At 71.7% G+C, this 110221-nt stretch carries 105 protein-coding genes, 12 tRNA genes and 1 other RNA gene (1 of these 118 only partly in view); 54 read left to right on the forward strand and 64 right to left on the reverse strand.

All coding sequences use genetic code 11. From position 1 onward, the window contains the following. From ACIRDU_RS11880 to ACIRDU_RS11890, 3 genes are all read right to left on the reverse strand, one after another. Positions 1–1755: DEAD/DEAH box helicase (locus tag ACIRDU_RS11880; protein WP_403577481.1), on the reverse strand; the 1755-nt coding region annotated here is incomplete at its 3' end. Positions 1756–2108: 353 nt separating this feature from the next. Next, positions 2109–2639, reverse strand: a complete 531-nt coding sequence (locus ACIRDU_RS11885) for a hypothetical protein (RefSeq protein WP_403577483.1) — start codon at positions 2637–2639, stop codon at positions 2109–2111. Positions 2640–2727: 88 nt separating this feature from the next. Continuing rightward, on the reverse strand, positions 2728–3078 hold the full coding sequence (locus ACIRDU_RS11890) for a metallopeptidase family protein (protein WP_403577486.1): 351 nt from the start codon (positions 3076–3078) through the stop codon (positions 2728–2730). Between the two features lie 83 nt (positions 3079–3161). Between ACIRDU_RS11890 and ACIRDU_RS11895 the strand changes: the two genes are divergently transcribed. From ACIRDU_RS11895 to ACIRDU_RS11910, 4 genes are all read left to right on the forward strand, one after another. Continuing rightward, complete coding sequence (locus ACIRDU_RS11895) at positions 3162–4736, forward strand: metallophosphoesterase (protein ID WP_403577490.1); 1575 nt, start codon at positions 3162–3164, stop codon at positions 4734–4736. Between the two features lie 80 nt (positions 4737–4816). Beyond that, positions 4817–4889, forward strand: a tRNA-Glu gene (locus ACIRDU_RS11900). Positions 4890–4924: 35 nt separating this feature from the next. Next, positions 4925–4999: transfer RNA gene (locus tag ACIRDU_RS11905), tRNA-Asp, on the forward strand. A gap of 24 nt (positions 5000–5023) precedes the next feature. Next, a tRNA-Phe gene (locus ACIRDU_RS11910) sits at positions 5024–5097 on the forward strand. 163 nt (positions 5098–5260) lie between these two features. Here ACIRDU_RS11910 and ACIRDU_RS11915 read toward each other — a convergent pair. Then, positions 5261–5647, reverse strand: coding sequence for a zinc ribbon domain-containing protein (locus ACIRDU_RS11915; RefSeq protein WP_403577492.1), 387 nt, complete (start codon positions 5645–5647; stop codon positions 5261–5263). On the opposite strand from ACIRDU_RS11915, the gene hrpA reads away from it, so the two are divergent. From hrpA to ACIRDU_RS11930, 3 genes are all read left to right on the forward strand, one after another. Beyond that, a complete protein-coding gene (hrpA, locus tag ACIRDU_RS11920; protein ID WP_403577495.1) occupies positions 5541–9485 on the forward strand; it encodes an ATP-dependent RNA helicase HrpA in 3945 nt (1314 codons plus the stop codon). The two genes, ACIRDU_RS11915 and hrpA, sit on opposite strands and share 107 nt — an antisense overlap. A gap of 93 nt (positions 9486–9578) precedes the next feature. Beyond that, positions 9579–9653, forward strand: a tRNA-Asp gene (locus tag ACIRDU_RS11925). A 283-nt stretch (positions 9654–9936) separates the two neighbouring features. Further along, entirely contained in the window at positions 9937–10134 is a 198-nt protein-coding gene (locus tag ACIRDU_RS11930) for a DUF6274 family protein (RefSeq protein ID WP_403577498.1), read from the forward strand. 462 nt (positions 10135–10596) lie between these two features. Here the strand turns inward: ACIRDU_RS11930 and bldC are convergent, their stop codons facing one another. Both bldC and ACIRDU_RS11940 read right to left on the reverse strand, forming a co-directional pair. Further along, positions 10597–10803 (reverse strand): developmental transcriptional regulator BldC, encoded by a 207-nt coding sequence (gene bldC / locus ACIRDU_RS11935; protein ID WP_003949541.1) that lies wholly within the window; start codon positions 10801–10803, stop codon positions 10597–10599. Between the two features lie 599 nt (positions 10804–11402). Beyond that, positions 11403–12248 (reverse strand): hypothetical protein, encoded by an 846-nt coding sequence (locus ACIRDU_RS11940; RefSeq protein WP_403577501.1) that lies wholly within the window; start codon positions 12246–12248, stop codon positions 11403–11405. 223 nt (positions 12249–12471) lie between these two features. Here ACIRDU_RS11940 and ACIRDU_RS11945 point away from each other — a divergent pair, with 223 nt between their 5' ends. Together ACIRDU_RS11945 and ACIRDU_RS11950 are read left to right on the forward strand one after the other, a co-directional pair. Beyond that, complete coding sequence (locus tag ACIRDU_RS11945) at positions 12472–13575, forward strand: Leu/Phe/Val dehydrogenase (RefSeq protein ID WP_403577504.1); 1104 nt, start codon at positions 12472–12474, stop codon at positions 13573–13575. 317 nt (positions 13576–13892) lie between these two features. After that, on the forward strand, positions 13893–14141 hold the full coding sequence (locus ACIRDU_RS11950; protein ID WP_403577506.1) for a DUF3073 domain-containing protein: 249 nt from the start codon (positions 13893–13895) through the stop codon (positions 14139–14141). An 84-nt stretch (positions 14142–14225) separates the two neighbouring features. On the opposite strand, the gene purM is transcribed toward ACIRDU_RS11950, so the two are convergent. The 9 genes from purM to purS all read right to left on the reverse strand — a co-directional run bounded on the left by purM (position 14226) and on the right by purS (position 23230). Then, positions 14226–15305, reverse strand: coding sequence for a phosphoribosylformylglycinamidine cyclo-ligase (gene purM, locus ACIRDU_RS11955; RefSeq protein ID WP_403577509.1), 1080 nt, complete (start codon positions 15303–15305; stop codon positions 14226–14228). Between the two features lie 45 nt (positions 15306–15350). Continuing rightward, the gene (gene purF / locus ACIRDU_RS11960) at positions 15351–16880 is read right to left on the reverse strand and encodes an amidophosphoribosyltransferase (RefSeq protein WP_403577512.1); all 1530 of its coding nucleotides are present in this window, start codon (positions 16878–16880) and stop codon (positions 15351–15353) included. 63 nt (positions 16881–16943) lie between these two features. Beyond that, a complete protein-coding gene (locus ACIRDU_RS11965; RefSeq protein ID WP_403577515.1) occupies positions 16944–17717 on the reverse strand; it encodes an META domain-containing protein in 774 nt (257 codons plus the stop codon). A 37-nt stretch (positions 17718–17754) separates the two neighbouring features. Continuing rightward, complete coding sequence (locus ACIRDU_RS11970) at positions 17755–18552, reverse strand: sterol carrier family protein (RefSeq protein ID WP_403577518.1); 798 nt, start codon at positions 18550–18552, stop codon at positions 17755–17757. A 10-nt stretch (positions 18553–18562) separates the two neighbouring features. Then, positions 18563–19399 (reverse strand): M23 family metallopeptidase, encoded by an 837-nt coding sequence (locus ACIRDU_RS11975; protein ID WP_403577521.1) that lies wholly within the window; start codon positions 19397–19399, stop codon positions 18563–18565. Between the two features lie 19 nt (positions 19400–19418). Further along, complete coding sequence (locus tag ACIRDU_RS11980) at positions 19419–19919, reverse strand: ArsR/SmtB family transcription factor (protein ID WP_403577525.1); 501 nt, start codon at positions 19917–19919, stop codon at positions 19419–19421. A gap of 115 nt (positions 19920–20034) precedes the next feature. Then, on the reverse strand, positions 20035–22293 hold the full coding sequence (purL, locus tag ACIRDU_RS11985) for a phosphoribosylformylglycinamidine synthase subunit PurL (protein ID WP_403577528.1): 2259 nt from the start codon (positions 22291–22293) through the stop codon (positions 20035–20037). After that, positions 22290–22970 carry a phosphoribosylformylglycinamidine synthase subunit PurQ gene (purQ, locus tag ACIRDU_RS11990; RefSeq protein ID WP_386631565.1) on the reverse strand — a complete coding sequence of 227 codons (681 nt, stop codon included), beginning with the start codon at positions 22968–22970 and terminating at the stop codon, positions 22290–22292. Before purQ ends, purL begins: the two co-directional genes overlap by 4 nt. Then, the gene (gene purS, locus ACIRDU_RS11995; protein WP_031137820.1) at positions 22967–23230 is read right to left on the reverse strand and encodes a phosphoribosylformylglycinamidine synthase subunit PurS; all 264 of its coding nucleotides are present in this window, start codon (positions 23228–23230) and stop codon (positions 22967–22969) included. The genes purQ and purS overlap by 4 nt, the downstream gene beginning before the upstream one ends. A 267-nt stretch (positions 23231–23497) precedes the next feature. On the opposite strand from purS, the gene ACIRDU_RS12000 reads away from it, so the two are divergent. The 8 genes from ACIRDU_RS12000 (at position 23498) to ACIRDU_RS12035 (ending at position 28099) form a co-directional block, all read left to right on the forward strand. Beyond that, positions 23498–23815 carry an Lsr2 family protein gene (locus ACIRDU_RS12000; RefSeq protein ID WP_403578959.1) on the forward strand — a complete coding sequence of 106 codons (318 nt, stop codon included), beginning with the start codon at positions 23498–23500 and terminating at the stop codon, positions 23813–23815. A gap of 134 nt (positions 23816–23949) precedes the next feature. Further along, positions 23950–24021 (forward strand) — tRNA-Gly (locus ACIRDU_RS12005). A gap of 80 nt (positions 24022–24101) precedes the next feature. Beyond that, positions 24102–24174, forward strand: a tRNA-Gly gene (locus ACIRDU_RS12010). A 131-nt stretch (positions 24175–24305) separates the two neighbouring features. After that, the gene (locus ACIRDU_RS12015; RefSeq protein WP_403577531.1) at positions 24306–25277 is read left to right on the forward strand and encodes an ABC transporter ATP-binding protein; all 972 of its coding nucleotides are present in this window, start codon (positions 24306–24308) and stop codon (positions 25275–25277) included. Continuing rightward, positions 25274–26077 carry an ABC transporter permease gene (locus ACIRDU_RS12020; RefSeq protein ID WP_403577534.1) on the forward strand — a complete coding sequence of 268 codons (804 nt, stop codon included), beginning with the start codon at positions 25274–25276 and terminating at the stop codon, positions 26075–26077. The genes ACIRDU_RS12015 and ACIRDU_RS12020 overlap by 4 nt, the downstream gene beginning before the upstream one ends. A gap of 23 nt (positions 26078–26100) precedes the next feature. Next, positions 26101–27384 carry a sensor histidine kinase gene (locus ACIRDU_RS12025; protein ID WP_403578962.1) on the forward strand — a complete coding sequence of 428 codons (1284 nt, stop codon included), beginning with the start codon at positions 26101–26103 and terminating at the stop codon, positions 27382–27384. After that, positions 27381–28001 carry a response regulator gene (locus ACIRDU_RS12030; protein WP_390982213.1) on the forward strand — a complete coding sequence of 207 codons (621 nt, stop codon included), beginning with the start codon at positions 27381–27383 and terminating at the stop codon, positions 27999–28001. Before ACIRDU_RS12025 ends, ACIRDU_RS12030 begins: the two co-directional genes overlap by 4 nt. Positions 28002–28023: 22 nt before the next feature. Further along, a tRNA-Gly gene (locus ACIRDU_RS12035) sits at positions 28024–28099 on the forward strand. Between the two features lie 49 nt (positions 28100–28148). Here the strand turns inward: ACIRDU_RS12035 and ACIRDU_RS12040 are convergent. From ACIRDU_RS12040 to ffs, 6 genes are all read right to left on the reverse strand, one after another. Then, positions 28149–29048: a phosphoribosylaminoimidazolesuccinocarboxamide synthase gene (locus ACIRDU_RS12040; protein WP_403577538.1), complete on the reverse strand. Its 900-nt coding sequence runs from the start codon at positions 29046–29048 to the stop codon at positions 28149–28151. A gap of 69 nt (positions 29049–29117) precedes the next feature. After that, positions 29118–30593 (reverse strand): N,N-dimethylformamidase beta subunit family domain-containing protein, encoded by a 1476-nt coding sequence (locus tag ACIRDU_RS12045; protein WP_403577541.1) that lies wholly within the window; start codon positions 30591–30593, stop codon positions 29118–29120. A gap of 214 nt (positions 30594–30807) precedes the next feature. Next, positions 30808–32661, reverse strand: a complete 1854-nt coding sequence (locus tag ACIRDU_RS12050) for a hypothetical protein (RefSeq protein ID WP_403578964.1) — start codon at positions 32659–32661, stop codon at positions 30808–30810. Between the two features lie 326 nt (positions 32662–32987). Beyond that, the gene (gene purD / locus ACIRDU_RS12055) at positions 32988–34238 is read right to left on the reverse strand and encodes a phosphoribosylamine--glycine ligase (RefSeq protein ID WP_403577543.1); all 1251 of its coding nucleotides are present in this window, start codon (positions 34236–34238) and stop codon (positions 32988–32990) included. Between the two features lie 134 nt (positions 34239–34372). Next, on the reverse strand, positions 34373–36847 hold the full coding sequence (locus ACIRDU_RS12060; protein ID WP_403577546.1) for a DNA polymerase III subunit gamma and tau: 2475 nt from the start codon (positions 36845–36847) through the stop codon (positions 34373–34375). Between the two features lie 61 nt (positions 36848–36908). Next, positions 36909–37005: signal recognition particle sRNA small type (ffs, locus tag ACIRDU_RS12065), an RNA gene on the reverse strand. Between the two features lie 72 nt (positions 37006–37077). Here ffs and ACIRDU_RS12070 point away from each other — a divergent pair. Further along, a tRNA-Ser gene (locus ACIRDU_RS12070) sits at positions 37078–37165 on the forward strand. 76 nt (positions 37166–37241) lie between these two features. On the opposite strand, the gene gap is transcribed toward ACIRDU_RS12070, so the two are convergent. From gap to ACIRDU_RS12095, 5 genes are all read right to left on the reverse strand, one after another. Further along, a complete protein-coding gene (gene gap, locus ACIRDU_RS12075) occupies positions 37242–38243 on the reverse strand; it encodes a type I glyceraldehyde-3-phosphate dehydrogenase (protein WP_403577549.1) in 1002 nt (333 codons plus the stop codon). A gap of 113 nt (positions 38244–38356) precedes the next feature. Continuing rightward, positions 38357–39313 (reverse strand): GlxA family transcriptional regulator, encoded by a 957-nt coding sequence (locus ACIRDU_RS12080; RefSeq protein WP_403577551.1) that lies wholly within the window; start codon positions 39311–39313, stop codon positions 38357–38359. A 78-nt stretch (positions 39314–39391) separates the two neighbouring features. After that, positions 39392–39697: an amphi-Trp domain-containing protein gene (locus ACIRDU_RS12085; protein WP_403577553.1), complete on the reverse strand. Its 306-nt coding sequence runs from the start codon at positions 39695–39697 to the stop codon at positions 39392–39394. Between the two features lie 67 nt (positions 39698–39764). Next, entirely contained in the window at positions 39765–39989 is a 225-nt protein-coding gene (locus ACIRDU_RS12090; RefSeq protein ID WP_403577556.1) for a hypothetical protein, read from the reverse strand. A 44-nt stretch (positions 39990–40033) separates the two neighbouring features. Next, a complete protein-coding gene (locus ACIRDU_RS12095; protein WP_403577560.1) occupies positions 40034–40267 on the reverse strand; it encodes a hypothetical protein in 234 nt (77 codons plus the stop codon). A 123-nt stretch (positions 40268–40390) separates the two neighbouring features. On the opposite strand from ACIRDU_RS12095, the gene ACIRDU_RS12100 reads away from it, so the two are divergent. Next, entirely contained in the window at positions 40391–40612 is a 222-nt protein-coding gene (locus ACIRDU_RS12100; RefSeq protein WP_399763268.1) for a hypothetical protein, read from the forward strand. Between the two features lie 269 nt (positions 40613–40881). Here ACIRDU_RS12100 and ACIRDU_RS12105 read toward each other — a convergent pair whose 3' ends face one another. From ACIRDU_RS12105 to ACIRDU_RS12115, 3 genes are read right to left on the reverse strand one after another with little or no spacing between them, the layout of a single operon-like run. Continuing rightward, positions 40882–41367: an MSMEG_6728 family protein gene (locus ACIRDU_RS12105; RefSeq protein ID WP_403577563.1), complete on the reverse strand. Its 486-nt coding sequence runs from the start codon at positions 41365–41367 to the stop codon at positions 40882–40884. Between the two features lie 17 nt (positions 41368–41384). Beyond that, complete coding sequence (locus ACIRDU_RS12110; RefSeq protein WP_403577565.1) at positions 41385–41837, reverse strand: DUF4383 domain-containing protein; 453 nt, start codon at positions 41835–41837, stop codon at positions 41385–41387. Between the two features lie 13 nt (positions 41838–41850). Then, on the reverse strand, positions 41851–44328 hold the full coding sequence (locus ACIRDU_RS12115; protein ID WP_403577567.1) for a SpoIIE family protein phosphatase: 2478 nt from the start codon (positions 44326–44328) through the stop codon (positions 41851–41853). Between the two features lie 148 nt (positions 44329–44476). Between ACIRDU_RS12115 and ACIRDU_RS12120 the strand changes: the two genes are divergently transcribed. Then, on the forward strand, positions 44477–45445 hold the full coding sequence (locus ACIRDU_RS12120; protein ID WP_403577568.1) for a DUF72 domain-containing protein: 969 nt from the start codon (positions 44477–44479) through the stop codon (positions 45443–45445). Here ACIRDU_RS12120 and ACIRDU_RS12125 read toward each other — a convergent pair. The 4 genes from ACIRDU_RS12125 to ACIRDU_RS12140 form a co-directional block, all read right to left on the reverse strand. After that, a complete protein-coding gene (locus ACIRDU_RS12125) occupies positions 45345–47162 on the reverse strand; it encodes a copper resistance protein CopC (RefSeq protein WP_403577571.1) in 1818 nt (605 codons plus the stop codon). The genes ACIRDU_RS12120 and ACIRDU_RS12125 overlap by 101 nt on opposite strands. Positions 47163–47303: 141 nt before the next feature. Beyond that, the gene (locus ACIRDU_RS12130) at positions 47304–47783 is read right to left on the reverse strand and encodes a cupin domain-containing protein (RefSeq protein ID WP_403577574.1); all 480 of its coding nucleotides are present in this window, start codon (positions 47781–47783) and stop codon (positions 47304–47306) included. Then, complete coding sequence (locus tag ACIRDU_RS12135; protein WP_403577576.1) at positions 47780–48388, reverse strand: GNAT family N-acetyltransferase; 609 nt, start codon at positions 48386–48388, stop codon at positions 47780–47782. Before ACIRDU_RS12135 ends, ACIRDU_RS12130 begins: the two co-directional genes overlap by 4 nt. Continuing rightward, positions 48381–50477, reverse strand: a complete 2097-nt coding sequence (locus ACIRDU_RS12140; RefSeq protein ID WP_403577578.1) for a penicillin acylase family protein — start codon at positions 50475–50477, stop codon at positions 48381–48383. The genes ACIRDU_RS12135 and ACIRDU_RS12140 overlap by 8 nt, the downstream gene beginning before the upstream one ends. An 83-nt stretch (positions 50478–50560) precedes the next feature. Here ACIRDU_RS12140 and ACIRDU_RS12145 point away from each other — a divergent pair, with 83 nt between their 5' ends. Further along, entirely contained in the window at positions 50561–51283 is a 723-nt protein-coding gene (locus ACIRDU_RS12145) for a siderophore-interacting protein (protein ID WP_403577580.1), read from the forward strand. Between the two features lie 78 nt (positions 51284–51361). Here the strand turns inward: ACIRDU_RS12145 and ACIRDU_RS12150 are convergent, their stop codons facing one another. Then, the gene (locus ACIRDU_RS12150) at positions 51362–51955 is read right to left on the reverse strand and encodes an HhH-GPD-type base excision DNA repair protein (protein WP_403577583.1); all 594 of its coding nucleotides are present in this window, start codon (positions 51953–51955) and stop codon (positions 51362–51364) included. Between the two features lie 385 nt (positions 51956–52340). Between ACIRDU_RS12150 and ACIRDU_RS12155 the strand changes: the two genes are divergently transcribed. Together ACIRDU_RS12155 and ACIRDU_RS12160 are read left to right on the forward strand one after the other, a co-directional pair. Continuing rightward, the gene (locus ACIRDU_RS12155; RefSeq protein ID WP_403577586.1) at positions 52341–52679 is read left to right on the forward strand and encodes a hypothetical protein; all 339 of its coding nucleotides are present in this window, start codon (positions 52341–52343) and stop codon (positions 52677–52679) included. Between the two features lie 83 nt (positions 52680–52762). Further along, positions 52763–52918: a hypothetical protein gene (locus ACIRDU_RS12160; protein WP_403577589.1), complete on the forward strand. Its 156-nt coding sequence runs from the start codon at positions 52763–52765 to the stop codon at positions 52916–52918. 57 nt (positions 52919–52975) lie between these two features. Here ACIRDU_RS12160 and ACIRDU_RS12165 read toward each other — a convergent pair whose 3' ends face one another. Then, complete coding sequence (locus ACIRDU_RS12165; RefSeq protein ID WP_403578966.1) at positions 52976–54577, reverse strand: helicase HerA-like domain-containing protein; 1602 nt, start codon at positions 54575–54577, stop codon at positions 52976–52978. A gap of 106 nt (positions 54578–54683) precedes the next feature. Between ACIRDU_RS12165 and ACIRDU_RS12170 the strand changes: the two genes are divergently transcribed. Then, complete coding sequence (locus tag ACIRDU_RS12170) at positions 54684–54980, forward strand: type II toxin-antitoxin system VapB family antitoxin (RefSeq protein ID WP_003999914.1); 297 nt, start codon at positions 54684–54686, stop codon at positions 54978–54980. Between the two features lie 121 nt (positions 54981–55101). After that, the gene (locus ACIRDU_RS12175) at positions 55102–55719 is read left to right on the forward strand and encodes a LytR C-terminal domain-containing protein (RefSeq protein WP_403578969.1); all 618 of its coding nucleotides are present in this window, start codon (positions 55102–55104) and stop codon (positions 55717–55719) included. Between the two features lie 192 nt (positions 55720–55911). Here ACIRDU_RS12175 and upp read toward each other — a convergent pair whose 3' ends face one another. After that, the gene (gene upp / locus ACIRDU_RS12180) at positions 55912–56547 is read right to left on the reverse strand and encodes a uracil phosphoribosyltransferase (RefSeq protein ID WP_104778992.1); all 636 of its coding nucleotides are present in this window, start codon (positions 56545–56547) and stop codon (positions 55912–55914) included. Positions 56548–56677: 130 nt separating this feature from the next. On the opposite strand from upp, the gene ACIRDU_RS12185 reads away from it, so the two are divergent. From ACIRDU_RS12185 to ACIRDU_RS12220, 8 genes are all read left to right on the forward strand, one after another. Beyond that, positions 56678–56911 (forward strand): hypothetical protein, encoded by a 234-nt coding sequence (locus ACIRDU_RS12185; protein WP_403577592.1) that lies wholly within the window; start codon positions 56678–56680, stop codon positions 56909–56911. A gap of 276 nt (positions 56912–57187) precedes the next feature. Continuing rightward, positions 57188–57736, forward strand: coding sequence for a hypothetical protein (locus tag ACIRDU_RS12190; protein ID WP_403578972.1), 549 nt, complete (start codon positions 57188–57190; stop codon positions 57734–57736). 56 nt (positions 57737–57792) lie between these two features. Further along, a complete protein-coding gene (tadA, locus tag ACIRDU_RS12195) occupies positions 57793–58224 on the forward strand; it encodes a tRNA adenosine(34) deaminase TadA (protein ID WP_403577594.1) in 432 nt (143 codons plus the stop codon). Between the two features lie 45 nt (positions 58225–58269). Continuing rightward, positions 58270–58354 (forward strand) — tRNA-Ser (locus ACIRDU_RS12200). Between the two features lie 116 nt (positions 58355–58470). Next, entirely contained in the window at positions 58471–58647 is a 177-nt protein-coding gene (locus ACIRDU_RS12205; RefSeq protein ID WP_366715726.1) for a hypothetical protein, read from the forward strand. Beyond that, positions 58647–58940: a Dabb family protein gene (locus tag ACIRDU_RS12210; RefSeq protein WP_403577596.1), complete on the forward strand. Its 294-nt coding sequence runs from the start codon at positions 58647–58649 to the stop codon at positions 58938–58940. The genes ACIRDU_RS12205 and ACIRDU_RS12210 overlap by 1 nt, the downstream gene beginning before the upstream one ends. A 204-nt stretch (positions 58941–59144) precedes the next feature. Further along, entirely contained in the window at positions 59145–60095 is a 951-nt protein-coding gene (locus tag ACIRDU_RS12215; RefSeq protein ID WP_403578974.1) for an RNA polymerase sigma factor SigF, read from the forward strand. A 269-nt stretch (positions 60096–60364) separates the two neighbouring features. Then, a complete protein-coding gene (locus tag ACIRDU_RS12220) occupies positions 60365–61267 on the forward strand; it encodes an RNA polymerase sigma factor SigF (protein WP_403577599.1) in 903 nt (300 codons plus the stop codon). A 252-nt stretch (positions 61268–61519) separates the two neighbouring features. Here ACIRDU_RS12220 and ACIRDU_RS12225 read toward each other — a convergent pair whose 3' ends face one another. After that, positions 61520–61717: a hypothetical protein gene (locus ACIRDU_RS12225; protein ID WP_403577602.1), complete on the reverse strand. Its 198-nt coding sequence runs from the start codon at positions 61715–61717 to the stop codon at positions 61520–61522. 215 nt (positions 61718–61932) lie between these two features. Here ACIRDU_RS12225 and ACIRDU_RS12230 point away from each other — a divergent pair, with 215 nt between their 5' ends. The 3 genes from ACIRDU_RS12230 (at position 61933) to ACIRDU_RS12240 (ending at position 65887) form a co-directional block, all read left to right on the forward strand. Then, positions 61933–62421: a MarR family winged helix-turn-helix transcriptional regulator gene (locus tag ACIRDU_RS12230; protein ID WP_403577604.1), complete on the forward strand. Its 489-nt coding sequence runs from the start codon at positions 61933–61935 to the stop codon at positions 62419–62421. 13 nt (positions 62422–62434) lie between these two features. Beyond that, a complete protein-coding gene (locus ACIRDU_RS12235; RefSeq protein ID WP_403577607.1) occupies positions 62435–64975 on the forward strand; it encodes an MFS transporter in 2541 nt (846 codons plus the stop codon). Between the two features lie 90 nt (positions 64976–65065). After that, entirely contained in the window at positions 65066–65887 is an 822-nt protein-coding gene (locus ACIRDU_RS12240) for a YceI family protein (RefSeq protein ID WP_403577609.1), read from the forward strand. Here ACIRDU_RS12240 and ACIRDU_RS12245 read toward each other — a convergent pair. Next, complete coding sequence (locus tag ACIRDU_RS12245; RefSeq protein ID WP_403577611.1) at positions 65870–66571, reverse strand: ANTAR domain-containing protein; 702 nt, start codon at positions 66569–66571, stop codon at positions 65870–65872. The genes ACIRDU_RS12240 and ACIRDU_RS12245 overlap by 18 nt on opposite strands. Before the next feature lie 57 nt (positions 66572–66628). After that, a complete protein-coding gene (locus ACIRDU_RS12250; RefSeq protein ID WP_403577613.1) occupies positions 66629–67351 on the reverse strand; it encodes an ANTAR domain-containing protein in 723 nt (240 codons plus the stop codon). 207 nt (positions 67352–67558) lie between these two features. On the opposite strand from ACIRDU_RS12250, the gene ACIRDU_RS12255 reads away from it, so the two are divergent. Next, positions 67559–67921 carry an STAS domain-containing protein gene (locus tag ACIRDU_RS12255; protein ID WP_403577615.1) on the forward strand — a complete coding sequence of 121 codons (363 nt, stop codon included), beginning with the start codon at positions 67559–67561 and terminating at the stop codon, positions 67919–67921. Positions 67922–67931: 10 nt separating this feature from the next. After that, the gene (locus ACIRDU_RS12260) at positions 67932–68402 is read left to right on the forward strand and encodes a PPOX class F420-dependent oxidoreductase (protein WP_403577618.1); all 471 of its coding nucleotides are present in this window, start codon (positions 67932–67934) and stop codon (positions 68400–68402) included. 1 nt (position 68403) lies between these two features. Here the strand turns inward: ACIRDU_RS12260 and ACIRDU_RS12265 are convergent, their stop codons facing one another. From ACIRDU_RS12265 to ACIRDU_RS12300, 8 genes are all read right to left on the reverse strand, one after another. After that, positions 68404–69183, reverse strand: a complete 780-nt coding sequence (locus tag ACIRDU_RS12265) for a TetR/AcrR family transcriptional regulator (RefSeq protein WP_403577621.1) — start codon at positions 69181–69183, stop codon at positions 68404–68406. A gap of 119 nt (positions 69184–69302) precedes the next feature. After that, positions 69303–70799 carry an MFS transporter gene (locus ACIRDU_RS12270; RefSeq protein ID WP_403577625.1) on the reverse strand — a complete coding sequence of 499 codons (1497 nt, stop codon included), beginning with the start codon at positions 70797–70799 and terminating at the stop codon, positions 69303–69305. 105 nt (positions 70800–70904) lie between these two features. Then, complete coding sequence (locus ACIRDU_RS12275; RefSeq protein WP_403577627.1) at positions 70905–73061, reverse strand: ArnT family glycosyltransferase; 2157 nt, start codon at positions 73059–73061, stop codon at positions 70905–70907. Beyond that, the gene (locus ACIRDU_RS12280) at positions 73058–74434 is read right to left on the reverse strand and encodes a glycosyltransferase (protein ID WP_403577630.1); all 1377 of its coding nucleotides are present in this window, start codon (positions 74432–74434) and stop codon (positions 73058–73060) included. The genes ACIRDU_RS12275 and ACIRDU_RS12280 overlap by 4 nt, the downstream gene beginning before the upstream one ends. 14 nt (positions 74435–74448) lie before the next feature. Further along, complete coding sequence (locus ACIRDU_RS12285) at positions 74449–76053, reverse strand: sensor histidine kinase (RefSeq protein ID WP_403577633.1); 1605 nt, start codon at positions 76051–76053, stop codon at positions 74449–74451. Continuing rightward, entirely contained in the window at positions 76050–76790 is a 741-nt protein-coding gene (locus ACIRDU_RS12290; protein WP_350701939.1) for a response regulator transcription factor, read from the reverse strand. The genes ACIRDU_RS12285 and ACIRDU_RS12290 overlap by 4 nt, the downstream gene beginning before the upstream one ends. A gap of 106 nt (positions 76791–76896) precedes the next feature. After that, positions 76897–77769, reverse strand: coding sequence for a DUF2797 domain-containing protein (locus tag ACIRDU_RS12295; protein WP_403577636.1), 873 nt, complete (start codon positions 77767–77769; stop codon positions 76897–76899). A 57-nt stretch (positions 77770–77826) separates the two neighbouring features. Then, positions 77827–78219, reverse strand: a complete 393-nt coding sequence (locus ACIRDU_RS12300) for an HGxxPAAW family protein (protein ID WP_403577638.1) — start codon at positions 78217–78219, stop codon at positions 77827–77829. Between the two features lie 97 nt (positions 78220–78316). On the opposite strand from ACIRDU_RS12300, the gene ACIRDU_RS12305 reads away from it, so the two are divergent. Next, positions 78317–78793 carry a MarR family winged helix-turn-helix transcriptional regulator gene (locus ACIRDU_RS12305; protein WP_403577640.1) on the forward strand — a complete coding sequence of 159 codons (477 nt, stop codon included), beginning with the start codon at positions 78317–78319 and terminating at the stop codon, positions 78791–78793. An 88-nt stretch (positions 78794–78881) separates the two neighbouring features. Here ACIRDU_RS12305 and ACIRDU_RS12310 read toward each other — a convergent pair. Continuing rightward, positions 78882–78954, reverse strand: a tRNA-Arg gene (locus ACIRDU_RS12310). A 197-nt stretch (positions 78955–79151) separates the two neighbouring features. Then, a tRNA-Ser gene (locus ACIRDU_RS12315) sits at positions 79152–79242 on the reverse strand. A 185-nt stretch (positions 79243–79427) separates the two neighbouring features. On the opposite strand from ACIRDU_RS12315, the gene ACIRDU_RS12320 reads away from it, so the two are divergent. Together ACIRDU_RS12320 and ACIRDU_RS12325 are read left to right on the forward strand one after the other, a co-directional pair. Next, positions 79428–79931 (forward strand): SSI family serine proteinase inhibitor, encoded by a 504-nt coding sequence (locus ACIRDU_RS12320; protein ID WP_403577643.1) that lies wholly within the window; start codon positions 79428–79430, stop codon positions 79929–79931. A 361-nt stretch (positions 79932–80292) separates the two neighbouring features. Continuing rightward, the gene (locus ACIRDU_RS12325; protein ID WP_403577645.1) at positions 80293–85014 is read left to right on the forward strand and encodes a PAS domain-containing protein; all 4722 of its coding nucleotides are present in this window, start codon (positions 80293–80295) and stop codon (positions 85012–85014) included. A gap of 80 nt (positions 85015–85094) precedes the next feature. On the opposite strand, the gene ACIRDU_RS12330 is transcribed toward ACIRDU_RS12325, so the two are convergent. Then, complete coding sequence (locus ACIRDU_RS12330; protein ID WP_403577647.1) at positions 85095–85673, reverse strand: TetR family transcriptional regulator; 579 nt, start codon at positions 85671–85673, stop codon at positions 85095–85097. Between the two features lie 128 nt (positions 85674–85801). Here ACIRDU_RS12330 and ACIRDU_RS12335 point away from each other — a divergent pair, with 128 nt between their 5' ends. After that, positions 85802–87001 (forward strand): MFS transporter, encoded by a 1200-nt coding sequence (locus ACIRDU_RS12335; RefSeq protein ID WP_403577650.1) that lies wholly within the window; start codon positions 85802–85804, stop codon positions 86999–87001. A 114-nt stretch (positions 87002–87115) separates the two neighbouring features. Here the strand turns inward: ACIRDU_RS12335 and ACIRDU_RS12340 are convergent, their stop codons facing one another. Next, positions 87116–87472 carry a putative quinol monooxygenase gene (locus ACIRDU_RS12340; protein ID WP_403577653.1) on the reverse strand — a complete coding sequence of 119 codons (357 nt, stop codon included), beginning with the start codon at positions 87470–87472 and terminating at the stop codon, positions 87116–87118. A 57-nt stretch (positions 87473–87529) separates the two neighbouring features. Between ACIRDU_RS12340 and ACIRDU_RS12345 the strand changes: the two genes are divergently transcribed. Beyond that, positions 87530–87835 (forward strand): ArsR/SmtB family transcription factor, encoded by a 306-nt coding sequence (locus tag ACIRDU_RS12345; protein ID WP_403577656.1) that lies wholly within the window; start codon positions 87530–87532, stop codon positions 87833–87835. 206 nt (positions 87836–88041) lie between these two features. On the opposite strand, the gene ACIRDU_RS12350 is transcribed toward ACIRDU_RS12345, so the two are convergent. The 6 genes from ACIRDU_RS12350 to ACIRDU_RS12375 form a co-directional block, all read right to left on the reverse strand. Then, a complete protein-coding gene (locus ACIRDU_RS12350) occupies positions 88042–89721 on the reverse strand; it encodes a long-chain fatty acid--CoA ligase (protein ID WP_403577659.1) in 1680 nt (559 codons plus the stop codon). A gap of 125 nt (positions 89722–89846) precedes the next feature. After that, on the reverse strand, positions 89847–90407 hold the full coding sequence (locus ACIRDU_RS12355; RefSeq protein WP_403577662.1) for a SigE family RNA polymerase sigma factor: 561 nt from the start codon (positions 90405–90407) through the stop codon (positions 89847–89849). Positions 90408–90540: 133 nt separating this feature from the next. Next, the gene (locus tag ACIRDU_RS12360; protein WP_403577664.1) at positions 90541–91713 is read right to left on the reverse strand and encodes a lipid-transfer protein; all 1173 of its coding nucleotides are present in this window, start codon (positions 91711–91713) and stop codon (positions 90541–90543) included. Beyond that, positions 91710–92093, reverse strand: a complete 384-nt coding sequence (locus tag ACIRDU_RS12365) for a MaoC family dehydratase (protein ID WP_403577667.1) — start codon at positions 92091–92093, stop codon at positions 91710–91712. The genes ACIRDU_RS12360 and ACIRDU_RS12365 overlap by 4 nt, the downstream gene beginning before the upstream one ends. Further along, positions 92090–93004, reverse strand: coding sequence for a bifunctional MaoC family dehydratase N-terminal/OB-fold nucleic acid binding domain-containing protein (locus ACIRDU_RS12370; protein ID WP_403577669.1), 915 nt, complete (start codon positions 93002–93004; stop codon positions 92090–92092). Before ACIRDU_RS12370 ends, ACIRDU_RS12365 begins: the two co-directional genes overlap by 4 nt. Before the next feature lie 159 nt (positions 93005–93163). Next, positions 93164–93490, reverse strand: coding sequence for a hypothetical protein (locus ACIRDU_RS12375; protein ID WP_403577672.1), 327 nt, complete (start codon positions 93488–93490; stop codon positions 93164–93166). A gap of 369 nt (positions 93491–93859) precedes the next feature. Here ACIRDU_RS12375 and ACIRDU_RS12380 point away from each other — a divergent pair, with 369 nt between their 5' ends. The 4 genes from ACIRDU_RS12380 to ACIRDU_RS12395 all read left to right on the forward strand — a co-directional run bounded on the left by ACIRDU_RS12380 (position 93860) and on the right by ACIRDU_RS12395 (position 96410). Beyond that, a complete protein-coding gene (locus tag ACIRDU_RS12380; protein WP_403577675.1) occupies positions 93860–94726 on the forward strand; it encodes a bifunctional DNA primase/polymerase in 867 nt (288 codons plus the stop codon). 43 nt (positions 94727–94769) lie between these two features. Further along, a complete protein-coding gene (locus ACIRDU_RS12385; protein ID WP_403577677.1) occupies positions 94770–95234 on the forward strand; it encodes a hypothetical protein in 465 nt (154 codons plus the stop codon). A 9-nt stretch (positions 95235–95243) separates the two neighbouring features. Further along, entirely contained in the window at positions 95244–95774 is a 531-nt protein-coding gene (locus ACIRDU_RS12390) for a DinB family protein (RefSeq protein ID WP_403577679.1), read from the forward strand. Between the two features lie 63 nt (positions 95775–95837). Next, on the forward strand, positions 95838–96410 hold the full coding sequence (locus tag ACIRDU_RS12395; RefSeq protein WP_403577681.1) for a GNAT family N-acetyltransferase: 573 nt from the start codon (positions 95838–95840) through the stop codon (positions 96408–96410). Positions 96411–96577: 167 nt separating this feature from the next. Here ACIRDU_RS12395 and ACIRDU_RS12400 read toward each other — a convergent pair whose 3' ends face one another. Beyond that, positions 96578–100690 (reverse strand): AAA family ATPase, encoded by a 4113-nt coding sequence (locus tag ACIRDU_RS12400; RefSeq protein ID WP_403577684.1) that lies wholly within the window; start codon positions 100688–100690, stop codon positions 96578–96580. 394 nt (positions 100691–101084) lie between these two features. Between ACIRDU_RS12400 and ACIRDU_RS12405 the strand changes: the two genes are divergently transcribed. The 3 genes from ACIRDU_RS12405 to ACIRDU_RS12415 all read left to right on the forward strand — a co-directional run bounded on the left by ACIRDU_RS12405 (position 101085) and on the right by ACIRDU_RS12415 (position 102624). Then, positions 101085–101552: a hypothetical protein gene (locus tag ACIRDU_RS12405; protein ID WP_403577687.1), complete on the forward strand. Its 468-nt coding sequence runs from the start codon at positions 101085–101087 to the stop codon at positions 101550–101552. Between the two features lie 88 nt (positions 101553–101640). Beyond that, entirely contained in the window at positions 101641–101853 is a 213-nt protein-coding gene (locus ACIRDU_RS12410; RefSeq protein WP_403577689.1) for a ferredoxin, read from the forward strand. Between the two features lie 9 nt (positions 101854–101862). Then, entirely contained in the window at positions 101863–102624 is a 762-nt protein-coding gene (locus ACIRDU_RS12415) for a PIG-L deacetylase family protein (RefSeq protein WP_403577692.1), read from the forward strand. On the opposite strand, the gene ACIRDU_RS12420 is transcribed toward ACIRDU_RS12415, so the two are convergent. Beyond that, complete coding sequence (locus ACIRDU_RS12420) at positions 102619–103389, reverse strand: glycosyltransferase family 2 protein (protein WP_403577695.1); 771 nt, start codon at positions 103387–103389, stop codon at positions 102619–102621. The two genes, ACIRDU_RS12415 and ACIRDU_RS12420, sit on opposite strands and share 6 nt — an antisense overlap. Positions 103390–103429: 40 nt before the next feature. Further along, positions 103430–103810 carry a hypothetical protein gene (locus tag ACIRDU_RS12425; RefSeq protein ID WP_403577697.1) on the reverse strand — a complete coding sequence of 127 codons (381 nt, stop codon included), beginning with the start codon at positions 103808–103810 and terminating at the stop codon, positions 103430–103432. Between the two features lie 179 nt (positions 103811–103989). Between ACIRDU_RS12425 and ACIRDU_RS12430 the strand changes: the two genes are divergently transcribed. Continuing rightward, positions 103990–104346, forward strand: a complete 357-nt coding sequence (locus ACIRDU_RS12430; RefSeq protein ID WP_403577700.1) for a DUF6086 family protein — start codon at positions 103990–103992, stop codon at positions 104344–104346. A 158-nt stretch (positions 104347–104504) separates the two neighbouring features. Here the strand turns inward: ACIRDU_RS12430 and ACIRDU_RS12435 are convergent. Together ACIRDU_RS12435 and ACIRDU_RS12440 are read right to left on the reverse strand one after the other, a co-directional pair. Then, a tRNA-Ser gene (locus ACIRDU_RS12435) sits at positions 104505–104591 on the reverse strand. 63 nt (positions 104592–104654) lie between these two features. After that, complete coding sequence (locus ACIRDU_RS12440; RefSeq protein ID WP_403577702.1) at positions 104655–106082, reverse strand: S1C family serine protease; 1428 nt, start codon at positions 106080–106082, stop codon at positions 104655–104657. 288 nt (positions 106083–106370) lie between these two features. Between ACIRDU_RS12440 and ACIRDU_RS12445 the strand changes: the two genes are divergently transcribed. The 3 genes from ACIRDU_RS12445 to ACIRDU_RS12455 all read left to right on the forward strand — a co-directional run bounded on the left by ACIRDU_RS12445 (position 106371) and on the right by ACIRDU_RS12455 (position 109083). Then, complete coding sequence (locus tag ACIRDU_RS12445; RefSeq protein ID WP_403577705.1) at positions 106371–107198, forward strand: glycerophosphodiester phosphodiesterase; 828 nt, start codon at positions 106371–106373, stop codon at positions 107196–107198. Positions 107199–107345: 147 nt separating this feature from the next. After that, on the forward strand, positions 107346–107984 hold the full coding sequence (locus ACIRDU_RS12450) for an ATP-binding protein (RefSeq protein ID WP_403577708.1): 639 nt from the start codon (positions 107346–107348) through the stop codon (positions 107982–107984). Positions 107985–108093: 109 nt separating this feature from the next. Next, positions 108094–109083 (forward strand): DUF5926 family protein, encoded by a 990-nt coding sequence (locus ACIRDU_RS12455; RefSeq protein ID WP_403577710.1) that lies wholly within the window; start codon positions 108094–108096, stop codon positions 109081–109083. A gap of 233 nt (positions 109084–109316) precedes the next feature. Here the strand turns inward: ACIRDU_RS12455 and ACIRDU_RS12460 are convergent, their stop codons facing one another. Both ACIRDU_RS12460 and ACIRDU_RS12465 read right to left on the reverse strand, forming a co-directional pair. Further along, positions 109317–109949, reverse strand: a complete 633-nt coding sequence (locus ACIRDU_RS12460) for a hypothetical protein (protein WP_403577713.1) — start codon at positions 109947–109949, stop codon at positions 109317–109319. A gap of 55 nt (positions 109950–110004) precedes the next feature. Next, positions 110005–110221, reverse strand: partial view of a bifunctional DNA primase/polymerase gene (locus tag ACIRDU_RS12465; RefSeq protein WP_403577716.1) — the final stretch only. It continues 449 nt past the right edge of the window; only the last 217 of its 666 coding nucleotides appear in the window; the start codon falls outside the window, past its right edge; the stop codon is at positions 110005–110007.

Below are 110221 nucleotides of genomic sequence, written 5' to 3' on the forward strand. Positions count from 1 at the left end.
ACGACGCTCGAAGCCACGGCCACCACGGTCGTCACGACGCTCGAAGGACCGGCCACCACCACGGTTGTCATCACGACGGTCGTCCCGGCGGAAACCACCGCCACGGCTGTCGTCACGACGCTCGAAGCCACGGCCACCACGGTCGTCACGACGCTCGAAGGACCGGCCACCACCACGGTTGTCATCACGACGGTCGTCCCGGCGGAAACCGCCACCACGGCTGTCGTCACGACGCTCGTACGAACGCCCGCCACGGTCGTCCCGGTCCGCCCGGTCGACGTCCTGCGCCGCCGGCTGCTCGGGCACGGACGCCTCGGCCGCCGCGGCCACCACCGCTGCCTGGGCCTCGGCCACCGCGGCCTCGGGGTCCTCACCCTGCTCGCGGGCGACCCGGGCGACCAGACGGTCGGCCTCCTCACGCAGCTCGTTCGCACGACGCTGCGCCCGCTCCAGCTCCTTGGCGAGCTGGGCGACCTCACGCTCGGCCTGCTGCGCGGCGTTGCCCACCGACTCGGCCTGGACCTCGGTCATCGACCGGGCACCGGTGATCTCGGCGACCTCCGGGTCGAACGCGCCGGCGCCCTGGATGATGTGACGCGAGGCGTCGACGCCCGCGTCCTCCATCAGCCGGAAGATCTGACGCCGCTGGTGCGGCAGCGACAGGGACACGACCGTGCCCGTGCGACCGGCACGCGCAGTGCGGCCCGCCCGGTGCAGGTAGTCCTTGTGGTCACCGGCGGGGTCCACGTTCAGCACCAGGTCGATGCCGTCGACATGGATACCGCGGGCGGCGACGTCGGTCGCGACGAGCGCGTTGACGTAGCCCTTCTTGAAGTCCTCCAGCACGCGGGTACGCGCGCCCTGCGTCATACCGCCGTGCAGCGCGTCGGCCTTCACACCGGAGTCGCACAGCTGCTCGGCGATACGGTCGGCGCCCAGCTGGGTGCGGACGAAGATGATCGTGCGGCCCTTGCGGGAGGCGATCGCGGCGGTGACCGGCGCCTTGTCCTTGGGCTTCACGATGAGGATGTGGTGCGACATGGTCGTGACGTTGCCCTGGGCGCTGTCGACCTCGTGCGTGACCGGGTCGGTCAGGTAGCGCTTGACCAGCGTGGAGATCTCGTTCTCCATCGTGGCCGAGAACAGCATGCGCTGGCCGCCGGCCGGAACCTGGTCCAGCAGCTCGGTGACCTCGGGCAGGAAGCCCAGATCGGACATCTGGTCGGCCTCGTCGAGAACGGCGATCTGCACGTTCTCCAGCGAGCAGGCGCCGCGGTTGATGATGTCGCGCAGCCGGCCCGGGGTGGCGACCAGGATGTCGACGCCCCGCTCCAGGGCGTAGATCTGGTTGCCCATCGACGTACCGCCGCAGACGACCTTCATCTTCAGGCCGAGGACGTCGCCGTAGGGCTGGAGCGCGTCGGCGACCTGCATGGCGAGCTCACGCGTCGGCGTCAGGATGACCGCACGCGGCTTGTGCTTCTCGGTACGGCCGCCGGCCAGCGTGGCCAGGGTCGGCAGACCGAACGACAGGGTCTTGCCGGAGCCGGTGCGGCCACGGCCGAGGATGTCCTTGCCGGCCAGGGCGTCCGGGATGGTCGCGGCCTGGATCGGGAAGGGGGTGGTCACGCCGTTCTGCGCGAGCTTGCGCACGACGCCTTCGGGGAGGCCGAGCTCCGCGAACGTGGCCTCGGGGGCGTCCTCGATTGCCTCGTTCTCGGGCACGACGACGTGATCAGTACTGGCGATGGACATGCGAATGCGAAACCTTCCGGAGTCTCAAGTCGGCACGCGCCCGTCAACTCCGTGATTCGCGATTCGCAATACGACCGCCTCAATGCGGTCCACCACGGCAAGGGAGAGTACGCGCCACACGGCGCGCTCTGCAGTGGCGCCGGGCAAGATGGGATCAAACGATCTGCCACCATACGCACTCCGGGCCCCACAAGGCAAACCGGACTGTGCAGGAGACAGCGAGCGGCAGTCCGACGACCGGACCGCCTCCCAAGGGCTGCAACCACCCTCCAGCCGGAAATGTTCCCGCCCGACCCACGGGATTTCCCGCCCGGCCCCCACAGAGTTCCCGGCCCCTCACCCCATCCCCGGCCTCACGCCGGGACCCCCGCCTCCGGCGCCGGCTCCCGCTGCGCGAGCTGCGGCCCCGGCGGCTCGTGCGCCGACGACGACGGCTCCGGCGTCGGCTCCGGCGACGTCGTCGGCTCCGGCGGAGTCGGCGTCGGCTCCGGTTCGGCCGTCCGGGTGGGCGTCGGCGGCGCGGGCGGCTTCGGCACCGGCCGAACCGGCTTCCCCGGCTTCTCGCGCCCCGGCACGGACGGACTCGCATCAACACTCGGCGACGCCTCGGGAGACACCGACTCCCGCACCCCGCCGCCCTTGCCCTTCTCGCCCTTCTTGCCCTTGCCGCGCCCCCGCTCACCGTCGGCCCCGGCCGCGCCGAACCCGCCACCGCCCGAGACCGCCGGCCCACCGCCGGGCGCCCCACCACCCCGCTGCCCGGCGGAGTGCGACGGCTTGACGCTCCCACCCGCATCGTCGTCGCCGACGCTCATGCAACCGGCGGCAGCGGCGACGGCCACGACCGTGGCGGCCAGTCGGACGGGTACGTACAAGGGGCGCACGGGGCCACCTCCGGTGGAGGGTGATGAAGTCAACACCTCCAACTCCCGCCGCCCACAAGAGGACACGCGCCCCGCATTCACAACCCGGTCAGCCGTAGCCCAAGGCGTGAAGACGCTCGTCGTCGATGCCGAAATGGTGCGCGATCTCATGCACCACGGTGATCTCCGTCTCCGCGACGACATCCTCCCGCGACTCGCACATCCGCAACGTCGGATTCCGGTAGACGGTGATCCGGTCCGGCAGCACACCGGCGTACCACTCACCCCGATCGGTCAGCGGAGTCCCCTCGTACAGCCCGAGCAGCTCAGGATCATCCACCGGCGGCTCGTCCTCGACGAACACCGCGACGTTGTCCATCAGTCGCGTCAACTCCGGCGGGATCCGGTCGAGCGCCTCGGCGACCAGCTCCTCGAACTCCTCACGCGTCATCTCCAGCACAGGCCCATTGTCAGCCACGACCCCGCCGTACGAGAGCCTTCCGGCGCCGCATATCCGCCCGCGCACTTGGGCATACGGGACCAATGGCCCGCGTCCCCGCCGCAGTCCGGAGTGCCCTGAACCCGATCCGCAACCCCCCGCGCGCCCTGGCCCGCCGCTACCGCGCCCGCCGGCCACCCACCACCATCGAGCTCGTGGCGCAGCCACACCCGTGGACCCGCGCGGTGGGACTCGTAGCCGTCGTCCTCCTCGGCGCCTGGCTCGGACTGCTGGTCGTGGGCAACGTCCGGGTCCCGGTCGGCCCCATGAACACCACCATGACCCTGCGCCCCTCCTTCACCGGCGGCACCAAAATCAACATCTCGCCCCTGGGCGCCCTGGAACTGGACAGCCACATCGCCCCCGTCCGCCTCGACGTCAACGTCGACCAGCTCGACCCCGACCGCTCCCAAGCCCTCGTCGACCACCCCGAACGCCTCTCCGGCCTCCAGGACGAGGTCACCCAGGACGTCGGCCGCGGCACCCTCGACCTGGCCGTCCGCTCCGGCGTCGCCGTCGTCGCCGGAGCCACCGCCCTCGGCCTCGCCGTCTACCGCCGCCCCCGCCGCGCCCTGGCCGCCGGCGGCCTCGCCCTCACCCTCCTCGCCGCCTCCGGCGGCACCGCCTACGCCACCTGGCGCCCCGACTCCGTCCTCGAACCCAAGTTCTCCGGCCTGCTCACCTCAGCCCCCTCCCTCGTCGGCAACGCCCGCAACATCGTCACCGAATTCGACGTCTACCAGAAGGAGTTGGCCCGCCTGGTCACCAACGTGACCAAGCTCTACGACGCCACCTCGACGCTGCCGGCCTACGCGCCCGACCCCTCCACCATCCGGGTCCTGCACGTCTCCGACATCCACCTCAACCCGGCGAGCTGGAAGATCATCGCCTCGCTCGTACAGCAGTACAAGGTCGACGTGATCGTCGATTCCGGCGACACCATGGACCACGGCACAGCCGCAGAAAACGGCTTCCTCGACCCCATCGAAGACCTCGGCGCCCCCTACGTCTGGGTCCGCGGCAACCACGACTCGATGATCACCCAGCGCTACATGCAGAACCTGAAGAACGTCCACGTCCTGGACGACGGCAAGGCCGAGACGATCAAGGGCCTGCGCTTCGCGGGCATCGGCGACCCCCAATTCACCCCCGACCGCTCCCGACAGGCCGGCGCCGAGCAGTCCCAGGAACTCGCGGGCGCCCGCCTGGCCACGGCCCTGCGCGACCAGAGCACCGCCGGCACTCCCGTGGACATCGCCGTCGCCCACGAGCCCTCCGCCGCCCGCGAGGTCGACGGCGAGGTCCCCCTGGTCCTGGCCGGCCACCTCCACCACGACGAGATGGAGGACCTGCCCTACGGCACCCGGCTCCGTATCGAGGGCTCCACAGGCGGCAGCGGCCTGCGCGCCATCGAGGGCAAACACCCCGACCCCATCGAGGCGTCGATCCTCTACTTCGACCGGGACACCCGCCATCTCCAGGCCTGGGACGAGATCGAACTCGGCGGCCTCGGCCTCACGACAGCCGAGGTCAGCCGCCACCTCCCGAAGGAGAACCAACCCGGCGCGAGCCAGTCCCCCAGCACCCCGCCGGAGGGCACTCCCTCGGCCTCCCCCTAAACCGTTTTGGCGATAGCTCCCGCCATCCCATATGCTTCTCACGTCCCCGACGCGCTGAGAAGCGCCCAGGCGGGCCGATAGCCCTCATCGTCTAGCGGCCTAGGACGCCGCCCTTTCAAGGCGGTAGCACGGGTTCGAATCCCGTTGGGGGCACGCACCACCCTGTGCGACACTGTCGTACGAAGCTTGGTCCTGTGGAGCAGTTTGGAGTGCTCGCCACCCTGTCAAGGTGGAGGCCGCGGGTTCAAATCCCGTCAGGACCGCTGAGGTTTCACGTGAAACCTCTTGGCTGGGTAGCTCAGTTGGTACGAGCGTCCGACTGAAAATCGGAAGGTCGCCGGTTCGACCCCGGCCCCAGCCACAGCTAAGGCCCCGATCTTCGGATCGGGGCCTTGTTGTATGCCTCGTGGATCACCCCCGTGGTACGAGCGATCGCGTCCGCTACCGGAGACAGGAGACTCTCCGGTTTGCAGTTCGCCCCGCCGATGCCTTCGGCGGAAGCGGCGCATCCAGCCCTTACGCGATCAGCGTGAGGGCAGGGCCTGTGACTCGGCCCCGCAGACCCAGGTCCACCAGCCGCGATCGGCGATGATGTGGGACGCGTTCAGGTCCGCGTGCTCGAAGAAGCCGCAGTTCCTGCACGAGAACACGGCCTGTGTCGGCCGGTTTCTCTTGTCGATGTGATGGCAGCGCGAGCACTCCTGCTCGTGTAGGCCGGCTCGGTCAGCGCTCGAAGAGCGTCTGCGTGCTCTGGTCGAAATCCGTTCGCCTCCGTTTTGCGGGGGATGAGATCCTGGATCGCGTATGTCTACGCACCCTGCCCCCGCCCTCGGCGCCCTCGCCCCCCGCCTGACCGAGCTGTCCCTGCGCGATGCGCACCGGCTCGGGCGCAGGCTCGAAGGTGCGCGCAAGATCCGTAAGCCGGAGGCCCGGGCCGCCGTGCTCGCCGAGATCGAGGCGGAGGTGGGCAGGGCCGAGGAACGGATGGCCGGGCGGCGCGCTCTCGTGCCCGAGGTCACGTATCCCGAGCAGCTGCCGGTCAGCCAGAAGAAGGACGACATCGCGGCCGCGATTCGCGATCACCAGGTCGTGATCGTCGCCGGTGAGACCGGCTCGGGCAAGACGACGCAGATCCCGAAGATCTGTCTGGAGCTCGGGCGCGGTGTGCGGGGCATGATCGGGCACACGCAGCCGCGCCGGATCGCCGCCCGGACGGTCGCCGAGCGTGTGGCCGAGGAGCTGGACACCCCGCTCGGCGGGGCCGTCGGCTGGAAGGTCCGCTTCACCGATCAGGTCGATCCGGACGCCACGTTCGTCAAGCTCATGACGGACGGCATTCTGCTCGCGGAGATCCAGACCGACCGTGAGCTGCGCGCCTACGACACGATCATCATCGACGAGGCTCACGAGCGGTCCCTCAACATCGACTTCCTGTTGGGCTACCTCGCCCAGTTGCTGCCGAAGCGCCCGGACCTCAAGGTCGTCATCACTTCGGCCACGATCGACCCCGAGCGCTTCTCCCGGCATTTCGGTGATGCCCCGATCATCGAGGTCAGCGGCCGTACGTACCCCGTGGAGGTCCGTTACCGGCCGCTTCTGGAGGAGGACGGCGACGACGCCGACCGGGATCAGATCACCGCGATCACCGACGCCGTGGAGGAGCTCCAGAGGGAGGGCAAGGGCGACATCCTCGTCTTCCTTTCGGGTGAGCGGGAGATCAGGGACACGGCGGACGCGCTCACCAAGAAGAACTACCGGTTCACGGAGATCCTTCCGCTGTACGCCCGGCTCTCCCATGCGGAGCAGCACCGCGTCTTTCAGCCGCACACGGGCCGCAGGATCGTTCTGGCCACGAACGTCGCCGAGACCTCGCTGACCGTTCCGGGCATCAAGTACGTCATCGACCCGGGCTTCGCCCGGATCTCCCGCTACAGCCATCGCACCAAGGTGCAGCGTCTGCCCATCGAGCCGGTCTCGCAGGCCAGCGCCAACCAGCGCAAGGGTCGCTGTGGGCGTACGTCGGACGGCATCTGTATCCGCCTCTACAGCGAGGACGACTTCAACGCCCGCCCGGAGTTCACGGACGCGGAGATCCTCCGGACGAACCTCGCGTCCGTCATCCTGCAGATGACGGCGGCCGGCCTCGGCGACATCGAGAAGTTCCCCTTCATCGACCCGCCGGACCACCGCAACATTCGCGACGGTGTGCAGCTGCTCCAAGAGCTGAACGCCCTTGATCCGGCGCAGAAGGACCCCCGCAAGCGGCTCACGGACACCGGCCGCAAGCTGGCCCAGTTGCCCGTCGACCCGCGGCTGGCCCGGATGGTGCTGGAGGCGGACAAGAACGGCTGTGTGCGCGAGGTCATGGTGATAGCCGCCGCGTTGTCCATCCAGGATCCGCGTGAGCGCCCGGCCGACAAGCAGGCTCAGGCCGACCAGCAGCATGCCCGTTTCAAGGACGAGACCAGCGATTTCCTGGCCTACCTCAATCTCTGGCGCTATGTCCGCGAGCAGCAGAAGGAGCGGGGTTCGTCGTCCTTCCGCCGGATGTGCAAGCAGGAGTACCTCAATTTCCTTCGCATCCGCGAATGGCAGGACATTTATACGCAGTTGCGCACGGTCGCGAAGCAGATGGGCATCCATCTCAACGAGGACGACGCCCCGGCCGACCGCATCCATGTCTCCCTCCTGGCCGGCCTGCTGTCGCATGTCGGCATGAAGGACGTGAAGGAGGGCGCCAAGAACGAGTATCTGGGCGCCCGTAACGCCAAGTTCGCGGTCTTCCCCGGCTCGGCGCTGTTCAAGAAGCCTCCGCGCTTCGTGATGTCCGCCGAGCTGGTCGAGACGTCCCGCCTCTGGGCCCGGGTCAACGCCAGAATCGAGCCCGAGTGGGTCGAGCCGCTCGCGGCGCACCTCATCAAGCGCACGTACAGCGAGCCGCATTGGGAGAAGGACCAGGCCGCGGTGATGGCGTACGAGAAGGTCACGCTCTACGGCGTGCCGATCGTGGCGCAGCGGAAGGTCAACTACGGGCGGATCGACCCGGAGGTCAGCCGTGAGCTGTTCATCCGGAACGCGCTGGTGGAGGGCGACTGGCGTACGCACCACAAGTTCTTCTCGGACAACCGCCGGCTCCTCACGGAGGTCGAGGAGCTGGAGCACCGGGCCCGTCGCCGGGACATCCTGGTCGACGACGAGACGCTGTACGACTTCTACGACCAGCGGATCCCGGAACACGTCGTCTCCGGCGCCCACTTCGACTCGTGGTGGAAGCACAAGCGGCACGAGCAGCCCGACTTCCTCGATTTCGAGCGCGAGATGCTCATCAACGAGAAGGCGGGCGAGGTCACCAAGGCCGACTACCCGGACTCGTGGCGTCAGGGGGATCTGAAGTTCCGGGTGACGTATCAGTTCGAGCCGGGCGCGGATGCCGACGGCGTGACCGTCCACATTCCGTTGCAGGTCCTCAACCAGGTCACGGACGAGGGCTTCGACTGGCAGATCCCGGGTCTGAGGGAGGAGCTGGTGACGGAGCTGATCCGATCGCTGCCCAAGCCGATCCGCCGGAACTACGTGCCCGCGCCGAACTTCGCGAAGGCGTTCCTGGACAGGGCCGTCCCGCTCCAGGAGCCTCTCACCACGACCATGACCCGTGAGCTGAGGCTCATGGTGGGTGTGCCCTTCGAGGCGGACGACTTCGATCTGTCCAAGGTCCCCGACCATTTGAAGGTCACGTTCCGGATCGTCGACGAGCGCCGCCGCAAGCTGGCCGAGGACAAGGACCTCGAGGCGCTGAAGCTCCAGTTGCGCCCGAAAGCCCGCAAGGCCCTCTCCCAGGCGGCCGCGGCGACGGCCGAACGCTCCGGTGGCCAGTCCCTGGAGCGCTCGGGGCTGACCGACTGGACGATCGGCACACTCACCCGCGTCTTCGAGACCCGCCGGGCGGGTCAGCCGGTGAAGGCGTATCCGGCACTGGTCGACGACGGTGACACGGTCTCGGTGCGTCTCTTCGACACGGAGGCGGAGCAGGCGCAGGCCATGTGGAAGGGCACGCGTCGGCTGATCCTGCGCAACATCCCGGTCAACCCGGCGAAATTCGCGAGCGATCGTCTGACGAACGCGCAGAAGCTGGCGTTGTCGGCGAATCCGCACGGTTCCGTCCAGGGTCTGTTCGACGACTGCGCGATGGCCGCCGCGGACAAGCTGATCGGGGACTTCGGCGGGCCGGCGTGGGACGAGGAGTCGTACCGGAAGCTGTACGACAAGGTGCGCGCCGAGATCGTGGACACGACCGTCCGCACGGTGGGTCAGGTGGAGCAGGTCCTGGCGGCCTGGCAGGCCTGCGAACGGCGTCTGAAGGCCGTACGCAGCCCCGCGCTGCTGCCGAACCTCCAGGATGTGCGGGGGCAGCTGGACGCTCTCGTGAAGCCGGGCTTCGTGACGGAGGCGGGGCTGCGGCGTATGCCGGACCTGATGCGCTATCTGGTGGCGGCCGACCGGCGTCTGCAGCAGATGCCGACAAACGTCCAGCGGGACACCACGCGGATGCAGAAGGTCCACGAGATGCGGGACGAGTACGCCTGGCTCCTGGAGCAGATGCCGCAGGGCCGGCCGGTCCCCTCGTCGGTCCTGGACATCCGCTGGATGATCGAGGAGCTCCGGGTCAGCTACTTCGCCCATGCGCTCGGTACCGCTTACCCCGTCTCCGACAAGCGGATCGTGAAGGCGATCGACGCGGCGGCGCCGTAACGACACCTGCACGCAGGGTGAGTTCGACCGTGGGCTCACCCTCCTGTACAGTCTCTTCTCGCAGCGCAACGCACGAATCGCACTGCGAAACCTGGTCCTGTGGAGCAGTTTGGAGTGCTCGCCACCCTGTCAAGGTGGAGGCCGCGGGTTCAAATCCCGTCAGGACCGCAGAGAAGGAGCCCGGATCTTCGGATCCGGGCTCTTTGTCGTCCGCGCCCCGACTGCGAACAGCCGGAGGCCGCGCCCGCGGCGGAGCCGCGATCAGACACAGCACATCCCGTCAGGACCGCCTGCCCTGGCAAGAGCCCGAGTCTTCGGATCCGGGCTCTTCTCGTGTGCCCTGACCTCCGCGTAGGCCCTCCGGGCCCCCTCACGCCGTCTTGACGGTCCCTCATTCCGCCGGTACCCCAGAACCAGGGCCGTTCCCGGTGCGGCCTTCTGGAGGTGGCGTATGGCGGCAGCTGCCAGGCACGAGACGCGGGCTCTGCTCCGCGCGCATCTGTCGGCCGCGTCGTCGTACCGGCACCTCACGCGGCACTGCCCGATCTGCCATCGTCTGCTGCGGCTGGCGATGGAGTCCGCACCGCGCGCCGCTCAGGCCCCGACTGCGGCGCGGTGCCGGGAGGACGAGAGCCCGGCGTCCGCATGATCCATGAGCGGCTTCAACACCCGTCGGGGCAGGGGCCGCTGGAGCGGGAGGCTCCTCTACCGCACCTGCGGCTGAGCTAACAAGCCGCTTGGTATGTGACGGGTGTCACCGCATGAGTTTTGGAAAGTGCGGTACTTACGCCCCACCTACAAAGGGTCAATTTAATATGTGCAATTGCACCCTGACCGGGGCGTCGCACACAGGGGTCCGACATCCCTCCCCAGGCTTCCACAAGGCCGCCCACAGCGGGATCGGCAGACCGACCGCGGGCGCACAAAAAAGATCGCGCTGGACCCGGCGGAGTCCAGCGCGATCGACGACGCACCCTGCTATATGCCTGGAAAGCTCTGACTGGCTTGGGCGTGGGGCCTGTTGGGGCAGGATCCCGCGTCGCTTGGAGCTGTGGTTCCGGACGCCACGGCCAGTTGGGGGACCAGCCGGTTTGCCCGGTTATTCAGTTGTTCAGGCCTCGCTGCGCTGCTGCGGGATGCCCGCGAGCAGAGCGCGGACCTCGGCCTCGCGGTAGCGCCGATGCCCGCCGAGCGTGCGGATCGACGTGAGCTTGCCGGCCTTCGCCCACCGCGTGACCGTCTTGGGGTCGACGCGGAACATGGTGGCGACCTCAGCCGGGGTCAGCAGCGGCTCGGCATCAGGGGTGCGAGCGGTCATGAGCGGCCTCCTCGGGAGAACCGAACCTTCTCGGTTCTTTCCTCTAAATTCTGCACCTTGACCCGCGTTGCCCGAAATGGCGGACGCGAGTCGAGTCGGTTATAGGACGAACGGCTTGTCCTCGGCACTACAACTACACCATCTGTCCAGCCGCGTCGGCCAAACCGATGGAATTGCCCCTCCAGGTGTTCATCAGCGACGGAAGCCGATGGACCATGCCATAGCGGACAGTCACACCGCTGTGACGATCAGTCACAGGGTGATCAGGAAGTCACGAGACCCCCCAAAGCGTGCAATGCTGAGATTCCGCCCATAGTGCAGCACCATGGGACGGAAGGAGCCCTCCCCGGACTCCTTGTCCTATTTTGGCATGAGGAGGGGCAAGGGACGCAAGAGCCTCGTACGTGTAGTCCGTCACGCTTGGCCTACTTGAGAGGTCTGCCCGGATCGGGCCCTACGTCCCTTGTTGACGAAGCCTCAGGAGAAGCACAGCCCGCTTCAGGAACTCGGTGCGAGGACGAAACCCCAAATCGGGCGGTTCGTCAAACGTCAGTTCGTGACCGACTGCGAGCGGTCTGTACGGACATCATGGTCAGGGGTCAGTTGGCCGACCGCAGATCCCGTACGGAACGCCACCGCTCGACGAGCCGGGCGTACGCCTCCCCCGCGGCGGCCCTGTCACCCCGCCGCAGCGCGGCGATGCCCGCGGCCACGTCCGCCGCGGAATGGTCGTCCTCCAGCGCCCCGGCCGGCACCGCGTGCACCAGGCCGCCGTAGTCCAGCTCCACGAGCGAGCGCGGGTGGAACTCCTCCAGCCAGCGCCCGACGTCCACCAGGCCGTCGATCAGCGGCCCCTCGTCCATGGCCTCCCGCAGGGCGCGCAGCCCCCGGGCCACCCGCCGCCGGGCCTGGACCATGGGGGTGCGGTAGCGCAGCACGGGCGGGCTGTCGACCGAGGCGCCCTTGTCGTACTCGCGCTCCTCGTCGGAGACCAGGACGAACCAGTTGATCGGCACCTGCCAGGTGGCCGTACGGATCCACGGCCGGGCGTCCGGGTTGATCGCCAGCCAGCGCTCGTAGTCCTGGGCCGCCTGGCGCCGCAGGACGGGGGGCAGGACCGCGTCGGTGACCGGCGGCGGAAGCTCCTCGGAGAGCTCCTCCAGCGCGAGCCAGCCGCGCAGCCGGGTGCGCCAGGGGCAGACGCAGACGACGCCGTCGACGTCGAGCACGAGGGCGTCCTCGCTCTCGTGCACCGGCACCGGGACCGGCGGGGTGGGGGCCAAGTCGGCCAGGGCCCGGCGGAGTTCGTCCTGGTACGAGGGGCGGTCCGTACGGCGGGCGTAGCGGGCCCAGTGGCTGCGCTCCGGCTCGGGGAAGGCGGCCAGCGGTTCGTACACGCGCAGGTAGGTCGCGTAGGGGACGATCACCGAGGTCACCTTGGGCACGCCTGCTCCCTCCCCCGCGCGCCGCCGCGAAAACCTGCGGAACCCGCTTACGATCGCGCGGGAAATCTATGCAAATCGTCGCACGGGTGTACTCCGGTCGGAGGTGATCCCGTGCACTGTGCGGTCGGCGGGCCCACCAGGCTCTAATCTCGTGCTCAACAGTCCCCGCCACCCACACGGGAGCTGGTCTCCACCCGCCGCAACTTACTCAGGAGTCACCACAGTGACCGACGTAATCGGCGCACCTGCTGATGTCCTGCACACCCTGTTCCACTCGGACCAGGGGGGACATGAGCAAGTCGTGCTCTGCCAGGACCGCGCGAGCGGCCTCAAGGCCGTCATCGCCCTCCACTCCACCGCCCTGGGGCCCGCGCTCGGCGGTACGCGCTTCTACCCGTACGCGAACGAGGCCGAGGCGGTCGCCGACGCGCTGAACCTCGCCCGCGGGATGTCGTACAAGAACGCCATGGCCGGTCTCGACCACGGCGGCGGCAAGGCCGTGATCATCGGCGACCCGGAGAAGATCAAGAGCGAGGAGCTGCTCCTCGCCTACGGCCGGTTCGTGGCCTCCCTCGGCGGCCGGTACGTCACCGCCTGCGACGTCGGTACGTACGTCGCCGACATGGACGTCGTGGCCCGCGAGTGCCGCTGGACGACCGGCCGCTCCCCCGAGAACGGCGGCGCCGGGGACTCCTCCGTCCTCACCGCCTACGGGGTCTACCAGGGCATGCGCGCTTCCGCGCAGCACCTGTGGGGCGACCCCTCGCTGCGCGCGAAGCGGGTCGGCATCGCCGGCGTCGGCAAGGTCGGCCACCACCTGGTGGAGCACCTCGTGAAGGAGGGCGCCGAGGTCTTCGTCACGGACGTGCGCGAGGACGCGGTGCGGCGGATCACCGAGCGGCACCGGGACGTGATCGCCGTCCGGGACACCGACGAGCTGATCCGCGTCGACGGTCTGGGCATCTACGCCCCCTGCGCGCTCGGCGGGGCCCTGAACGACGAGACGGTGCCGGTGCTCACCGCCGAGGTGGTGTGCGGCGCCGCCAACAACCAGCTCGCCCACCCGGGCGTGGAGAAGGATCTCGCCGACCGCGGGATCCTCTACGCGCCGGACTACGTGGTGAACGCCGGCGGTGTCATCCAGGTCGCCGACGAGCTGCACGGCTTCGACTTCGAGCGGTGCAAGGCGAAGGCGTCGAAGATCTTCGACACCACGCTGGCCATATTCGCACGTGCGAAGGAAGACGGCATTCCGCCGGCCGCCGCGGCCGACCGGATCGCCGAGCAGCGAATGCACGACGCGGCCTTGGCACGCCGGGCGCGCTGACCCCGGACCGGTGCGGGACGATCCCGGAGTCTCGTACGTTTGGCCGGTACCCGTCGGTGGGCAGTTAGAGAGAACTCTCACTTCTACCGGCGGGTCGACCGTCGATAAGTGGTTAAAATCGCGGTTGACCAGCGAGGACGGGGCGCCTCGAGGGTCCTGGGCGCGGGCACGTCATGCGGGCGACGTACCGTATGGGCGCGGGCTCAGGTACCGTGGAAGCCCTACGGACCGGTCTCTCCGCGGAGAGTCCGTGCCGGACCATGAACGCGTGTCAAGACTCTGGGGCCGTCGAGCCCCGTCGTTGAGGGGGTCGAGCCATGGGGCGCGGCCGGGCCAAGGCCAAGCAGACGAAGGTCGCCCGCCAGCTGAAGTACAACAGCGGTGGGACTGACCTCTCACGCCTGGCCGAGGAGCTGGGTGCATCGCCTTCGAATCCGCAGCCGCCTAACGGCGAGCCGTTCGAGGACGATGATCAGGACGACGACCTGTACGCACGGTACGCCGACCTCTACGAGGACGACGACGACGGGGACGACCAGTCCTCGCAACATCGTCGCGGCGCTTGACCCTGCACTGAGCACGTGCCCGGTCGGTGACTTCGGTCACCGACCGGGTTCTGTGCTGCTTGCAGGGTGATGACCACCCGTGCGTCAGCTCGCGTAGTCACCGATCAGGGCGGCACCAGTGGGGTGCTCGCCCCGGTCCGTGATCTCTCCGGCCACCCAGGCGTCCACGCCGCGGTCGGTGAGGGTCGTAAGGGCCACGTCCACGGATTCCTGCGGCACCATCGCGATCATGCCGACGCCCATGTTCAGGGTCTTCTCGAGCTCCAGGCGCTCGACGCTGCCCGTACGGCCGACGAGGTCGAAGATCGGGGCCGGCGTCCAGGTGGAGCGGTCCACGATCGCGTGCAGGTCGTCCGGGATGACCCGGGCGAGGTTGGCCGCGAGTCCGCCGCCGGTGACGTGGCTGAAGGCGTGCACCTCGGTGGTGCGCATCAGGGCCAGGCAGTCCAGCGAGTAGATCTTCGTCGGCTCCAGCAGCTCCTCGCCGAGGGTGCGGCCGAGCTCCTCGATGTGCGCGTCCAGCGCCAGGCCCGCCTGGTTCAGCAGGACGTGGCGGACGAGGGAGTACCCGTTCGAGTGAAGACCGGAGGACGCCATGGCGATCACCGCGTCACCCGTCCGGATGCGATCCGCGCCGAGCAGCCGGTCGGCCTCCACGACGCCCGTACCGGCGCCGGCGACGTCGAAGTCGTCCTCACCCAGCAGGCCCGGGTGCTCGGCCGTCTCGCCGCCGACCAGGGCGCAGCCGGCCAGCACACAGCCCTCGGCGATGCCCTTGACGATGGCGGCGACCCGCTCGGGGTGGACCTTGCCGACGCAGATGTAGTCGGTCATGAACAGCGGCTCGGCGCCGCAGACGACGATGTCGTCCATGACCATGGCGACCAGGTCGTGGCCGATGGTGTTGTAGACGCCGAGCCGGCGGGCGATGTCGACCTTGGTGCCGACGCCGTCCGTGGCGGAGGCGAGCAGGGGACGCTCGTAGTTCTTCAGGGCGGAGGCGTCGAAGAGGCCGGCGAAGCCGCCGAGGCCGCCGAGGACCTCGGGGCGCTGGGCCTTCTTCACCCACTCCTTCATCAGCTCGACGGCGCGGTCGCCCGCTTCGATGTCGACGCCCGCGGCTGCGTAGCTGGCGCCGCCCTCGGCATTGGGTTTCTCGGACATGGCTAAAGAGAACCTTCGTGTCGTACGGCAGGTGTGACGAGCCGTCTACGGGCGGCGGATCGCGTCGGCGGCGGCCGTGGCGGCCGGGCCGGCGGCCAGCTCCGTCTCCAGCAGCTGCTTGCCGAGCAGCTCGGGGTCCGGGAGCTCCATCGGGTACTCGCCGTCGAAGCAGGCACGGCAGAGGTTCGGCTTGGCGATGGTGGTCGCCTCGATCATGCCGTCGATGGAGATGTAGGCCAGGGAGTCGGCGCCCAGGGAGGTGCCGATCTCGTCGATCGTCATGCCGTTGGCGATGAGCTCGGCGCGGGTGGCGAAGTCGATGCCGAAGAAGCAGGGCCACTTCACGGGCGGCGAGGAGATCCGGATGTGGACCTCGGCGGCGCCGGCCTCGCGGAGCATGCGGACCAGGGCCCGCTGGGTGTTGCCGCGCACGATCGAGTCGTCGACGACGACCAGGCGCTTGCCCTTGATGACTTCCTTCAGCGGGTTCAGCTTCAGGCGGATGCCCAGCTGGCGGATGGTCTGCGAGGGCTGGATGAACGTCCGGCCGACGTACGCGTTCTTGACCAGGCCGGCGCCGAACGGGATGCCGGAGGCCTCCGCGTAGCCGATCGCCGCGGGCGTGCCGGACTCCGGGGTCGCTATGACCAGGTCGGCCTCGACCGGGGCCTCCTTCGCCAGCTTGCGGCCCATCTCCACGCGGGAGAGGTACACGTTCCGGCCGGCGATGTCGGTGTCCGGGCGGGCCAGGTACACGTACTCGAAGACACAGCCCTTGGGCTTCGCGTCCGCGAATCGGGAGGTGCGCAGGCCGTTCTCGTCGATGGCGACGAACTCGCCCGGCTCGATCTCGCGGACATAGCTGGCGCCGCAGATGTCGAGGGCGGCGGACTCGGAGGCGACGACCCAGCCGCGCTCCAGCCGGCCGAGGACCAGCGGGCGGATGCCCTGCGGGTCGCGGGCCGCGTACAGGGTGTGCTCGTCCATGAAGACGAGGGAGAAGGCGCCCCGGACCTTCGGGAGGACGCTGTGGGCGGCCTCCTCGATGGTCAGCGGCTTGCCGTCCTCGTCCGTCTGGGCCGCGAGGAGCGCGGTGAGCAGGTCGGTGTCGTTGGTCGCCGCGACGCGCGGGGTGCGGCCGCCCTCCTGCTTGGGCAGGTCGGCGACCATCTCGGCGAGCTGGGCGGTGTTGACGAGGTTGCCGTTGTGGCCGAGCGCGATGGATCCGTGCCCGGTGGCACGGAACGTCGGCTGGGCGTTCTCCCAGACGGAGGCACCGGTGGTCGAGTAGCGGGCGTGTCCGACCGCGATGTGACCCTGGAGCGAACCGAGGGAGGTCTCGTCGAAGACCTGGGAAACCAGGCCCATGTCCTTGAAGACGAGGATCTGCGAGCCGTTGCTGACCGCGATTCCCGCGGATTCCTGGCCTCGATGCTGGAGGGCGTAGAGCCCGAAGTACGTGAGCTTGGCGACCTCTTCGCCCGGAGCCCAGACACCGAAGACGCCACAAGCGTCCTGGGGGCCCTTCTCACCGGGGAGCAGGTCGTGGTTGAGTCGTCCGTCACCACGTGGCACGCCACCGAGTGTAGGCGAGGTCGACCGTTGGTCCGAATTGGGGATACCGGACTTTCCGGTGGATCACCGCTCGGCGACCGCTCGCACACTCGTACCGTTTTCGCTGGTCAGCGTGAGGGTTTGGTGATCGACTCCGTACTTCAGCGTTCCGTCGAAAAGTCGCAGCAGGGTCTTCTCGTCGGCCATGAGTGAGTCTTCGCACATCATTCGGGTCGTGGCAGGAGGGCCGAGGGTGATATGGCCGTCGCTGACCGTGGCCTTGGCGTTCACCTTGTTGCAGCCGAGGCTGCCGGCGACGGTGCCCTTCTTGTCGTCGAAGGTGAGGTGGGCGCGGCCGTCGGCCCTCGGGGTCGTGACGGTCCACTTGGTGCCGGCCAGCGGGGCGTCCTTCGCCTCGGTCAGGCGGACGGTGTCGCCCCGGGCGGTGGTGAGGGTGAGGCGGCCGCCGTCCACCTTCGCCTGCAGCTCCTGGTCGGAGAAGGCGCGCGCGAGGCTTTCCTCGAAGGCCATGGGCTTGTTCTCGCAGGCCATCTCGGTGGCCATGGTCTTGCCGAGCCGGACGCGGTCGCCGTCGACGGTGGCCTCGGCGCTGAAGTTGTTGCAGCCGAAGCTGCCCTCGGCCCGGCCCTTGTCGATGGTCACGTGGGCGCCGGCCGGGGCCTTCTGCGTCCGGCCGTCCGCGGTGACGCTGTCCACGTTCCACCGCACTCCGGTGACCGGTTTCCCGGCACCGACCGAGCCGCTGCCGCTGTCCGCCTTCTCGCTGCCGCAAGCCGCCATGAGCGGGACGAGCATGGCGGCGGCCGTCAGGGTCATGCGCTGCTTCTGCCTGTCCATGCCACTTCGACGGACGACCCGGGGGGATCGGTTCCCCTTATTTCATCAGGGGCAGGTAGACCGACAGGTCCGCCCGCTCGCCACTGGCGCTGACCTTGGCGTCCTGGAGGGCCTGCGCCCAGGCCAGCCGCCCGGTGGCGAGCCGGATCCAGGTCAGCGGGTCCGTCTCGACGACGTTGGGCGGGGTGCCCCGGGTGTGCCTCGGCCCCTCCACGCACTGCACGACCGCGTACGGCGGCACCCTCACCTCCGTCGAACCGCCGGGCGCCTTCGCGGCGAGCGCGTCGGCCAGCAGCCGGGTGCAGGCGGCCAGGGCCTGCCGGTCGTAGGGGATGTCCAGGCCGGGGACGGCGGCGTTGAGGTCGTCGGTGTGGACGACGAGCTCGACGGTGCGGGTGACGAGGTAGTCGGCCAGCGGCAGGGCGCCGGCGCTGGTGGCGAGCAGCCGGGTGCCGGGGTGTGCGGCGAGGTCGGCGGTGAAGCGCTCCTCAGTGGCCGCGAGGTGGGCGGCCGGGTCCGGGTGGCTCTCGGCCGCCTCACGGGCGTACGCGGCGATGTCCGGCGCGTCGGCCGCGATCGCGGAGGGCCAGTCGAGCAGTGTGCCGTCCTGCTGGGCCGGTTCCGGCAGGCCGGTCAGCAGGGAGACCGCCCCGAGGCTCGTCCCGACGTGTGCCACCAGGTCCCGGACGGTCCAGTCGCCCAGCCGGGTGGGCAGGGCGAGCTGCTCGGGGGTGAGTCCGGCGGCAGCGGCCCGTACGTTCCCGAACTGGGCGAGCACCGCGGCGCGGATCTTGGCGGGGTCGTAGCTACGGGTGCGCTTCTTGACCGGTGGCATGAGGGCCAGCCTAAGGGGGGCCTACGACAGTCGGAGGTGCCTCGAAGATCTCGCCGTCGCGGGGCACGCCCAGGCCGCTCCAGGCGAAGGGGACGCCCCGGGCCGCGTCCGGGTCCGGGCCGTCCATCAGCTGGAAGTGCAGGTGCGGTTCGGAGGAGTTGCCGGAGTTGCCGCAGCGGGCGAGTACCTGCCCGGCCCGCACCCGGTCGCCCTCGCGGACGGTGAGGGAGCCGCGCTGGAGGTGGGCGTAGGCGGCGTGGGTGCCGTTGCCCAGGTCGAGGACGATGTGGTTGCCGAGGATGCGGTGGACTCCGGACATCCCGCGCACGGAACCCTCGATCAGCATCAGGTACAGCAGCCCGAGCAGCGAGGTGCGGCTGAGGTGGTCGCGCTGAGCGTCTGTGGCCCGGACGACCGTGGCGTCGGCGACCGCGAGGATCGGGGCGCCGAAGGCCGGGAAGACCCGGGGGCGGCGGGCGAGCGGCCACAGCCACCCGAAGGCCGGGCGGGCACCCGGCTCGGGCTCGGCGAGGATGTCGATGGCGAAGGTCTGGCCGTAGCTGTGCACGCCGTGGCTGGGGGTGCGGTCGGCCGGGCTGTTCAGCGCGGACCAGCGGCCGGTGACGGGCGGGGCGACCTCAACGGTTGCACGGGCCGCGCGCGGCGTGTCCGGAGCACCGCCCCACCGGTTCGCCAGGAGGACCACGGCGTACGCCAGGAGCACCGGCGCGAAATTCCACCACCAGGGACCGGCCGACAGGCCGAAACCCAGGTCGGCGGCTATCAGGCCTAAGAAGACCAGCCACAGAACGCGGTAGGCCACCGTGCCGAGCTTGCGAGCGGACATCCGGTTTCCCCCAGTTCCTCTACGGTCGGGTGGTCGCCAGCGCCACGAGCAGCGGGACGACCCGCCCCGGCGGCACCTCGTGGCGGCCCCGGCCGGTCGTGTGCAGCCAGCCCGTGGCGGTGAGCTGGCGCAGGTGGTGGTAGATCTGGCCGGTCGTGCCGACCTCGTCCAGCTCGGCGAGTTCGGCGGCGGTGCGACGCCCGCCGAGGATCTCGCGCAGCAGCCGGAGCCGGACCGGGTGGCCGAGCGCCGCGAACGACTCGGCGGCCGTCGCCCCGTCGTCCTCCATCAGGTCCTCGGTGAGAGCGGTCATCTGCCAGGCGTACTCCTCGCCCGTCGGCAGGCGTACGGAGCCGGTGTAGAGGACACCGCCGTCGGTCACTTCCGCCTCGGACAGGTGATCCTTCAGCCCGTTCAAGGCCCAGAAGTCGCTCCCGTCGATGCGGGGGCCGCTGCGCTGGGCGCCTTCCAGGGCCGCCAGGCGGCGTTCGAGGTCGGCGACGCGTCGTTCCAGTTCCATGCCGCCGATATTACGTAACTACGTAATCTCGTGCAAGAGTCGGTGTGCGGCCACCGCTCCGGGCACGGCGAAGCCCCCGCCCGGACCGACCGGACGGGGGCTTCGGAGCGGTTGCCTACTTCAGCAGTGCCGGGATCGTGCCCTCGTGCGTCTCGCGCAGCTCGGACAGGGTGAGCGCGAACTCGCCCTGGACGTCGACCGTGTCGCCGTCGACGACACCGATGCGGGTGGCCGGGAGGCCCCGCGCCCCGCACATGTCGTTGAAGCGGACCTCCTCCGAACGGGGCACGGCCACGACCGCACGGCCCGCCGACTCGGAGAAGAGGAAGGTGAAGGCGTCCAGACCGTCCGGGACGATCAGACGGGCACCCTTGCCGCCCAGCAGCGCCGACTCGACCACGGCCTGGATCAGACCGCCGTCGGACAGGTCGTGGGCGGAGTCGATCATGCCGTCGCGGGAGGCGGCGATCAGGATCTCGGCGAGCAGCCGCTCGCGCTCCAGGTCGACCTGGGGCGGCAGACCGCCGAGGTGGTCGTGGACCACCTGCGACCAGGCCGAGCCGCCGAACTCCTCACGTGTGTCGCCGAGGAGGTAGAGCAGCTGGCCCTCCTCCTGGAAGGCGACGGGCGTGCGGCGGGCCACGTCGTCGATGACGCCCAGGACCGCGACCACCGGGGTCGGGTGGATGGCCGCCTCGCCGGTCTGGTTGTACAGGGAGACGTTGCCGCCGGTCACCGGGGTGCCGAGCTGCTGGCAGGCGTCGGCCAGACCGCGCACGGCCTCCGCGAACTGCCACATCACCGCCGGGTCCTCGGGCGAGCCGAAGTTCAGGCAGTCGGAGACGGCGAGCGGCTTGGCGCCGGTGGTGGCGACGTTGCGGTACGCCTCCGCCAGGGCCAGCTGGGCGCCGTGGTACGGGTCGAGCTTGGCGTACCGGCCGTTGCCGTCCGTGGCGATGGCCACGCCGAGGCCGGTCTTCTCGTCGATCCGGATCATGCCGGAGTCCTCGGGCTGGGCGAGGACGGTGTTGCCCTGCACGAAGTGGTCGTACTGGCTGGTGATCCAGGACTTGGAGGCCTGGTTCGGGGAGCCGACCAGCTTCAGGACCTGGTCCTTCAGCTCCTCGGAGGTCTCCGGCCGGGGCAGCTTGCCGGCGTCGTCGGCCTGGAGCTCGTCCTGCCAGGAGGGGCGGGCGTACGGGCGCTCGTAGACCGGGCCCTCGTGAGCGACCGTGCGCGGGTCGACGTCGACGATCTTGCCGCCGTGCCAGTAGATCTCCAGGCGGTCGCCGTCGGTCACCTCACCGATGACGGTGGCGATGACGTCCCACTTCTCGCAGATCTCCAGGAAGCGGTCGACCTTCTCCGGCTCGACGACGGCGCACATGCGCTCCTGCGACTCGCTCATGAGGATTTCCTCGGGCGAGAGCGTGGAGTCGCGCAGGGGCACGTCGTCCAGGGTGACGCGCATGCCGCCGGAGCCGTTGGAGGCGAGCTCGGAGGTGGCGCAGGACAGGCCGGCGGCGCCGAGGTCCTGGATGCCGACGACCAGCTTCTCGGCGAAGGCCTCCAGGGTGCACTCGATGAGGAGCTTCTCCTGGAAGGGGTCGCCGACCTGCACGGCCGGGCGCTTCGAGGGCTTGGCGTCGTCGAAGGTCTCGGAGGCCAGGATCGAGGCGCCGCCGATGCCGTCACCGCCGGTCCGGGCCCCGTAGAGGATGACCTTGTTGCCCGCGCCGGAGGCCTTGGCGAGGTGGATGTCCTCGTGCCGCATGACGCCGATGGCACCGGCGTTGACCAGCGGATTGCCCTGGTAGCAGGCGTCGAAGACGACCTCGCCGCCGATGTTGGGCAGACCCAGGCAGTTGCCGTAGCCGCCGATGCCGGCGACGACGCCCGGCAGGACGCGCTTGGTGTCGGGGTGGTCGGCCGCGCCGAAGCGCAGCGGATCGACGACCGCGACCGGGCGGGCGCCCATGGCGATGATGTCGCGCACGATGCCGCCGACACCGGTGGCCGCGCCCTGGTAGGGCTCCACGTACGACGGGTGGTTGTGCGACTCGACCTTGAAGGTGACCGCGTAGCCCTGGCCGACGTCCACGACACCGGCGTTCTCGCCGATGCCGACGAGCATCGCGTCGGACTCGGGGGCTTTCTCGCCGAACTGGCGCAGGTGCACCTTGCTGCTCTTGTACGAGCAGTGCTCCGACCACATCACCGAGTACATGGCGAGCTCGGCCCCGGTGGGCCGGCGGCCGAGGATCTCCACGACCCGCTCGTACTCGTCCTTCTTCAGGCCCAGTTCGGCCCAGGGCAGCTCGACGTCGGGGGTCGCGGCCGCGTGCTCGACCGTGTCCAGAGGCGTCCGGCTCATGCGTTGACCAGCTTCTTGAGGATCGAGGTGAAGAACGGGAGGCCGTCGGTGCGGCCGGTGCCGATCAGCGGCTCGACGGCGTGCTCGGGGTGCGGCATGAGGCCCACGACGTTCCCGGCCGCGTTGGTGACGCCGGCGATGTCGCGCTGCGAGCCGTTGGGGTTGAAGTCGAGGTACCGGAAGGCGACCCGGCCCTCGGCCTCCAGCTCGTCCAGGGTGCGCTCGTCGGCGACGTACTGCCCGTCGTTGTTCTTCAGCGGGATGTGGATCTCCTGGCCGGCCGAGTAGTCGGTGGTCCAGGAGGTCTCGGCGTTCTCCACCCGCAGCTTCTGGTCACGGCAGATGAAGTGCAGGTGGTTGTTGCGGAGCATCGTGCCCGGCAGCAGGTGGGCCTCGGTGAGGATCTGGAAGCCGTTGCAGATGCCGAGCACCGGCAGACCGGCCTTCGCCTGCTCCAGCAGGGGCTCCATCACCGGCGAGAAACGGGCGATGGCCCCGGCGCGCAGATAGTCGCCGTAGGAGAAACCACCGCACAGCACCACGGCGTCGACCTGCTTGAGGTCCTTGTCCTTGTGCCACAGGGCGACCGGCTCGGCGCCGGCGACGCGGATCGCGCGCTGGGTGTCGCGGTCGTCGAGACTGCCGGGAAAAGTGACGACGCCAATACGAGCGGTCACTTCGCGGCCTCCGCGACTTCCTCGACCCGGATCGTGAAGTCCTCGATCACGGTGTTCGCGAGGAAGGACTCGGCAAGATCATGAATGCGGGCGAGGGCGGCCTCGTCGACCGGCCCGTCAACTTCCAGTTCGAAACGCTTTCCCTGGCGGACGTCCGAGATCCCGTCGAAACCCAGCCGCGGCAGTGCGCGCTGCACCGCCTGGCCCTGGGGGTCGAGGATCTCCGGCTTGAGCATGACGTCGACTACGACGCGTGCCACTGGCACTCCCGGTGTGTGGTGCTGAGCAGGTTCCTTCAGACTACCCGTACGAAATTTCTACGCGCGTCGACTTGTAGGAAACTACGTGACCGTCATCACGATCCGGCATCGACGGGGCCACACGCGAAATTTTCGGGAAAGATTCCGGATCGACACCCGGCACCCATTGCCTTCTGACACGCGGAAGGATTTAGTCGGGCTTCACAATGTATTGCCAGGCACTGTACAAATGAATTGGCAAAGTGCCGCATGAAGGGACCGATATTCGTGGCGCAGAAGGTCGTGGTCACTCTCTTTGACGACATCGACGGCTCGGAAGCGGCGGAAACGATCGCCTTCGGACTGGACGGCAAGTCGTACGAGATCGACCTGAGCGAAGTCAACGCCGGAGAACTGCGGCAGGCGCTCGCGCCCTACGTGGAGGCCGGCCGCAAGCGGTCCCGCTCGGGCAAGGCGTACCGGCAGACGGAGGTCGCACCCGACCCGTCGGCCGTGCGCGCCTGGGCTCAGGCCAACAAGATGGACGTCCCCGCGCGCGGGCGCATCCCCAAGAAGGTCTACGAGGCGTTCACCGCCGCGCAGTGACGTCCGTCGAAGCCCGGACCGACGCCCGGCCATCCGCCCCTCGCGGCAACCGACTTGCGCAGCACCCCGGCTGATCAGCTAGAGTCTGGAGCACGCCGAGGGGCGAGGCCGAAAGGCCCAGCTCACGGAAACATGCGGGTGTAGTTCAGTAGTAGAACATCCCCCTTCCAGGGGGAAGGCGCAGTGTGCGATTCCTGTCACCCGCTCTGCATCACCGTACCGGCCACTATGTGGATCAGGTAGGCTGGTGCCTGCACCGGTCAGTGAAAGCTGATCGGGAGCACATGCGGACGTAGCTCAGTTGGTAGAGCGCAACCTTGCCAAGGTTGAGGTCGCGAGTTCGAACCTCGTCGTCCGCTCGGGAATGAAGACCCCGGTCCTGATGGACCGGGGTCTTTTTCGTGCCTCCGAGCGTTCGTCTGACATTTGTCATGCCGAGTGATGACAGCGCGCACTGCTTCCGTGCCCGCCCGGCCGGGACGCTTGAGGCATGGAATCCAACGGACACGAACACGTGATTGAGGTCACTGACCTGCGGCGTGTGTACGGGGGCGGGTTCGAGGCGGTACGCGGAATCAGCTTTTCCGTCCGACGCGGGGAGATCTTCGCGCTGCTCGGCACCAACGGCGCGGGCAAGACATCGACCGTCGAACTCCTGGAGGGACTCGCGGAACCGGCCGGCGGCCGGGTGCGCGTCCTCGGGCACGACCCGTACACCGACCGGGCCGCCGTACGGCCCCGTACCGGCGTGATGCTCCAGGAAGGCGGCTTCCCGTCCGAGCTCACCGTCGCCGAGACCGCGCGGATGTGGGCGGGATGCGTCAGCGGGGCACGGCCGCCGGCGGAGGTGCTGGCGCTGGTCGGCCTGGAGGCGAAGGCCCGCACGCGGGTCAAGCAGCTGTCCGGCGGCCAGCGGCGCCGCCTCGACCTGGCGCTCGCCCTGCTCGGCGATCCCGAGGTGCTCTTCCTCGACGAGCCGTCCACCGGTCTGGACGCCGAAGGCCGCCGGGCCACCTGGGAGTTGGTGAGCGCGCTGCGCGACGGAGGGACGACGGTGCTGCTGACCACGCACTACCTGGAGGAGGCCGAGAACCTCGCCGACCGGCTGGCGATCATGCACGAGGGCCGTATCGCCACCACCGGGACCCCGGCCGAGGTGACCGCCGCCGAGCCGTCGCGGATCTCCTTCGAGCTGCCCGACGGCTACTTCGTCGGTGATCTTCCGCCGCTCGCCGAGCTGGGCGTGACCGGGCACGAGACCGACGGCCGGATCGTCCGCCTCCGCACCCACGAACTCCAGCGGACCGCCACCGGACTGCTGATGTGGGCCGCGCAGGCCCGGGTGGAACTGCGCCGCCTGGACGTGCGCTCGGCCTCCCTGGAGGAGGCGTTCCTCGGGATCGCCGAGAACGTCTCCGCGGAGCAGGCCACGGGGATGACGACGAAGGAGTACGCGGCATGAGCCCCACGCAGGCCTCGCCCCGCCCGGCACCGGCGGCGACGACTCCGCTGAGCCGGATGACCGCTCTCGCCCGCGCCGAACTGACCCTGCTGGGGCGGACCAAGGGCGCGCTCTTCGCCGCGCTGTTCGTGCCGCTGGTGATGCCGGTCAGCGTGCGGTCGGCGGCGAAGGAGATGGACCTCGCCCAGGCGGGGCTGAACACCGGCACCCTGGTGCTGCCCGCCGCGGTCGGCTTCTCCCTGCTGTTCGCCGTCTACTCGGTGCTCGTCGGCGCGTTCGTGGTCCGGCGCGAGGAAATCGTCCTCAAGCGGCTGCGCACCGGTGAGCTGCGGGACGTCGAGATCCTGGCCGGCTCCGCGCTGCCGGCCGTCCTCACCGGGCTGGTGCAGTGCCTGCTGCTGGCGGCCGGCTGCGTCGCGCTGCTGGACCTGTCCGCGCCCTCGGCGCCCCATCTGGTCGTCCTCGGCCTGCTGTCGGGCCTGGTGATGTGCGCCGCCCTCGCCGCGGCCACCGCGAGCTTCACCCGGACCGGCGAGAGCGCTCAGGTCACGCCCATGCCGCTGCTGATGGTCTCGATGATCGGCTCCGGCATGTTCGTGCCGCTGGAACTGCTGCCGGACCGGGTCGCCTCCGTCTGCGAGCTGCTGCCGCTGACGCCCGTCGTCACTCTGGTGCGCGGCGGCTGGGCGGGGAACCTCTCCGGGTACGAGGCGCTGGGCGCTCTCGCGACCGCGATGGCCTGGATCCTCATCGGGGTGTTTGCTGTACGGCGGTGGTTCCGCTGGGAACCGCGGCGCTGACCGAAGGGGGGAGTGACGTGCCGATGCGCACGCCGGGCAGGTGGTGGCGGCACAAGAGCACACCGGAGAAGGTCGAGACGTACACGCGGTGGTCGTTCCACTTCTTCGCGGTGATGGAGTTCTTCTCCGTCGGGCTCACGTCCGTGGCCCCGCTCGGGGCACGGCTGGGCGGTGCCGTCATGGTGGTGGTGGCCGTGCACGCCACTCTCTGCTTCGTGACCGTGTCACGGGCGATCGACTGGACGCGCGGGCGCAGGCCCCAGCCCACCGGACTGCTGTGGACACTGGCCGCGGTCACCGCCGCGGTCGCCGCCGCCGCGCTCGGCCTCGCCGAGCTCGGACCCGACGGCGAGCGCGTCGACACCGCCGCCGGCGGCGTCTGCGGGGTGATCCTGGTCTTCGGTCCCGGCATCATCGCGCTCGGCGTCCGCGACCGGCGGCGCGCGTTCGGGATCGCGGGCGGCTTCGCGGCCGGCACCTGGGCCGTGGCGTTCGCGCTCGGCGCCTCCGCACTCACGGCGCTTTTCACGGCGCTGATCGTCCTGGTCGGCGGCGTGTTCATCGCCTTCACGGCCGTCTTCTCGGTGTGGCTGCTCAACGCCGTCTACGAACTCGACGAGGCCCGTGAGACCCGGACCCGGCTCGCCGTCGCCGAGGAGCGGCTGCGCTTCGGGCGGGATCTGCACGACGTCATGGGACGCAATCTCGCGGTGATCGCCCTGAAGAGCGAGCTGGCCGTGCAGCTCGCCCAGCGGGGGCGGCCGGAGGCCGTGGCGCAGATGGTCGAGGTGCAGCGGCTCGCGCAGGAGTCGCAGCGGGAGGTACGGGAGGTCGTGCGCGGCTACCGGGAGGCCGACCTCGCGTCCGAACTGGCCGGCGCGCAAGGGGTGCTGGCGGCGGCCGGCATCGACTGCACGGTCGGCGGGGCGACGGCGGCCGGGCTGCCGCCCGCGGTGCAGTCCGCCCTGGGGTGGGTGGTGCGGGAGGCCGCGACGAACGTCCTGCGGCACGGGGACGCGCGGTGGTGTGCGGTGCGGCTGAGGGTGTGGGAGGGGCAGGTGGTGTTGTCCGTGGAGAACGACGGGGTGAGCGAGGCGGGGACGCGGTCCGGGACCGGGCCGTCCGGTTCGGGGCTCGCCGGGCTGCGGGAACGCCTGGCGGAGATCGACGGGACGCTGGAGGCCGGGCCCGCGGGGCGGGGGCTGTTCCGGCTGACGGCGGAGATTCCGCTGCCGTCGCAGCCCTCCCCCGCCGACGCCGTCCCGGCCGCTGTCGCTGTGCGTTCTGTGAGCGAGGTCACCTCATGACGGTCGTGGAGCCCGTCCGGCTACTGCTCGCCGATGACGAGCACCTCATCCGCGGGGCGCTCGCCGCGCTGCTGTCGCTGGAGGACGACCTCATGGTCGTCGCCGAGGCGGCCACCGGGCCCGAGGCGATGGCGATGGCCCGGGCGCACAAGCCCGATGTCGCCGTGCTGGATCTCCAGATGCCGGGAGCCGACGGTGTGAAGGTCGCCACATCATTGCGGGCCGAACTGCCCGGTTGCAGGGTCCTCATCGTCACCAGTCACGGGCGGCCCGGGCATCTGAAGCGGGCGCTGGAGGCGGGGGTGCGGGGCTTCGTGCCGAAGACCGTGAGCGCGCAGCGGCTCGCGGAGATCATTCGTACGGTGCACGCCGGGAACCGTTACGTGGACCCGGAGTTGGCGGCCGACGCGATCGCCGCCGGCGACTCGCCGCTGACCTCGCGGGAGGCCGAGGTCCTGGAACTCGCCGCCGACGGGGCACCCGTCGCGGAGATCGCCGAGCGGGCCGCGCTGTCGCAGGGGACCGTGCGGAACTATCTGTCGTCGGCCGTGTCGAAGCTCGGAGCGGAGAACCGGCATGCGGCGGTGCGGCTCGCGCGGGAGCGAGGTTGGGTATAGTGGTTCTCGCGCCACGGCGCATGCGAACGTAGCTCAGTTGGTAGAGCGCAACCTTGCCAAGGTTGAGGTCGCGAGTTCGAACCTCGTCGTTCGCTCCATCGAGAAGCCCCCCGGTTCGGCCGGGGGGCTTCTTCGTGCGCTACTTCTTCACGCCCAGCTCGTGCCGGTCAGGCGCTCGTACGCCTCGACGTACTTGGCCCGGGTGGCGTCGACGACCTGCTGGGGCAGGGCGGGCGGCGGCTGCTCGCTCCCCCGGTCCCAGCCGGACTCCGCCGAGGTCAGCCAGTCGCGGACGAACTGCTTGTCGTACGACGGCTGCGCGCGGCCCGGCTGCCACTGGTCGGCCGGCCAGAAGCGGGAGGAGTCGGCGGTGAGGACCTCGTCCGCGAGGACCAGGTCGTCGCCGTCGAAGCCGAACTCGAACTTCGTGTCCGCGAGGATGATGCCCCGCTCCCGGGCGATCTCCCGGCCCCGGGAGTAGACGGCCAGGGTCGCCTGGCGCAGCCGGGCCGCGGTGTCGGCGCCGACCTGGCGGGCGACCTCCTCGTAGGAGACGTTCTCGTCGTGCTCGCCGACGGCGGCCTTGGTGGCCGGGGTGAAGATCGGGGCGGGCAGTTCACTGCCGTCGGTCAGGCCCTCCGGCAGGGCGAGGCCGCAGACCGTGCGGGTCTCGTTGTACTCGGCGAGGCCCGAGCCGGTGAGATAGCCGCGGGCCACGCACTCCACGGGGACCATCTGCAGCGACTTGCAGATCAGCGTGCGGCCCGCCCAGTCGGCGGGGGCGCCCGCGGGCACGTCCGTGCTCAGGACGTGGTTCGGGACCAGGTCGGCGAGCCGGTCGAACCACCACAGGGACAGCTGCGTGAGGATCCGGCCCTTGTCGGGGATCTCGGTGGGCAGCACCCAGTCGTAGGCGGACATGCGGTCGCTGGCGACCATCACGAGGTCGCCCGCCTCGTTCCGGTACAGCTCGCGCACCTTGCCGGTGTGCAGATGCACCAGACCCGGAACCTGGATCGGCTCGGGCTTTTCGACGAATCCGGACACGGTTCCTCCCCGTGGTTCTGTCCAAGTGGCTCGATTCTCCCGTATCCGAGCTTGATCACCGACAGTGGGTCAGTCGCGTTTGCAGATGCGGTCCAGAAGATTGGCCGTGGCCCGCTGGATACGCGGGTCGACGTGGCCCGGGCGGTCCAGGGCCGGTGACCAGGCGAACGTTCCGGATGCGAAGACCCAGGCGCCGGAGGGAGCGCGGTACAGGGACGTCTCCTGGTGGCGCGGTGCGCCGGCCTTGTCGGTGTACGGGGAGTGGGCGAGCAGCACGCGCTCCTCGTGCTCGGGCAGCGGGGTGCGCGGGAAGTAGCGGTCGGCCTCGCCAGCCACCAGGTTCTCGATCTCGTCGCCCTCGTGCGCCCCGGTCGCCTCCCACAGCCAGTGACCGGCGTTGCGCACGATCAGCGGGTGCGGTTCGGGGACGGGCCCGGCGTACTGGATGCCCAGGAGCTGCTGCTCCGCCCGGTCGATCTCGCGCCACAACACCGGCTTGCCCGGGCCCCGGCGCTTGCGGCAGGTCAGCAGCCGGTCGGGGACGCCGGACGGGGAGGGGCCCAGCTCCACCTGCCAGTACAGGGAGTTCGCGGAGAGGAAGACGAGCGAGGTGCCGGTGTCGCGGGCGAGCTCCACGGTCCGGCGCATGTCCGCCGACCAGTACTCGTCGTGGCCAGGGAAGACCAGGCCCCGGTAGCGGGTGGGGTCGACGCGGCCCGCGTGCAGGTCGCTGGCGTCGGCGTAGGCCACGTCGTAGCCGTAGCGCTCGGCCCAGCGGATGAAGTCGTAGGCGTGGCCGACGTGCAGGGGGAGGCCTGCGCCCGCGTACGGGCGGTCGAAGGAGACCGTCGTGGCGGCCTCGGACTCGCCGAGCAGACGGCCCTGCTCGTCCCACGCGTGGTAGAGGCTGGCGCCGGTCCGGCCGTCCTCCGGGTAGAGGTTGTACGCCTGCCAGGTCACGTCGGGCAGCACCAGCAGCAGGTCGGCGGGCTGGTCGTGGCGGACGGTGAAGGGCACGTGGGAGCGGTAGCCGTCGGCGGTGGTGAGGACGGCGACGTACGCGCCGATGTTCCAGTACGACGGGACCTGGAGCCGCCAGGACAGCCACCAGTGGTGGCAGGAGACCGTACGGTCCGCGGTGAGCGGGGCTGGCTGGACGATGCCGGACAGGCGCGGGCTCGTGGTGATCTTCGCGGCGCCGTCACCGCCGTAGTGGCCGATGCGGTAGAGGTCGACGGCGAACTGCTGGGGTGGGTCGACGGTGATGTGGAAATCGATGGCCTCGCCGGGCGCGACCGCGCCGGTGGAGGTGAAGCCCTTGATCTGGCGGTGGACGTCGTCGGCCGCGCGGGGGCCGCCCGAGCCGCTGCCCTTCTTCGACGGGTGGGGGGCGTCCTGGTCCACGTACCAGGGGACGACCTGGCCCGAGTCGTCGAAGTACGTCACGTTGCCGCGCAGCCAGGGAACGGGGCCCTGCCCGAAGGGATCCGTCACGGCGTGCGCCAGCGCTCCCGACTCCCAGCGGCGGATCTGCTCCGAACCCATGGTTGGTTCCCCTCCCCTTTGCCCCCGTGGTGGTGCGTACCTGTGTGGTGTGTGCGGTGTTCTGCGCTCCCTGCGACACCTTTCGCGCTTATGTGCCTGTCGTATGTCGCAAGCCCTTGCCATGGACGCGAACGGTCTCAGCACATCACATAACGCACGCACTTCGTCACTGTTCGTTTTGAATTGGCCAGAACCGGAAGCAGCTGCTCCGGGCTCAGCCGAGGCGGACCGGCTTCTCGGGGCGTATGCCGAGCTGGGACAGCCAGACCCGCAGGGGTGTGGCGTCGCCGTCCTCGATCAGGGTGAGGACCTTGGGTGCCAGGTCGGCCATGCGCTCGCCGTCGACGAGGAGGGTCGGGCCGTCCAGCCAGTCCAGGCCCGGGGTCGCCCCGGCGGTGTCCATCGCGGCGCAGCACACCATCGCGGTGAGGTGGTCGGCGAGCAGTTCTCTGGCCGTGCGCGGGGGCTGGAGGGGGAAGAGGGGAAGGGCTCGGTCGTCCCAGAGGGCCGCGGGGTCGGGGGTGGGGGAGGAGGCGGGTGACGGGGAGGCGGGTGACGGGTCCGCCGGGGAGGGGGTGGTCTCCTCGCGGGCCAGTTCGGCGCTGAGCCGGGCGGCGAGGGTGGCGCTGGGGCCCGTCGTACCGGAGAGGTCCTCGTCCTCGAGGGGGTGTGCCGTGCCGGTGGTGCCGGTGGGTGCCCCGGGGGTTTCGTTCGCGGCGGTTTCCGGTCCGGAGGCGGTGGAGTCCGCCCCGGGGCCGGTTGCTGCGGCGCCCTCGGCCGTCCACGCGGGGGCCGTGTCCGTGAGGTGGTCGAGGACGCGGGACAACGTCGGGGGGCCCGTCTCCGGGGCTGTGGGGCCGGTGGCGGGGCGGACACCCATCGCGTCGAGAACCCGATGGAGGCGGGCCGCGTCGAGGCGCCACTTGCGGTCCACGACCTCTTCCGGATACTCGCTCCAGTCCACCGGCGACCAGTCCGGCCCGGGCCCGGCGGGACCGCCGTGGAAGAGGCGGGCAGCGAGGAGGGAGGCGGCCTCGTCGACCGCGCCCGGCTCCTCCAGCAGATCGCAGGCGGGCCGCTCGCCCAGTCGGGACGCGAAGCCCTCGGCCAGGCGGTCGCGCCGGGACAGCTCCGTGAGCGCCGCGACGACACCTGCGTCGAGCCGGGACGGCCAGCGGCCCATCCGCCAGGCGGGCAGCGCGACCCGGGTCAGCAGCCGGTCCCAGCCCGCGTACGCCAGGCCCACCTGCTCCTGGGCGACGATCCGCAGCCCGTAATCCACAGCCTGTGCACGCTCCGCGGCCGCGGCCGCCACGCCCCGCTCCATCTCGGTGGCATGGCCGCGGCAGCTGCGCAGCAGCAGCCGGGCGACCCAGCCGACGCCGGCGAGCACCGCCCGCGACACCGGATCGCGGCGGGGCGCCGACGTCACGGCCACCGCGGCGTCCAGACCCCGGACGAAGCGCCGGGCGGCGGCTATGTCCGGGTGGGCCGAGGGGCCGGTACCGGCGATGACCGGAGCGAGCACCGCGCGCAGTTCGCCGACCCGCATCCACCACAGGAACGGGGAGCCGATGACGAGGACCGGCGCGGCGGGCTGCCGGCGGTGCGTCTGCCTCCCCGCTCCGGCTATGTCGTGGTGCTCCTCGGCCGGGGGCGGGCCGTGGGCCGGGTGGGTGCGGTCCTCCAGCCAGCTGTCGCAGTCCGGGGTGAGCGCTATCGCGGAGGGCGCGGGGACGTCGAGGCGGTCGGCGAGGTCGCGCACCATCCGGTACAGGTCCGGGGCCGCCTCCTCGGTGACCGGGACGGTCGGGCTCAGGGCGGGCCGGGCCCGGGCGACGACCAGGGCGATCCCGGCGGCGGCGAGCAGCACGAGGACCGCGACCGGCGTCAGGATCCAGCGGGCGGTGTCCCAGACGGGGCCCTCGAGGCGGTCGCCTGCGGCGCCCGCGAGCAGGATCACGGCGACGGCGGCGGGCAGGAGGGCGACGGCCAGTGCGCGGCTGCGTATGCGCAGCACGGCCAGGGCCCGTGCCCGCGCGGCCTGCGCGCCTGCTTCCACACCCATTCCGGTCACGACCGACCTCACCCCCTCCCCGTTGACCCGACGCTTTCCTTGCTCACTCCCCCACTGTGGCACCCGCCACTGACATCGCAATGCCGGTGGGCCAAGTGCCCGAACGCTTGCGCCGCACCCTAGTTGGGGCTCCGCCCCCCGTCAGCCGGATAGGGCATCGGTCACTCGATGGAATGGCTTTGGGGAGAGGTGGATGACGGAAAGCGAACATCAGGCCCCCACCTGTCGAACACGTCAGGCCCCGGATCCTGAGACGGATCCAGGGCCTGTGGGGTTCATCGGCGGCGGGGTGGTTTCCCCGCACCACGAGGGGTGGGTTACGCGCCCGCCGCCTTCGCGGCGATGTCCGTGCGGTGCTGCGAGCCGTCGAGGCGGATACGGCCCACGGCCGTGTAGGCGCGGTCGCGGGCCTCGGTGAGGTCCTTGCCGGTCGCCGTCACGGACAGCACGCGGCCGCCCGCGCTGACGATCGCGTCGCCCTCCTGCCTGGTTCCCGCGTGCAGCACGTACGCGTGCGGGGCGTCCTGGGCGGCGACCTCGTCGAGACCGGTGATGGGGTCGCCGGTGCGCGGGGTGCCGGGGTAGTTGTGCGAGGCGACGACCACGGTCACGGCCGCGTCGTCGCTCCAGCGCAGCGGCTCCAGGTGGGCGAGGTTGCCGGTGGCGGCGGCCATCAGGAGACCGGCCAGCGGCGTCTTGAGCCGGGCCAGGACGACCTGGGTCTCGGGGTCGCCGAACCGGGCGTTGAACTCGATCACGCGCACACCGCGGGAGGTGATCGCGAGCCCGGCGTAGAGCAGACCGGAGAACGGCGTGCCGCGGCGCTGCATCTCGTCCACGGTCGGCTGCAGCACGGTCTGCGTCACCTCGTCGACCAGCTTCGGGTCGGCCCACGGCAGCGGGGAGTACGCGCCCATGCCGCCGGTGTTCGGGCCCTCGTCGCCGTCCAGCGCGCGCTTGAAGTCCTGGGCGGGCTGGAGCGGTACGACCGTCTCTCCGTCGGTGACGGCGAACAGGGAGACCTCGGGGCCGTCGAGGTACTCCTCGATGACCACGCGCTCGCAGGCCGCCGCGTGGGCCCGGGCCGCTTCGAGGTCGTCGGTCACGACGACGCCCTTGCCGGCGGCGAGCCCGTCGTCCTTCACGACGTACGGAGCGCCGAAGGCGTCGAGGGCCGTGTCGACCTCTTCTGGCGTCGTACAGACGTACGAGCGGGCCGTGGGCACCTCGGCCGCCGCCATGACGTCCTTCGCGAAGGCCTTGGAGCCCTCGAGCTGTGCGGCCCGGCCGGACGGGCCGAAGACCGGGATGCCCGCCTCGCGCACGGCGTCGGCGACACCGGCGACCAGAGGGGCCTCCGGGCCGACGACCACCAGCTCCGCGCCGAGCCGGGTGGCCAGCCCGGTGACGGCGGCGCCGTCCAGGGCGTCGACCTGGTGCAGCTCGGCGACCTCGGCGATGCCGGCGTTGCCGGGGGCGCAGTGCAGCGCCGTGACATCGGGGTCGTGGGACAGGGAGTGGCACAGGGCGTGTTCGCGGGCGCCGCTGCCGATGACGAGGACCTTCACGAGGGTCAGCCTAACGGGAGACGCCGGATTCCCCTTGTGCGGGCTTCCGAAGGGAGGGGGATGCGCGAGCTGGAGGTTCCTCCAAGGGAGGATCCCGCTTCCTCGAAAGGCGGCTCCGCACAAGCGAGAGCGGGCTACTCGTTCGTGAACTCCTCGACCACCGTCGCTCCCAGCTCCCGCACGATCAGCTCCTGGCCGGAGAGGGCCGACTCGTCGAGGTCGGGGTCGTCGTCCTCGGGGATGTCCTCCTCGACGGAGACGTGACGCGGCGCCGGGGCGGAGGGCTGAGGGACGGAGGCGGCCGGGGCGGGAGCTCTGGCAGGGGTGCCCGCCTGCGAGATGGGGCCGGACGGGGCGGCCGGCTGGGAGGGGGCGGGGCGCTGGGCGGTCGCCGTACCGCCGCCGCTCGCGTCGTATCCGCCGCTGCCGCCGCTCGCGTGGTGTCCGCCGCCGCCGGCGTTGTATCCGCCACCGCCGCCGAACCCGGAGGGGCCGCCCGGCGCCGGGGGCGCGGAGCCGCCCGAGGGGTCGACGATCGCCTCGATCTTCCACTGGACGTTGAACTGCTCGCCCAGTGCCTGCCGCAGCACGTCCTCGCTGCCGCTGCTCAGGAAGTTGTCCCGCGCGCCCGCGTTGACGAAGCCGAGTTGCAGCGTCGTGCCGTCGAAGCCGGTCACCTGGGCGTTCTGGCTGAGCAGGATCCAGGTGAAGCGACGGCGGTTCTTGACCGCCTCCAGGATGTTCGGCCAGAGCATGCGGGGGTCGAGGTTGCCACCGCCCGTGGGCGCGGAGGCGGGAGCCGGGGCGGCCTGAGCCTGACCCTGAGCCGGGGGCTGGGCCGTCGGGGGGGCGCCGGGGGTGGGGGTGCTCGCCGGTGGGGTGTGCGCCGGTTGGGTGTGCGAACCCGGCGTGCCCGGGGCGGCCGTGGGCCAGCCTCCGGGGCGGCGGCCACCGCTGCCCGCGGAGGCGGCGGTGGGCCAGGCGCCGGGGGCGGGCTGGGCCGGGGAGGGCTTCGCCTGTCCGCCGGGGGCGGGGGAGGAGACGGCCGGGGCTGCGGCGGGGGCGCTCGGGGCGCCGGGTCCGCCGGGTCCTTCGGGGGCACCGGTTCCGCCCTGGGCGCCGGGAGCGGGGGGCCCGCTGGGCGTGCCCGGGGCCGACGGCGACGCGCTCTGACCGGGCGATGCCTGTGACGCACCCGGGCCCGCCGCCGAAGGGGCGGAGCCGGCCGCGGCCGCCGTATGGCCGCCACCGCTTCCGCCGGCGGCCGCGGTGCCGCCGTTGCCCGGTGCTCCGGGCGCCCGGACCGCCGCACGGGCCGCGGCCGGGCCGCCACCCTGTGGCACCGGACCGCCGCCGCCCGCCTGGGCCGGAGCGGCCGCCGCTCCCCCATGGCCCTCCGGCCCGGGCACGTACCCCGTGGCCGGCATGCCGGCGGGAGCCGCGGAGAAGTTCACGCCGCGCTCGATCCGGTCGAGGCGGGCCATGACGGAGCGCTCGTCACCGTAGGCGGCGGGGAGCAGGACGCGGGCGCAGATCAGCTCCAGCTGGAGACGGGGCGAGTGGGCGCCGCGCATCTCGGTCAGGCCCTCGTTGACGAGGTCGGCGGCGCGGCTCAGCTCGGCCGGGCCGAAGGTGCCGGCCTGGGCCTGCATGCGCTCGATCACATCGGCGGGGGCGTCGATCAGCCCCTTCTCCGCCGCGTCCGGGACGGCGGCGAGGATCACCAGGTCGCGCAGCCGCTCCAGCAGGTCGGCGACGAAGCGACGGGGGTCGTTCCCGCCCTCGATCACGCGGTCGACGATCTCGAAGGCGGCGGCGCCGTCGCCGGTGGCGAAGGCCTCGACGACGGAGTCGAGGAGCGAGCTCTCGGTGTATCCGAGCAGGGCGGTGGCCATGGCGTAGGTCACACCGTCCGCCGCGGCGCCCGCGAGGAGCTGGTCCATGACCGACATGGAGTCACGCACGGAGCCGCCACCGGCCCGCACCACGAGCGGGAGCACGCCGTCCTCGACGGGGATGGCCTCCTTCTGGCAGACCTGCCCGAGGTACTCCCGCAGGGTGCCGGGGGGCACGAGCCGGAACGGGTAGTGGTGGGTGCGCGACCGGATCGTCCCGATGACCTTCTCGGGCTCGGTGGTCGCGAAGATGAACTTGAGGTGCTCCGGCGGCTCCTCGACGACCTTGAGCAGTGCGTTGAAGCCGGCCGACGTGACCATGTGGGCCTCGTCGATGATGTAAATCTTGTACCGGCTGCGGGCGGGCCCGAAGAAGGCCTTCTCGCGCAGGTCACGGGCGTCGTCCACGCCACCGTGGGAAGCGGCGTCGATCTCGATGACGTCGATGGAACCGGGGCCGTTGCGCGCGAGGTCCTGACAGGACTGGCACTCACCGCACGGCGTCGGTGTGGGCCCCTGCTCGCAGTTCAGGCAGCGCGCGAGGATGCGGGCACTGGTCGTCTTGCCACAGCCGCGCGGCCCGCTGAACAGGTACGCGTGGTTGACCCGGTTGTTCCGCAGCGCCTGCTGCAACGGGTCGGTGACATGCTCCTGCCCGATGACCTCGGCGAAGGTCTCCGGGCGGTAGCGGCGGTACAGAGCGAGAGACGACACGCATACGAGGTTATAGGCGCCCACCGACAACGGGCCCCGGCCAGGCGATCCGGTCCGGGAACGCAGACGCCCCCCACGCACCCGCCAGAGCCGACCTACCCTTGCTGCCTTCCGGCCCTGGGGGAGTTCAGTCAGATAGCGCCGCGTGAGGGGCTGCGCCCACAGTACCCGATGGCGGCAGGCGGGAACGAGTTCGCGAGCACTCCTCAACGTCTTGTATTGTTTGCGGCGGAGGATTCGCCTAGAGGCCTAGGGCGCACGCTTGGAAAGCGTGTTGGGGGCAACCCCTCACGAGTTCGAATCTCGTATCCTCCGCCAGTGCCTCACCGGGCACGATGTCGAAGGGCCCCACCGCTTGCGGTGGGGCCCTTCGGCGTTGTCCGGCTCGATCGGCTCAGCCGGCGAGGAGCTGGAGCGTGTCGATCACGCGGTTCGAGAAGCCCCACTCGTTGTCGTACCAGGCGACCACCTTGACGTGGCGGCCGTCGACGCGGGTGAGGGCCGAGTCGAAGATCGAGGAGGCCGGGTTGCCCACGATGTCGGACGACACGAGCGGGTCGTCCGCGTACTCGAGGATGCCGGCGAGCGGGCCCTGCGCCGCGGCGCGGTACGCCGCCAGCACGTCGTCGCGCGTCACGTCGCGGGCGACGGTCGTGTTGAGTTCGACGATCGAGCCCACCGGAACCGGCACGCGGATCGAGTCGCCCGACAGCTTGCCGTCGAGGTTCGGCAGCACGAGACCGATCGCCTTGGCGGCGCCGGTCGTCGTCGGCACGATGTTGACGCCGGCGGCGCGGGCGCGGCGGGCGTCGCGGTGCGGGCCGTCCTGCAGGTTCTGCTCCTGCGTGTAGGCGTGCACCGTCGTCATGAAGCCGTGCTCGATGCCCGCGAGTTCGTCGAGCACCGCGGCCAGCGGCGCGAGCGCGTTGGTCGTGCACGAGGCGTTCGAGACGATCGTGTGCACGTCCGGGTCGTACGCGCCGGTGTTGACCCCGAACGCGAGCGTGACGTCGGCGCCGTCCGACGGCGCACTGACGAGCACCTTCCTCGCGCCGGCGTCGAGGTGGGCGCGGGCGGCCTTGGCCGAGGTGAAGCGGCCGGTGGCCTCCAGAACGATGTCGACGCCGAGTTCGGCCCAGGGCAGTTGCGCCGGTTCGCGCTCGGCCAGCACTGTGATCCGGCGGCCGTCGACGACGAGGGCGTCCCCCTCGACGGTCACCGGGCGCCCGAGGCGGCCGGCCGTGCTGTCGTAGGCGAGCAGCCGGGCGAGGGTGGCGGGCTCCGTGAGGTCGTTGACGGCGACGATGTCGAGGTCGAGGTCGCTGTCGCGTTCGAGCAGTGCGCGCAGCACATTGCGTCCGATGCGGCCGAATCCGTTGATCGCGATGCGCGTCATGAGTGGTGTCCCTTCGGTCCCTACAGGTTCGTCACCAGCGTCGCGTCCGGCATCCGCCCGTGACAGCGGCGGGATCGCCACGGTTCACAAGGATCGCGCCACGTGGCGGCGGACTACTCGCCCCGGGCGAAAGTGCGCCGGTACTCGCTCGGCGTGGTGCCGAGGATGCGCTGGAAGTGCAGCCGCAGATTCGCACCGGTGCCCAGACCGACGTCGGCGGCGATCTGCTCCACGCTCCGTTCCGAACGCTCGAGCAGCTCACGGGCCATGTCGATGCGGGCGCGCATGACCCACTGCATCGGCGTGTATCCCGTGTCCTCGACGAAGCGCCGCGACAACGTGCGCGGCGAGACCCCCGCATGCCGTGCGAGCACCCCGAGGGCCAGGGGCTCGCCGAGCCGGTGCAGCGCCCACTCGCGGGTGGCGGCGAACCGCTCGCCGAGCGGCTCGGGCACGCTGCGCGGCACGTACTGCGCTTGACCGCCACTGCGATAGGGGGCAGCGACCAGCCGCCGGGCCGCGTGGTTCGACGCTGCCACTCCGAGGTCGCCGCGCAGGATGTGCAGGCACAGGTCGATGCCCGAGGCGGCGCCCGCCGAGGTCAGCACGCTGCCCTCGTCGACGAACAGGACGTTCTCGTCGACCTGGACGAGCGGATGCTTCGCCGCAAGCGCCCGCGAGTAATGCCAGTGCGTCGTGGCGCGTCTGCCGTCGAGCAGGCCCGTGGCGGCGAGCGCGAAGGCGCCCGTCGAGATGGCGGCGAGCCGCGTGCCCCGGGCGTGGGCTGCGATCAGCGCGTCGACGACGGCCTGCGGCGGGTCGTCGCGGTCCGGGGACCGGTAGCCGGGGATGAAGACGATGTCGGCCCACGCCAGTGCGTCAAGACCGTGGGCGACGTAGTACGACAGGCCGTCGCCGCCGGTCACGAGACCAGGTGCCGACCCGCACACGCGCACCTCGTACGGCATGCTCGCGCGGGTCGTGAACACCTGCGCGGGGATGCCGACATCGAGCGGTTTGGCACCCGCGAGCACCAGGACGGCGACGCGACGCAGGCGGGAGGACGGCACCGGGACAGGGTACGAGGAAGTGCGGGGCCGGACCTTTCGTCGCCACCGCCGGACAACCCGAGCGCGGCACTGCCGGTCTCACGGTGTCTTCGTGGTGGACCGTTTGGCGCTCCTGTTCCGGCCCGCACCGGTGGGTGCGTTCCTCCGCTCGGGCTTGTCCGCGGTCGGCCACTTCAGCTCGATCTCCAGCTCGATCTCACCGTCACCGATCTCGACCTCCATCTCGCTGTGCAGGTCGTCGGGGATCCGCAGGCCCAGCGTTCCGGGGCCGAGTTCCAGCTCGGCGTCCCCGCCTTCCCTCAGCGCGTCCGCGAGTGCCGTGAGCTGGTCAGCGGCCTCCTGGCGGGACAGCGAGCGCTTCTGCTCGAACTTGAGGTCCTTCATGGGGCCCTCCGATGTGGGGCAAAAAGGGTGTATAACCCCATTCTGGCGTGATGCGCAGACGCGCGGATCAGTCACCCGTCTCCGGACCCCAGTGCTCAGGACCCACTCCGTGCCAGTCGATCCACGGCGCCTGTGCCACGTCCGCCGGGTCGATCTCCAGACCGGCGCGGCGGAGGAACTCCGCGACGTCGGCCACGTTGTGGGCGAGCCCGAGGATCTCGCCGTCCACGCGCACGCGTCGGCCGCCCGAGGGCGACGGCGGATGCACGATCACGCGAATCGATCCGGACATGCCTTCAGGATCATCCGGGACGTACGGCCCCGCAGGTCGGCGGGTCATTTGTGGAGCCGCTCACTCGCGCCCCCGGCCGCCTGCCCCGGCTCGCGCAGCTCCCACCACGCCGCGGGACTCGGCCGTCGCCGGTGCCGGCAGGGGTGGAAGAACGTCTGGGCCGACAGCCGGTACAGGCGCCGACGCAGCTCGGTGCGGCCGGGCCGGTCGGCGAGCTGACGGTAGGTGGCACTCCACTCACGCTGCGCCCGGACGAGATCGTCGGGAAACGTTCGCATGGCCGAATTCAATCATGTGTTCGATTTTTTGGGCCACCGCGACGCCTCTCTTTCATCTCGGTTCGGGCACCGGACGGGGACAGCCGCAGCGCGAGGGGCGCGAGTAGGCGCATACTGAGGCCAATGACAAAGCCTGCTGCTCCTAAGCGTCATTTGCCTACCAGCCCCTTCAAGGCTCCGGTCGCACCCGCTCCCAAGCACTTCGCCGTGGGTGACCAGGTCACGCACGACATGTACGGGCTCGGCCGGGTCATCGGCATGGAGGACGGAATCGCTGCACTCGTCGACTTCGGTTCGGCGCAGATGCGGATCCTGAGCCCCTACGCCAAGATGACCAAGCTGTAGGACCTCGTGCCCGGTCAGGGCACACCTGGTCCTTCCCTGGGCCAGTAACGGAAAAGAGACCTCTCATCGAACCGACTTCGCTGTTCTCCGCCGTGGAAGGGCAACCCCGCCGTGCCGGCGCGGTGTCGCCGCCTCCGGTGACCAACCCCTTCCAGGCCCCCCCGGACTTCGGGGAGGACGAGGCCTTCCCGCACGAGGACGTGACGGAGCAGCCCACCGCCACCCGGCGTCCGGCACGCCGCAGGGCTGCCTAGTCCCGCAGGAACCTGTCAGGTCCGGGACGGCTGCGGGCCCGTGCGGTCCGAGGCCGGCCAGACGTACGGCAGGTCGTTGGGGACGCCCGGGAAAAGGTCCGCGTAGGTGACGGGGTCCTTGCGGACCAGGGCCGAGCGGTGGCTCTCATGGAAGGAGTCGTCGCCGAGCCAGGGTGGGAGTTCGCCCTCGGCGGCCAGTCGGTGCTGGTCGCGGATCGGGGCGTGCGGGCGGGTCGCCGCGAGATCCGCCACGAGGGTGGCCGCACAGGTGTCCTGGTGCCCTTGTTCGCGCCAGACGCGGCAGATCTCCAGGCCGTAGCGGACCAGCGCCTCCTCGTAACCGAGCCACATCTTCACGGCCGGGTGGCGGCGCCACCCGTAGCCGGGGACCACCAGCCCGCGCAGGACCTGCAGTGCCTCGACCCGTTGTTTGCCCAGCCGGCGGCGATCGAGGGCCAAGGCCGTGGTGCGGAAGTCGGGGTAGGGCAGGAAGGTCTGCATGCCGTCGTCGGTGATCCTTACCGTGCGTCGGCGCGCGTGCCGCGCCGGCTGAGGGCGAGGGCCAGGCCGATCATGGCGATGCCCAGGACGAAGTGGAGCCAGTCGTCCGCGGAGTTCAGCGGGACGAAGTTCGCGTCACTGTCGTGGCCGACGAACAGGCCGTACACCCACAGCACCAGATAGACGGCACCGCCGACCAGCAGGTACGAGTACGCCCCGGCGGCCGTACGGGCGAGCGTCAGACCGGCGAGGCCGTAGGCCAGGTGCACCAGGTTGTGCAGGATCGAGACCTGGAACAGGCCGAACAGTTCGGCGCCCGACTCGTGGGAGGCGAACTCCATCGAGCCGTAGTCGGTGGTGATACCGGGGATGAAGCCCAGCACGCCGACCACGAGGAAGACGAGGCCGAACAGCATGGCGGCCTGCTGGATGGGGGTGCGGGCGGCCCGGTGGGACGTAGGTGTGGTCATGGTCGGTGGCTCCTCACGTGAGGGACAGGGTCTGTTCCGCCCAGATGGTCTTGCCCGTGGCGCCCTGGCGGGTGCCCCAGCGCTCGGTCAGCTGGGCGACGAGGAGCAGGCCGCGGCCGCCCTCGTCATAGGTGCGGGCACGCCGCAGGTGGGGAGCGGTGTTGCCGCCGTCGGAGACCTCGCAGATCAAGGTCGTGTCGTGGATCAGGCGCAGCTGGATCGGCGGCTCGGCGTGCCGGATGGCGTTGGTGACGAGCTCGCTGACGACCAGTTCCGTGACGAACACGGCGTCGGAAAGGCCCCACCGCTCCAGTTGCGCCACCACGTCCTTGCGGGTCCGCGCGACCGCGGACGGGTCGGACGGCACCGCCCAGGTGGCGACCTGGTTCGCGTCGAGCGCGCGGGTCCGGGCGATGAGCAGGGCCACGTCGTCGGCCGGGCGCCGCGGCAGCAGGTCGGTGAGGACCGTGTCGCACAGCGTGTCCAATGACCCCGCCGGGCGGGCCAGGGCCTGCCGCAGCCGGTGGACGCCGCTGTCGAGGTCCCGGTCGCGGTTCACGATCAGACCGTTGGTGTAGAGCGCGAGCAGGCTGCCCTCGGGGAGGACGACCTCGGTGGCCTCGTACGGCAGACCGCCCACGCCGAGCGGGGGCGCTGCCGGGAGCCCGATGAGATCAACGGCGCCCTCAGGGCTCACCACGACCGGTACGGGATGCCCGGCCCCGGCCAGGCAGCAGCGCCGCGTCACCGGGTCGTAGACGGCGTACAGGCAGGTGGCCCCGACCTCGCCGGAGGTCTCCGCGGGGCCCGTCGCGCTCCGGTCCGCGTCGTCCTCCTCCGTGTTGAGGCGGGCGACCAGGTCGTCGAGGTGGGTCAGCAGCTCGTCGCACGGCAGGTCGATGTCGGCCAGCGTGCGGACCGCCGTACGCAGCCGCCCCATGGTCGCCGACGCGTGCAGCCCGTGGCCGACCACGTCGCCGACGACCAGGGCGACCCGCGCCCCGGACAGGGGGATGACGTCGAACCAGTCCCCGCCGACACCGGCGTGCCCGCCCGCCGGGAGGTAGCGGGAGGCGACCTCGACCGCCGCCTGCCGGGGCAGCCGCTGCGGCAGCAGGCTGCGCTGGAGCGTGACCGCCGTGGCGCGCTCGCGGGTGAAGCGGCGGGCGTTGTCGATGCTGACCGCGGCCCGGGCGGCCAGTTCCCCGGCCAGGACCAGGTCGTCGTGCCGGAAGGGCTCCTGGTTGCGGTGCCGGACGAAGAAGGCGACGCCCAGCGTGGTGCCGCGGGCGGCCAGCGGCACGGTCATCACGGAGTGGATGCCGAACGCCCGGACCCGGGCGGCACGGGCCGGGTCGCGTGCCAGCCAGGCGCTGAACGCCGTGTCGCTCACCTCGTGCAGGGTGGGCCGTGCGGTGCGCAGGCTCTCGTAGGGCAACGAGCCCGCCGGGTAGGAGTCCACCGCGCCTGCCGCCACGACCGCCTCCGGGGCGCCCGGGGTCACGGACCGCAGGGCGGCCCGGCGCAGCAGCAGCGGCCCGACCGCCGGAACCGCCCGCGCGGGCGGCTCGGGCACGTCGTCCAGAGCGGCCAGCAGATCGACACTGACGAAGTCGGCCAGGGCCGGAACGGTCACGTCCGCCAGCTCCTGGGCCGTGCGCGTCACATCGAGCGTGCTGCCGATGCGCCGGCCGGCCTCGGCGATCAGCTGGAGCCGCTTGCGGGCCCAGAACTGCTCCGTCATGTCGTGCGCCGACAGGCAGACGCCCTGGATGGTGCCCTCGTGGTCGCGCAGGGCGGACATGAAGACCGACCAGGCGTGCTCATGGTTCTCGCCGGGGGCGCGCAGGTAGTTCTCCTCGTACTCCGGCTCGCCGGTCCGCAGCACCCGGGCCATGCTGCGCTCCGCCCGCAGGCCGGCGTCGTGGTCGACGATCTCGGACACCCGCAGGCCGCGCATCTCCTCCTCGGTGAGCGCGGTGGAGCGCTCCATGTCGGCGTTGGCCCGGCGCAACCGGAGCCGGGTGTCGTAGATCGCCTGGGCGCAGCACGGGGACTGGGCGAAACTCCAGCTCACGAGGGATTCGTCGAAGTCGGCCGGAGGCTGCCGGCCGGTCAGGGCGGAGACGATGAGCCAGCCCGGGGCGCCGGCGCCGGGCGGCCTGTGGTGGGCGAGGATCCTGACCGTCAGCTTCCGGCCGTCACGGTGTCTCAGCGCGACGTCGCCGTTCCAGCGCGGCAGCCCGGCGAGGGTGGGCAAACCGCCCCGCACGGGGATCGGCTCGGCCAGCAGATCCGCGGCACGGCGGCCGGTCAGCTGCCCGGCCGAGTACCCGAGGAGCCGCTCGGCGCCCGTGTTCCAGCCGGTCACGGTGCCGTGTTCGTCGAGGGTGACCCGGGCCGTGAGAGAGGCGCCCACGAGGGCTTCGAGGGCGTCGGCGTCTTCGCCGGACGACCGGGTGGCCCTGCCGACGGTGACGGGCTGCTCCATGATCGGTCATCTCGCTCTCGGGGGGTGTCAGCCGTAGCCCCGGACATGTACAGCTATGACCTGCTTACCCCGATTAGGGAGGGTTTCACCGTGACGCCCGGCCGAGAAGCGGAGCCTGCCGCCGCCCGGCCCGGGTAACCGCTCCCCCATGGGTGAGATCCGCGTGGGCACGTGTTCCTGGACCGACCGGGCCCTGGTCGGCAGCGGCTGGTATCCGGCGGGGCGGCGGGACGCCGAGGGGCGGTTACGGCACTACGCCGAGCGGTTCCCGGTCGTCGAGGTCGACGCCTCGTACTACGCGCTGCCCAGCGAGCGGAACAGCCGGCTGTGGGCCGAGCGGACACCGGACGGGTTCGTGTTCGACGTGAAGGCGTTCTCACTGCTCACCGGGCATCCCACCCGGGAGGCGGTGATGCCGGACGGGCTGCCGGCCGAGCACCGGGACCCGGCGGTGCTCGACGAGGTGTGGGCCCGGTTCGCGGCCGGGATCGAGCCGCTGCGGGAGGCCGGGCGGCTCGGGAGCGTGCTGTTCCAGTTCCCGCCCTGGTTCCGGCCCGGGCAGCGGGCGGAGGCGTTCCTCCAGGAGTGCGCGGAGCGGACCGAGGGCTGGCCGCTCGCCGTCGAGTTCCGGCACCCCTCGTGGTGGGAGCCGGGGCAGGACGAGGCGACCGGCGCACTGCTCACCCGGCACGGCATGGCCGCGGTCGCCGTCGACATGACGCAGACGCTCCCCTCCTCCGTCCCGCCCGTCACTCCGGTGACCTCGCCCCGGCTGTCCGTCGTCCGCTTCCACGGGCGCAGCACCGCCTGGGGGACCGGCAGCAAGGAGGACCGCTTCCGGTACGCCTACGACGAGGGCGAACTCGCCGAATGGCTGCCCCGGGTGCGCCGGCTGGCCGAGCGGACCGAACAGGTCCACGTCCTGTTCAACAACTGCTGCGGAGACGCCGCCGTCCGCGCCGCCGAGACGATGGCACGGCTCCTGGACGACGACCCTCCGGCGGCGGCGCGGCTGCCTAGGGCTCGATCCGCACCCGCCGCTCCACCGACACCTGGTCCACGTCCGACACCCGCACGGTCGTCTTCATCGTCCAGTTCCCGGCGAGCGGCAGGTTGACGGAGTTGGTGCTCCAGTAGCCGCCCCGGTCGTGGAGTTCGGCGTCGATCGGGCCGACCTTCCTGGAGGGCAGGGTGAAGGTGATGCGGACCTCGGGGACGGCGACCAGGCCCGTGTCGGAGCCGTAGACCACGGCTTGGACGCCGTTCTCGCCGACACGGGCCGGGTCCAGGGTGACCTGCACCGTGCCGCGTCCGGTCACGGATCCCGTGCCCGTGTCGAAGGGCACCGTGACCTGGGTCGTGGGCGGCAGCGCGCCCACCGGGGCCTGCTGGGCCGCCTCGGCCTGGGCGCGGCCCGGGAGGGTTCCCGTGAGCACGGTGGTGATCAGCAACACCACGGCGGCGACGGCGACTTCCACGAGGACGGAGCGGCGCAGGCGACGCCGGACATCGGGATCACCGGGTCCTGCCGCGGCCCCCGCCGGATCGTCGGGCGTCCCCGGCCCGTCGGGCCCCGTCGGTTCCCCGGGCTTCTCCGGTTCTTCGTGTTCCGCCGCCGCGCCGACCGGCTGCGGGACCCGGGCCGGAACGGCTGCCCGGGGGGCCGTCGCCGGCGCCGCGAGCCGCGCCGTCCAGCGCCGCGAGTACCCGGCGACCAGCAACAGCACGGCCACCCCGGCCAGTTTGGCGAGCAGCAGACGGCCGTACGACGTGCCGGTCAGCGCGGAGAGGGAGCCGAGGCCGCGCCAGGACTGGTAGACGCCGGTGACGGCCAGGACGGTCACCGAGGCGAAGGCGATCCGCGAGAAGCGGGGCACGACCTCCACCAGGTCGTCGCCCAAGGAGCGGCGCAGGGTCAGCAGCAGCGCCACCAGGCCGCCGAGCCAGACGCCGGTCGCCAGCAGGTGCAGTACGGACGATGTCATCGCCAGCGGCACCTGGATCCCGGCGGAGGCGTGTTCGGCCGCCGCCCAGGTCAGGGCGAGGGCGGCGGCCAGGGCCGTGCCGAGCGCCGCGGCGGCGGGCTGCTCCTTGAGGTCTCGGCGCTTGGCGAGCCGTATCAGGAAGGCCGCGGTGAGCAGGAGGACGGCCAGCCGGGCGAGGAGCGCCAGGCCCGGGCGGCTGGTGAGGGTGCGGCCGAGGGCGGAGGCGTCGAGGGCCGCGGCCGGGCCCGTTCCCGTCTCGTAGGGGGCGCGCAGCAGGAGCAGGACGGCCGTCGAGCCCAGCAGCGTCCACCAGGCCCCCAGCAGCGGTCGGCGCAGCGGGGAGGTGTGCGCGGGCCGGCACAGCAGCGCGAACGCCGCCGTGCCGACGAGCAGCGCGGCGGCGAGGTAGGCGAGGTAACGGGCGCCGTCGTAGAGGCCGCGGGTGAGCGGGTCCTCGGCCGGGCCCGTGTCGATCTGGGTCGTGGTCGCGGAGCGTTTGCCCACGGAGAAGCTGAAGGCGCCGGACACCGGGTGGCTGTCGGCGGACACGACGCGCCAGGCCACCGTGTACGTGCCCTGGGCGAGCTTGCCGGGCAGGCCGACCCGGGCCGTGTCGGAGCGGCCGTCCGCGTGCGTGGCCTCGCCGGTGTGGACGCGGCGCTGGTCGGGGCCGAAGACGCGGAAGGAGTCGTCGAGCAGGCCGATGGACTCGGTGAAGGTCAGGGTGACGTGGCGGGGGGCCTGTCGGACGACGGATCCGTCGTCGGGGTCGGTGCTGCGGAGGGCGGCGTGGGCGGAGGCGGGGGTTGCTCCGGCGAGGAGCAGTACCAGCACGGTGCCGAGCAGCACCAGCGCTTGGAATCGCCGGGGATGTCCGGCATTGCGATCCTCGTTCCGCCGTTGGTCCACGTGGTTCTCCGGGGTCGGGCTGGACGGCTCCGGGTTAAGTACGGACGGGATCGGGGGAGCGCTCAACGGGGCGGGGCGTGGCTAAGGAGCAGGTCGGGACAGACCTGCGACGGCGGCCGCCACTGCCGGATAGCGTGCCGTCAGCTCTGCCGCGTCGCCGTGTTCGTAGCCCTCGAAGGTGAAGCCCGGGGCCATCGTGCAGCCGAACAGGGTCCATGAGCCGCCCTCTCCCACCCTGCCGCCCATCCACGTGCCCGCCGGGACCGTGAACTGGACGTGCTGGCCCCGCAGGACGTCCGGTCCGAGCACCACCGTCCTCGTGCCGCCGTCCGGGTCGAGCAGGAGCAGCTCCAGGGGGTCGCCCCGGTAGAAGTGCCAGATCTCGTCCGTCGGCAGGCGGTGGAGGGCGGAGAAGTCGTCCGCCGTCAGGAGCGCGACGATCGCCGTGCCCTCCGGCCTGCCGTCGGGGCGTTCGGGTCCGGCCCAGGTCTGGCGGAACAGGCCGCCCTCGCGTGGGATCGGCTCGAGGCCGTAATGGGCGATGAGGTCCTCGGGGGTCACCCGGGAAACAGTATCTCCCGGTCGAGGAAGGCGAGCTGGGCCTTCTTCTCCGGCAGGTGGACGTCCGGGAGGTCGATCTCCGGCAGGAGGACCACCGGCCCGGGAGTGAAGCCCATCGTGAGGAAACGGGTGACCGCCTTCTCGTTGCGCACGTCCGGGTCGACCACGACCCGTCGGCGGTCCAGGCCGAGCAGGACGTACGCGGCGACGGCCGTCACCAGCCGGGCCGTCCAGCCGGGCTGTGCGCCGCCGGGGCCCGCGGGAGCGAGGAGCAGGTGGACGCCGATGTCGCCGGGGCGGACGTCGTAGCACTCGCTGACGCGGTCGGCCTCCGGCTCATAGGTCTGGAGGAGTGCCACCGGCTCGCCGTCCTTGACGACGAGGTAGGCGTGGTGGGTGTCGAGCGTGGCCATGTGGGCGTAGATCCCGGCGACCTGTTGTTCGGTCAGCTCGGTCATGCCCCAGAAGACGGCCCGTTCCTCGCTGACCCAGCGGTGGATCACGGCCGCGTCGGCCCCGGGGTCCAGCGGCAGCACGCGGACGGCGCCGAAGCCGTCGATCAGCTGGTCGTGGACGGGCGTGCGGGAGGCGTACGGGTCAGGCATCGGTTTCCTTCTTCAGCCGGGTCCAGTCGGTGACGACCGGGACGAGGTCTCCCCCGAGCCACAGGGGGAGCTGGTCGCGGTGGTGGGGCGAGCCGGGGACGCCCGAGGCGCCGAGCGGGACCACCCAACGGCTGTCCTCGCGCCGGGCCAGGTCCCAGACGTACCGGGCGGCCGGGCCCCTGGCGGCGCGGTCGGTGAGGCCCGGCACCCCCGACGTGCACAGCACGCAGTCGTGGTCGCCGGACAGCCCCGGCTCGTCGTAGGGCTGCTCCGGTTCCAGCGCCCGCCAGGGGGCGAGCCGGTGGGTGTCGCCCCAGACCCCGGCCGGCGGGCGTACGGCGACTTCCTCGAGCGCGGCGCGGACGGCCGCCGGGCGGTCGATCCCGTACAGCTCCTCGGCCCGCAGCAGGTGTTCGAGGGCGAAGGCGACCCGGGGGACGAGGGCCAGCCAGGGCTGGAAGACGTCCGGGTACGCCGGTGGTGTGGCGAGCGCGGTGAACACCGGGTGCGCCGCGAGCCGCCGTACGACCGCTGCGCGCACAGCCGCGTAGAGGGCGGCGTCGGCGCTGCCGGCGTCCATACGGCGGTCCCAGCCGAGGAGCCGGTCCCTGAGGGCGGTGGCCTCGGGGGTGAGGTCGTCGAGGGCGTCGAGGTGCTCGAGGAGGGGGGACGCGGAGGCCAGGTGGGTGTCCATGTGGATCGCGGGCATGCCGGCGGCGGACCAGCGCTCCTTGCCCGCGAGCAGCGCGGCGATGCGGTCGGCGCGGTGCGGCGGGGCGAACTCGACGCCGAGGGGTCCGGACGGTCCGCGCTGGTTGGCCATGACGGCGACGCCGTCGGTGAGACCGCAGTGGGGTGTCTCGTGCCATCCGTGCCACTCGTGGCCGGGCTCCCAGGCGGGCACCATCCGCAGGGAGTTGGTCGCACTGCGCCGCGGCACCCGCCCGGCCACGCGGTGCAGGACACCGCCCTCGGTGTCGGCGGCCTGGACGACGTTGACCGGTTCGGCCCAGCGGTCGAAGGCCCGGTCCACGTCGGCGACCCGGCGGGCCCGCAGCAGCGGCAGCAGGGCGCCGAAACCGAGGTCGCCGGTGACGCGGGGCGGGTAGCGCAGGCTGATCGCCACGGGCACGCCGGAGGGGTCCGACGGGTCGGCCGGGTCGCCGTCGAGCCCTTCGGGGCCGCCGATGATCACCGGCCCGCGGTCGGTCTCGATCACCTCCACCTCGACCGGCTCCTCGCCCGCCACCTCGACGCTCTCCGTGTGCCGGGCCGCCCGCCGCCAGACCCCGTCCGGGCCGAGGGCCTCCACCCCGGCCCCGGTGCGCCGCAGCCGCTCGCGGTAGAGGTCCTGGTAGTCGGCCATGGCGTTGGTGATGGCCCAGGCGACCGTGCCGGTGTGCCCGAAGTGGGCGATGCCGGGGACACCGGGGACGGCCAGGCCCACGACGTCGAACTCCGGGCAGGCCAGGTGGATCTGCTGGTAGACGCCCGGGTCCTCGATCCAGCGGTGGGGGTCGCCGGCGATGACCGCCTGCCCGGTGACCGTCCGCTCGCCGCTGACCAGCCAGCCGTTGCTGCCGGAGGTGCCGGGGCCGTCGGTGGCGAAGAGGCCGATGGCGTCCGCGCCCAGGTGGGCGGCGACCTGCTCGCGCCAGAGCTTGGCCGGGAACCCGGCGAAGAGGATGTGGGTGGCGAGCCAGACACCGAGGGGGGTCCAGGGATCCCAGCGGCCCGGGGCGAGACCCGTGCGGGCGAACTCGGGAGCGGTACTGCCGGCCAGCCCCTCGTTGACCCCGTCGACGTACGCGCGCACCCACCGCGCCGTCTCGGGGTCCTGTCCCTCCAGGTCCGCGAAGCAGCGTCTCGCGGTGTCGTCGAGGCGGGCCCGTCTCGCGAGCCGGTCCCAGGCCAGGGCGCTCTCGCCGAGGAAGGACGCGGAGGTGCCCTGCGCCCGGTGGCGCTCGACCTCCAGCTGCCAGGCCCGGTCCCGGGCGGTGACGAGGCCCTGCGCATGGGCGAGTTCGGCCGCGCTGCCCGCGCGCAGATGCGGGATGCCCCAGGCATCACGGTGGATCTCGGTGGCCACGCTGCGCCGCCCCTCTCTTCTTTAGGTTAGCCTTGCCTAAGTCAAGGCTGTGGCCGGAATCGTACGCGAAGGGGCGGAAAGCGATGGGGCAGGGGCGGGGTTGGGAGGGCGCGGTCCTCAAACTGCTGCGCGGCAAGGACTTCGAGTTCACGGTGACGGACGTCGAGGACGTCACCCCGGACTACCGGCGGCTGCGCTTCACCGACGGCGGTCTGCTCGCCGCGACCGGGGTGCACGCCACCATGTGGGTACGACTGTGGTTCGACAACGCGGGCAAGCCGCACCAGCGGGCCTACACCCTGGTCGACCCGGACGCCGAGGCCGGCACCTTCGGCCTGGAGTTCGCCCTGCACGAGGGGTGTGCCAGCGACTGGGCCAGGGCGGCGAAGCCGGGCGACACCATCGAGGCGACCGTCCAGGGCACCGGCTTCGAGCACCCGGACCCCGCGCCCTCGCACGTCTTCGCCGTCGGCGACCCGGCCTCGCTCCCGGCCATCAACTCGCTCCTGGACGCCCTGGGGTCCGCCCCGGCCACCGTCTGGTTCGAGGGCGGCGACGACGACCTGCCGTACCGCACCGACCCGGCCCGGCACGAGCTGCGCAAGGTGCCCCGCCAGGATGCCGGCGCCCACCTGGTCGACCGGGTGAAGTCGGACCTGCCGGGCCTGCTCCAGGGCACCTCCGACCCGTACGTCTGGATCGCCTGCGACACGGCGACGACCCGGACGCTCGCGGCGTACGTCCGCAAGGAACTGGGCCTGCCCAAGCAGCGGGTGCACGCGCTGGGCTACTGGCGCGCGACGTAGGCACCGGGCGGTCCGACGCTCGCGTCCTGCCGTCACCGGGCCGGGGCGGATGCGAACGCCCGTCTGCCGGGGTGACGTCTACGCGCCGGAGGCCTTCGCGGCCTTGGCCGCCGCCTTCATCTCCTGCTTGTGCGCCCTTACCTTGACCAGCGACTCGGGGCCGGTGATGTCGGCGACCGAGCGGAACGAATCCGGATCGCCGTAGGAGCCCGCCGCCTCCCGCCACCCCGTCGGCCGCACGCCGAGCTGCTTGCCGAGCAGCGCGAGGAAGATCTGGGCCTTCTGCTTGCCGAAGCCCGGCAGCTCCGCGAGCCGCTTCAGCAGCTCCTTGCCGGTTCCGACGTCCTTCCAGACGGCCTCGGCGTCACCGTCGTAGTGCTCCACGAGGTACTGGCACAGCTGCTGGATCCGCTTGGCCATGGAGCCCGGGTAGCGGTGCACCGCCGGCTTCTGCGACAGCAGCGCGGCGAAGGCCTCCGGCTCGTGCGCGGCGATCTCGTGCGCGTCCAGGTCGTCGCCGCCGAGCCGCTGGGCGATCGTCGCCGGGCCCTTGAACGCCCACTCCATCGGAACCTGCTGGTCCAGCAGCATGCCGACCAGCGCGGCGAGGGGGCTGCGGCCGAGCAGCGCGTCGGCCTCGGGATCCTGGGCGAGGTGAAGAGTGACGTCCATGCCCCGATCATCCCCCGGGGCGGGCCCGGCCGCGTCCGGAGCCGGCCGGCACACCCGGTGTCGCTCTCCCGGCCCGTTCCGGGTGGCGGGCGTCTGCGGGCCGGTCCAAGCATGGACCATGACCGAGCCACCGAACGGCTCCCCCTGGGACCCGGAGCACGACGCCTCCGGTGACCGCGTGCCCCGCCCGCCCCAGAGCCCGGAACCCCGTTTCCCCCACGGCCCGTTCTCCGGCCGCCCGCAACGGCACGGTCACACCCCACCAGGCGTGCATGCCCCGCCAGACCAGCACGAGGGCCGCGAGGTCGCCGAGCCCGGACCCAGGGCGAGCGGATCCCGCAGCCGGGGGGATGAGCGGCATCGACGCGGCGGGGACTGACCTCCCGTGACCCCCGCACCGCAGCCCGTCGCTCGCGGCCCGCGCCGGAACGCGTGGCTGCGGGTGCTCGTCCTGCTGCTCGCCCTGCTCGTGCCGGGCGCCCACGCCGAGGCCCACGCGGGGCCGGTGGCCGTCGTCTCCGGGGAGGGCACCACCGCCGAGTGCGACGTCCTCGACACCACCCTGCGCCCACCTGCCAGAGGCTCCCGCCGCACCGCCGTCCCGCTGAGCCCCGCCCCGCTCCAGGACCCCGGGCCCGCGTACACCGCACAGCGCCCCGTGCCCGCACCGACGAACCCGCCGCACGCCCCTCGCCCCCTGCGTTCCGAGGTCCTGCGCTGCTGACAGGACCGGCCGGCCACCGGTCCGTCCGTCCCGCACGGAACCAGACGGAACCAGAACGACGAGGAACGACGAGGAACCCAGCCATGCTCCAAGACCCGTACGCGGTGCTGCGCGCCCTCCTGCGCGCGGAGGCCGCCCGCAGCGCCCCCAAGCCCCACGCCCGGCCGGACACGCGCAAGCCGCCGCACCCCCCGAAGGGACAGGGACCGAGACAGGGACAGGGGCGGGACCGCGGCTGACCCACCCTCGCGGCGGAGGCGCCCTGACGCCTCCGCCGTTCCGACGCCTCCCCCGCGCTAACGCCTGCGCCGTCCCGAACGCCGTGCCGTGCCGAACAGGGACCGCGTGATCTCCCGCCCGATCTGCGTCCCCACCGACCGGGCCAACGACGTGAAGACGCCGCTCTCGACCACCCGCTCCGCCCTGGACGGCCGCTCCTTCGCCCGCCCAGGCCGCCCGGTCGCGGCGTCCCGCATCTCGTCGGGCCCCTTGGCCCCGCGTCCGCGTTCCAGCCGCTCGTACGCCGACTCCCGGTCCACGGCACGCGCGTACCGCTCGTACAGCGCGGACTCCACGACCGTCCGCTCCAGGGCTTCCTGCCCGAGCGGCCCCATCAGCGACTCCGGCGCCCGCAGCCGGGTCGCGGCGACCGGGGTGGGCGCGCCCTTCTCGCTGAGCACCGACACCACCGCCTCACCCGTCCCGAGGCCGGTCAGCACCTCTTCGAGGTCGTAGGGCGACTTCGGGAAGGTCTTCACCGTGGCGCCGAGGGCCTTGTGGTCGTCGGGGGTGAAGGCGCGCAGGGCGTGCTGGACGCGGTTGCCGAGCTGGGCGAGGACGTCGGCCGGTACGTCCTTCGGGGTCTGTGTCACGAAGAAGACCCCGACCCCTTTCGAGCGAATCAGGCGCACGGTCTGCGTGATCGACTCCAGGAACGCCTCGGAGGCGTCGTCGAAGAGCAGGTGCGCCTCGTCGAGGAAGAACACCAGCCGCGGCTTGTCGACGTCGCCGAGCTCGGGCAGATCGTGGAAGAGATCGGCGAGCAGCCACATCAGGAACGTCGAGAACAGCTGCGGCCGGTCCTGTACGGCGCTCAGCTCCAGGACGGAGACGACACCCCGCCCGTCCTCGGCCGTGCGCAGCAACTCGCCCGTGTCGAACTCCGGCTCCCCGAAGAAGCCGGACGCGCCCTGCGCCTCGAAGGCGGTGAGGGAGCGCAGGATCACCCCGGCCGTGGCCGCCGACAGACCACCGATCGTCTTCAGCTCCGGCCTGCCCTCGTCCGAGGTCAGGAAGGTCACGACCGCTCTGAGGTCCTTGAGGTCGATCAGCTCCAGGCCCTTGCTGTCGGCGTAGTGGAAGATCAGCGCGAGGGACTGCTCCTGGGTCCGGTTCAGCCGCAGCACCTTGGACAGCAGCACCGGGCCGAAGCCGGTGACCGTGGCCCGGACCGGGATGCCGCGGCCGATGCCGCCGAGGGCGTGGTACTCGGCGGGGAAGCCGGTCGCCGTCCAGCGCTGATGGACGTCGGTGGCCCGCGCATCGACCCGGGCGTCCGGGCGGCCCGGCGCGGCGATCCCGGACAGGTCGCCCTTGATGTCGGCGAGGAAGACGGGCACGCCCTGGGCGGACAGCTGCTCGGCGATCAGCTGGAGCGTCTTGGTCTTGCCGGTGCCCGTGGCGCCCGCGACCAGACCGTGCCGGTTGAGCATCGCCAGCGGCACCCGGACCTGCGCGTCCGGCAGGCACCGCCCGTCCCACAGCAGGGCGCCCAGATGCAGGGCCGGGCCGGAGAAGGCGTAGCCGGAGGCGATCCGCAGGGCCTCCTGGGGAAGGGCGGCGGCGCGCTCGGACACCTCCGGAGCGTGAGCCGACGGCATCGTCTCGCGGTCCGGCATATTCACGCCCCTGTTCCCGGTTCGTACCGCCTTGTGGGGTTTTTTTCAGCGTCGCACCTCGGCGCCATGGCTGCGCCCGGAAGGTCTTGACCGGTAGGCTTTCCGTGTGATCTTCAAGCGCATCGGAAACGGCCGGCCGTACCCCGACCACGGCCGGGAAAGCACCCGGCAGTGGGCGGACGTCGCGCCGCGCCCGGTCCGCCTCGATCAGCTCGTGACGACCAAGGGTCAGCTCGATCTGGAAACGCTGCTCGCCGAGGACTCGACGTTCTACGGCGACCTCTTCGCGCACGTCGTGAAGTGGCAGGGCGACCTGTATCTGGAGGACGGCCTGCACCGCGCAGTGCGAGCGGCACTCCAGCAGCGCCAGGTGCTGCACGCGCGCGTGCTCGAGCTCGACTGATCCCCGCCGGTCGCGGGTTGGCCCTTTCGGGTTCCACTGGGCGACGTCGAATGATCATCTAGTAGGCATCGTCGCCCGGGCGCACTACGCTGCGCTCATGAGCATGCTGACTCCCCCCGGCATGGGCGGCAAGTACCGCATCACGGGCAACAAGTACCCCCGGATGCGCGGGCCCCGGCGGCGCGGCAGGCTCGTCGTCCTGACCGTCACGTCCGTCGTCGTCCTCGGCGTGGGTGGCTGGGGCACGCTGCAGCTCATCGACGCCTTCACCGGCGGCGGCAGAAAGGCTTCGGCGGCCGGTGACGGGACGGACTGCGGCGTCAAGACCAAGGCGAGCCCCTCGCCCGGCGCCAAGCCCCTGCCCGAGCCGCGCACGATCACCGTCAACGTGCTCAACGCCACCACCCGCGGCGGCCTGGCGAAGAAGACCGCCGACGAGCTCAAGAAGCGCGGCTTCAAGATCGGCGACGTGGGCAACGCGACCAAGGAGTACGACAAGAAGGTCAAGGCCGCCGGGCTGCTGCTCGGCCCGGCCAGCGCGCTCGACACCTCGCTGCCCGTGCTCGGCACCCAGCTCCCGGGCGCCGAACGGCGTACCGAGGCGGCCCGCAAGGGCGCCGCCGTCGACCTCGTCATCGGGGACGGCTTCAAGGAGCTGGCGAAAAGGCCGGACGCCGACCGGGCCCTGACCGAGCTGGCCAGGCCCGAGCCGGCGCCCACATCGAAGAAGAGCTGCTAGGGGGTGTCCGCAAAGTCGCGTCGTTCGCCCGGAGGGCGGGCCCCGCGGCGTTCGGTGCGTGCTCTCGGCGTGCCGGGCGGACACCCGCGTACTGGTTGTACTCGGGTGTTCGCCCGGTGCGGCGAGAGTGCGTGCCGGGCGTCGCGGGGCAGGCGGGACTTCGCGGACACCCCCTAGGGAGCCCTGTCCGGCCTACTCGGCCGCCCCGTACATCCGGTCCCCCGCGTCTCCGAGGCCCGGCACGATGTAGCCGTGCTCGTTCAGCCGCTCGTCCACCGAGGCGGTCACGACCGTCACCGGCGTGCCCGCGAGCTCGCGCTCCATGATCTCCACGCCCTCCGGAGCCGCCAGCAGCACCACGGCCGTCACGTCGTCGGCGCCGCGCCGGATCAGCTCCCGGATCGCCGCGACCAGCGTGCCGCCGGTGGCGAGCATCGGGTCGAGCACGTACACCTGACGCCCCGACAGGTCCTCCGGCATGCGCGTCGCGTACGTGGAGGCCTCGAGCGTCTCCTCGTTGCGGATCATGCCGAGGAAGCCCACCTCCGCGGTCGGCAGCAGCCGGACCATGCCGTCCAGCATGCCGAGACCGGCTCGCAGGATCGGCACCACCAGCGGCCGCGGGTGGGACAGCTTGACGCCCGTGGTCCGCGCGACCGGCGTCTGGATGTCGACCTGTTCGGTGCGCACGTCACGCGTGGCCTCGTAGGCGAGCAGGGTGACCAGCTCGTCGGCGAGACGGCGGAAGGTCGCGGAGTCGGTGCGCTGGTCGCGCAGCGTGGTGAGCTTGTGGGCGACCAGAGGGTGGTCGACGACGTGGAGACGCATGTCCACAACATTAACCGGGCGGGTCGCCCGGACCGCACGGCAAGCCCTCGTCCGGCCGTCGCCCGATCGCTGGCGTCAAACCGCCCGTCCGGGGGAAGGTGGGAAAGACGGACTGGGGGTGGTGAACCTGATGCCCGACCGGAAATTCCGAGACGATCCGTTGCCCCGCACACGGCCGGGGACGAGTCCAGAGCCCGACCGGGCGGACGGGACCGAGGAGTCCGACGCCGAGCGCCGCCGGCGTCGCGCCCGGTTCCTGCGCGACCTGGCCGAGGCCCGGGAGCTGCGCGACCGCGTCCAGCCGCGCCGCGCCAAGACCGCCCGGTTGCGCCACGCGATGCGCATGCGCACGTTCCGCTGGTAGGAAACGGGTGAGGAAACCTCCGGCAAAGATCACGAACCGCGCGGAGGTTGTCGCGGGTGACCGTGCGTGGAGTGGGGTGAAGCGGCGTACGATCCGCAGGTGGCGGCAACGAGCGCGCGGGCAGAACTGCCGGACACAGGGTGCCGAAGACGTCCCCTGAACGCCTTGTTTCTGCCACGATTCCGAGTGGGTGGGGCTCGGACGAGCACTCCCCGCCCGTAACCTCCGCCGGGGGGACCCCCAACCGGCACGCCTATGACCAGTGGGAGAGTCACGGTGTACTTCGCCGCACTGCTCGCGCGCACCGAAGACGGGTGGGAAGCGAGCGACACAGAGCTCGACGATGTGGAAACCCTGTCGGATCTGGCCGACCTGGCCCGTGAAGCCTCCCCCGACGAGGACACGGTGCTCGTGCTCATCGAGCAGGAGGACGCCTGGTTCGGCGTCGTCCGCGTGGACGGCGAGGAAGACCCTCGCATCTACGTCTCGGACGCCGCCGCCGCTGCACGCAGCAGCTACGGCGAGATCCTGCTCACCGACGAGCTGCTCGGCCGCGATCCGGACGACGGGGACGTTCTCGACGCCCTCGACCTCGACGGCACCGAGGACGGTGAATCCGACGACGACGAGGACGAGGACGATGCCGACGGCGCCGCCGGGGCCGCCGCCTCCACCGAGGTCGTGCCGCACGGCCCGGTCGGCGACGCCCTGATCCTGGACGACCTCGGCGTGAGCGAGAAGGAACTGCGCCTGATGTCGACGGACGCCGTCACCGAGATCGCCGAGTCCCTGGGCGCCTCGGAGACCCTGGAGGCCGTCCGCTGACCGGTCGTGCCGCCCCGGCACCGCCGGATCCGGTCCGGGACCCCTGGCGGCCCGCGATGGGACTCGCCCTGGACGAGGCCGCCGAGGCCGTCCGGGGCGGGGACGTCCCGGTCGGCGCCGTCGTCCTGGCCCCGGACGGCACGACCGTGCTCGCGGCGGGGCACAACGAACGCGAGGCCGGCGGCGATCCGACGGCCCACGCGGAGGTCCTCGCCCTGCGGCGGGCCGCGGCCGCGCTCGGTGCGTGGCGGCTCGCCGGCTGCACCCTCGTGGTGACGCTGGAGCCCTGCACGATGTGCGCGGGCGCGATCCAGCAGTCGCGCGTCGACCGGCTCGTCTACGGCGCCCGCGACGAGAAGGCCGGCGCGGCCGGCTCCCTCTGGGACCTCCTGCGCGACCGGCGGCTCAACCACCGGCCCGAGGTGATCGGGGGAGTGCTCTCCGAGGAGTGCGCCGGGCTGCTCACGGAGTTCTTCCGCGGCCGCTGAATACCGATTTCAAAGCACGCGGCTCCGTGCTGTAAGGTCTCCCTCGGTAGCGTGTCCGAGCGGCCGAAGGAGCTCGCCTCGAAAGCGAGTGTGGCGCAAGTCACCGAGGGTTCAAATCCCTCCGCTACCGCTTGAGAAGGGCCCCGTCGTCAGACGGGGCCCTTCGTGCGATCAGCCCCTTCGTGTGATCGGTCCTTCGTGCGATCATGTGCGCTGCATGGGACACCAGTGACAGGGGAGGCCGCGATGGCGGTGAACGCGAAGAAGGTCGCCGTCTACGCCGTCGTGGTCTTCGCGCTGTACGTGATCATCACGGACCCGGCCAAGGCAGCCGACTACGTCCAGATAGGCTTCCAGGGCATTTCGGACGCCGCCAAGGCCCTCGGCGACTTCGCCACGTGGGTCGCCAACGGAGGAAAGTGATGATCCGCCACCTGGTGCTCTTCAAGCTCAACGAGGGCGTCGAGCGCGACGATCCCCTGGTCGTGAAGGGAGTCGAGGCCTTCCGCGCACTTGAGGGCACGATCCCCGAGATCCGCTTCTGGGAGCTCGGCTGGAACGTCAGCGACCGTCCCATCGCGTACGACTTCGCCATCAACTCGGCCTTCGACGACGCGGACGCGCTGCGGCGGTACGTGGAGCACCCGGACCACCAGGCGGGTGTCGCGCTGTGGCGGGAGTTCGCCACGTGGGTGATCGCGGACTACGAGTTCTGAGAACCCACCGCTTCGGACCGGTCCCCTGTCGCTTCGGCAGGGGGCTCTTTTGTTGCGTGGGTTGTGTTGCGTGGGCTGATTTGTGCGGCTTTCATCCCTCAACACGTAGTTATGGGGTGCTTGCACACAGTGCACATGTCTTGTGATGCTATGACCGCTTTTGATGGAGGCGTTGACGGATGAGTTGACGATGACGAGGTGGAGTTGACCGTGCTGGCCAGTACCGCACCTCAGGCACCGTCCGCTCAAGCACCGTCCGCTCAAGCACCGTCCCCTCAGACACCGTCTCCTCAGGCAGATCCGGTCCAGACAGCTCCCGACCAGGCAGCTCCGGCTCAGGCCGCGAGCCCGGAAGCCGCTCCGGCCGCTCCGGCCGCTCCCCAGCGGAGCAGTCGTGGCGCCGACACCCGGGCGCTCACGCAGGTCCTCTTCGCGCAGCTCAAGGAGCTCCAGCCCGGTACTCCGGAGCACGACCGCGTGCGCGGGGCGCTCATCGAGGCCAACATCCCGCTCGTGCGCTACGCGGCCGCCCGGTTCCGCTCCCGCAACGAGCCGATGGAGGACGTCGTCCAGGTCGGCACGATCGGGCTCATCAACGCCATCGACCGCTTCGACCCGGACCGGGGCGTGCAGTTCCCGACGTTCGCCATGCCCACGGTCGTCGGCGAGATCAAGCGGTACTTCCGCGACAACGTCCGTACGGTCCATGTGCCGCGCCGGCTGCACGAGCTGTGGGTGCAGGTCAACAGCGCGACGGAGGACCTGACGACCTCCTTCGGGCGGACCCCGACGACCGCGGAGATCGCCGAGCGGCTGCGCATCACCGAGGACGAGGTGCTGTCCTGCATCGAGGCCGGGCGGTCGTACCACGCGACCTCCCTGGAGGCCGCACAGGAGGGTGACGGGCTGCCGGGGCTGCTGGACCGGCTCGGCTACGAGGATCCCGCGCTGGACGGCGTGGAGCACCGGGATCTCGTACGGCATCTGCTCGTCCAGCTGCCCGAGCGGGAGCAGCGGATTCTGCTGCTGAGGTACTACAGCAATCTCACGCAGTCTCAGATCAGTGCGGAGCTCGGCGTCTCGCAGATGCATGTGTCGCGGCTGCTCGCGCGCAGCTTCCAACGGTTGCGGTCTGCGAACCACATCGACGCGTAACCGCAAACGTTAGCGAGAGGTCACCTGGGGGAGGGAAATCGCTCATCAGGGCGGTTGCCGACAGTTGAGAGCCGAAAGACCGTCAGACCCCTTGTTTGCAGGGCGGATTCGCGTCTCAGATGTCGACATGTCACTACAGCGTGTTGCCGACATGTGACATTCTGCGGGAAGCGCGTTTGCCGGAGCTCCGGCTCCGGTATTCAGGTGAAGGCTGCGTTCCTCAGACGGGAGCGTCCGCCGCGACCGTCCCGCGACCCAAAGGGGGTGGCATGTCCGCAGAACAGGGCAGCTCGAAGGTGCTCACGCTCGCGGAGAGCGAGTCAGCTCCCCATGCTCTCGACTCACTCGGCCCCATCGATGAGGCTCCGGCCCTCGTGGCCGAGCCCGTCCCGGTCCTTCCGACCGCGGGCGCCATCGACACCCGCACCCTGTCCCGCTCCCTGTTCCTGCGGCTGGCCGCGCTCGACGAGGACAGCCCCGAGCGTGCGTACGTCCGTGACACGCTCATCGAGCTCAACCTCCCGCTGGTGCGGTACGCCGCCGCGCGGTTCCGGTCCCGGAACGAGCCGATGGAGGACATCGTCCAGGTCGGCACGATCGGGCTGATCAAGGCCATCGACCGGTTCGACTGCGAACGGGGCGTGGAGTTCCCGACGTTCGCGATGCCGACGGTGGTCGGGGAGATCAAGCGGTTCTTCCGTGACACGTCGTGGTCGGTGCGGGTGCCGCGCCGGCTCCAGGAGCTGCGGCTCGCTCTGACCAAGGCCAGCGACGAGCTCTCGCAGAAGCTGGACCGGTCGCCGACGGTGACCGAACTCGCCGCCGTGCTCGGGGTGTCCGAGGAGGACGTCGTCGACGGGCTGGCGGTGGGGAACGCCTACACGGCGTCCTCGCTGGACTCGCCGGCGCCGGAGGACGACGGTGGCGAGGGGTCGCTGGCGGACCGGCTGGGGTACGAGGACACCGCGCTGGAGGGTGTGGAGTACCGGGAGTCCCTGAAGCCGCTGCTGGCGAAGCTGCCGCCTCGGGAGCGGCGGATCATCATGCTCCGCTTCTTCGCGAACATGACGCAGTCGCAGATCGGCGAGGAGGTCGGCATCTCGCAGATGCACGTCTCCCGGCTGCTGACCCGGACGCTGGCGCAGCTCCGGGAAGGCCTGATCTCGGACTGACACCGACGGAGGGCTGGGCGCGGCTGTCGGGGCCGCGCCGTATGCCTGTGGCCGCTTGGTGGGGGTGCGCGCGCCTGCGCCTGACGCCGGGTGGTGGGCCGGGGCCGCGCCGGGGGTGTCCGTCCTCGGAACGGCGCGATGGGTCTCACACCGACTGACTGTCCGTCGACGCGCCAACCGCTGCGGGCGCACACCCCCCGACACGTCCCCGTGCGTCGTCCGGCGGGTGCGAACCCGCCCGACGGGCCGGAGTTACGCCAGCGCCAGCCAGGCCACTGCCGCGACGATCGCCACGGCGACGACGAGGCCGAGGATGAGGCCGATGCGCGGACCGCTGCTGGAAGGTGCCGCCGCCTGACGGCCCTGCGGGGCCTCGTCGACGAACGCGCGGAACATCTGGGTGCTGCCGGCGGGGTCGTGATTGCCCTGCGGGGCCTGGTTGTTAGCCATGCCCCGAGACCCTAGCGAAAACGGCGGGGCTCCCCAAGTGGGGGTTGGGGTTCCGTTTGGGCCCGGCCGACCCGTACCGCCGGACTCGTCACCAGCGCGTTTACTCTCGCAATACTTGCCTTTGCCAAGTTTTTATGCCGAGCTCACCTCTTTTATTTGCCTGTAGCAACCAACAGCTCCTATGGTTGCCCTAAGCAACGAAAGCGGGAGGTGTCATGGCCGACAAGGCGCAGTACGAAGAGCTGGTACGCCAGTTCAGTGCCTTCGGCGCCGTGAAGCGGGAGCTCGGCCGGATCATGCCCGCCGAGTGCCCCGGCGGGTCGGCGGCCGTTCTGACCCTGCTGGACCGTCACGGCGACATGCGCATGAGCAAGCTCGCCGAGCTGCTGGCGGTGGACATGTCGGTCACCAGCCGCCATGTCGCACACGTCGTGGCCCGGGGCTGGATCGAACGCTCCCCCGACCCCGCGGACAAACGCTCACGCATCCTGCGCCTCACACCCGCGGGCCACACACAGCTCGACGAGCTGTCCCGGCGGACCACCGAGGTCCTCGCCGAGCGCCTGAGCGACTGGACCGACGAGGAGGTCGGCCAGCTCACGGACCTCATGGCGCGGCTGAGGGAGAGCTTCGACTGCCGGCCGGGGGCCCGGGCCGCACCGGCCGCTTTCGACCAGACCACCCGTACACCCGCAAGCACGTAAGAAAAGGAAGCCCATGGCAACGACCACACCAGCCGGTGTGCGGGCTCATGCCAAGCACGGGGGAGGCTCCCACGGCTCCTCCGGCGACGGCGCTCCGATGACGCACCGGCAGATCATGGAGGCCCTCACCGGGCTCCTGCTGGGCATGTTCGTGGCGATCCTGTCGTCGACGATCGTCTCCAACGCCCTGCCCCGGATCATCAGCGACCTCGGCGGCGGCCAGAGCGCCTACACCTGGGTCGTGACCGCGTCCCTGCTGACGATGACCGCGTCCACCCCGCTGTGGGGCAAGCTCGCCGACCTGTTCTCGAAGAAGCTGCTGATCCAGTTCGCGCTGGTCATCTTCGTGCTGGGTTCGGCGGCGGCCGGCATGTCCCAGAACCCGGGCATGCTCATCACCTTCCGCGCGGTCCAGGGCATCGGCATGGGCGGTCTGTCCGCGCTGGCCCAGATCATCATGGCGGCGATGATCTCGCCGCGTGAACGCGGCCGGTACAACGGCTACCTCGGCGCCACCTTCGCCACCGCCATGGTCGGCGGTCCGCTGGTCGGCGGTGTCATCACGGACACCGACTGGCTCGGCTGGCGCTGGTGCTTCTACGTCGGCGTGCCCTTCGCCGTGATCGCCCTGATCGTGCTGCAGAAGACCCTGCACCTGCCCGTGGTCAAGCGGAAGGTCAAGGTGGACTGGGGCGGCGCCTTGCTGATCACGGCGGCGGTGTGCCTGCTGCTGATCTGGGTCACCTTCGCCGGTGACAAGTACGACTGGGTGTCCTGGCAGACGTACGCGATGGTCGGCGGCTCGCTGGCGCTGCTGGCGCTGTTCGTCCTCGTCGAGGCCAAGGCGAGCGAGCCGATCATCCCACTGCGGCTGTTCCGCAACCGCACCATCACGCTGGCCTCGCTGGCCTCGCTGTTCGTCGGTGTCGCGATGTTCGCGGGGACCGTCTTCTTCAGCCAGTACTTCCAGCTGGCCCGCGACAAGTCGCCGACGATGTCCGGCGTCATGACGATCCCGATGATCGCGGGCCTGTTCGTCTCCTCCACCGTCTCCGGCCAGGTCATCACCCGGACCGGGCGCTGGAAGGGCTGGCTGATCGGCGGCGGTGTGCTGGTGACCGCGGGCCTGGGTCTGCTGGGCACCATCCGCTACGACACCGAGTACTGGCACATAGCGATCTTCATGGCGCTGCTGGGTCTCGGCATCGGCATGATGATGCAGAACCTGGTGCTGTGCACGCAGAACCAGGTGGCGCCCTCCGACCTGGGAGCGGCCAGCTCCACGGTGACGTTCTTCCGGTCCCTCGGCGGTGCGATGGGCGTCTCCGCCCTCGGCGCGGTCCTGGCCACCCGGATCACCGACTACGTCAAGGACGGCCTGGCCGACCTCGGCCCGAAGGGCGCGGCCCTCGGCCACGCCGGGACGGGCGAGGGCAACATCCCCGACCTGAGCGCGATGCCCGCGCCGATCCGCACCGTCGTGGAGAGCGCCTACGGCCACGGTGTCGCGGACGTGTTCCTCTACTCGGCCCCGATGGCGCTGCTCGCGCTGCTGGTGGCGCTGTTCATCAAGGAGGTCCCCTTGAAGACGAAGGGCGGGCTGGCGCAGGCCGCCGACGCGGAGACGCCTGCCGTGGTTCCGGCTGAAGTCGCCGTCGAGGCCGCCGAAGCGGAGAAGGCCGTGCCGCGCTGGGCCGTGGCCGAGACCGAGGCCGCCGACGGGACCGGGCCCGAGGGGACGCAGCGGCTCGCCGCCGTCGCCACGGCGGCCCCGGCCGAGGAGTCCGGTGGGGGCGGTGTTCCGGTGCGCGGTTTCGTCCGCGGCGCCGAGTCCGCGCCCGTGCCGCAGGCCGCCGTCACGCTGATCTCGCTGGCCGGGCGCCAGCTGGGCCGGTCCGTGGCGCAGGCCGACGGCTCGTACGCGGTGGACGCCCCGGGCTCCGGGTCGTACGTCCTGATCGCCTCCGCCGACGGCTTCCAGCCTCAGGCGTCCACGGTCGTGGTGAACGGCGAGCCGGTCGCCTACGACATCCTGCTCAGCGGCACCAGCGGGCTGACCGGCCTGGTGCGGGCCGCCGGGAACGGGCAGCCCGTCAAGGACGCCATGGTCATCGTGACCGATGTGCGCGGGGACCTGCTGGCCAACGGGACCACCGGTGAGCAGGGCGAGTTCTCCTTCGCCGAGCTGGTGCCGGGGGCGGTGACCGTCGCGGTGAACGCCGCCGGGTACCGGCCGCGGGCCCTGCCCGTCGAGGTCGGCGGCACCGGCGTCACCCGGGTCGAGATCGACCTGGACGCGGGCGCCCGTGTCCAGGGTGTCGTCCGCGCCCCGCACGGCCCGCTGGCCGACGCCCGGGTGACGCTGGTCGACCAGGCGGGCAACGTCGTCGGCTCGGCCACCACCGGGACGGACGGGGCGTACGCCTTCACCGACCTGGACGGCGGCGAGTACACCGTCATCGCCACGGGCTACCCGCCGGTGGCCACCGCCCTGACGGTCACGGGCGCGGGCACCGACGCCCACGACATCGAACTCGCCCACCCCGGCGAGTAGCAACGACCCCGGCCCGTGACAGGTGGGCGCGCTCTGAGCGGAGGTGCGCCCCCTGTCGCGGGCCGGCTTCTTCTTCTAGGAGTAGCTGAGATGGGACTGACCGCGAGGATCCGTACCCGGGACGGATGGGCCGTGTCGCACGCGGTCGTCACGGTGGCGGACATGACCGGTGCGCAGGTGCTGCGGGCCGAGGCCGACGCGGAGGGCGCCGTACGGGACGCGACGCCGCTGGAGCCGGGGGCGTACACCGTGATCGTCACGGCCGTCGGGTACGCGCCCGCCGCGTCGAGTGTGATCGTCACGGCGAGCGGGCGGGCCGAGGTCGGCTCGGTGACGCTGGCGCGGCAGGGCGGCACCGAGCTGCCGCCGCCCGGCCCGTGGACCGTCGACCCGGTGCACTCCAGCGTGGCCGCCGTGGCACAGCACCTGGGCATCTCCAGCGTGCACGGCCGGTTCACGGAGTTCTCCGGCTCGATCGAGATCGCCCCGGACGACGTCACCAAGTCGCGCGTGGAGGCGGTGATCCGGGCCGCGTCCGTCGACACCGGCAACGGCATGCGCGACGGGCATCTGAGGTCGCCGGACTTCCTGGACGTCGAGCGGTTCCCGGAGATCACCTTCCGGTCGACGGGGCTGACGGCGACCGGGTCCGACCGGTGGACCGTCCACGGCGAGCTGGGCATGCACGGGGTGGTACGGCCCGTGGACCTGGATCTGGCCTACCTCGGCACGGGTCCGGACCCGTGGGGCGGCATCCGCGCGGCGTTCCGCGCCACGACCGAACTGCGCCGCGAGGACTTCGCGATGAACTACAACCAGGTCCTGCAAGCCGGCATCGCCGCCATCGGCACCACGCTGAAGGTGGAGCTGGACATCCAGGCCGTGCAGGGCGAGTCACTGCCGGCGGCGTGAGTCCGGGGCGGACACCTTCGCCACCAACTGGCCGCACAGGTCCCGGAGCTTGACGTTCCGGTCCTGCGAGACGCGGCGCAGCCGCTCCAGCGCGTTACGGGCGTCGATCCGCTCCCGGGCCATCAGGATGCCGATCGCCTGGTCGATGACGCTGCGGGAGAGCAGCGCGGTGCGCACGTCGGCCGCGGACTGCCGCCGGCTCTCGATGCGCAGCGCCATGTCGATCGCGTCCCCCGCCCGGGCCGCGAAGGCACGGGCCGCCTCCCGGCCCGTGCCCAGTTCCTCCGCCCGCACGCCGTAGAAGTTGATCGCGGCGCCGCTCCCGCCCTCGACGGCCACCGGCACCGCCAGCACACAGCGCACGCCCGCGGACAGGGCGTACTCCGTGTACGACGGCCAGCGGGACTCCGCCGTCAGATCCGGGGCGTACTGCTCCTCGCCGGTCTCGGCCGCGTCGACGCAGGGCCCCGAGCCGTTCTCGTACTGGCGCAGGTCCAGGCCGCTGGGCATGCCGTCGCTGCCGGCCAGGGTGAGCAGCCGGCCGGCGCGGCGCACGGTGATGCTGCACGCGACGGCGCCGGGCACCTCCTGCACCGCGCGGTCGGTCAGATCACGCAGCAGGGTGTCGAGACCGCTACTGCGCACCATCGCCTGGTCGAGCGTGTCGGACGTCTCGGAACTCATGACCGTACGGGTATCCCGTCACCATCCGAACACGCCTCCTTCGTATCTCACCCCACCTCAGGGGGTGGTGTGAGCACCGACGATCCGGCGTGCGAGATCGCGCAGCTTCACGTTCTCCCGCTGGGAGGCCCGCACCAGGCTCTCGAAGGCCGCCGGGGCGTCGATGCCCTGGCGTTCCATGAGGATGCCGGTGGCCTGGCCGATCAGATCCCGGGTGTGCATGGCCTCGGTGAGCTGCTCACGCACGGTCGCGGAGTCCAGGGCGATGCCGACGTGCGCGGTGAACAGCCGGCCGATGCGGGTCGCGTCCTCGTCGAAGACGCCCGGTTTGCTCGCGTAGGCCGTGAGCACGGTCAGCCGGCGGCGGTCGGCGCGCAGCCGCAGCGACAGCGCCGAACGCAGTCCCAGGGCCGCCAGCGCGTCCCAGCCGTCGTCCGCCTCGCTGTCCGTTATCCGCGCCACCGGGCTGTTCCACAACTGGTCCCACAGGACATGCTGTTCGCGACCGGCGTGCCGGGCCTCGACGGACCGCACGACCTCGTCGGTCCAGGCGAGGGTGCGGAGCTTGTTGCCGCGCTCGATCACGGAGATACCGGCGTGCTCGGCGCCCGGCATGAGGTGCACGGCCAGCCGGACCGCCGTGCGCAGAGCGCTGTGCGGCGTGAGGGTTTCGTGCAGTTGCTGAGAAGCCACCGTCAAGGCTTCGGCCAGCTCGACGCCAGCCGGATAACGGGGCAAATCAGGAAACTCGGACGCAGCCACCACGAACCTCTTCGGCATGCACGGCCATGGCCGTGCGCAGGAGAGCTCCGCAGCACATTCCCGACTGCGAGCACAGGACGGACAGCACTCTAACTGTTCGGTTGCCTCCAAGTGACGTCCGGCCGACGCCGCCGAGGGGCGCTTCCTCCACCCGCCCCCCGCATGGTGGAATGGCCCCACGGGTCAGGAAGCGGCCTTACCGGAATCAGGACGAACGTCTGCCAGGTGAGTGCCGTGACCTTCTTCACGAATCCCACAGAACCGCGCGACCTCCCCGGCCGCGTCCACCTCACCATGCCCGCCGAGATCGACTTCTGTAACGCGGCGGAGCTGCTGCCGCTCGTCATGTCCGCAGCTCAGGCCCGGGGCGACCGGCTGGAACTCCTCGTCCTCGACCTGCGCGAGACCACCTTCATGGACTCCCAGGGCATCAGCCTCATCAACGACGTACGGCACCGTCTGCGTCCGGGGGCCCGGGTGCGCCTGGTGGCCCGGCCGGAGGGCATCACGAGCCGGGTCCTGGAACTGACCGGCCTGCGCCGGGACGTCCCCGTCTACGACGACCTCGCCGAAGCCATGGCGTCGTAGGCTGCCGGACATGGCACCGAACATCGCGACGAACACCCGCGTCTCCCTGGACGAGTTGCTCGACTTCGTCCGACCCCGGCACCACGCCGTCCTGCTCACCCGGCGAGCCGACGGCGGCCCCCAGGGCTCCCCGCTGACCTGCGGTGTCGACGACTCCGGCCGGATCGTGGTCTCCACCTACCCGGAGCGCGCCAAGACCCGCAACGCCAAGCGGGACCCGCGTGTGAGCCTGCTCGTGCTCAGCGACGACTGGAACGGCCCCTGGGTCCAGATCGACGGCACGGCCGAGATCATCGACTCCCCCGACTCGGTCGAGCCGCTCGTGGAGTACTACCGGAACATCGCCGGGGAGCACCCCGACTGGGACGAGTACCGCGCGGCCATGCTCAAGCAGGGCAAGTCGATCATCCGGATCACGCCGGAGCGGTGGGGCCCGGTGGCGACCGGGGGCTTCCCGGCGCGACTGGTGGAAGGGGAGTAGGTCAGCCCTCTCCGGCGGCTTCCCGCTCGCGGGCGACCATCGCCTCGATGCCCGCGATCAGCAGTTCCAGCGCGAACGCGAAGTCGCGCTCCAGCATTTCGGCGACCGTGTCGCCACCGCGGGCCGCCATGATCTCCCGGGACTCCTGGAGGACGTCGGCGGCCTGCGGGGCGGCGGTCACGGTGGTCAGGGCCTGCTGGAAGTACTCGTCCACACTCATGCCGCCGGCGGCGGCCCGGGTGGCGAGATGGCCTTCCAGGGTGCCGTAGCCGTAGACGAACTGGAAGACGGCCGAGATCGTGCTCGTCAGGCGTTTCGCGGGCAGCCCGGTCCTGCGGACGACGCGCTGGACCACCCGGGAGAACGCCAGGCTGTGGGGGCCGATGTTGAGGAAGACCCCGACCAGCGCGGACACCCAGGGGTGCCGCACCAGCAGCGTCCGGTACTCCCGGGCGAGCGCCCGCACCTCGTCCCGCCAGTCCTCCCCGGCGTCCGGATCGGGCAGCCGCATCTCGCCCATGACCTGGTCCAGGGCGAGTTCGAGCAGGTCGTCCTTGGTGTCGACGTACCAGTAGACGGACATCGCGGTGACGTTCAGCTCGCCGGCGAGCCGCCGCATGGAGAACTTGGCCAGCCCCTCGGCGTCCAGCAGCCGCACGGTGACCTCGATGATGCGCGCCCGGTCCAGCCCCGAGGGCTGCCCTCCACCGCGCCGCCGGTGCGCCTTGTCTTCCAGCCAGACACTGGACCGCGGCTGATCCTGCCGGGCGGCTTTCGCCATGGCGCACCTTCCTCAACTTTCTGACGCCGGCCATGCTATGCGCCCCATCAGGGGCGCGGGGAACTGCGCGACCGGCCACAACGACCCGCAGCCGCCCTACTGCCCGGTCGCCCGAGCTCCTAGGCGGACTCTGCCCGCTCAGCACGCCGAAGCAACGCCGCCGCGACCAGCCCGCCTGCCAGCACTGCGACCGCCCCCACCAGCTGACTGGTCTCCAGGCCGGAGGCGAACGCGTCGGAGATCCTGGCCTTCTCCTCGGCCGAGCCCGCGGCTGCCAGCGCCGCCGGCAACGACGCCGCGGACACGGCGACCAGCGAGGCGAACCGCGAGTTGAGCACGGCACCGAGGACGGCGACCCCCAGCCCGTTGCCGAACTCCGCGAGCGTGCCGTTGATCCCCGCTCCGACCCCCGCTTTCTCGGGCGGGATCGCGCTCATGATCGCGTTGGCCATCGCCGGCATGGACAGCGCCACACCCGCCCCCATCACGATCAGCCCGAGCAGCATGCCCCCGTACCCGTGGCCGCCGAGCAGCGCGATCGCCGCCAGCCCGGCGGACACCAGGGTCATGCCGAGCGCGATCGCCCCCGGCGTCCCCACCCTCAGCACCAGTTTCGCCCCGACCCCCGTGAAGTTGAGCGCCACGACGGTCAGGGCCAGGGGCGCCGTCCGCAGCCCGGCGTCCAGCGGCTCGTAGCCGAGGACGAACTGGAGATGCTGTGTGAGCAGGAACAGCGACCCCGTCATACCGAACGCCACGAGGATCGCGCCCGCGACCGCGCCCACGAACTTCTGGTTGCGGAAGAAGTGCATGTCGAGCATCGGGTGCTCGGTCCGCAGCTCCCACAGCACGAACAGGCCGAGCACGACCACGCCGATCAGCCCCGAGACCAGCACCTGCGCGGAGGTCCAGCCGTGCTCGGGCCCGGTGATGATCGCGTACACGACGGCCGTCATGCCGATGGTCGACAGCACCGCACCGACCAGGTCGGGCCGATCGCCCGCCTTGTGCCTGGACTCCGGCACGAGCGCGGCGACCGCGACCAGGCCGAGCACGGCGACCGGGATGTTGATCAGGAAGATCGCGCCCCACCAGAAGTGGTTCAGCATCACACCGCCGATCAGCGGCCCGGCGGCGAATCCGAGCGAACTGACCGTCGACCACAGCGCGATGGCCTTCACGCGCTCCTGGTCGTCGAAGATCTGCACGACCACGGCGAGGGTCGTGGTCATCAGCAGCGCGCCGCCCACGCCCATGCCGGCACGGGCCGCGATCAGCTGGGCCGGACTCTGGGACAGTCCGGCGGCCAGCGAGCCCACGCCGAAGATCACGAGGCCCGACATCAGCATCAGCTTGCGGCCGTAGCGGTCGGCGGAGTTGCCCGCGGTGAGCAGCAGGCCGGACTGCACCAGCGAATAGGCGTTCATCATCCACTGGACGTCGGCGGTCGAGGCGTCCATCTCGCGGGTGAGCGAGGGGATGGCCACGTTGAGGATCGTGTTGTCGAGCAGCACGGTGAGCTGCGCCAGGCAGATGACACCGAGGATCAGCCAGCGCTGGGGGTGCCCGCCGGGAACGGTGTGCGGCGGGGCCTTCTCCTGGGGGGACGTCGTCATGCTGTACACCGTAGAACAGTTCTTATACGGCGTACAACAGCGTTTCGGCGGAGACGGCGAAGGGCGGTGGCTTTCGGCCACCGCCCTGCGTCCGGTCAGGGAATGTCAGGTGCTCGCCTTCTGCGTGAGGTCGTAGAAGGTGCTCGAACCGACCGTGACCTTCTTGAAGTTGGCCTCGACCCAGGAGGTGATCCGGGAGGACGTGCCGTCGCTGCTGCCGCCCATGCCGCCGGAGGCGATGAAGTAGTGGATCTTTCCGTCCGCCACGTACTTCTTGAACTGGGCCGGCGTCGGGGACGGGTCCGTGCCGTTGAAGCCGCCGACGGCCATCACCGGGTCGCCGGTGGAGAGCTGGTAACTCGCCGCGTTCTGGGCGCCGATGGCCGCCGCGGCCCACGTGTACCGGTCGGCGTCGGTCTCCAGCAGCTTCTTGGCCTCGGCGCTGACGCCGGCGCCGTTGAGCAGGCCGCCGACGCCGCCACCGCCCATGCCGCCCGTACGGCCGCCGTCGCCGTTCTGCTGGTTCTGGCCCTGCTGATTCTGGCCCTGCCGGTTCTGGCCGCCGCCCGGGAAGCCGCCGCCGGGGAAGCCGTTGCCCTGCTGCCCCTGGGCGTTGCCGTTGCCGTTCTGCTGGTTCCGGCCGCCGCCGGGGAAGCCGCCCCCGCCGGGGCCGGCACCACCGCCCGGTCCGCCGCGGCCGCCCGCGACCGCCGGACCCGCCGTGACGATCGAGCCGGTGTGCCCCTCGTTCACGGTGGTGAGGGTGTACGCCGCCGGACCGGCCAGCGCGGCGACGAGACCGAGCCCGGCCGCTCCCAGGGCCAGTCGGCGTCCCAGCCTCCCGGCGAAGATCAGGCCGAGCGCCGCCGTCAGACCGCCGACCAGGACGAGCCACTCGAGCCAGGGCAGGTAGTCGGAGGAGCGGCTGAGCAGGACGTATCCCCAGGCGGCGGTCACCGTCATCGCGGCGGCCAGGGTCAGCGACGCCCACGCCTTCTCGCGCTTCTCCCAGAGCAGCGCCGCGCCCATGCCGACCAGCGGGGCGATGTAGGGGGCGAGGGCGACCGTGTAGTACTCGTGGAAGATGCCCTGCATGTAGCTGAAGACCAGCATGGTGGTGAGCAGCGCGCCGCCCCACACCAGGAACGCGCCGCGGGTCGCCGAGGTCCGACGAGCCTTGCGCGTGACCACCAGTCCCCCGACGAGCAGGATCAGCGCGGCCGGGATCAGCCAGGAGATCTGGCCGCCGATGGAGGAGCCGAACAACCGGTCCCAGCCGGTCTCGCCCCAGGCGCCACCACCGCCCCCGCCCCCGCCGCCGCCTCCTACGCTGCCGGTCTCGTCGCCGTTGAGCCGGCCCAGGCCGTTGTAGCCGAAGGTCAGTTCCAGGAAGCTGTTGTTCTGCGAGCCTCCGACGTACGGGCGGGAGGAGGCGGGCCACAGCTCGACGATCGCGACCCACCAGCCGCCGGAGACGACGATCGCGGCGAGCCCCGCGGCGAGCTGCCCGATGCGCTTCCTCAGCGGCACCGGGGCGCAGAAGCCGTGGACGAGGGCGAGCGGCGGCAGGATCAGGAAGGCCTGGAGCGTCTTGGCGAGGAAGGCGAAGCCGATCGCGGCACCGGCCCACAGCAGCCACTTCGTACGGCCGTCCTCCAGGGCACGGAGGGTGAGGTAGCAGGCCGCCGCCATCAGCAGCGCCAGCATCGCGTCGGGGTTGTTGAAGCGGAACATCAGCGCCGCGACGGGGGTGAGGGCGAGCACGGCGCCCGCGATCAGTCCGGCCGCGGGGCTGAACCGGCGCCGTACGGACGCGTACACGACGGCCACCGTGCCGACGCCCATGAGGACCTCGGGCGCGAGGATCGCCCAGGAGCTGAGGCCGAAGAGCCGCACGGAGAGGGCCATGGGCCACAGGGCGGCCGGGGGCTTGTCGACGGTGATGGCGTTGGCCGCGTCGAGCGAGCCGAAGAAGAACGCCTTCCAGGACTCGCTGCCCGCCTGTACGGCCGCCGAGTAGAAGGAGTTGGCGTAGCCGGAGGCGCTCAGGTTGTAGAGGTAGAGCGCGGCGGTGGCGAACAACAATCCGAGGAAGGCCGGGCGGCACCAGCGGGGGTCCTCGGGCCGGCCGCGCCACAGCCGCTGCGGCAGGGGCCGCCTGGGCTCACCGGCCTCGGGGGAGGGCGGGGGTGCGGGCGGACGCGTCCAGGTCTCGGGACGCGTGACTGCGTCGCTGGTCCGCTGGTCGTGGTGGACGCTCATCGGAAATCCCTCACATCGGTGTCGTGCGGGCGCACGGGCAGCAGCTGCACGGTGGCGTCCCGCCAGGAGTCCGCGACGTCACCGGCGCGGAACTGAGTGGTGTCGTACGGGGCGGGCACCGGCGAGTCGTCCTCGCGCCGGTCCGGGAACACCCACGCCCGGAAGAGCAGGAAGCGCAGCACGGTCGCCGCGAGGTTGGCCGCGACGAGGACGGCCAGTTCGGTGGAGTGCGCGGGCTCGGAGGTCGCCGCGTTCAGTGCCGCGAGCGAGCCGCTGGTCAGGGCGAGCCCGATACCGAACACGACCAGGCCCTGCGCCTGGTGCCGTACGGCCCCGCCGCGCCCGCGCACCCCGAAGGTGAGCCGCCGGTTGGCCGCGGTGTTGGCGACCGCCGAGACCAGCAGGGCGAGGGCGTTGGCGACCTGGGAGCCGGTGAAGACCCGGAAGCCGCTGTAGAGCAGCAGGTAGAAGAGCGTGGACAGGGCGCCGACCACGCAGAACCCGATGAGCTGGCGGGCCAGTCCCTTCGGCACGTCCTTGACGTCACGGTCGCGCGGGTCGTCGCCGAACGGCCGGGCGAGCCGGTCCAGCGGCAGCGAGCCGGTGGCCAGCGCCCTGCCGATCCGCCACACGCCCTTGAGGTCGTCGGTCGCGGTCTTGACGATGTGCACGGTCGAGTCGGGGTCGTCGACCCAGTCGACCGGCACCTCGTGGATTCTGAGGCCCGCGCGCTCGGCGAGCACCAGCATCTCGGTGTCGAAGAACCAGCCGGTGTCCTCGACGAGGGGCAGCAGCACCTGTGCCACGTCCCGGCGGATCGCCTTGAAGCCGCACTGGGCGTCGGAGAACCGCGCCTGGAGCGAGCCGCGCAGGATGAGGTTGTAGACCCGGCTGATGAACTCCCGCCTGGGGCCGCGCACCACCCGCGAACTGCGGGCCAGCCGGGAGCCGATCGCGAGGTCCGAGTGGCCGGAGATCAGCGGCGCCACCAGCGGGAGCAGGGCGTTGAGGTCGGTGGACAGGTCCACGTCCATGTAGGCGAGGACCGGGGCGTCCGAGGCCGACCAGACGGCCCGCAGGGCCCGGCCGCGGCCCTTCTGCTCCAGGCGGAAGACGGTGACCTCGGGGATCTCCGCCGCCAGCCGCCCGGCCACCTGCGGGGTGGTGTCCGTGGAGGCGTTGTCCGCGATCGTGATGCGGAACGCGTACGGGAACGTCCGGTCGAGATGCTCGTGCAGTCTGCGGACGCACGGCTGGAGGTCCTTCTCCTCGTTGTAGACAGGGATCACTACGTCCAGGACAGGCGTACCGGCTGGTGCGGCCGGGAGGTGCTCCCGCGCCGGCAGGGTGCCGGGAGAAGTGTCGGTTCGCATGGAACCGACTGTCGTCAGGCGCCCTGTTGTGCCCATGTGGTGACGCTGTGGCGTGCCTGTGAGTGAGACTGCCAGGTCATGTCCGGCTGCGGCTGGGGCGGCAGCGCGGGCAGGTGCACCGTGAACACGGTCCGCCCGGGCACGCTGTCGACCGTCACGGCACCGCCGTGGGCGGTCGCCACGGCCTGCACGATCGCGAGGCCGAGACCGGTCGAGCCGGTCGCGCGGGTGCGCGCGGAGTCGCCCCGCGCGAACCGCTCGAAGACGTGCGGGAGCAACTCGGCGGGAATGCCCTGCCCGTTGTCCTCGACCTCCACGCACAGCCATCGGTCACGCCGCTGGACCCGCGCGGTGACGGTCGTCCCGGGCGGGGTGTGGTTGCGCGCGTTGCCGAGCAGGTTGACGAGCACCTGTTGGAGCCGGGCCGCGTCCGCCGACACGAGCGCGGGCTCGTCGGGCAGGTCGAGCCGCCAGGTGTGGTCCTGGCCGGCCGCACGGGCGTCACTGATGGTGTCCACGACGAGCGGGACGAGGTCGGTCTGCTCGAACTGGAGCGGCCGTCCGGCGTCGAGCCGGGCGAGCAGCAGCAGGTCCTCGACGAGGAGGGTCATCCGGCCGGCCTCGGACTCGATCCGGCTCAGGGCGTGCCGGGTGTCGGGCCCGACCTGCTCCCTGCCGCGCCGGGTGAGTTCGGCGTACCCGCGGATGGAGGCGAGCGGGGTGCGCAGCTCGTGACTGGCGTCGGCGACGAACTGTCTGACGCGCGTCTCGCTCTGCTGCCGTGCGTGCAGCGCCCCGTGGACGTGGTCCAGCATCCGGTTGAGCGCGGCGCCGACCCGGCCGACCTCGGTGTGCGGATCGGTCTCGGAGTCGGGGACGCGCTCGCTGAGGTTCACCTCGCCGCTGTGCAGGGGCAGTTCGGAGACGCGGGTGGCGGTGGCGGCGACGCGGCGCAGGGGGCGGGTGGCCACGCCGACCAGCACGGAACCGGCGAGACCGGCAGCGGCGAGACCGGCGCCGGTGACGCTGATCTCGACCAGGATGAGGGTGTTGATGGTGTTGGTGACGTCCGTGGTCGGGATGGCCACGTAGTAGCTGCCCTTGTCGCCGCTCTTGTACTCGACCCGGTACTCACCGAGGCCGGGGATGTCGACGGTTCTCGGCGCTCCCTCGGCCTGTGGCACGGAAGCGAGGGCGGCTCTCTGGGCGGAATTCAGCGACCGCGCGCTCATCTGGTAGTTGTCTTCGGAGACGCCGTACGCGGACTCCGTGATCCGGCCGCCCTCGATCCTGGCGGCGACCGTACCGCCCGGCTGCGGCCCTCTCGTGACGAAGTCGGTGAGGCTCTCCTCCTTCTTCGCGAGTCCGCCGGCCCCGTCCTCGCCGGGCTCCCGGGGTGGGCTGAGCGCGGCCCTGGACGCGGCGGCGTCGAGCTGCCCGTCCAACTGCTCGTACAAATGTGAACTGAGGGCGAGTGTCGTCACCGTTCCGATCACCGTGCACACGACGGCGATCAGCACCACGGACGCGACGACGAGCCGCGTCCGCAGTGTGCGCGGCTTGCGTGCTCGCTGCCCGCCCGCCCGCTGCTGCGTACGCTGCCGTCGTCGTCCGCTCATGACGCCGCGGGTTTGATCAGGTACCCGGCCCCGCGCCGCGTGTGGATCATCGGCTCGCGTCCGGCGTCGATCTTCCGCCGCAGATAGGAGATGTAGAGCTCGACGACGTTGGCCTGGCCGCCGAAGTCGTACGACCACACCCGGTCGAGGATCTGCGCCTTGCTGAGCACGCGCCGCGGATTGCGCATCAGGAACCGCAGCAGCTCGAACTCGGTCGCGGTCAGGTGGATGTTGTCCCCGGCCCGGGTCACCTCGTGACTGTCCTCGTCGAGGGTGAGATCGCCGACGACCAGCATGGAGTCCGAGCGCCGGTCGGCGGCACCGGAGCGCCGTATCAGCCCGCGCAGCCGCGCGACGACCTCCTCCAGGCTGAACGGCTTGGTGACGTAGTCGTCGCCGCCCGCCGTGAGCCCGGCGATCCGGTCCTCGACGGCGTCCTTGGCGGTCAGGAACAGCACGGGCACGTCCGGCAGTTCGCGGCGCAGCCGCCCGAGCACGGCCAGCCCGTCCATGTCGGGCAGCATCATGTCGAGGACGACGGCGTCGGGCCGGAAGTCGCGCGCGGTCTGGATCGCGCCCGTGCCGTCACCGGCACTCCGGATCTGCCATCCCTCATAGCGCAGGGCCATGGACAGCAGCTCGGTGATCGACAGCTCGTCGTCCACCACAAGCACGCGGACGGGGCTCCCGTCCGGCCTGAGCAGTTCGGTGCGCCCCTGGGGCGAGGTCGTGGTCATGTGAACACGATGTCGGGGACCTCTGAGAACACACTTTCGGCAACCTGTGATTTCTCTGAGAAACACACAGGCGCTTCTCAGGGAACGCCCGGGAAGGCCGGACGGGTCAGAACAAGCCGTCCTGCACGCCCGCCGCCTCCCTGAACTGCCTTACCGGCACGGTCAGTTCGCCTCCCGTGGTGGGCACCAGCCCCCACCCGGTCATCAACCGCGTATCGAGCACGACGACCCCGCCCCCGGTGGCCAGATGCAGATCGGGCCCGGCGGCCGCGACCAGCTCCCCGCCGACCGCGCCCCCGGCGACGAGCTCGCTCACGCCCCCGACGGCGACGGGCACCCCCGCGAGCCCGAACACCCCGAGATGATCGACGACCTCCAGCGGCTCCCGCACGAGCGACTCCGGCCACGCGGGGAGCGCGACCGCCCGTTCGTGCAGCTCGGCGACCTCACGCGCCCGGTCGGCGGCGACCTCCGGCAGCGCGGACCGGACGGCCCGCTTCTCGGCGTACGGGATCCGGTCGGGCACCCGCAGGGCGGCCCTGAGCAGCTCTTCCGTACGCCGCGCGGCCATGAGCGGACCGACACCGAGCCAGCTGAAACAGACGGCCCCCTGCTCCAGCAGCCGGGCGGAACCCCGCTCCTGCGCCGTGATCCCGACCTTGACCATGCCGGGTCCGAACCACGCCAGATATACGTGGTACGGCCGGGGATCGTCGGCGATGGTGTCCGCCGCCACGGAGTGCGCCCGGTCCAGGCGCGCACACTCCTCGCACCGCGCTCCCGTGCTCCGCCCGGGCACGACCGCGCCCACCGGGCACGCATGCCCCCGAGCCCCCACACACGTACGCACACCCCCCTCCGCGACCCCGAAGGCCACGCGTTTCCCCCAGGTCAGCGCAGTGCGCCGCCCACCGTCCCACAGCAGCACGGGACCGTCGGCCGACCACCGCAGCCCCGAGCACTTCCATGCCTGTGCCATCACTGCCGAGAGTAGGCGGCACCACTGACAACGGCGCGCGGCCGACGCGGAACGACGTCAGCGCACGGAGTCGGCGCCGACGGCGGCGACGGTCTCCGGCTCGCCCTCCCGCTGAAGGGGCATGACCGGCGCCACCGCCCGCCCGGCACGCCGGCCCCGCCCGGCCAGCCGGCACCCCAGGCACTCCTCGTGCCCGCCGGGCGCCGCCGAGTCGCGCACGCGCCAGCCCCACTCCGCCCGGGGCCGCAGCCCCGGCCCCTTTCCCCACCCGGACAGATGCAGGGCCCAGGTGACGAGCAGACTCACGACCCCGATCGCCAGCCCGCCGGCGATCAGCACGCCGGAGACGGTGCAGACCCCGAGCCCCGCCACACCGGCCCCGACGCTGGCGATGCCGAATCCGACCCACCCGGCGACCGTGTGCCCGTGGTCATACTGATGTGCACTCACGTGCTGCTCCCTCGCACCCGAGGACTCCGACTCGCCGAACCCCTCACCTGCTAAGACTTTTACGACCCAAACATCTCACGAACTAAGGGATCTGGGAATGCAAGCCAAGCCGCGTCCGGCCGCCACGCCGGAGCAGGCACTGTCGGCGATGGACCAGCTCATCGCGACTCACCTGGTCGGACAGCATGAGATCGCCCAACAGGTGGGCCTGAGTGTGACCGACCTCACCTGCTTCGCCTACGTCATCGAGGCCGGCGAGAACCACCCCACGGCAGGCGACCTGGCGGCCCGCGTCCACGTCACCACCGGCGCGGTCACCGGAATCCTCAACCGCCTGGAGCGCGCCGGCTACATCACCCGCCGCCCCGACCCCACGGACCGCCGCCGCATCCGCGTAGCGGCCCAGCCCGAGGCGGTCGCCCGCGTCCGAGAGGTCTACGAGCCCTACTACGCCCGTCTCACAGACCTGTTCGCGGACTACTCCCCGGACGAGATCGCGGTCCTGCACGACTGGTTCACCCGCGCGAGCACGCTGGCGGCCACCTACCTGGAGGAACACTGCCGCCCCGACTGAACGCGCCCGGCGGTCGCCGAGAGGAACCGGTGGCGGCCCCGGGAACGCCAGAGGCCCCGGATCTCTCCGGGGCCTCTGAACTCTGCTGTGCACTCGGCAGGATTCGAACCTGCAACCTTCTGATCCGTAGTCAGATGCTCTATCCGTTAAGCTACGAGTGCTTGTTCTGTTTTTTCGCCGCTCTCGGGCCTTTCGGCTCGCTCGCGGCGACAGGAAGAACATTACATGACTGCCGCCGCCATGTGAAATCCGTTAGCCGCACCCCTTGTGAGCTGCGAAAACGGCACTTCCGGACGCACTCGCAGGGGGCAACGACAGCGAAGCCCCGGTCGGGTGACCGGGGCTTCGTGATCAAGTGCGGAGGCGGAGGGATTTGAACCCTCGATGGGCTTTAAGGCCCAAACCGCATTAGCAGTGCGGCGCCATAGACCGGACTAGGCGACGCCTCCAGCATCACTCCCGCGCGAGCGCGAGCGGTGCGTGCCGATGATGACACAGTCGAGCGTGCTGTCACCAATCGACCCCCACGGTACTAGGCGGGAAGGGCGCAGGGCAAAGGCCTTGTCAGGCCCGTGGCGACCCCCCACTCGCGTGGCCGCGCGCAACATCCGCGGCCGTGTCGCGTTAGCAGGGCATGTTGCGTGCCACTTCCCGGGCCACCGCCCGCCCCCTCCTGCGGCGCCTCCTCGTCGGTGCCGCCGCCTCCGTCGCCGCCGCCGGGTCACTGACCGCGGTGTCGCCGGCCGCCTATGCCCAGGCCGGCGGGATCGGCCTGCTGTCCCCGACGAAGCCCGGCGGCCCGGACCGCGATCACCTCACCGTCACCGTGCGCAACGCCGGCGGCGGGGCGGACGGAACGTTCGAGCTGTACTGCGGCCCCGACGGCGGCAGCCACCCCGACCCGCGCGGCGCCTGTGCCGCCCTGGAGCGGGACACGCGGTGGGGGCAGGACGTCTTCGCGCCCGCGCCGAAGGGCGGTTTCTGCACCATGCAGTACGGAGGGCCGGCCACCGCGCACGTCACCGGCACCTGGGCCGGACGCCCCGTCGACGCCACGTACGACCGCCGCGACGGCTGCCAGATCTCCCGCTGGGACCGGCTCGTGCCGCTTCTGCCGAGCGTGGGCGCCAAGACCTGAGCCGTCCGGCCCGCACGGAAGGTGGGGCAGGCCGCCGGGGCGCCGAACCGTTGACCTGACCGGCGCCCCGCAGCTCCCCTTTGCGCCACTTTCCGTCCCCATCACGCCGCCCGGCCGAAAGGTACAGAAACGCCGCCGTCGTAAAGGTCCCGCGAAGGTCCCGCGACGTCGTCGCAGGAGGGCGGGCGTGTGACGGTTACTCGGTCGTCAGTTCGGGGTCACTTCCTCGTGCGACCTCGCTCTCATCCGGCGTCGCGAGCGCAACCGCAACCCTTACACTCCCTCGCGTGACACGCCGCGGGACGGTTGGCAAGATGGCCCGAGCGGTCGGCAAGGTGCGGTAACAGGGAGGAAGCGTCTCGTGAGCAGCAGGCCATCCCGAGGCGCTGCTCGCCTCGCAGCCATACTGGACGCGCTTCCCGACGCGTTGGTGCTGGTCAACGCCAACGGCACGGTCGTCAACGCCAACACCATCGCCCTGGAGGCCTTCGAGACCCCGGGGACCGCTCTGGTGGGGCGCGGGCTGCTCGACCTGCTGCCGCAGTTCGACTCCAAGCTCATTCCCGGCTCCATGCGGCGCCCGGAGCACCTCGATCCGCATGCCCGGACCAAGCCGACCCGGATGATCGCGCGCAGGACCGACGGGACCGAGTTCCCCGTCGAGGTCACCAGTGCGAATCTGGAGAACGGCCAGCAGGCCTATGACGGTTACGGCTACACCGGCGACGAGCTGCTCATGCTCGTCGTGCGTGACCTGTCCGGGACCGTGGACACCGAGGCCGAGCTCGCGCGCTCGCAGCGGCAGACCGAGATGATCCTGCGGGCCGCGGCCGAGGGCGTCGTCGGCACCGACACCGACGGGCGGATCGTCCTCGTCAATCCGGCCGCCGCCCAGATACTGGGATTCCGGGCCAGCGATCTCGGCGGCCGCGAACTGCACGATCTCGTGCTGCATTCCCGCGCCGACGGCTCGCCCTTCCCGTACGAGGACTCGCCGCTCGCCGACACCCTGCGCTCCGGGCGCAAGCACCGGGTGCGCGGGCAGGTGCTGTACGCCAAGGACGGCGGCAAGGTGCCGGTCGACCTGACGACCGCGCCCGTGCGCGACGGCGACCAGCTCGTCGGCGCCGTGATGACCTTCACCGACCGGCGGCCGTACGACGCCGTGGTCGAGGAGAAGGAAGCGGCGGAGAAGCGCCACGCCGAGGAACTGGAGCGGATCGCCGAGGAGCACGCCTCCGAGCTCACCGCGCTGCGCCAGCAGCACGTCACCGAGCTGGAGGAGCTGACCGAGCGGCACGCCGAGGAACTCGCCGCGAACGAGGAGCGGTATGCCGCGCTCGGGGAGCGGGAGAAGGACCGGTTCGAGGCGCTCGCCGCCCGCCACGAGCAGTTGCTGACCCTGCTCGGCCGGTCGCTGCGCGGCCCGCTGGAGGAGCTGCGCCGCGAGCTGGCCGCGCTGGCCGCCGACGACGCCGGGCAGCTGTGGCCCGAGGCCAACCAGGTGCTGCACCACCTGTCGGCCGGCTACGCGCGCATCACGACGCTGATCGACAACGTCCTCGGGTACCAGCGGCTCGACGCGGGCAGCGAGAACGTGTCCCGTACGAAGGTGATGCTCGACGCCGTCGTCGCCGCCGGTGTCGACGGGGCCGTCGAGCTGATCGGGCCCGGCCGGGTGCAGTTCGCCGTGCACGCGCCGCCCATCGAGGCCGAGGTCGATCCCCGGCTGCTCGCGACCGCCCTCGCGCATCTCGTCGCGGACGTGGCGGGGGTCGACGCGACCGGCAACACGCCGGTGTCGGCGGGCGGTTACCTGGACAACACCGTCGTGGTGGCGGCGGCGCAGCGCGGCGAGGTCGTCCGCATCGAGGTGCGCGGGCCGTACGCCGGTGGCGACACCGTGCACGAGCCCATCGTGCGCGGGATCGTCCGGGCCCATGGCGGCGTGCTGCAGACGCACGACGTGCCGGGGATGAGCGGGAGCGCGTACGTCCTCGAGGTGCCGATCGGGGGCGGGGCCGGGGCCGTCGCCGCCCAGCCGGTGAACGAGTCCGCCGCGCTCGCCCTCGTCGACCGCGATGAGCAGACCTCCGGTGGGGGGCGGCGCCGGGCACGGCGGGCCACCACCGACGCCTTCCTGGACGAGAACGTTCCGGGTGGAGAGGGCGACGGGGCCGGTGGTCCCGGAGCCGACGGGGCCGCGCCCACCGGGCGGCGCAGGCGGCGGGCCGCCGGGGAACAGGCCGCCCTGCCGGCACAGGCGTCCGGTGAGGGCGCCGCGTCGGGCGGTACCGGGCGGCGGCGGCGCGCGGCCGGGGACGCCGGTGCGGGTGCCGTCGGCAGTGCCGTCCAGGGTGTCGCCGAGGGGGCCGTGGTGACGGCCGCCGAGCATGCGGCGGGAGCCGCCGCCTCGAACACGGGGCTGGGCGGGACCGTGCCGCCGCAGGGCGTGCCGGCGCCGGCCGGGCGGCGGTCCCGGAGTGAACCCGGTGAGCAGGCCGCGTTGCCGCCGGCGCTGCCCGCGCCGTCGTCCGGCGGTGAGGCCGCCGGTTCGGCCGATACGGATCAGGGGCAGGCGCAGCAGCCGACCGGGCGCCGGCGGCGTGCGCTGGCCGCCGCCAACGAACGGGCGGCCGCCGCGCAGGAGGCGGCCGGGCCGCGTCCCGTGTTCGCGCTGCCGCCGGCCGAGGCAGACCAGACTCCGGCTCCGGCCCCGGCCCCGGCCCCGCAGGAGGCGCAGGCCGACCAGGGGCGGCAGGTCGCCGACGTTCCTTCGGGGGCGCCGGGTGGTATGCCCGCCCAGGGGCAGGTGCCGGTTCAGGGGCAGGTGCCGGTTCAGGGGCAGGTGCCGGTTCAGGCGCAGGGAGCCGTGGCGGTCCCCGGTGCGGCTGCCGCCGGTGACGGGGTGGTCGAGGAGGGGCGGCACGACGCCGTTCCGCATGACCAGTCTGCCGATCACACTCCGCCGCAGTCGCATCCGACCAGCGCGCCGACCGGCCGCCGTCGCCGGGCCGTCGCGGCGCCGCAGCCGGCCGAGGGGGCCGCAGCGCAGGTGCCGGGGAGTGCCGACCATACGGGTCCGGTGCCTGCGGGTTCCGTGCCTGCGGGTTCCGTGCCTGCGGCTGCCGTGCCGGCCGCAGGTCCCGTGGCTACCGCTTCCGTGCCCGCCGGTACCGCGCACGGTGTTCCCGCGCAGCAGGACGCCACCGGTCAGGTTCCGCCGGGGCAGGCCGCGCCCGTCCAGGCCGGCGTTGCCGCTTCCCCGGTCCCTCCGGGTACGGCCGTGCCGCCGCAGGGCGTGCCGGTCGCCGCGCAGGGCAACGCCGTACCTCCCCAGGGGAACGTCCCGCAGGGCACCCAGCAGCCGCAAGGCGTCGCCGTACCTCCGCAGGGCGTGTCCGTCCCCGCTCCGGGTGGGCTCGGGCAGAGTGTGCAGGCGGCCCTCCCGGCTTACGCCCTCCAGCCTCAGGCCCCGGCGCAGCCCCTGCCGCAGCAGGGCGTCGCCGCCCCGGGGCAGCAGCCCTCCGCCGGCCGGCCGCTCCCCGCGGAGGCCGTTCCCGGGCAGGGCACCCCACCCCAGGGCACGCCCGCTCAGGGAACCGCGTCTCAGCAGCCTGACGCCCTGCAGCCCGGTGCCCAGCCCTGGCCCGCCGCCGACGACACGTCGGGGGCCGGTGCCGCACATCCCGCGCACCCGAACGGCACGCCGCCCCGGGCCCCGCAGCCGAACACCCCCGCTCCGGGCACCCCACTGCCGCCGGAGGGTGCGCCACGGGCGGCTCAGCCGTTGCCCGCCGAGGCCGCGGCGCCCGTCGATCCGAACTCCACGCAGGGGCGGGCGATCAGCGTGCGGACGCTGGGGCAGGGCGTGCCGTTCAACCGGCAGGCGGCCCAGGTCCAGCGGCCGTCGGCCGTACCCGGCCCGCAGTCCGCCCCGCAGCAGTCGGCGACGCCTCCCCCGCACCAGCCGGGCGGCTCAGGCCGGCGCCGCAAGCTCGGTACGCCGCCCGACCCGGCGACGCGTACGGACCAGGCGGCTCGCCCGGAGCAGGGACAGCCGCGTCCTGCGGAACAGGCGCCCCGTCCGGAGCAGGCCGCGCGGCCGCATCCGGCGGCCGAGCACACACCGCCGCCGGTGGCCGCGCAGATCCCCGCCCCGGCCACCGCCCCGGCGCAGCCGTCCCTCGCCGGTCAGTCGCGGCTCGCACAGATGACCGAGGGCGGTGGACGGTCGTACGCCATAGGCGCACCGGACGAGAACGCCGCCGAGGGGCCCGAGCCGCTGGACGGGCCCGGCGGGGCGGTCGAGGTGGCCGATCCGCCGCGGCCGCAGCCGATGGACGACGAGCTGCCGCCCGAGCCGCTGGACAACCCGCGGCGGCTGCTGGTGTGGCCGGCGCCGGACGTCAGCACGCAGCAGGCGCTGAGCGACCGCGGCTACCGGCCGGTGATCGTGCACTCGCGCGAGGAGGTCGACGCGCAGATCGCGGCCTTCCCCGCCGCGCTGTTCGTCGACCCGCTGACCGGGCCGATCACGCGTACGGCGCTGCAGTCGCTGCGGCAGGCCGCCGTGGCCGCCGAGGTGCCCGTCCTCGTCACGGCCGGGCTCGGACAGGCCTCGCGGGACGCGGCGTACGGTGCCGATCCGGCCGTGCTGCTGAAGGCGCTGGCGCCGCGCGACAGTGAGCAGCACCCGCCGCGGGTTCTGCTGATCGAGGAGCACGCGGAGATCGCGCTGGCGCTGACGGCGGCCCTGGAGCGGCGCGGCATGCAGGTCGCGCGGGCCGCGAGTGACGCGGACGCGGTGATGCTGGCGGGGCAGTTCCGGCCGAACCTGGTCGTGATGGACCTGCTGCAGGTGCAGCGGCGGCAGGAGGGCTTCGCCGGGATCATCGACTGGCTGCGGGCGAACGGGCAGCTCAACCGCACCCCGCTCGTCGTCTACACCGCCGCCGTCGACCAGGCCGACCTGCCGCGGCTGGCCTCCGGGGAAACGGTGCTGTTCCTCGCTGAGCGGTCCACCAGTTCCGAGGTGCAGTCCAGGATCGTCGAGCTGCTCAGCCGGATCGGCACCAACTAGCGGCGGCCGGCAGGTCCTAGGGGGTGTCCGCAAAGTCGCGCCGTTCGCCCGGAGGGCAGGCGGGACTTTGCGGACACCCCCTAGCGTGCCGTCAGCCGGCGCGCGGCCTCCTTCACCGACGCCCGCAGGCGGTCCCGGTCCGGCTCCCCCTGGCCGACCAGGATGCGCCGCATCTGCGGGACGACGGCGGTCCAGTTGGCCAGGGCGGTCAGCAGGAACAGCAGGTCGGCGGCCGGGATCGCGTCGGTGACGGCTCCCCGGGCCTGGCCCTCCTGGAGGGCGGCGACCTTGCGGGCGTAGTGCTCCTGGCGGTCGGACTCGTGGGGCAGCTCGGTGCTTCCGTACTCCAGGCCCTCCCAGAAGAGCAGGCGCAGCAGCTCCGGGTGGGCGGCGTGGTAGTCCATCAGGCGGTCGACCCAGCCCTCGATGTCGTCCGGGTCGACGGGGACGGCCTCGGCGAGGTGGAGCATCTTCTTCTCGAGGACGATCGCGAACAGCTCCGCCTTGTTGCCGAAGTAGGCGTAGATGAGCTGCTTGTTGGCCTTCGCCTCGCCGGCGATGCGGTCGATGCGGGCGCCGGCGATGCCGTGCCGGGCGAACTCGGCGACCGCCGCCTCGAAGATCCGGGCCTTGGTGGCCTCGGGGTCCCTTGCTGCCATGGGGAGAGGGTAGCGCGCCGGGTAACCAACTGTTTGGTTGACAGGAATGGCGGGGCGGCTCAGACTGTTCCTCCATCAGCCAACCAACCAGTTAGTTGCTAGAGTCGACTCCAAGGAGTCCCCCTCCCATGCCGTCAGCGACCACCACCACAGCCCGTGCCACCGCCCCTGTGCGGCAGGCCCGTCCCCCCGCCCCCGGCCTCTTCCTCACGCTGCTCGCCGCGTGCAGCGCGGTCACGGCCGCCAACATCTACCTCGCCGCGCCGCTGCTGCCGCTCATGGCCCGCGACTTCGGCTCGGCGCCCTCGGCCATCGCCTGGATCGCCTCGGTCGCCCAGTTCGGCTACGCGGTCGGCCTGCTGTTCTTCGCCCCGCTCGGCGACCGCGCGAACCGGCGCCGGCTGGTCGCCGGGCTCACGCTCGTCACCGCCCTCGCACTGGCCACCAGTGCGGTCGCCCCGGGCGCCGCCGCCCTCGCGGTCGCGATGTTCATCGCCTCGGCGGCGACCGTCATCCCGCAGCTGCTCGTCCCGCTGGTCGCCGAGCGGGCGCCCGCCGAGCGGCGTGCCCGGCATGTCGCGGCCGTCATCGCGGGCCTGTTCACCGGCATCGTCGCGGCCCGGGTCCTGGGCGGGCTGGCCGGGCAGGCCTTCGGCTGGCGGTGGGTGTTCGCGGGCGCGGCCGTGCTCACCCTCGTCCTGGGGCTCGCGACCGCGGTGGTCCTGCCGTCGGGGCGGCGCCGGGAAGGCCCGCTGTTCGCGGGGCTCGTCGCGCTGCCGTCGGTGCTGCGGAGCTCGCCGGAGCTGTGGCGGGCGTGTGTGCGGCAGGCCGGGATGTTCGGTGCGTGGAGCGCGTTGTGGACCTCGCTGGCCTTGCTGCTGACCGGGCCGGAGTACGGGCTGTCCACCGCTACCGCCGGGCTGTTCGGGCTGTTCGGACTGACCGCGAGTGCGGTGGCGCCGCTGGCGGGCGGGCTGGTGGACCGGTTCGGCGCCGCCAGGGTCGTACGGTCGGCGTACCTGATCGCCGCCGTCTCCGTGCCGCTGTTCTGGCTGGGCGGTCATGTGCTCTGGGCGCTGTTCGCCGCCGCGATCGCCGTGCACGCGGCGCTGGTCGCCTCCCATGTCGCCAACCAGACCCTCGCCCTGACCGCCACATCCACCCCGGCCACCGCGAACACCGCCTATGTGGTCGCCGGTTTCGCGGGCGGCGCCACCGCCTCCGCTCTCGCCGGGGCCGCCTTCAGCCACTTCGGCTGGGGCGGGGTGTGCGGGGTGGCGGGGCTGTGGCTGGTGCTGGGGTGGGGGGTGAGCCGGCCGCGACGGTGAGGTGAGGAGGTGGCGACTACGCCTGGGGCGGCGAAGGTCCACGTCCGGGTCTTCGACTCGGCGAGCCTTCACTGTCACGGCATGGGCGGCCTGCGTATCCGGGAAGAGACCGAGCTACGCATCCTGCTGTGGGGATGGGGTCACAGCGTTCGCGGTGAGAGGGGTCAACCAGTGGATCTCCAGGTCCTCGCGCAGGTAGTCCATGCGAGTCTTCTGAAACCGGACAAGGTCGGGCCGGGCAAGGTGATTGCGGAGATCGTCCCCGGAACGCCACAGCTCGTAGAAGACCAGCGTGGTGGGGTCGGAGGCGTCGCGGTGCACCTGGTACTGCCAGGCGCCCGGCTCGGCACGAGTCGGCTCGACGAAGGAGAGCAGCAGACGTTCCAGCTCCTCGGCGCGTTCCGGGCGGGGGCGGGCGAATCCGTAGATGCCGATGGGGCCGTTTCCCTCATCAGGTATGACGATGTTCATACCTGGGAAGCTAGCCGCGCATCTAGGTACGATGCAAGTCGTACCTGAAGGAGGATCGTGGACCTTGGCAAAGTGTTCGCCGCGCTCGCGGACGACTCCCGGCGGAAGGTGATCGCCGAACTCGCGGCCCATCCCGAGGATCAGGAGCGCGCCTGCGGGTCGTTCGACCTACCGGTGAAGAAGGCCACACGTACTCACCACTTCCGGGTTCTGCGGGAGGCGGGCCTGGTAGTGCAGCGTGATCACGGAAACGGAAGCACACTGAGGCTGCTCAGGACGGACATCGAGGAGAGTTGTCCCGGACTGCTGCAGCTGCTCGTGGCCGAACTCAGCCAATCCAGCGAAGGTGAAACCAAGTCGTGACCTGGGCGACCGATCCCGGGTACCGGGGCCGCGGAGGAGGGCCGAGGGAACCGCGCAGCGGGCCAGCCGGAGGTCCCGCTCGCCCGCTTCACGGCGGCCTGGCCCGGGGTCTCCGGTATGTCGGCCGTGCCCGGCACCGGCGCATGCTGCACGCGGGTACGAAGGAGCCCCCGGCCGCAGCCAGGGGCTCACCACGGGTCGGCCGGTCAGCCGAGGGACGTGACGTCCAGCTCCCCCTCCGCGTACTGCCTGCGCAGCACCTTCTTGTCGAACTTTCCGACGCTCGTCTTCGGGACCGACTCGATGATCGTCCAGCGTTCGGGCAGCTGCCACTTGGCGATCTTGCCCTCGTCGGCGAGGAAGCCGCGCAGGGTCTCGAAGGTGGCGGTGGAGCCCTCCTTGAGGACGACCGTGGCCAGGGGGCGCTCGCCCCACTTGTCGTCGGGGACTGCGACGACGGCCGCCTCGGCGACGTCCGGGTGGGACATCAGCGCGTTCTCCAGCTCCACCGACGAGATCCACTCGCCGCCGGACTTGATGACGTCCTTGGCCCGGTCGGTGAGGGTGAGGTAGCCGTCGGCGGAGATGGTGCCGACGTCGCCCGTCTTGAGCCAGCCGTCCTCGCTGAACTTGTCGGCCGGGCGGAGGGGTTCGGCGTCGGGGCCGTTGTAGTAGGCGCCCGCGATCCAGGGGCCGCGCACCTCCAGCTCGCCGGCGGACTCGCCGTCCCAGGGGAGTCGTTCGCCGCCGGGGCCGGTCAGGCGGGCCTCGACGCCGGCCGGGAAGCGGCCCTGGGTGAGGCGGTAGGCGAACTCCTCCTCCGTGCCGGCCACACCGGCCGGCGGACGGGCGATCGTGCCCAGCGGGGACGTCTCCGTCATGCCCCAGGCGTGGCAGACCCGCATGCCCAGCTTGTCGAAGGCCTCCATCAGCGAGGGTGGGCAGGCCGAGCCGCCGATGGTGACCTGGCCGAGGGAGGAGACGTCACGGGGGTTGGCCGTCAGCTCGGCGAGCAGGCCCTGCCAGATGGTCGGGACGGCGGCGGCGTGGGTCGGCTTCTCGCCCTCGATCATCGCGGCGAGCGGGGCCGGCTGGAGGAAGCGGTCCGGCATCAGCATGTTCACGCCGGTCATGAAGGTCGCGTGCGGCAGGCCCCAGGCGTTCACGTGGAACTGGGGCACCACGACCAGGGAGGTGTCCTGGTCGGTGAGACCCATCGACTGGGCCATGTTGACCTGCATGGAGTGCAGATAGATGGAGCGGTGGCTGTAGACCACGCCCTTGGGGTCGCCGGTGGTGCCGGAGGTGTAGCACATGGCGGCGGCCTGGCGTTCGTCCAGCTCGGGCCAGTCGTACGAGGTCGGCTTGCCGGCGATCAGGTCCTCGTACTCGTGGACGCGGACGGCCGCGTCGGCGAGGAGCGAGCGGTCTCCGGGGCCCGTGACGACCACGTGCTCGACCGGCTTCAGGTGCGGCAGCAACGGGGCGAGCAGCGGGAGCAGCGAACCGTTGGCGATGATCACGCGGTCGGCGGCGTGGTTGACGATCCAGGCCAGTTGCTCGGGCGGGAGGCGGAGGTTCAGGGTGTGGAGGACCGCGCCCATGGACGGGATCGCGAAGTAGGCCTCGACATGTTCCGCGTTGTTCCAGGCGAGGGTCGCGACGCGCTCGTCGCCGGTGACGCCGAGGTCCTCCCTCAGCGCGTGGGCCAGCTGGGCCGCGCGGGCGCCGATCTCCGCGAAGGAGCGGCGGTGCGGCTCGTCCTCACCGGTCCAGGTGGTCACCTGCGATGTCCCGTGGATCGTCGACCCGTGGGTCAGGATCCTCGAGATCAAAAGCGGTACGTCCTGCATGGTGCTCAGCACGGCGTCCTCCCGGGGCGACATTGCCTGCGCGGTGTAAAGGTTGCGCTGATTCTGCGCACATACCGCGCGGTATGTCACTAGGACCGGGCGATCGATCAGATCACGCCATGCCGGAGGGACAGCTCACAGTCGGGCGGAGCACCGCCTCACTGGCGGACAAGTCCCAGCTCAGCGTCCTCGCGGAGCTTGCCGAGCGCCCGGGAGACGGCCGACTTCACCGTACCCACCGAAACGCCGAGCACCTCGGCCGTCTGGACCTCGCTGAGGTCCTCGTAGTACCTGAGGACCACCATCGCCCGCTGCCGCGCGGGCAGCCGCATGATCGCCCGCCACATCGCGTCGCGCAGCGCCTGGTGCTCGGCCGGGTCGTCGCCGGCGGCCACCGGGTCCGGCTCGGGCAGCTCGTCGCAGGCGAACTCGTCGACCTTGCGCTTGCGCCACTGCGAGGTCCGGGTGTTCAGCAGCGCCCGGCGCACGTAGCCGTCCAGGGCGCGGTGGTCCTCGATGCGCTCCCAGGCGACGTACGTCTTGGCGAGGGCGGTCTGCAGCAGGTCCTCCGCGTCGCTCGGGTTGCCGGTGAGCGAGCGGGCGGTACGCAGCAGCACCGGCTGGCGGGCCCTGACGTACGACGAGAACGACGGGTACGGAAGGGTCTGCGCCGCTGGTCCGGCCGCCTTCGAAGCGCTCGTGCAGACGAGTGTGGTCATGGCTCAACGCTATGAGCCACGGCACGGTGAGCGGATCGGCCGCAGGTCCCGAAGCGGGGTCCCCCTCAGGTTGTAGGGGTGGGGCCGGCTGCACCTCCTGTAGGTGGAGCGCGTGGCCCGCGGTACTGCGGGTTCACCCCTGCGGGTCGGCGGTCAGGACGAGTCCCGACGTGGGCACGCCCGTCCCCGCCGTCACCAGGACCCGCTCCGCTCCCGGTACCGGGTTCGCCGCCGTGCCCCTGATCTGCCGGACGGCCTCGGCGATGCCGTTCATGCCGTGCAGGTACGCCTCCCCGAGCTGCCCGCCGTGCGTGTTGAGGGGCAGGCGGTCCTCGGCCACGAAGTCCGCCGCCTCACCCGGGCCGCAGAAACCGAACTCCTCCAGCTGCGTCAGCACGAACGGCGTGAAGTGGTCGTAGAGGATCCCCACGTCGATGTCGGCCGGCGCGAGCCCCGACGTGCGCCACAGCTGCCGGGCCACGACCGCCGACTCGGGCAGGCCGGTCAGGTCGCCGCGGTAGAAGCCGGTCATCTGCTCCTGGGCGCGTCCGGCGCCCTGGGCGGCCGCGGCGATCACGGCGGGCGGGTGGGGCAGGTCGCGGGCCCGTTCGACGGAGGTGACGACGAGGGCCTGCCCGCCGTCCGTCTCCTGGCAGCAGTCCAGCAGCCGCAGCGGTTCTACGATCCAGCGCGAGGCGGCGTGGTCGGCGAGGGTGATGGGCCGGCCGTGGAAGTACGCGGCCGGGTTGGTCGCCGCGTGCTTGCGGTCGACGACGGCCACGTGCCCGAACGCCTCCGGCGTCAGTCCGTAGGTGTGGAGGTAGCGCTGGGCCGCCATGGCCACCCAGGAGGCCGGGGTGAGCAGGCCGAACGGCAGCGACCAGCCGAGGGCCGCGCCCTCCGCCGACGGCTCCCGGTGCCGCACCCCGGAGCCGAAGCGGCGGCCCGAGCGCTCGTTGAAGGCCCGGTAACAGACGACCACGTCGGCCACGCCCGCGGCGATCGCCAGGGCGGCCTGCTGGACGGTGGCGCAGGCCGCGCCGCCGCCGTAGTGGATCCGGGAGAAGAAGGAGAGTTCCCCGATGCCCGCGGCCTGAGCGACGGTGATCTCGGGGCTGGTGTCCATGGTGAAGGTGACCATCCCGTCGACGTCGGCCGGTGTCAGCCCCGCGTCCGCGAGGGCCGCGTGCACCGCCTGGACGGCCAGGCGCAGTTCGCTGCGGCCCGAGTCCTTGGTGAACTCGGTGGCCCCGACGCCGACGACGGCCGCGCGCCCGCCGAGCGTGTCCCGCCCTCGCAGACTCATGCCGGGGCCCTCACCGTCACCGTGCCCGTGACGTGCGTGCCGAGGCCGTTCGCGCCGACGACCCGGACCGTCGCGGTGTCGCCGTCGACCTCCTCCACCGTGCCGGTCAGCACCATCGTGTCGCCGGGGTGGTTGGGCGCGCCGAGCCGGATGGCGACCCGGCGCAGCACGGCCCGGGGGCCGAAGTGGTCGGTGATGTAGCGGCCGACCAGGCCGTTGGTCGTCAGGATGTTCATGAAGATGTCGGGGGAGCCCTTCCGCCGGGCGAGGTCCGGGTCGTGGTGGACGTCCTGGTAGTCGCGGGAGGCGATCGCCCCGGCGACGATCAGGGTGCGGGTGATGGGGATCTCCAGCGGCGGGAGGCGGTCGCCGACGTTCACGGCGTCACCCCCTGGAAGACGGGCAGCACCAGCTCGTCGTCGTACCGCCGGAACTCCAGCCGCACCGGCATGCCGATCCGCACCGTGTCGTACGGCACCCCCACCACGTTGCTGACGATCCGCACCCCCTCCGCGAGCTCGATCAGGCCGACCGCGTAGGGGGGCTCGAAGGCCGGGAAGGGCGGGTGGTGCATGACGACGTACGAGTGGACCGTGCCCTCGCCGCTCGCCTCGACGGTGTCCCAGTCCGGGGAGCCGCAGCCGTTGCAGCCCGGCAGCCAGGGGAAACGCAGGGCGGTGCAGGCGGTGCAGCGCTGGATGAGGAGCTCATGGCGGGCCACGCCCTCCCAGAAGCCGGCGTTGTCGCGGTTGACGACGGGGCGGGGGCGGCGTTCCGCCGGTGTCGGAGGCCGGTGCGCGGGGGCGTACTTGAGGATGCAGAAGCGGTGGGTGCCGGCGGGTGCGCCGCCCGCGCGGATGTCCGTACGGGTCGTGACGAAGTATCCCGCTCCGAGCTTCGTGGTCTTGCGGCCGGACACCGACTCGATCACCGAGTCGAAGGTGATCTCGTCACCCGGGCGCAGGGGGCGCAGGTACTCCTGCTCGCAGTCGGTGGCGACGACCGCGTCGTGGCCCGACTCGTCGAGCAGGGTGAGGAGTTCGTCGTACGCGGCCGTGCGTTCCGGGCGGCGGTGGAGGCCGGCCATGGTCCACGCCTGGAGCATCGTGGGGGGAGCGATGGCGTCCGGTCCCGTGTACGCGGGACTGGTGTCGCCCATGGCCTCGCACCAGTGTCTGATCATCGGCTCGTTGACGGGGTCCCGGCCGACCCCGGTGGCGGCGGCCGGGAGGCCCTCGTAGGCCTTCAGGCGCGCCTCGAACTCCTCGTGGACCTCCGGCTCACCGCTCACAGTTTCTGACTGTCCGTCAGATACAGTGCCCCGTCAAGACCCCGCGGACGCGAGAACGCCTGCGCGGCGGCACCGGAGTACCGCCGCTCAGACGCTTGTCACCCACGAAGCACACCCCCACGCCACCCGGGCCGGTGCCGGCGCACCGGCCCGCTCAGCTCACCACCACAGCGGGGAGAAGCTGACGGCGGTGTTGCCGTTGCCCTGGTTGACGGCGGTGGGCTCCGAGCCGTTGACCTGGGCGGTGTTGCTCTGGTTCGAGGCGCCGTCGCCGACGGCCTGCTGCTGGGTGGTGGCCGCGTTGCCGAAGTTGTCGCCGCCGACGCCGCTGCCGAGGAGGCCCTGCTCGGCCTCCTTGACGGACGCGACGGATCCGTTGTCCGCGAAGGCGCCGTTGTCCGCCGTCGCGACACCGGTGAAGAGGGCGACTGCGAGCGGAAGGGCGGAGACGGCCGCGATGACGCGGGCGGTACGGATGCTTGCCATGTTTCTTGTCCCTCCAGGGCTTTCGGAACCGAGGACGCACCGGCTCCTGGCCGGTCGTGTGTGAACCACTGCTGTGACCAGGGAAGTCGGCCGACCGCCCCGGTGCCGTGCTCGACGTCGCGAATCCAGAGTTGCCCACCGAATCCCCGGCGAACCACACCGGAAGCCGCTATTCGCACGCAAGCGTGAGGACACGTCGATAAACCCCAATGCGTCACTTCTGTACCGGACTGGAGCGGAAGGGGGCGCTCGAACCCGGGTACCGCAAGGGACGAAGCGTTCCCGCACTTTCCGGCCGGTATCGGGCCACCCGGCGCGTCGCAACCGTTCCCCCTTTCCTTTTTCGAACGTACGTACGAAACTAGAGTCATGGCCACCACCGACCGGCAGGCCACGACGCTGGCCCTCGCACACGCCCTGTCAGCCGCCGAACGCGGACTGGCCGTCATCCCCCTGTCCCGCACCAAGCTCCCCGCATTGCGCTCCCCCCACCGCGACGACCCCGCCCCGTCCCTCTGCCACGGGGAGTGCGGCCGCCTCGGGCACGGGGTGTACGACGCCTCCAGCGACCCGGATCGCATCCGCGAGCTGTTCGCCGCCGCGCCCTGGGCGACCGGCTACGGCATCGCCTGCGGGCTGCCGCCGCACCACCTCATCGGCCTCGACCTGGACGTGAAGACCGGCACGGACTCCTCGGCCGCCCTGCGCGAGCTGGCACTGCGGCACCTGTTCACGATCCCGCCGACGGTGGTCGTGGTGACCCCGTCCGGCGGGCGTCACCTGTGGCTGAGCGGCCCGCCCGAGGTGGTCGTCCCCAACTCGGCCGGCCGGCTCGCCCCCGGCATCGACATCCGGGGCGCCGGCGGCTACCTCGTCGGCCCCGGCTCCCGCACGGGCCAGGGTGTCTACGCCGCCGCCCCGGGCACCGCGCACCTGCCCCCCGCACCCTGCCCGCGCTCCCTCCTGCGGCTGCTGCTCCCGCCGCCCCGCGCCGGCCACCCCGCGCCGCCGACGGCCGGCGGACACGGCCAGGGCCTGGTCCAGTTCGTCCTGGCCGCGCACGAGGGGCAGCGCAACACCCGCCTGTTCTGGGCGGCCTGCCGGGCCTACGAGGACGGCATCGGCCCGGCGCTCGTGGCTCCCCTGGTCGACGCGGCTCTCCACACCGGCCTGTCCGAGCGGGAGGCCCGGACGACGATCGCGTCGGCGGCACGGATGACCGGGCACCGGCCGTGAGCAAGGCCCGTACGGCCCCGTCCATGAGCACCGAAAGACCTCCATGCAACAGCACGCCACATCACCGGCCCTGGCGCTCACCCGCCTCGTCCTGGCCTCCGGCCGCTCGGTGGACCTCGCCGACCTGCGGTTCTCGTCGACGTACGGTGACATGCTGGAGGGCTATCCCTGCAAGCCGCTGAACGACCTGCGGATCCGCGGCCTCCTGCACGCGGCCGAACGGTCCCGCCCGGGCACGCCGGTGCATCTCGTCCCGCCGCGGCGCGAGTACCCCGACCAGTACGCGGGCGGCCTCGGGCCGGTCGAGGTGCTGCCCGCGGTGGCGTGCCTCGGCACGTTCCACTCCATGGCCCTGGACCCGGCCCGCGACCCGGTCGCCTACCGCTCGCGCCTGACCGTCGTCTGGTTCCAGTCCACGCCCCGCCTGCCCTCGGGCTGCGACGCGGAGCCCGCGCTGCGGGACCTCGACTGGGCGGCACTGGCCCGGGACGCCCCGGCGCCCCCGTAAGGTCGTCCGATGAGTGCTTCCCGTACGGAACTTCCGCGCTGGCAGTTCGAGTTGACCTGGTCGCTGTTCGAGTACCACCTGGAGCGACTGGAGCCCGAGGACTTCCTCTGGGAGCCCGTGGCGCACTGCTGGACGATGCGCCGGGGCCCCGACGGCACCTGGGTCCCGGACTGGGCGGACACCGAGCCCGACCCGGTCCCCGTCCCCACCCTCGCCTGGGTGAGCTGGCACCTCGGATGGTGGTGGAGCGTCACCCTCGACCACGCCCGGGGCCGCCCGCCCCGCGACCGCGAGGACATCGCCTGGCCCGGTGCGGGCGCCCCGACGGTCGAGTGGCTGCGCGGCCTGCGCACACAGTGGCTGGAGGTCCTGGACGACCTCACCGACCCGGACCTGGACGCCACGGCCCCGTTCCCCTGGCCGAACGACCCCGGGTACACCGTCGCCCACATGGTGGCCTGGGTGAACGCGGAGCTGATGAAGAACGCGACCGAGATCGGCCAGCTGAGGCTGCTGCGGGTGGCGTCCGTCCAGAACTGACGCGATGGACCGTCGACTCCCGCTCCCGGGGCGCGGCCGCCCGGTGCGTGACATCGTGGGGGCATGAGCATCGATGTCCGCCCGGCCACGGACTTCGAGGACGTCCGTGCCGTGCTCGGGCCGAAGTCGCCCCAGGCGAATGTGTGCTGGTGCCTGAGTTACCGGATCCCCTCCGGGCTCAACAACGAACTGCGCGGCCCGGCCCGCGGCGAGTACGTCGCGCAGCTGTGCCGCGCGGATCCGCCCCCGGGTGTGCTCGCCTACGACGGTGACGAACCGGTCGGCTGGGCCGCCGTCGCCCCCCGAGCGGACACCTCCTTCGCCCGCAACCGCAAGATCCCGCACGTCGACGACCTGCCCGTCTGGTCGCTCTGGTGCGTCCGGGTCCGCCCCGGCCACCGCAAGCAGGGCATCTCGCACGCCCTCATCGCCGGCGCCGTCGAGTTCGCCCGGGACCGGGGCGCACCGGCGATCGAGGCGTATCCCCTGGACAACGGCGACGCCAAGGTCGACCTGACGATGGCGTACGCGGGTCTGCGGAAGAACTTCGAACGCGCCGGCTTCGCCCACGCGGCGGACACGACCTCGGTCCTGGCCGGTCACCCCCGGATCCTGATGCGCCTCGACCTGCTCTGAAAAAAGGCCCGACCGCTGGCGACGGGGGATGCACCAGCGGTCGGGCTATGGCCAAGGGTAACAAGCGCTTGCCCACCGCGAGCCGACTGACCGTCAGGAATGCCCTGGTTGTGACTCGTATCACTCAACTGCCGTGACGGCCGGGCCTGTTGTGCGGGACGGCCTCGTCAGCCGTCGCACGGCGGGTCATAGGAGAGCCGGGGCAGGTACTCCCGCCAGGCGTCCTGCGTCAGCACGCCCCGGGTCATCGAGCAGATGCGGCGGACGGCCGTGTCGACGTCGAGATCCCAGAGCCGGATGGTGTCCGCTCCGCTCGACACCCCCAGCATGTGGCTGTTCGGGCTGAACGCCAGGAAGGTACCGGTCTTGGAGTGGGGGCTCATCGACTGGCCGATCGCGGTGGCGTGCGAGGGGTCGGAGACGTTCCACAGCCGGACGGTGCTGTCGTTGCCGCCACTGGCCAGGGTGCGGCCGTCCCGGCTGAACGTCAGCGACACGACCGCCTCCGTGTGGCCCGTGAGCCTCGCCTGCTCGGAGGCCTCGGCGGGGTCCGTGATGTCCCAGAGGCGGACCGAGGTGTCGTCACCGGCGCTGGCCAGCGTGCGGCCGTCGCGGCTGTAGGCGAGGGCGTTGACCGCTCCGAGGTGCCCCCGCAGGGGCGCCCCGATCAAGGTCACCCGGCGGGGGTCGGTCGCGTTCCACAGCCGGATGGTGCCGTCCGCGCTGCCGCTCGCGAGCGTCCGGCCGTCCGGGCTGAACACGAGGTGGTTGACGTAGCCCTTGTGACCGGTGACGGGGGCGCCGAGCCGGCGCGGGCGGGCCGGATCGCCGATGTTCCACAGCTGGATGGTGCGGTCGTCGTAGGCGGTGGCCAGGACCCGCCCGTCCGGGCTGAAGGCCAGCGGGTCGGCGTACCGGATGTGCAGGGGGGCCGGAGAACCGTGACGGACCGGCCGCTCGGGATCGCTGACCTTCCACAGCTCCACCACCCGGTCGCCCGTCACGACCGCGAGGGTGCGGCCGTCCGGGGAGAACTCCAGAGAGCGCACGTCGCCCTTGCCCGGGCGGAACGGCTCGCCCATCCGCACCGGTCTGCCGGGCGTCCGCACGTCCCACAGCCGGATCCGCCCGTCCCGGGCCGCCGTCGCGAGCAGCCGTCCGTCCGGCCGGAACGCTCCGGTCCGGCCGACCATGTCCGATGTCGGCAGCGACCACAGGCGGACCTTGTTGTCGCCCGCCCCGGTGGCGAGGGTGCGCCCGTCGGGACTGAAGCCGAGGGCGTACATCTCCCCGCTGCTGCCCGCGAGGGGCCCGCCGACCTGCGACGGGTACTGCGGATCGCTGACCTTCCACAGGCTCGCGGTGCTGTCCGCGCTGGCCGCGGCGAGCATGTTCCCGTCGGGGCTGAAGGCCACGGACCAGACCGGCCCCGTGTGGCCGGTGAGCGGCGCGCCGATCGCGGCCGGGCGGCCTTCACCGGCCGTGTTCCACAGCCGTACCGTGCCGTCCGCGCTGCCGCTGGCGAGCGTGCGGCCGTCCGGGCTGAAGGCCACGGAGTGCACGGTGGTGGTGTGGCCGGTCAGCGGTTTCCCGGCCGGCTGCGGGCGGCCGGGCTCGGACACGTCCCAGAGCCGGATCGTGCCGTCGTCGCCGCCCGCGGCCAGCGTCCGGCCGTCCGGGCCGAAGGCCACCGAGCGCACGGCGGCCGTGTGCCCGGTCAAGGGCTCGCCCAGGGCCCGGGGCCGGCGGGGGTCGGCCATGTTCCACAGCCGGACGGTGTGATCGTCGCCGGCGGAGGCCAGCGTGCGGCCGTCCGGGCTGAAGGCGATCAGGTAGATCGTGCCGTCGTGGCCGGTCAGAGGCGCGCCGAGCGGCGTCGGGTGCCCGGGGTCGGTGACGTCCCACAGCCGGATCGTGCCGTCGTCGGAAGCGCTGGCCAGCGTCCGGCCGTCCGGGCTGAAGACCGCGCTGCTCACCCAGCTCGTGTGACCGGTGAGGGGCTTGCCGAGGGGTTTGGGGCGCTTGGGGTCGGCGACGTCCCACAGCCGTACGGTCCTGTCGTAGCTGGCGGTGGCCAGGACCCGTCCGTTCGGGCTGAAGGTGGTGAGGTAGACGGCGCCGGTGTGGCCGGTGAGGGGGGTGGCGAGCGGGGCGTTCACGATGGAGATCAGGCGGCTGTTCGCGCCCTTGTCGTCCGGCCGCAGCCCGTGCGCCACCAGGTCCAGCTGCGCGGACAGCGACGGGTCCGTGTCCTGCACGCGGTCGGACTGGGCGAGCACCTGCTCGAAGACGGCTTCGTCCCGCTGCTTCCAGGCGACGACGGCCGACCCGACGGCCAGCACCGCCAGCACCACCAGCGCCGCCACCGCGCCCCGGCTGATCCAGGTGATCCGCTTGCGCAGCCGGACCGAGGCGGCCAGGAACTCCACCGCGCTGCGGGTCAGGAACCTGTCCCCGGCGGACCTCGCCCAGCCGTGGGCCTGCTCCAGCCGGGAGCCGCGGTAGAGCAGCGAGGTGTCGCGGTTCGACTCCTCCCAGGCCCGGCCGTCCTCCTCCAGCCGCTGGCGCAGCAGATTGCCCTGCCGGTCCTCGTCGATCCAGTCGCGCAGCCGCGGCCAGGCATGCAGCAGCGCCTCGTGGGTGATCTCCACGGTCTCCGCGTCGAGCGTCACCAGCCGGGCGCGGACCAGCGCTTCCAGCGACTCCTCGGTCTTGCAGGGGTCGGTCGACTCCTCCGCCAGCTGACGCCGGGTCCCGCGCCGGCGCGTGGCCTGGGTGTCCTCGCCCAGCCGGACCAGGCGGAGCAGGAGCAGCCGGGCCGCCGTGCGCGCGGCGGGGTCGAGGCCGGTCCAGGCCCGCTCGGCGGTCGCCGCCACCGCGCCCTGGATGCCCCCGGCCGCGCGGTAGCCGGCCAGCGTGAGGCGCCCCGCCTTCCTGCGCTGCCAGGTGGCGAGCAGGGCGTGCGAGAGGAGCGGGAGGACGCCGGCGTCGTGCGCCCCGCGCGGACCGTCGGCACTGACCTCCCGGACGATCAGCTCCGCCAGGCCCGGTTCCAGCTCCAGGCCGACGGCCTTGGCCGGACCGGTCACCGCCTCGCGCAGCTCCGCGGTGGTCAGCGGCCCGAGCACCATGTGCCGGTGCTGGAGCGCGTCGGCCAGCTCGGGATACCTCAGGCACCGGTCGTAGAAGTCGGCGCGTATGCCCAGCACCACGATCGCCGGGGCCGGTTCGCCGGGCCCCGCGGGCGAGCAGGCGGCGTGCAGGGCCTCGATGAAGGTGCGCCGGTCCGCCTCGTCGGGGCAGAGGGTGAAGGTCTCCTCGAACTGGTCCACGATGACGACCGGGCGGGCCCCGGAGGGGTCTTCGCGCCGGGCCCAGACGGCGACGGCGGCACGGACGGCGGCGGTGAAGCGGGAGGTGCCGGGTTCCGGTGCCGGCGGGCCGCCGGGCCGCTGAGCCGTGGGTTTCCCGACGGGGGAGGGGACGGGTTCGGCCGCGGAGGAGGTGTCGGATCGGCTCGCCTCCGGCCGGGCCGAGGCTTCCCCGGGCGGGGTCGAGGCCGGGACGACGGCTGCCAGCTCGGGGATGCACCGGCCCAGCTCCGCCAGCGGATCACCACCCGGTACGAGCTGCACGACCTTGCGCGCCCGGCCGTTCCCGTCGCCGTCGCCCAGCGCGCCGTCCCGCAGGGCGGGCACCAGACCGGCGTTCAGCAGCGAGGACTTCCCCGCCCCCGACGCACCCACGAGCATGACCAGGCCGCCCGCCCCCGCGACGGCCCCGAGCTGGGTGACGAGCGCGTCCGTGCTCCGCTCCCGGCCGAAGAACCACCGGGCGTCCTCCCGGCGGTAGGAGGCCAGCCCTCGGTACGGGCACACCCCGCCGGGCGCGGGCGCGGCCTCGTCCGCAGGCCGTTCCTCGGCCGCGGACGCCGCGGCGCGCTCGCCGACCGGGTCGGCCACCGCGCTCTCCCACAGCCGCTGCCACTGGCCGAGGTCGTACAGCCCCGGGGAGACCGGCGTGGGCCGCTCGCGTCGCGCCTCGGGGATCAGCACGTGCAGCACCGCCGCGAGAGCGGGGAACTGGGCGGGTACGTTCCGGGCCCGCCGCCAGTCGCTGATGCGCTGGGCGGACACCCGCACGGGCCGCCCGCGTTCGTCGACCCGCTGGAGCCGGACGACCGCTTCGGAGACCCGCTTGAGAGGAGGGTTGCCGGCTTCCTTGTACAGCAGTGCGAGGCGTTCCGCGAAGGCGGTGCGTGCCCCCGAGTCGGAACTCAAGGTCTCAGCTCCTCACTTCCACGCCTGGACGTCCGGACCGGAAAACTCACCTTATCTGGCTGACCTGCGGCGATACCGTCCGCCAGGTGCCGGAACCTCCTCGTCCACGGCCGGAAATGGCAGGATCCGGATGCATCAGCGCACTCATCCGGTCAGCTTCCGTCCGAACCGGACGACGGTAGCTCCACCGTTCGGTACCGGTCCCCACGAGGGGAGGGACCGGTGCCGGACGACGTGGTGATCCTCCCCAGCGGACCGCGCCCTGCAACCCCGGCGGACCCTGCTCTCCGGCCCTGCTCTCCCACCCTGCTCTCCGACCCTGGATAACTGATGACCCGTCAGCTATGGTCGCCCTGCCGTACCGCTTCCGCAGCGATGTACAGGGGTGAGCGCAGTGGAGTCACGTCCCGAGAGCCCACGACCGCAGGGTGCTCCGCGCTGGGTCGCCATGTTCCACCGGCCGGCCGCGGACTCCTGGCAGACGGCCGCCGAGTCGCCCCACCGCACACCGGTGCTCCACGCCCTCGGCGAGATGACCCAGACCCTGCGCGCGCGGGGCGAAGAGGCGACCGTCGCCCTGTGGGGACCGAAGGACGGCGCGTGGCACCGGTTCGACACCCCGCTGAAGCAGACCGTCGTATCTCAGCCGAATCCTGAGCCCTCCCCCGGCGAGCCGGCCACCCTGGCGGAACGGATGACCGGCCGCCGCCACCAGGTCCTCATCGCCGGCCTGACCAAGGCGGGCCTCTACGACCTCACCCCCGAGGACGACACGACGGTCCGGGCGCTGGTCGATCGGCTCGACGAGGCCGCTGTACGCCGGGTCGCCCACTGGCTGGCGACCGCCGCAGGCGCGCGGTGACCGGACCGGTTCAGGCGGGGGCGCGCTGGGCAGTCAACTCCCGGCGGCCACGAGGACCCGATGCCGTCAGGAGGGGGGACACGAGGGCATGAAGGTCTCCGTAGACCGCGAGCTCTGCTACGGCTCCGCCGAGTGCGTCCACCGGGCCCCGGCGGTGTTCGAGTTCGTCGACGGCCTCGGGGCCGTCCGCCCGGGCCGCGAGCGGACCGGCGACGACCCGGAGATCCTGGAGGCGGCGGAGAAGTGCCCGAGCCAGGCGATCAGCGTCACCGAGGTGCCGCCGTCGCCGAGCCGGCCGTAGCGAGGCCGGATGCCACTGCCGAGCCTGCTCGCGGTCTTCGCCCACCCCGATGACGAGTCCCTGTCGGCGGGCGGTGTCCTCGCCCGCCACGCGTCCACGGGCGCGCGCACGGCGGTCGTCACGGCGACCTGGTCGGCGGACACCCCGCGCGCCGCGGAACTGGCCGAGGCGCTCCACATCCTGGGCGCCGGCAGGCCGCGCATGCTGGGCTACGCCGACTCCCGCGTCCCGCACTCGGCCCCGGGCGGACCGCGCTGGTGCGACGCCCCGCTGGACGAGGCGGTGGGGCAACTGGTGGCACACCTCCGCGACTTCCGGCCGGAGATCGTCGTCACCCACGACGCCTACGGCGGCCTGACCGGCCACGAGGACCATGTGCACACCCACCGCGTGACCGCGCTCGCCGTCCAGGCCGCCGGGCTGGAACGCCTCTACCCGGACGCCGGCGAGCCCTGGCAGCCGAGCGCCCTGTACCTGTCCACTCACCCGCACACGGCGGTCCGGGCATGGGGCGGACACCTGGCCCACGTGGGCAAGACGCTGCGCACGGTCCCGGACGAACGCGTCACCGCCACCGTCGACGTCGCCCCCTGGCTCGACCAGAAGGTCGCGGCGGTCCTGGCACACCGCAGCGAGGTGGCACGGGGAGCCGCGCCCGGCATGATCGCCGCCCTGTCCGAGCGCGAGCGGGAACGCCTGCTCGGCACGGAGTGGTACACCCGCCACGGCCTGGCGCCGACGGCCCCGGCACAGACCGAACTGCTCTCATAGAGCGGCCGGGGCACCCCACCGGAGTTCGGACAACGCCCTGGCCCTGGCCTCGACGACAGCCATCCGCACCTCCCGCTCGGCCCGGTCCGTATGGGCCGCCTGACCGGTCACCTGCCCGTCCCACTTCCGGTACAGCAGGCCCACCTCCCCCGAGAACCAGCCCCGGCTCACCGCGTTCAGCGCCAGCAGCAGACCCGTGTCCTCGGAGGCGGGCAGCGCCATCCACCCGCCCAGGGCGAGCAGCAACTCCCGCCGCACGAACAGCGAGGCGGGATGCACCTGCGCGAGAAAGCCGTTCGCCTTCCAGTGCGCGAGCACGGCACCGCGCTCGATCGGCCCCTGGTCCGGATCGCCCGGGAACCCGACGGTCGACCCGTCGGGCAGGAGGTCGAGCACCCGCGACGTCGCCCACCCGAGGCCCGGATCCCCCTCCAGTACGGCCAGATCCCGCGCGAGCGCGCCCGGCGCCAGCTGGTCGTCGGCGTCCAGGACCTTCACGTACGCCCCGTCGCCGTGCGCCAACGCCATGGTCCGCGCGACACCGGGCCCCCCGGCCCGCCCCTGCCGGAACGTCACCCGGGCGTCCCCCGGCACATACGGCCTGACGTCCTCGCTCTCCCCGTCCTCCTGCACGACCCAGTGCCACTCCCAGCCCTCGGGAAGCCGCTGCGCGCACAACGACGCGTAGGCCTCCGGCAGGAACCGGGCATGAGGACCGTGCACAGCGGTGACGACGACGATGCGCCGGCTCACGACGTCGTTCACCCACCCTTCTCCGACCAGCACGCCCCGGTGATCGTAATGCTCAGCGCGTACCCGGCTCGCCGCCCAGCTCCAGGACGAGGTGATAGCCGCCGGCCAGATCGACACCGGTCCGCTCACGGAGCAGTTTGACTGCGGCGATCTGCTGACCGTCGTCGAGCAGCGCGGTCAGCTCCCCCACCAGCGCGGCGTCGAGTCGGCGCAGGGCAGCCAGCGCCTGGGCGTTGCTCGTGGGCAGCGCGTGCCCGTCGGCCAGCATCTGCACGGCCTCCCGGGCCGGGCCCCGCTTGAGCCAGGAGCCCCTGCGCAATCTCCGCACGGCCTTGCCCGTACGGCCGTCCGCGGCCAGCACCCTCGCCTCGTCCTGGGCTTCCTGCCCGACGGGGGTGATCAGCGCGGCCGTGCGCGCCTTGGTGTTCGTCATGCCACTCCTGTGTCGTGGTGGGGCGGGGGCGCCGCTCGCGAGTGCCGGCCGGAGTAGTGGCGTGCGCGGGGAGCTCCCCTCATCGACTCAGGCAGAGCCAGCGGTGCGGCTTCGGCTATACGGTCGTATGAACTCAAGGCAGCACGCCCGGAGTTCCCCTCGAGTATGGAGATCGCAGATTGAGTCACCCCTACGAACTGGGTGGAGAGACGCTGTGGGACGCGGGTTACCACAGCGGACGGCTCTACCTCTCCCTTGCACGGGGTGCGGCGGAGCTCCTGGAGCTACCGACCGGTCTGACACCGACCTCTCAGGGCAGCTGCGACATCGAGCTGCCGACGTTCCGGGCTTTCGTGCGGGGTCTGTACGGCGCATACTCCTCGGTCGGGAATCCGGTGCTGCGCGGTCTGACGCGCGACCTGCTGATCACCTCCCTCGTCCTCCTGGAACGCGCGGAGGCCCCCATCACGCTGAAGCCCGAACACGAGGAGGTCCTCAGGGAGGAGAGGGCCGTCTTCACGCGTTCCATGGGGTAGGGCATGCGGCTAAAGCTCCGGAGCAGAAGGTTCTTGTGTCCCTGCCGTGCCCGATTGACCGGGAACCGACGAGGAACCACGGTGATCGACAGACAGCGCACATGAAACGGCCCCCGACCGAATGCCCAGGTCGGGGACCGCTTGCGTTGTGCTCAACGCGGAGGCGGTGGGATTTGAACCCACGGTGACATCGCTGCCACGACGGTTTTCAAGACCGTTCCCTTCGGCCGCTCGGGCACGCCTCCCCGCGCCGGCCGTGATCGGCGGCGCGGGGACAAGGGTAACGGGTCGGTGCGGGCGGGTGGGGGTCAGTTGTCGCCGACGCGGGAGCCGAGCGTGACCTCGACCGTGTGCTGCTTGCCGCCGCGCTCGTAGGTGATCGTGACCTTGTCGCCGGGCTGGTGGGTCCAGATCTCACCGATCAGGGTGGGGCCCGAGTCGATCACCCGGTCGTCGAGCTTGATGATGACGTCGCCCGGCTTGAGGCCCGCCTTGGCGGCCGGGCCGCCCGGCTCCACCGGTGACGCGCCGCCCGCGCCCTGGTCGGTGATCTGCGCGCCGTCGGAGCTGTCGTCCAGGGACACGGACGCGCCGATCTTCGCGTACACCGGCTTGCCGTTCTTGATCAGCTCCTGGGCGACGTACTTGGCCTGGTTGATCGGGATGGCGAAGCCCAGGCCGATCGAGCCCGACTGGCCGGTGCCGAAGCCGCCGTTGCCGGTGGACTGGATCGCGGAGTTGATGCCGATGACATTGCCCTGCGCGTCCAGCAGCGGACCGCCCGAGTTGCCCGGGTTGATCGAGGCGTCGGTCTGCAGGGCGCTCATGTACGACGCCTGGCTGCCGCTGCCGTCGCTGGAGGCGACCGGGCGGTTCTTTGCGCTGATGATGCCCGTCGTCACCGTGTCGGACAGACCGAACGGGGCGCCGATCGCGATGGTCGAGTCGCCGACGGCCACCTTGTCCGAGTCGCCGAGGGTGAGCGGCTTCAGGTCGGAGGGGGCGTTCTTCAGCTTGATGACCGCCACGTCGTAGCCCTGCGCGTGACCGACCACCTCGGCGTCGTACTTCTTGCCGCTCGGGAAGGTGGCGGTGAGCTTGCCGCCGTCCACCGCGTCCGCCACCACGTGGTTGTTGGTGACGATGTGGCCCTGCTTGTCGAAGACGAAGCCGGTGCCGGTGCCGCCCTCGCCGCTGGTGCTCTCGGCCTCGATCGTGACCGTGCTCGGCAGCGCCTTGGCGGCGACGCCCGCGGTCGTGCCCGGGTCGCGCTTGACGTCGCCGCCGCTCGCTGAGGCCGAGACCGTCGTCGAGCCGGTGCTCTCGTCGTCGTTCTTCGCCAGCACGTAGCCGAGCCCGCCGCCCATGCCGCCCGCGACCAGCGCGGCGGCCAGGATCGCGGCGATCAGACCGCCACGCCCGCGGCCGGACTTCGGCGCCGGCTGCTGGTACGACGAACCCCAGCCGCCCGGGCCGGATCCGGAACCGCCGTCGCCGTACGGCGCGGTCGGCGGCGGGGGCGGGGGCCAGGACGGGTCGGGGGCGGAGGAGGAGGCGCCGGGTTGGCCGGCGTCACCGGAGGAGCCCTGCCCCTGAGGGGGCTGCCCCTGGGCGTCCTGCCCGTACGGCCCCCGCGGGGCCTGTGCCTGGGGCGCCGGAGCAGCGGGAGCGTCCACCGGCACGGGGGGTGCGGACGGGGCGGGGGGTACCGCGGTGCCCTCGTTCTCGGTGCTCACAGCTTCTCTCCTAGATCCACGGCCGTTTTCCGGGTCGCACTCGATCACGCCTTTTCACGCCGGTCGACGGGTCCGGCGCGATGCAGCGGTGCTTGTCCCTTTGTATGCCGTCAGCTTTTCCCACCGGCCGTCAGAGCACCATAAGCGGTGGCTGTGCGTCCGAGGTCATTCTTTATATAGGTCATTAGCGGCGATAAGGAGTCAATCCCAATGCCTCCGTCCGGACCTGTGCATCCGCCGAGTCCGTCCGACCGGACGCGTACCCGCACTCGGTGGCACCATGACGCGGTGACCCACGCACGACAGCATGTGATTCAGGTCGTCGCCCACCGGGGAGCCTCCGAGGACGCCCCGGAACACACCCTGGCCGCGTACACCAAGGCGATCGAGGACGGCGCGGACGCCCTCGAATGCGATGTGCGCCTCACCGCCGACGGCCACCTGGTGTGCGTGCACGACCGCCGGATCAACCGTACGTCCAACGGCCGCGGCGCGGTCTCCGCGCTGGAGCTCGCCGACCTCGCCGCCCTGGACTTCGGCTCCTGGAAGAGGGGCGAGGCCTGGAGGGGGCGCGACGAGGAGCCCGACTGGGAGCACCGCCCGGAGGACCGCGAGGCGACCTCCGTCCTCACCCTGGAGAGGCTGCTGGAACTCGTCGCCGATGCCGGGCGCCGTGTGGAACTGGCCGTCGAGACCAAGCACCCCACGCGCTGGGCGGGGCAGGTCGAGGACCGGCTGCTGGTCCTGCTGAAGCGGTTCGGCCTCGACGCCCCGGCCGCCGCGGAGGAGTCCCAGGTGCGCGTCATGAGCTTCTCGGCCCGCTCGCTGCACCGCGTGCGTGCCGCCTCGCCGACGCTGCCGACGGTCCATCTGACGCAGTTCCCCTCGCCCCGGCTGCGCGACGGTCGGCTGCCCCCTGGCGTGCGGATCGCGGGCCCGTCCATCCGGATCGTGCGCAACCACCCCACGTACATCGAGCGCCTGAAGCAGGCCGGGCACCAGGTGCACGTGTGGACCGTGAACGAGCCCGAGGACGTGGACCGCTGCGTCGGGCTGGGCGTCGACGCCATCATCACCAACCGTCCGCGCGCGGTGCTGGACCAGCTCGGCCGCTGACCTCTTGCGTCCCACCAGACCCACGCACACCTCTTGACCCCGTGCCATGAAGGACGGGATCCTCCCCTCTCGGCCACACCGATGATTTCCAGCCATGCGATGACAGGGAGTGCTCCGGCGCGTTCGATCCGTATTCACTCGTGGTGAATGCGTCACCGGAGGTCGATTGGCCGGTTTCCGGTACAGGCCAATGGGGCATCCACACCGTGGCGTGGGGCAAAGGAGGTCTCGGGGGTGGCGTTGGTGGTGGCACAGGAGGTGCCCACGTCGTCGAGCATGGCCGTACCCCATGGCCCTGCGGGCGTGGGGGAAGCGAGACACCGGATGCGTACGCAATTGCGCAGAGGTGGAGTCGCGGAATCGGTCATCGACGACGCCGTACTGATCCTTTCCGAACTCTTGAGCAACGCGTGCAAGCACGGCAGACCGCTGGGCGACGCCCTGGCCGGCGAGGGTGACGTCCGTGCCGCGTGGCGCGTGGACCCGGCCGGCCGGCTCATCGTCGAGGTCACGGACGGCGGCGGCCCGACCCGCCCCGCCCCCGCGACCCCGTCGGTCACGGCGCACGGCGGCCGCGGGCTGAACATCATCACCGCGCTCGCCGACGACTGGGGCGTGCGGGACGACATCCGCGGCGAGGTCACCGTGTGGGTCATCGTCCACGACGACGTCCACGACCCGGACGCCGGCCACCGCCGCGACGACTTCGCGACACGCGTCACCGCCCCCGCGGTCTCCCGGATACCCGGACTGGACTTCGCGGACGCCTTCGACGACATGGACTGAGCGCGTACGCCGCGCTGGACCGGGTGTTGTCCACAGGAACCCGTGACCGGGGGCACGAACGGCTAGGCTCGCGACCGTACGAGACGAGCCGTAATCGGGAGACCCAGCGATGGCCAAGAAGCGACCCCAGACGAAGGCCAAGCGCCCGCAGACCACGGGCGGATCCCGCACCGCAGGTGCTGATGGAGACGTTCCGGTCGTCGGCGCTCGCGAGCCCTGCCCCTGCGGCAGCGGCCGCCGCTACAAGGCCTGTCACGGCCGGGCCGCCTCCCACGCCGCGACCGAACTGGTGCACCGCCCCTTCGAGGGCCTGCCCGGCGAGTGCGACTGGGTGGCCCTGCGCGAGCTGGTGCCGGCGGCCACGGTCGAGCTGACCCTCAAGGACGGCCTGCCCGAGGGCGTCCCCGCGGTCACCCTGGCCACGGTCCTGCCGATGGCCTGGCCCGCCTTGCGCCGCGACAACGGCTCGGTCCTGCTCGGCCTGCAGAACGACACCTCCTCGGGCGACATCAGCCGCGATCTCGCCGACACCCTGCAGCGCGCCCTGGAAGCCGAGCCCGGCACGCCCGTCCAGGGCCGCCGCGCCCCGGCCGACAGCCCGCGGCTGCAGGATCTGCTCGACCCCGAGGGCGCGTTCGAGCCAGAAGTGCACAGCGGCTTCGAGTTCTGGGTCCCGGACCCGGAGAACGCCACGCCCGACGTGACCGCCTCCCTGGAGCGGGCCAACTCCGCGGCCATCCCGACCGTCAAGCTCCAGGGCGTGGACGCCGCGTACTGGTGCGAGACGCCGGAGAAGAACCATCTGCGGTGGGTCATGCCGCACGCCGAGGAGCGGCTTCTGGACGCCCTCGCGCGGCTGCACGCCGCGGGCCGCTCCAGCCTCGGCGAGGGCACCCGCCTGGTGGGCTCCTTCCGCGCTCACGGGCTCACGGTGCCGGTGTGGGACCTGCCGAGCGGGGTCAAGGCCGAGGACGTCGAGAAGCCGGCGGCGGAGTTCGCCGAGCGCCTCGCCGCCGCCCTGGCGACGGACGCGCCGCTCACCGCGGACGAGCGCCGCGCCCGCGGCGGCCTCACCAACCGGCAGGTCACGCTCAGCTGACGCCCGCCGCGCGGGTCCGGCCGGCCGGTGGACGGCCGGCCGGACCCGCGCGTCCCTTCACGGATCACAACTCCCGGCGGAGACAAGCCAGTCGGTGACCGGAAAGACGAGATCGAATTTGCGAACCGCCGATCTCTTGTTACCGTTCCTGTAGCCCGGTTGCTGGTGCATCCCCCGTCGCCAGCAACCGGGTCTTTTCGTCTCCGCTTCCGTTCACGGAACGCAGCCGCTCGTCAACTGCCCGTTCTCACGGGCGAGTTGCTCCCCGAGCGCAGCAGCAGCGGCCCCTGCCCGCCCCGCTCGGCGAACTCCGCGACGGCCGTGTACGCCGACAGATTCCCGCGTGCGGGCTCCCGGGGCGTCTCACACGTTCCCGGCTCGTCCCCGGCGTCCACGGCGCACGTCATCCGCACACTCCGGTCGTCCGGACCCATCAGGCTCAGCACGGCGTCCAGCGCCTCGCCGGTCGCATTGCGGTAGTAGGTCCGCGCCCACGTTTCCGCACCCCGCGTCACGACACAGGTCTGCGCCTCGATGCCGTCGGAGGAGGAGAGCTCGGGACCGCAGCGCACGGCGGTCGACAGGCCCTGGCCGAGCAACGGGAGTCCGGGGGCGGCGGAGGGTGCCCCGGGCGCCTTGTCGTCGGCGCGCGGGGAGGGGCGTACGGCACCGGAACCGGACGTACGGACGTCGGCGCCCGCCGCACCCGCAGCCCCCTTGGACCCCGCGGGCCCAGGGGACCCCACGGACCCCGCGGACGCCACCGCCAGCGGCAGTGCGACCGCGCACGCCACCACGACGCCTGCGAGGGCGAGCAGTCTGGTCTTTCCGGAGTCCCGGGAGTGGCCCCGGGCATGACGCCGCATGGTTCCGGAACCTAACGCGCCGGGGCCGGAGCCGGGCTCGGCGCGCCCGACGGCCCTACAACTCGGGCGCGTTCACACCCGTACGAGTGAGGGCTTCCACCACGGCGTCCACCACGGCCTCGACATCGGGCACCCACGGCGAGGCCGAGCCGGGCAGCGGCGCGCGCTCCCAGCGGATCTCGCCCTGGCCCGTCTCGGACGGGGGCAGGGCCAGGTAGCCGCCCTCGCCGTGGAAGCGGAGGGAGCCGGGCACGAAGTCCTTGGCGTAGAGC

Origin of the sequence: Streptomyces sp. NPDC093598, from assembly GCF_044764825.1 — a bacterium.
GTDB lineage: Bacteria > Actinomycetota > Actinomycetes > Streptomycetales > Streptomycetaceae > Streptomyces.

What these genes read in the sequence shown, in the direction of transcription:
- ACIRDU_RS12305 (WP_403577640.1), top strand. Translation starts at nt 78,317, where the DNA reads ATGCAAGCCAAGCCGCGTCCGGCCGCCACGCCGGAGCAGGCACTGTCG.
- ACIRDU_RS12375 (WP_403577672.1), bottom strand. Translation starts at nt 93,490, where the DNA reads ATGGCAAGCATCCGTACCGCCCGCGTCATCGCGGCCGTCTCCGCCCTT.
- ACIRDU_RS12425 (WP_403577697.1), bottom strand. Translation starts at nt 103,810, where the DNA reads ATGACGAACACCAAGGCGCGCACGGCCGCGCTGATCACCCCCGTCGGG.
- ACIRDU_RS11980 (WP_403577525.1), bottom strand. Translation starts at nt 19,919, where the DNA reads ATGGAACTGGAACGACGCGTCGCCGACCTCGAACGCCGCCTGGCGGCC.
- ACIRDU_RS12415 (WP_403577692.1), top strand. Translation starts at nt 101,863, where the DNA reads ATGCCACTGCCGAGCCTGCTCGCGGTCTTCGCCCACCCCGATGACGAG.
- ACIRDU_RS11965 (WP_403577515.1), bottom strand. Translation starts at nt 17,717, where the DNA reads ATGGACAGGCAGAAGCAGCGCATGACCCTGACGGCCGCCGCCATGCTC.
- ACIRDU_RS12110 (WP_403577565.1), bottom strand. Translation starts at nt 41,837, where the DNA reads ATGACCACACCTACGTCCCACCGGGCCGCCCGCACCCCCATCCAGCAG.
- ACIRDU_RS12275 (WP_403577627.1), bottom strand. Translation starts at nt 73,061, where the DNA reads ATGAGCGTCCACCACGACCAGCGGACCAGCGACGCAGTCACGCGTCCC.
- ACIRDU_RS11930 (WP_403577498.1), top strand. Translation starts at nt 9,937, where the DNA reads ATGGCGGCAGCTGCCAGGCACGAGACGCGGGCTCTGCTCCGCGCGCAT.
- tadA (WP_403577594.1), top strand. Translation starts at nt 57,793, where the DNA reads ATGGGACTCGCCCTGGACGAGGCCGCCGAGGCCGTCCGGGGCGGGGAC.
- ACIRDU_RS12245 (WP_403577611.1), bottom strand. Translation starts at nt 66,571, where the DNA reads ATGAGTTCCGAGACGTCCGACACGCTCGACCAGGCGATGGTGCGCAGT.
- ACIRDU_RS12460 (WP_403577713.1), bottom strand. Translation starts at nt 109,949, where the DNA reads ATGCGGCGTCATGCCCGGGGCCACTCCCGGGACTCCGGAAAGACCAGA.
- ACIRDU_RS11950 (WP_403577506.1), top strand. Translation starts at nt 13,893, where the DNA reads ATGGGGCGCGGCCGGGCCAAGGCCAAGCAGACGAAGGTCGCCCGCCAG.
- ACIRDU_RS12295 (WP_403577636.1), bottom strand. Translation starts at nt 77,769, where the DNA reads ATGGCACAGGCATGGAAGTGCTCGGGGCTGCGGTGGTCGGCCGACGGT.
- ACIRDU_RS12090 (WP_403577556.1), bottom strand. Translation starts at nt 39,989, where the DNA reads ATGTCCGGATCGATTCGCGTGATCGTGCATCCGCCGTCGCCCTCGGGC.
- ACIRDU_RS12450 (WP_403577708.1), top strand. Translation starts at nt 107,346, where the DNA reads ATGCGTCACCGGAGGTCGATTGGCCGGTTTCCGGTACAGGCCAATGGG.
- ACIRDU_RS12145 (WP_403577580.1), top strand. Translation starts at nt 50,561, where the DNA reads ATGGGGCAGGGGCGGGGTTGGGAGGGCGCGGTCCTCAAACTGCTGCGC.
- ACIRDU_RS12165 (WP_403578966.1), bottom strand. Translation starts at nt 54,577, where the DNA reads ATGCCGGACCGCGAGACGATGCCGTCGGCTCACGCTCCGGAGGTGTCC.
- ACIRDU_RS12015 (WP_403577531.1), top strand. Translation starts at nt 24,306, where the DNA reads ATGGAATCCAACGGACACGAACACGTGATTGAGGTCACTGACCTGCGG.
- ACIRDU_RS12320 (WP_403577643.1), top strand. Translation starts at nt 79,428, where the DNA reads ATGTTGCGTGCCACTTCCCGGGCCACCGCCCGCCCCCTCCTGCGGCGC.
- ACIRDU_RS12030 (WP_390982213.1), top strand. Translation starts at nt 27,381, where the DNA reads ATGACGGTCGTGGAGCCCGTCCGGCTACTGCTCGCCGATGACGAGCAC.
- ACIRDU_RS12095 (WP_403577560.1), bottom strand. Translation starts at nt 40,267, where the DNA reads ATGCGAACGTTTCCCGACGATCTCGTCCGGGCGCAGCGTGAGTGGAGT.
- ACIRDU_RS12210 (WP_403577596.1), top strand. Translation starts at nt 58,647, where the DNA reads ATGATCCGCCACCTGGTGCTCTTCAAGCTCAACGAGGGCGTCGAGCGC.
- ACIRDU_RS12050 (WP_403578964.1), bottom strand. Translation starts at nt 32,661, where the DNA reads ATGGGTGTGGAAGCAGGCGCGCAGGCCGCGCGGGCACGGGCCCTGGCC.
- ACIRDU_RS12085 (WP_403577553.1), bottom strand. Translation starts at nt 39,697, where the DNA reads ATGAAGGACCTCAAGTTCGAGCAGAAGCGCTCGCTGTCCCGCCAGGAG.
- ACIRDU_RS12290 (WP_350701939.1), bottom strand. Translation starts at nt 76,790, where the DNA reads ATGACCACGACCTCGCCCCAGGGGCGCACCGAACTGCTCAGGCCGGAC.
- ACIRDU_RS11895 (WP_403577490.1), top strand. Translation starts at nt 3,162, where the DNA reads ATGGCCCGCGTCCCCGCCGCAGTCCGGAGTGCCCTGAACCCGATCCGC.
- ACIRDU_RS12340 (WP_403577653.1), bottom strand. Translation starts at nt 87,472, where the DNA reads ATGAACATCGTCATACCTGATGAGGGAAACGGCCCCATCGGCATCTAC.
- ACIRDU_RS12205 (WP_366715726.1), top strand. Translation starts at nt 58,471, where the DNA reads ATGGCGGTGAACGCGAAGAAGGTCGCCGTCTACGCCGTCGTGGTCTTC.
- ACIRDU_RS12025 (WP_403578962.1), top strand. Translation starts at nt 26,101, where the DNA reads ATGCGCACGCCGGGCAGGTGGTGGCGGCACAAGAGCACACCGGAGAAG.
- ACIRDU_RS12240 (WP_403577609.1), top strand. Translation starts at nt 65,066, where the DNA reads ATGGGACTGACCGCGAGGATCCGTACCCGGGACGGATGGGCCGTGTCG.
- ACIRDU_RS12045 (WP_403577541.1), bottom strand. Translation starts at nt 30,593, where the DNA reads ATGGGTTCGGAGCAGATCCGCCGCTGGGAGTCGGGAGCGCTGGCGCAC.
- hrpA (WP_403577495.1), top strand. Translation starts at nt 5,541, where the DNA reads ATGTCTACGCACCCTGCCCCCGCCCTCGGCGCCCTCGCCCCCCGCCTG.
- ACIRDU_RS12335 (WP_403577650.1), top strand. Translation starts at nt 85,802, where the DNA reads ATGCCGTCAGCGACCACCACCACAGCCCGTGCCACCGCCCCTGTGCGG.
- ACIRDU_RS12120 (WP_403577568.1), top strand. Translation starts at nt 44,477, where the DNA reads ATGGGTGAGATCCGCGTGGGCACGTGTTCCTGGACCGACCGGGCCCTG.
- ACIRDU_RS12235 (WP_403577607.1), top strand. Translation starts at nt 62,435, where the DNA reads ATGGCAACGACCACACCAGCCGGTGTGCGGGCTCATGCCAAGCACGGG.
- ACIRDU_RS12185 (WP_403577592.1), top strand. Translation starts at nt 56,678, where the DNA reads ATGCCCGACCGGAAATTCCGAGACGATCCGTTGCCCCGCACACGGCCG.
- ACIRDU_RS12250 (WP_403577613.1), bottom strand. Translation starts at nt 67,351, where the DNA reads ATGCCGAAGAGGTTCGTGGTGGCTGCGTCCGAGTTTCCTGATTTGCCC.
- ACIRDU_RS12105 (WP_403577563.1), bottom strand. Translation starts at nt 41,367, where the DNA reads ATGCAGACCTTCCTGCCCTACCCCGACTTCCGCACCACGGCCTTGGCC.
- ACIRDU_RS12150 (WP_403577583.1), bottom strand. Translation starts at nt 51,955, where the DNA reads ATGGACGTCACTCTTCACCTCGCCCAGGATCCCGAGGCCGACGCGCTG.
- ACIRDU_RS12355 (WP_403577662.1), bottom strand. Translation starts at nt 90,407, where the DNA reads ATGACCACACTCGTCTGCACGAGCGCTTCGAAGGCGGCCGGACCAGCG.
- ACIRDU_RS12285 (WP_403577633.1), bottom strand. Translation starts at nt 76,053, where the DNA reads ATGAGCGGACGACGACGGCAGCGTACGCAGCAGCGGGCGGGCGGGCAG.
- ACIRDU_RS12350 (WP_403577659.1), bottom strand. Translation starts at nt 89,721, where the DNA reads ATGTCGCCCCGGGAGGACGCCGTGCTGAGCACCATGCAGGACGTACCG.
- ACIRDU_RS12135 (WP_403577576.1), bottom strand. Translation starts at nt 48,388, where the DNA reads ATGCCTGACCCGTACGCCTCCCGCACGCCCGTCCACGACCAGCTGATC.
- ACIRDU_RS12410 (WP_403577689.1), top strand. Translation starts at nt 101,641, where the DNA reads ATGAAGGTCTCCGTAGACCGCGAGCTCTGCTACGGCTCCGCCGAGTGC.
- ACIRDU_RS12175 (WP_403578969.1), top strand. Translation starts at nt 55,102, where the DNA reads ATGGGCGGCAAGTACCGCATCACGGGCAACAAGTACCCCCGGATGCGC.
- ACIRDU_RS12230 (WP_403577604.1), top strand. Translation starts at nt 61,933, where the DNA reads ATGGCCGACAAGGCGCAGTACGAAGAGCTGGTACGCCAGTTCAGTGCC.
- ACIRDU_RS12455 (WP_403577710.1), top strand. Translation starts at nt 108,094, where the DNA reads ATGGCCAAGAAGCGACCCCAGACGAAGGCCAAGCGCCCGCAGACCACG.
- ACIRDU_RS12100 (WP_399763268.1), top strand. Translation starts at nt 40,391, where the DNA reads ATGACAAAGCCTGCTGCTCCTAAGCGTCATTTGCCTACCAGCCCCTTC.
- ACIRDU_RS12270 (WP_403577625.1), bottom strand. Translation starts at nt 70,799, where the DNA reads ATGACGACGTCCCCCCAGGAGAAGGCCCCGCCGCACACCGTTCCCGGC.
- ACIRDU_RS12260 (WP_403577618.1), top strand. Translation starts at nt 67,932, where the DNA reads ATGGCACCGAACATCGCGACGAACACCCGCGTCTCCCTGGACGAGTTG.
- gap (WP_403577549.1), bottom strand. Translation starts at nt 38,243, where the DNA reads ATGACGCGCATCGCGATCAACGGATTCGGCCGCATCGGACGCAATGTG.
- ACIRDU_RS12160 (WP_403577589.1), top strand. Translation starts at nt 52,763, where the DNA reads ATGCTCCAAGACCCGTACGCGGTGCTGCGCGCCCTCCTGCGCGCGGAG.
- ACIRDU_RS12385 (WP_403577677.1), top strand. Translation starts at nt 94,770, where the DNA reads ATGCAACAGCACGCCACATCACCGGCCCTGGCGCTCACCCGCCTCGTC.
- ACIRDU_RS12330 (WP_403577647.1), bottom strand. Translation starts at nt 85,673, where the DNA reads ATGGCAGCAAGGGACCCCGAGGCCACCAAGGCCCGGATCTTCGAGGCG.
- ACIRDU_RS12280 (WP_403577630.1), bottom strand. Translation starts at nt 74,434, where the DNA reads ATGCGAACCGACACTTCTCCCGGCACCCTGCCGGCGCGGGAGCACCTC.
- ACIRDU_RS11970 (WP_403577518.1), bottom strand. Translation starts at nt 18,552, where the DNA reads ATGCCACCGGTCAAGAAGCGCACCCGTAGCTACGACCCCGCCAAGATC.
- ACIRDU_RS12265 (WP_403577621.1), bottom strand. Translation starts at nt 69,183, where the DNA reads ATGGCGAAAGCCGCCCGGCAGGATCAGCCGCGGTCCAGTGTCTGGCTG.
- ACIRDU_RS12380 (WP_403577675.1), top strand. Translation starts at nt 93,860, where the DNA reads ATGGCCACCACCGACCGGCAGGCCACGACGCTGGCCCTCGCACACGCC.
- ACIRDU_RS12225 (WP_403577602.1), bottom strand. Translation starts at nt 61,717, where the DNA reads ATGGCTAACAACCAGGCCCCGCAGGGCAATCACGACCCCGCCGGCAGC.
- ACIRDU_RS12390 (WP_403577679.1), top strand. Translation starts at nt 95,244, where the DNA reads ATGAGTGCTTCCCGTACGGAACTTCCGCGCTGGCAGTTCGAGTTGACC.
- purM (WP_403577509.1), bottom strand. Translation starts at nt 15,305, where the DNA reads ATGTCCGAGAAACCCAATGCCGAGGGCGGCGCCAGCTACGCAGCCGCG.
- ACIRDU_RS12360 (WP_403577664.1), bottom strand. Translation starts at nt 91,713, where the DNA reads ATGAGTCTGCGAGGGCGGGACACGCTCGGCGGGCGCGCGGCCGTCGTC.
- ACIRDU_RS12220 (WP_403577599.1), top strand. Translation starts at nt 60,365, where the DNA reads ATGTCCGCAGAACAGGGCAGCTCGAAGGTGCTCACGCTCGCGGAGAGC.
- ACIRDU_RS12020 (WP_403577534.1), top strand. Translation starts at nt 25,274, where the DNA reads ATGAGCCCCACGCAGGCCTCGCCCCGCCCGGCACCGGCGGCGACGACT.
- purL (WP_403577528.1), bottom strand. Translation starts at nt 22,293, where the DNA reads ATGAGCCGGACGCCTCTGGACACGGTCGAGCACGCGGCCGCGACCCCC.
- ACIRDU_RS12115 (WP_403577567.1), bottom strand. Translation starts at nt 44,328, where the DNA reads ATGGAGCAGCCCGTCACCGTCGGCAGGGCCACCCGGTCGTCCGGCGAA.
- bldC (WP_003949541.1), bottom strand. Translation starts at nt 10,803, where the DNA reads ATGACCGCTCGCACCCCTGATGCCGAGCCGCTGCTGACCCCGGCTGAG.
- ACIRDU_RS12395 (WP_403577681.1), top strand. Translation starts at nt 95,838, where the DNA reads ATGAGCATCGATGTCCGCCCGGCCACGGACTTCGAGGACGTCCGTGCC.
- ACIRDU_RS11975 (WP_403577521.1), bottom strand. Translation starts at nt 19,399, where the DNA reads ATGTCCGCTCGCAAGCTCGGCACGGTGGCCTACCGCGTTCTGTGGCTG.
- upp (WP_104778992.1), bottom strand. Translation starts at nt 56,547, where the DNA reads ATGCGTCTCCACGTCGTCGACCACCCTCTGGTCGCCCACAAGCTCACC.